General features: G+C 73.2%; 88 protein-coding genes and 1 pseudogene. 33 read left to right on the top strand and 56 right to left on the bottom strand.

From position 1 onward, the window contains the following. Positions 1-54 precede the first annotated feature (54 nt). On the bottom strand, positions 55-630 hold the full coding sequence (locus AMY39116_RS0327960) for an NADPH-dependent FMN reductase (protein WP_020420915.1): 576 nt from the start codon (positions 628-630) through the stop codon (positions 55-57). Between the two features lie 106 nt (positions 631-736). Between AMY39116_RS0327960 and AMY39116_RS0327955 the strand changes: the two genes are divergently transcribed. After that, positions 737-3955 (top strand): BTAD domain-containing putative transcriptional regulator, encoded by a 3219-nt coding sequence (locus AMY39116_RS0327955; protein ID WP_020420914.1) that lies wholly within the window; start codon positions 737-739, stop codon positions 3953-3955. Here the strand turns inward: AMY39116_RS0327955 and AMY39116_RS0327950 are convergent. The 3 genes from AMY39116_RS0327950 to AMY39116_RS0327940 all read right to left on the bottom strand — a co-directional run bounded on the left by AMY39116_RS0327950 (position 3937) and on the right by AMY39116_RS0327940 (position 6384). After that, on the bottom strand, positions 3937-4512 hold the full coding sequence (locus tag AMY39116_RS0327950) for a dihydrofolate reductase family protein (RefSeq protein WP_020420913.1): 576 nt from the start codon (positions 4510-4512) through the stop codon (positions 3937-3939). The two genes, AMY39116_RS0327955 and AMY39116_RS0327950, sit on opposite strands and share 19 nt — an antisense overlap. A 139-nt stretch (positions 4513-4651) precedes the next feature. Further along, positions 4652-5512 carry an NAD(P)-dependent oxidoreductase gene (locus tag AMY39116_RS0327945; RefSeq protein ID WP_020420912.1) on the bottom strand — a complete coding sequence of 287 codons (861 nt, stop codon included), beginning with the start codon at positions 5510-5512 and terminating at the stop codon, positions 4652-4654. After that, complete coding sequence (locus AMY39116_RS0327940; RefSeq protein ID WP_020420911.1) at positions 5509-6384, bottom strand: NAD(P)-dependent oxidoreductase; 876 nt, start codon at positions 6382-6384, stop codon at positions 5509-5511. The genes AMY39116_RS0327945 and AMY39116_RS0327940 overlap by 4 nt, the downstream gene beginning before the upstream one ends. 74 nt (positions 6385-6458) lie before the next feature. Between AMY39116_RS0327940 and AMY39116_RS0327935 the strand changes: the two genes are divergently transcribed. Further along, the gene (locus AMY39116_RS0327935; protein ID WP_027936274.1) at positions 6459-9644 is read left to right on the top strand and encodes a BTAD domain-containing putative transcriptional regulator; all 3186 of its coding nucleotides are present in this window, start codon (positions 6459-6461) and stop codon (positions 9642-9644) included. A gap of 603 nt (positions 9645-10247) precedes the next feature. Here the strand turns inward: AMY39116_RS0327935 and AMY39116_RS43665 are convergent. The 3 genes from AMY39116_RS43665 to AMY39116_RS0327920 form a co-directional block, all read right to left on the bottom strand. Then, positions 10248-10625: an adenylate cyclase gene (locus tag AMY39116_RS43665; RefSeq protein ID WP_369794351.1), complete on the bottom strand. Its 378-nt coding sequence runs from the start codon at positions 10623-10625 to the stop codon at positions 10248-10250. 198 nt (positions 10626-10823) lie between these two features. Beyond that, positions 10824-11207, bottom strand: coding sequence for a PPOX class F420-dependent oxidoreductase (locus tag AMY39116_RS0327925; RefSeq protein ID WP_020420908.1), 384 nt, complete (start codon positions 11205-11207; stop codon positions 10824-10826). Positions 11208-11236: 29 nt separating this feature from the next. After that, positions 11237-11824 carry a TetR/AcrR family transcriptional regulator gene (locus tag AMY39116_RS0327920; protein ID WP_235716236.1) on the bottom strand — a complete coding sequence of 196 codons (588 nt, stop codon included), beginning with the start codon at positions 11822-11824 and terminating at the stop codon, positions 11237-11239. 87 nt (positions 11825-11911) lie between these two features. Here AMY39116_RS0327920 and AMY39116_RS0327915 point away from each other — a divergent pair, with 87 nt between their 5' ends. The 6 genes from AMY39116_RS0327915 (at position 11912) to AMY39116_RS47925 (ending at position 17042) form a co-directional block, all read left to right on the top strand. Continuing rightward, positions 11912-13294, top strand: coding sequence for an MFS transporter (locus AMY39116_RS0327915; protein WP_235716235.1), 1383 nt, complete (start codon positions 11912-11914; stop codon positions 13292-13294). A gap of 45 nt (positions 13295-13339) precedes the next feature. Beyond that, positions 13340-14404 carry a pentapeptide repeat-containing protein gene (locus AMY39116_RS44805; RefSeq protein WP_051123610.1) on the top strand — a complete coding sequence of 355 codons (1065 nt, stop codon included), beginning with the start codon at positions 13340-13342 and terminating at the stop codon, positions 14402-14404. Between the two features lie 71 nt (positions 14405-14475). Continuing rightward, a complete protein-coding gene (locus AMY39116_RS0327905) occupies positions 14476-15333 on the top strand; it encodes an SMP-30/gluconolactonase/LRE family protein (RefSeq protein WP_020420905.1) in 858 nt (285 codons plus the stop codon). Between the two features lie 59 nt (positions 15334-15392). Continuing rightward, positions 15393-15827 carry an OsmC family peroxiredoxin gene (locus AMY39116_RS0327900; protein ID WP_020420904.1) on the top strand — a complete coding sequence of 145 codons (435 nt, stop codon included), beginning with the start codon at positions 15393-15395 and terminating at the stop codon, positions 15825-15827. Positions 15828-15923: 96 nt separating this feature from the next. Beyond that, positions 15924-16904 carry a zinc-binding dehydrogenase gene (locus AMY39116_RS0327895; RefSeq protein WP_027936273.1) on the top strand — a complete coding sequence of 327 codons (981 nt, stop codon included), beginning with the start codon at positions 15924-15926 and terminating at the stop codon, positions 16902-16904. A 12-nt stretch (positions 16905-16916) separates the two neighbouring features. Next, positions 16917-17042 (top strand): hypothetical protein, encoded by a 126-nt coding sequence (locus tag AMY39116_RS47925; protein WP_255346882.1) that lies wholly within the window; start codon positions 16917-16919, stop codon positions 17040-17042. Positions 17043-17180: 138 nt separating this feature from the next. Here AMY39116_RS47925 and AMY39116_RS0327885 read toward each other — a convergent pair whose 3' ends face one another. The 8 genes from AMY39116_RS0327885 to AMY39116_RS0327850 form a co-directional block, all read right to left on the bottom strand. After that, entirely contained in the window at positions 17181-17525 is a 345-nt protein-coding gene (locus AMY39116_RS0327885; RefSeq protein ID WP_020420901.1) for a cupin domain-containing protein, read from the bottom strand. Positions 17526-17579: 54 nt separating this feature from the next. Next, positions 17580-17966, bottom strand: coding sequence for a DoxX family protein (locus tag AMY39116_RS0327880; RefSeq protein ID WP_020420900.1), 387 nt, complete (start codon positions 17964-17966; stop codon positions 17580-17582). Positions 17967-18043: 77 nt separating this feature from the next. Beyond that, complete coding sequence (locus AMY39116_RS0327875; protein WP_020420899.1) at positions 18044-19033, bottom strand: hypothetical protein; 990 nt, start codon at positions 19031-19033, stop codon at positions 18044-18046. Position 19034: 1 nt separating this feature from the next. Further along, the gene (locus AMY39116_RS0327870; protein ID WP_020420898.1) at positions 19035-21203 is read right to left on the bottom strand and encodes a xanthine dehydrogenase family protein molybdopterin-binding subunit; all 2169 of its coding nucleotides are present in this window, start codon (positions 21201-21203) and stop codon (positions 19035-19037) included. Further along, positions 21200-22198, bottom strand: a complete 999-nt coding sequence (locus AMY39116_RS0327865) for a xanthine dehydrogenase family protein subunit M (protein WP_020420897.1) — start codon at positions 22196-22198, stop codon at positions 21200-21202. The genes AMY39116_RS0327870 and AMY39116_RS0327865 overlap by 4 nt, the downstream gene beginning before the upstream one ends. Positions 22199-22202: 4 nt before the next feature. Next, positions 22203-22691, bottom strand: a complete 489-nt coding sequence (locus tag AMY39116_RS0327860) for a (2Fe-2S)-binding protein (RefSeq protein WP_020420896.1) — start codon at positions 22689-22691, stop codon at positions 22203-22205. A 63-nt stretch (positions 22692-22754) separates the two neighbouring features. Next, the gene (locus AMY39116_RS0327855; RefSeq protein ID WP_020420895.1) at positions 22755-23627 is read right to left on the bottom strand and encodes a helix-turn-helix domain-containing protein; all 873 of its coding nucleotides are present in this window, start codon (positions 23625-23627) and stop codon (positions 22755-22757) included. A 1-nt stretch (position 23628) separates the two neighbouring features. Continuing rightward, on the bottom strand, positions 23629-24228 hold the full coding sequence (locus AMY39116_RS0327850; RefSeq protein ID WP_020420894.1) for a DUF1345 domain-containing protein: 600 nt from the start codon (positions 24226-24228) through the stop codon (positions 23629-23631). 80 nt (positions 24229-24308) lie between these two features. On the opposite strand from AMY39116_RS0327850, the gene AMY39116_RS0327845 reads away from it, so the two are divergent. The 4 genes from AMY39116_RS0327845 to AMY39116_RS0327830 all read left to right on the top strand — a co-directional run bounded on the left by AMY39116_RS0327845 (position 24309) and on the right by AMY39116_RS0327830 (position 27097). Beyond that, on the top strand, positions 24309-25163 hold the full coding sequence (locus tag AMY39116_RS0327845; RefSeq protein WP_020420893.1) for a helix-turn-helix domain-containing protein: 855 nt from the start codon (positions 24309-24311) through the stop codon (positions 25161-25163). Continuing rightward, complete coding sequence (locus AMY39116_RS0327840; RefSeq protein WP_027936271.1) at positions 25150-26199, top strand: PAS domain-containing sensor histidine kinase; 1050 nt, start codon at positions 25150-25152, stop codon at positions 26197-26199. Before AMY39116_RS0327845 ends, AMY39116_RS0327840 begins: the two co-directional genes overlap by 14 nt. A 67-nt stretch (positions 26200-26266) precedes the next feature. Next, positions 26267-26590 (top strand): histidine kinase, encoded by a 324-nt coding sequence (locus AMY39116_RS0327835; RefSeq protein ID WP_084506169.1) that lies wholly within the window; start codon positions 26267-26269, stop codon positions 26588-26590. 141 nt (positions 26591-26731) lie between these two features. Continuing rightward, the gene (locus AMY39116_RS0327830; protein ID WP_020420890.1) at positions 26732-27097 is read left to right on the top strand and encodes a response regulator transcription factor; all 366 of its coding nucleotides are present in this window, start codon (positions 26732-26734) and stop codon (positions 27095-27097) included. On the opposite strand, the gene AMY39116_RS0327825 is transcribed toward AMY39116_RS0327830, so the two are convergent. After that, entirely contained in the window at positions 27078-27734 is a 657-nt protein-coding gene (locus AMY39116_RS0327825; RefSeq protein ID WP_020420889.1) for a response regulator transcription factor, read from the bottom strand. The two genes, AMY39116_RS0327830 and AMY39116_RS0327825, sit on opposite strands and share 20 nt — an antisense overlap. 25 nt (positions 27735-27759) lie before the next feature. Continuing rightward, positions 27760-28269 carry a Dps family protein gene (locus tag AMY39116_RS0327820; RefSeq protein ID WP_020420888.1) on the bottom strand — a complete coding sequence of 170 codons (510 nt, stop codon included), beginning with the start codon at positions 28267-28269 and terminating at the stop codon, positions 27760-27762. A gap of 225 nt (positions 28270-28494) precedes the next feature. On the opposite strand from AMY39116_RS0327820, the gene AMY39116_RS0327815 reads away from it, so the two are divergent. The 8 genes from AMY39116_RS0327815 (at position 28495) to AMY39116_RS46340 (ending at position 34060) form a co-directional block, all read left to right on the top strand. Beyond that, the gene (locus AMY39116_RS0327815; RefSeq protein WP_020420887.1) at positions 28495-29571 is read left to right on the top strand and encodes a HoxN/HupN/NixA family nickel/cobalt transporter; all 1077 of its coding nucleotides are present in this window, start codon (positions 28495-28497) and stop codon (positions 29569-29571) included. Positions 29572-29611: 40 nt separating this feature from the next. Continuing rightward, positions 29612-30631 carry a DUF4331 family protein gene (locus tag AMY39116_RS0327810; RefSeq protein WP_020420886.1) on the top strand — a complete coding sequence of 340 codons (1020 nt, stop codon included), beginning with the start codon at positions 29612-29614 and terminating at the stop codon, positions 30629-30631. Positions 30632-30658: 27 nt separating this feature from the next. Further along, complete coding sequence (locus AMY39116_RS0327805; RefSeq protein WP_020420885.1) at positions 30659-31492, top strand: alpha/beta fold hydrolase; 834 nt, start codon at positions 30659-30661, stop codon at positions 31490-31492. A 60-nt stretch (positions 31493-31552) separates the two neighbouring features. Next, complete coding sequence (locus AMY39116_RS0327800) at positions 31553-32041, top strand: flavin reductase family protein (protein ID WP_020420884.1); 489 nt, start codon at positions 31553-31555, stop codon at positions 32039-32041. Between the two features lie 67 nt (positions 32042-32108). Next, on the top strand, positions 32109-32687 hold the full coding sequence (locus AMY39116_RS0327795; RefSeq protein WP_020420883.1) for a dihydrofolate reductase family protein: 579 nt from the start codon (positions 32109-32111) through the stop codon (positions 32685-32687). 25 nt (positions 32688-32712) lie between these two features. Beyond that, entirely contained in the window at positions 32713-33279 is a 567-nt protein-coding gene (locus AMY39116_RS0327790) for a dihydrofolate reductase family protein (RefSeq protein WP_020420882.1), read from the top strand. A 204-nt stretch (positions 33280-33483) separates the two neighbouring features. Further along, on the top strand, positions 33484-33762 hold the full coding sequence (locus tag AMY39116_RS0327785; RefSeq protein WP_020420881.1) for a hypothetical protein: 279 nt from the start codon (positions 33484-33486) through the stop codon (positions 33760-33762). A 109-nt stretch (positions 33763-33871) separates the two neighbouring features. Further along, on the top strand, positions 33872-34060 hold the full coding sequence (locus AMY39116_RS46340; RefSeq protein WP_157358708.1) for a hypothetical protein: 189 nt from the start codon (positions 33872-33874) through the stop codon (positions 34058-34060). On the opposite strand, the gene AMY39116_RS0327775 is transcribed toward AMY39116_RS46340, so the two are convergent. Further along, positions 34057-34536: an Lrp/AsnC family transcriptional regulator gene (locus AMY39116_RS0327775; protein ID WP_020420879.1), complete on the bottom strand. Its 480-nt coding sequence runs from the start codon at positions 34534-34536 to the stop codon at positions 34057-34059. The two genes, AMY39116_RS46340 and AMY39116_RS0327775, sit on opposite strands and share 4 nt — an antisense overlap. A 131-nt stretch (positions 34537-34667) precedes the next feature. Here AMY39116_RS0327775 and AMY39116_RS0327770 point away from each other — a divergent pair, with 131 nt between their 5' ends. After that, the gene (locus AMY39116_RS0327770) at positions 34668-36971 is read left to right on the top strand and encodes a pyruvate dehydrogenase E1 (RefSeq protein WP_020420878.1); all 2304 of its coding nucleotides are present in this window, start codon (positions 34668-34670) and stop codon (positions 36969-36971) included. On the opposite strand, the gene AMY39116_RS0327765 is transcribed toward AMY39116_RS0327770, so the two are convergent. After that, positions 36972-37574, bottom strand: a complete 603-nt coding sequence (locus AMY39116_RS0327765) for a maleylpyruvate isomerase family mycothiol-dependent enzyme (RefSeq protein ID WP_020420877.1) — start codon at positions 37572-37574, stop codon at positions 36972-36974. Between the two features lie 243 nt (positions 37575-37817). On the opposite strand from AMY39116_RS0327765, the gene AMY39116_RS0327755 reads away from it, so the two are divergent. Next, positions 37818-38678, top strand: coding sequence for an RNA polymerase sigma-70 factor (locus tag AMY39116_RS0327755; RefSeq protein ID WP_020420875.1), 861 nt, complete (start codon positions 37818-37820; stop codon positions 38676-38678). A gap of 2 nt (positions 38679-38680) precedes the next feature. On the opposite strand, the gene AMY39116_RS0327750 is transcribed toward AMY39116_RS0327755, so the two are convergent. Next, entirely contained in the window at positions 38681-39334 is a 654-nt protein-coding gene (locus AMY39116_RS0327750; protein WP_027936268.1) for a hypothetical protein, read from the bottom strand. Positions 39335-39474: 140 nt separating this feature from the next. Here AMY39116_RS0327750 and AMY39116_RS0327745 point away from each other — a divergent pair, with 140 nt between their 5' ends. From AMY39116_RS0327745 to AMY39116_RS0327735, 3 genes are all read left to right on the top strand, one after another. Then, a complete protein-coding gene (locus AMY39116_RS0327745; RefSeq protein WP_020420873.1) occupies positions 39475-40674 on the top strand; it encodes a HupE/UreJ family protein in 1200 nt (399 codons plus the stop codon). Between the two features lie 121 nt (positions 40675-40795). Further along, the gene (locus tag AMY39116_RS0327740; protein ID WP_084506167.1) at positions 40796-42352 is read left to right on the top strand and encodes a metallophosphoesterase family protein; all 1557 of its coding nucleotides are present in this window, start codon (positions 40796-40798) and stop codon (positions 42350-42352) included. Between the two features lie 58 nt (positions 42353-42410). Further along, complete coding sequence (locus tag AMY39116_RS0327735; protein ID WP_020420871.1) at positions 42411-43373, top strand: WxL protein peptidoglycan domain-containing protein; 963 nt, start codon at positions 42411-42413, stop codon at positions 43371-43373. A gap of 7 nt (positions 43374-43380) precedes the next feature. Here AMY39116_RS0327735 and AMY39116_RS0327730 read toward each other — a convergent pair whose 3' ends face one another. After that, on the bottom strand, positions 43381-44292 hold the full coding sequence (locus AMY39116_RS0327730; RefSeq protein WP_027936267.1) for an NADP-dependent oxidoreductase: 912 nt from the start codon (positions 44290-44292) through the stop codon (positions 43381-43383). Positions 44293-44381: 89 nt separating this feature from the next. Between AMY39116_RS0327730 and AMY39116_RS0327725 the strand changes: the two genes are divergently transcribed. Then, positions 44382-44873, top strand: coding sequence for a MarR family winged helix-turn-helix transcriptional regulator (locus AMY39116_RS0327725; RefSeq protein ID WP_020420869.1), 492 nt, complete (start codon positions 44382-44384; stop codon positions 44871-44873). 4 nt (positions 44874-44877) lie between these two features. On the opposite strand, the gene AMY39116_RS0327720 is transcribed toward AMY39116_RS0327725, so the two are convergent. After that, entirely contained in the window at positions 44878-46086 is a 1209-nt protein-coding gene (locus tag AMY39116_RS0327720; protein ID WP_020420868.1) for a YncE family protein, read from the bottom strand. A gap of 143 nt (positions 46087-46229) precedes the next feature. Here AMY39116_RS0327720 and AMY39116_RS0327715 point away from each other — a divergent pair, with 143 nt between their 5' ends. Continuing rightward, a complete protein-coding gene (locus AMY39116_RS0327715; protein WP_027936266.1) occupies positions 46230-46982 on the top strand; it encodes an NPP1 family protein in 753 nt (250 codons plus the stop codon). A gap of 379 nt (positions 46983-47361) precedes the next feature. Here AMY39116_RS0327715 and AMY39116_RS0327710 read toward each other — a convergent pair whose 3' ends face one another. From AMY39116_RS0327710 to AMY39116_RS0327605, 20 genes and pseudogenes are all read right to left on the bottom strand, one after another. Then, a complete protein-coding gene (locus AMY39116_RS0327710) occupies positions 47362-48204 on the bottom strand; it encodes a phosphatidylinositol-specific phospholipase C/glycerophosphodiester phosphodiesterase family protein (protein WP_020420866.1) in 843 nt (280 codons plus the stop codon). Positions 48205-48309: 105 nt separating this feature from the next. Next, positions 48310-48474: a hypothetical protein gene (locus AMY39116_RS47635; RefSeq protein WP_235716234.1), complete on the bottom strand. Its 165-nt coding sequence runs from the start codon at positions 48472-48474 to the stop codon at positions 48310-48312. Between the two features lie 107 nt (positions 48475-48581). Next, positions 48582-49568 (bottom strand): annotated as a pseudogene (locus tag AMY39116_RS43655) (penicillin-binding transpeptidase domain-containing protein); the annotation flags it as partial. Between the two features lie 210 nt (positions 49569-49778). Further along, positions 49779-51416, bottom strand: coding sequence for an ABC-F family ATP-binding cassette domain-containing protein (locus tag AMY39116_RS0327700; RefSeq protein ID WP_020420864.1), 1638 nt, complete (start codon positions 51414-51416; stop codon positions 49779-49781). A 463-nt stretch (positions 51417-51879) separates the two neighbouring features. Continuing rightward, entirely contained in the window at positions 51880-52800 is a 921-nt protein-coding gene (locus tag AMY39116_RS43650) for an alpha/beta hydrolase fold domain-containing protein (RefSeq protein WP_020420860.1), read from the bottom strand. A gap of 358 nt (positions 52801-53158) precedes the next feature. After that, positions 53159-54046 (bottom strand): short-chain dehydrogenase/reductase, encoded by an 888-nt coding sequence (locus tag AMY39116_RS0327675; RefSeq protein WP_235716233.1) that lies wholly within the window; start codon positions 54044-54046, stop codon positions 53159-53161. A gap of 5 nt (positions 54047-54051) precedes the next feature. Continuing rightward, on the bottom strand, positions 54052-55449 hold the full coding sequence (locus AMY39116_RS0327670; RefSeq protein WP_020420858.1) for an aldehyde dehydrogenase family protein: 1398 nt from the start codon (positions 55447-55449) through the stop codon (positions 54052-54054). An 8-nt stretch (positions 55450-55457) separates the two neighbouring features. Continuing rightward, positions 55458-56447, bottom strand: a complete 990-nt coding sequence (locus tag AMY39116_RS0327665) for a 2Fe-2S iron-sulfur cluster-binding protein (protein ID WP_027936265.1) — start codon at positions 56445-56447, stop codon at positions 55458-55460. Beyond that, positions 56444-57346: a metal-dependent hydrolase gene (locus AMY39116_RS0327660; protein WP_020420856.1), complete on the bottom strand. Its 903-nt coding sequence runs from the start codon at positions 57344-57346 to the stop codon at positions 56444-56446. Before AMY39116_RS0327660 ends, AMY39116_RS0327665 begins: the two co-directional genes overlap by 4 nt. Then, positions 57346-58800, bottom strand: coding sequence for an NAD(P)/FAD-dependent oxidoreductase (locus tag AMY39116_RS0327655; RefSeq protein ID WP_027936264.1), 1455 nt, complete (start codon positions 58798-58800; stop codon positions 57346-57348). Before AMY39116_RS0327655 ends, AMY39116_RS0327660 begins: the two co-directional genes overlap by 1 nt. 344 nt (positions 58801-59144) lie before the next feature. Then, on the bottom strand, positions 59145-59780 hold the full coding sequence (locus AMY39116_RS0327650; protein WP_020420854.1) for a TetR/AcrR family transcriptional regulator: 636 nt from the start codon (positions 59778-59780) through the stop codon (positions 59145-59147). Between the two features lie 183 nt (positions 59781-59963). Continuing rightward, a complete protein-coding gene (locus AMY39116_RS0327645; RefSeq protein ID WP_039791789.1) occupies positions 59964-60842 on the bottom strand; it encodes an SMP-30/gluconolactonase/LRE family protein in 879 nt (292 codons plus the stop codon). Next, positions 60842-61987 carry a galactonate dehydratase gene (dgoD, locus tag AMY39116_RS0327640; RefSeq protein WP_020420852.1) on the bottom strand — a complete coding sequence of 382 codons (1146 nt, stop codon included), beginning with the start codon at positions 61985-61987 and terminating at the stop codon, positions 60842-60844. Before dgoD ends, AMY39116_RS0327645 begins: the two co-directional genes overlap by 1 nt. Continuing rightward, the gene (locus AMY39116_RS0327635; protein ID WP_020420851.1) at positions 61984-62685 is read right to left on the bottom strand and encodes a FadR/GntR family transcriptional regulator; all 702 of its coding nucleotides are present in this window, start codon (positions 62683-62685) and stop codon (positions 61984-61986) included. Before AMY39116_RS0327635 ends, dgoD begins: the two co-directional genes overlap by 4 nt. A 13-nt stretch (positions 62686-62698) precedes the next feature. Then, a complete protein-coding gene (locus tag AMY39116_RS0327630; RefSeq protein WP_020420850.1) occupies positions 62699-63439 on the bottom strand; it encodes an SDR family NAD(P)-dependent oxidoreductase in 741 nt (246 codons plus the stop codon). Further along, on the bottom strand, positions 63439-64332 hold the full coding sequence (locus AMY39116_RS0327625; RefSeq protein ID WP_020420849.1) for a DUF4380 domain-containing protein: 894 nt from the start codon (positions 64330-64332) through the stop codon (positions 63439-63441). The genes AMY39116_RS0327630 and AMY39116_RS0327625 overlap by 1 nt, the downstream gene beginning before the upstream one ends. Further along, positions 64329-65357, bottom strand: a complete 1029-nt coding sequence (locus AMY39116_RS0327620; RefSeq protein WP_020420848.1) for a zinc-binding dehydrogenase — start codon at positions 65355-65357, stop codon at positions 64329-64331. Before AMY39116_RS0327620 ends, AMY39116_RS0327625 begins: the two co-directional genes overlap by 4 nt. After that, a complete protein-coding gene (locus AMY39116_RS0327615) occupies positions 65357-66361 on the bottom strand; it encodes an ABC transporter permease (RefSeq protein ID WP_020420847.1) in 1005 nt (334 codons plus the stop codon). The genes AMY39116_RS0327620 and AMY39116_RS0327615 overlap by 1 nt, the downstream gene beginning before the upstream one ends. Positions 66362-66377: 16 nt before the next feature. After that, positions 66378-67871 (bottom strand): sugar ABC transporter ATP-binding protein, encoded by a 1494-nt coding sequence (locus tag AMY39116_RS0327610; RefSeq protein ID WP_020420846.1) that lies wholly within the window; start codon positions 67869-67871, stop codon positions 66378-66380. Between the two features lie 35 nt (positions 67872-67906). Further along, positions 67907-68899, bottom strand: a complete 993-nt coding sequence (locus tag AMY39116_RS0327605; protein WP_020420845.1) for a substrate-binding domain-containing protein — start codon at positions 68897-68899, stop codon at positions 67907-67909. Positions 68900-69096: 197 nt separating this feature from the next. Here AMY39116_RS0327605 and AMY39116_RS0327600 point away from each other — a divergent pair, with 197 nt between their 5' ends. From AMY39116_RS0327600 to AMY39116_RS0327585, 4 genes are all read left to right on the top strand, one after another. Continuing rightward, the gene (locus AMY39116_RS0327600; RefSeq protein ID WP_235716237.1) at positions 69097-70068 is read left to right on the top strand and encodes a LuxR C-terminal-related transcriptional regulator; all 972 of its coding nucleotides are present in this window, start codon (positions 69097-69099) and stop codon (positions 70066-70068) included. A gap of 94 nt (positions 70069-70162) precedes the next feature. Beyond that, positions 70163-70489 (top strand): hypothetical protein, encoded by a 327-nt coding sequence (locus AMY39116_RS0327595; protein ID WP_020420843.1) that lies wholly within the window; start codon positions 70163-70165, stop codon positions 70487-70489. Between the two features lie 5 nt (positions 70490-70494). Next, positions 70495-71499 (top strand): hypothetical protein, encoded by a 1005-nt coding sequence (locus AMY39116_RS0327590; RefSeq protein ID WP_020420842.1) that lies wholly within the window; start codon positions 70495-70497, stop codon positions 71497-71499. Between the two features lie 148 nt (positions 71500-71647). Then, positions 71648-71962: a hypothetical protein gene (locus tag AMY39116_RS0327585; protein WP_020420841.1), complete on the top strand. Its 315-nt coding sequence runs from the start codon at positions 71648-71650 to the stop codon at positions 71960-71962. 321 nt (positions 71963-72283) lie between these two features. On the opposite strand, the gene AMY39116_RS0327575 is transcribed toward AMY39116_RS0327585, so the two are convergent. Then, positions 72284-72868, bottom strand: coding sequence for a TetR/AcrR family transcriptional regulator (locus tag AMY39116_RS0327575; RefSeq protein ID WP_020420839.1), 585 nt, complete (start codon positions 72866-72868; stop codon positions 72284-72286). Positions 72869-72957: 89 nt separating this feature from the next. Here AMY39116_RS0327575 and AMY39116_RS0327570 point away from each other — a divergent pair, with 89 nt between their 5' ends. Continuing rightward, entirely contained in the window at positions 72958-74160 is a 1203-nt protein-coding gene (locus AMY39116_RS0327570) for a cytochrome P450 (protein WP_020420838.1), read from the top strand. A gap of 75 nt (positions 74161-74235) precedes the next feature. Here AMY39116_RS0327570 and AMY39116_RS0327565 read toward each other — a convergent pair whose 3' ends face one another. The 13 genes from AMY39116_RS0327565 to AMY39116_RS0327505 all read right to left on the bottom strand — a co-directional run bounded on the left by AMY39116_RS0327565 (position 74236) and on the right by AMY39116_RS0327505 (position 85981). Continuing rightward, a complete protein-coding gene (locus AMY39116_RS0327565; RefSeq protein WP_020420837.1) occupies positions 74236-75030 on the bottom strand; it encodes a S9 family peptidase in 795 nt (264 codons plus the stop codon). 546 nt (positions 75031-75576) lie between these two features. Further along, the gene (locus AMY39116_RS0327560; protein ID WP_020420836.1) at positions 75577-76638 is read right to left on the bottom strand and encodes an LLM class flavin-dependent oxidoreductase; all 1062 of its coding nucleotides are present in this window, start codon (positions 76636-76638) and stop codon (positions 75577-75579) included. Continuing rightward, the gene (locus AMY39116_RS0327555) at positions 76638-77144 is read right to left on the bottom strand and encodes an SRPBCC family protein (protein ID WP_020420835.1); all 507 of its coding nucleotides are present in this window, start codon (positions 77142-77144) and stop codon (positions 76638-76640) included. The genes AMY39116_RS0327560 and AMY39116_RS0327555 overlap by 1 nt, the downstream gene beginning before the upstream one ends. A gap of 57 nt (positions 77145-77201) precedes the next feature. Next, a complete protein-coding gene (locus tag AMY39116_RS0327550; protein WP_020420834.1) occupies positions 77202-77702 on the bottom strand; it encodes a helix-turn-helix domain-containing protein in 501 nt (166 codons plus the stop codon). A 27-nt stretch (positions 77703-77729) separates the two neighbouring features. Further along, complete coding sequence (locus AMY39116_RS0327545) at positions 77730-77969, bottom strand: Atu4866 domain-containing protein (protein ID WP_020420833.1); 240 nt, start codon at positions 77967-77969, stop codon at positions 77730-77732. Between the two features lie 53 nt (positions 77970-78022). Next, positions 78023-80161, bottom strand: a complete 2139-nt coding sequence (locus AMY39116_RS0327540) for a cytochrome P450 (protein WP_202961467.1) — start codon at positions 80159-80161, stop codon at positions 78023-78025. After that, on the bottom strand, positions 80158-80499 hold the full coding sequence (locus tag AMY39116_RS0327535; protein ID WP_020420831.1) for a hypothetical protein: 342 nt from the start codon (positions 80497-80499) through the stop codon (positions 80158-80160). The genes AMY39116_RS0327540 and AMY39116_RS0327535 overlap by 4 nt, the downstream gene beginning before the upstream one ends. Continuing rightward, complete coding sequence (locus AMY39116_RS0327530; protein WP_020420830.1) at positions 80499-81953, bottom strand: GMC oxidoreductase; 1455 nt, start codon at positions 81951-81953, stop codon at positions 80499-80501. Before AMY39116_RS0327530 ends, AMY39116_RS0327535 begins: the two co-directional genes overlap by 1 nt. Beyond that, entirely contained in the window at positions 81950-82321 is a 372-nt protein-coding gene (locus AMY39116_RS0327525; RefSeq protein ID WP_020420829.1) for a DUF6379 domain-containing protein, read from the bottom strand. The genes AMY39116_RS0327530 and AMY39116_RS0327525 overlap by 4 nt, the downstream gene beginning before the upstream one ends. A 9-nt stretch (positions 82322-82330) precedes the next feature. Then, entirely contained in the window at positions 82331-83320 is a 990-nt protein-coding gene (locus AMY39116_RS0327520) for a sugar phosphate isomerase/epimerase (protein ID WP_020420828.1), read from the bottom strand. An 81-nt stretch (positions 83321-83401) separates the two neighbouring features. Beyond that, a complete protein-coding gene (locus AMY39116_RS0327515) occupies positions 83402-84067 on the bottom strand; it encodes a TetR/AcrR family transcriptional regulator (protein ID WP_157358707.1) in 666 nt (221 codons plus the stop codon). Positions 84068-84111: 44 nt separating this feature from the next. Continuing rightward, complete coding sequence (locus AMY39116_RS0327510; RefSeq protein WP_020420826.1) at positions 84112-84591, bottom strand: flavin reductase family protein; 480 nt, start codon at positions 84589-84591, stop codon at positions 84112-84114. Position 84592: 1 nt separating this feature from the next. Next, entirely contained in the window at positions 84593-85981 is a 1389-nt protein-coding gene (locus AMY39116_RS0327505; RefSeq protein WP_020420825.1) for an MFS transporter, read from the bottom strand. Positions 85982-86663: 682 nt separating this feature from the next. On the opposite strand from AMY39116_RS0327505, the gene AMY39116_RS43645 reads away from it, so the two are divergent. Continuing rightward, positions 86664-87203: MFS transporter (locus AMY39116_RS43645; protein WP_039791790.1), on the top strand; the 540-nt coding region annotated here is incomplete at its 3' end.

Here is an 87203-nt window from a genome sequence, read left to right as displayed (position 1 = left end):
CCACCCGGCCCGCCCGGGCCGGCGACACCGCCGCGGCGCGGTCCGGCGAGGTCGTCACGACCGGCCCGCCCCGGTCAGCGCCCCGCGCGTGGCGGCGGCGAGGTCGTCGAGCAGCGCGGCCAGCGTGGCGCGCAGGTCCGCGTCGCGCAGCGCGCCGTCCGGGTCGAACGCGTTGTCCGCGCGGGGCACGCACAGCCGGCGCTCCACCACCTGCGCCCCGATGGCGGACAGCACCTGCCGCAGCTCCGCCTGGGACCACTCGGCGCCGTAGTCGCTCGGGCTCACGCCCGCCACGGCCACCGGCTTGCCCACCAGCACGCCCTCGCCATACGGGCGGGACGCCCAGTCCAGCGCGTTCTTCAACTGCCCGGGCAGGCTGCTGTTGTACTCCGGGGTGGCGATCAACAGGGCGTCGGCGCCGGCGATCGCCTCGCGCAGGGCCAGCACGCCCGGCCCCGGCTCCGCCTCGTGGTCCTCGTTGAACGGCTGCACGTCCGCCAGCCCCGTCCACAGGTCCAGTTCCGCGCCCGGCGGCGTCCGCAGCCCGCGCAGCAGGGTGGTGCTGTGGGAGGCGGCGCGCAGGCTGCCGGAGATGCCGAGCACGCGGACCGGCTTCGCGTCGTGAGTCATCAGGTGCTCCCTCGTCGGGTGATCGCTCTCGATCCCGACTCTGCGGGGCCGCGCTTACCGTGACCTTTTCGTCCGCTTACGGTCGCCGCGCCCGTAGGCTGGCGGCGTGCGGTTCGGGGTGCTGGGTCCGCTGGAGGTGCGGACCGCCGAGGGGGAGGCCGTCGTCGTCCCGGGGGCCAAGGTCCGGGCGCTGCTGGCCGACCTGCTCATCCACGCCGGCGAGCCGGTCCCCGCGCACCGGCTGATCGAGGACCTGTGGGAGCTGGACCCGCCCCGCGATCCCGCGGCCGCCCTGCAGGTCAAGGTCTCGCAGCTGCGCAGCGCGCTGGAGCGGGCCGCGCCCGGCGCCAGGGAACTCGTGGTGTCCCGGCCCGCCGGTTACCTGCTCGACGTGGAGCCGGACGCGGTCGACGCGAACCGGTTCACGAACCTGGTCTCAGCGGCACGGGCGGCGGAGTCGCCCGCGGACCGCGCTGCCCTGCTCGGCGAAGCGTTGTCGTTGTGGCGCGGGGACGCCTTCGCCGACTTCGCCGGCGCGCACTTCGCCGTCCCGGCGATCACCCGGCTGCACGACCTGCGGCTGACCGCGCTCGAAGACCGGATCGAGGCGCGGCTCGCGCTCGGCGAGCACGACCTGGTCGCGGGCGAGCTGGGCGACCTCATCGCCGCGCACCCGCTGCGCGAGCGACTGCACGGGTTGCGGATGCGCGCGCTCTACCAGGCCGGCAGGCAGGCGGAGGCGCTGGAGGCCTACGACCGGCTGCGGACCCGTCTCGTCGAGGAGCTCGGGCTGGAACCCGGCGCGGAGCTCGCCCGGTTGCACCAGGCCATCCTGCGGCGGGACCCCGCGCTGGAGGCCGCGCGGCCCGTGCGCCGGCCCGTCACCAACCTCCCCGAACCGGTCACCGACCTGATCGGCAGGGCCGAGGCCATCGACGCGGTGTCGGCCCTGCTGGCCGCGGACCGGGTGGTCACGCTGACCGGACCGGGCGGGGTCGGCAAGACGCAGCTCGCCCTGGCCGCGGCGCGCGAGTCGGCGAACCGGTTCCCGGACGGCACGTGGCTGGTCGAACTCGCCGGGTTCGCGCGGTCCGGCGACCGGGACCCGGACGCCGCGATCGCGGACCTCGTCACCTCGGCACTGGGCATCCGGGACGACGCGGCGCTGGTCCTCCCGCCCGCCGCCGGGCACACGCCGCCACTGCGACGGCTCGCGGAAGCGTTGCGGCACAAGCGGTTGCTGCTCGTGCTGGACAACTGCGAGCACCTGATCGCACCGGTGGCGCGGGTGGCCGAGGCGCTGGTGCGCGCCTCCCCCGGCCTCGTCGTCCTGGCGACCAGCCGCGAACCGCTGGGCGTCACCGGGGAACGGCTCTGGCCGGTGCCACCCCTGGACCTGCCCGGCCCGGCGGACGCGGATCCGGCCCGGCTGGCGGAATCCAGCGCAGTGCGGTTGTTCGTCGCCCGCGCGGCCGCGTCCGCCCCGGGGTTCGCGCTCCGCGCCGACAACCAGCGCGCCGTCGCGGCGATCTGCCGCACGCTGGACGGGCTCCCGCTGGCCATCGAACTCGCCGCCACCCGGGTGCGGGCGCTGGGCGTGCACGATCTGGCCCTGCGCCTGGAGGACCGCTTCCGCGTCCTCACCGCGGGCAGGCGGACGGCCCCGGCCCGGCAGCGGACGCTGCGCGCGATGATGGACTGGAGCTGGGACCTGCTGTCGGCCGCCGAACGCGCGGTCCTGTCGCGGCTGGCCGTGCACGCCGACGGCTGCACGCTCGCGGCCGCCGAGCACGTGTGCGCGGGCGAGCCGGCGGGCGACGTGCTGGAGGTGCTCGCCGGCCTGGTCGACCGGTCGCTGGTCGTGGCCGACACGACCGGGGACACGCGCTACCGCCTGCTGGAAACCGTCGCCGCCTACGGCCGGGAACGGCTTCAGGAGTCGGGCGAGGCGGAGCTGATCCGCCAGCGGCACGCCGGGTACTACGCCGGGTTCGCCGAACAGGCCGCCGACCGGTTGCGCGGCCACGACCAGCGGACGTGGCTGGAACGGATGGACGCCGAGTCGGCGAACCTGCGGGCCGCGCTCGCCACCGCCGTCGGGCAGGACGACGCCGCCACGGCGTTGCGCTTGGTCAACGCCGCGGCCTGGTACTGGTTCCTGCGCGGCAAGCACCAGGAGGCGCACCGGTGGATCACCCGCGCGCTGGCCGTGCCGGGGGACGCGCCGGGCGGCGCCAGGGCGGAGGCGACGGCGTGGCAGGCGGCGATGGGGTTCCTCACCGGCAGGCACACCGACCCGATGCGGGACAGCACCGAGGTGCTCGCCAAAGCAGGCGACGCGGCGGCACTGGCCAGGGCGCAGTGGTTGTTCGGGTTCGTCGGGCGCAGCGGCGCGCCGGACGCCGCCGCCGCGCTGATCGACCGCGCCGGCGCGGCCTTCCGGAAACTCGGCGACCGCTGGGGCCTGGCCGCGACGCTGTGGGCCCGCGCCGACCAGGCGATGCTGCGGGGCGACCTGAACGCGGCCGCGCGCGACGGCGCTGAGGCCGCGGCGTTGTTCGCCGACCTGGGTGACCGGTGGGGCCAGGTGCAGACGGCGAGCCTGCTCGGCGTGCTGGCCGAGATCGGCGGCGACCACGAACGGTCCGCGCGGCTGCACCGGGAAGCGCTGCGCAAGGCGGAGGAACTGGGGTTGTGGCCGGTGGCGTCCCACGAGCTGTCCCGCCTCGGGCGGCTGGCCCTGCTCGGCTCCGACCACGCCGCCGCGGAGGACCTGTCCCGCCGGGCCCTGCGGCTGGCCACGGAACACGCCTACGAACCGGGGATCAACCTGGCGCGGGGCGGGCTCGGGATGTCCGCCCGCCGCCGGGGCCTGCTCGACGTCGCCGAGGAGCACCTGCGGAACGTGCTCGCGTGGGAGCGCCGCATCAACTACCGGGTCGGGATCGCGTTCGCCCTCGCGGAACTGGGGTTCGCCGCCGAGCAGCGCGGCGACGCGGCAGCGGCGTGGTCACTGCACCGCGAAGGGCTGGACGCGGCGCGCGCGACCGGCGACCCCCGCGCGGTGGCGATCGCGCTGGAAGGTCTGGCCGGGGCGCACGTGCTGGCCGGCGAACCGGACCGGGCGGCCTGCCTGCTCGGCGTGGCCGCGGCGGCCAGGGAGTCGGCGGGCGCGCCGCTGCCGGCGGCCGAACGGTTCGACGTGGACCGCATCACCGCCGCGGCGCGCCGGCTCCTCGGCGAAGCCGCCTTCGCCGAGGAGTTCGACCGCGGCAGGCGCATCCCGCCGTCCGGCCTGCCGCTGGATCAGCGGACCACGTCGTAGACCAGCTTCTGGATGCCGTTCGAGTAGGACTCGCTCTCCAGCAGCTTCAGGCCCTGCTTGTCCTTGTCGGTGTCGCTGAACAGCCGCTTGCCCGCGCCGAGCAGGACCGGGAACACCAGCAGGTGGTACCGGTCGATCAGGCCGGCGTCGGAGAGGTTGCGGTTGAGCGTGGCGCTGCCGTGGACGGTGATCGGCCCGCCCTCGGTCTCCTTCAGCGCCGCCACGTCGTCCAGCGACCGCAGGATGGTGATCTCGCCCCAGTTCGTGACGAGTTCCTCCTCCTTCAGCGTGGTCGACACGACGTACTTCGGCATCGCGTTGTAGCGGGGGAACTCCTCGGTCATCCCCGGCCACACCGGGGAGAACGCCTGGTAGCTGACGCGGCCCAGCAGCATCGCGGCGGCCTCGTCCTGCTCGCGGGCCTTGATCTCGTAGGCCGCCGCGTCGAACTCGATGCCCTGGAAGGTCCAGCCGGAGTTCCGGTAGCCCGGCTCGCCGCCAGGGGCTTCGACGACGCCGTCGAGCGAGACGAACGCGGTGGTGATCAGGGTGCGCATGGAGGACTCCTCGGGTTCATCCGGCGGTGCTTTCATCAGTGCATCGATCGAGCATCGCCGGAATCGACACCTTCCGCGAAGTTTTTTTCCGGCGGCCGGGCTGTGCGGTGCTCGTGCCGGGCACGAGCACCGCACCGGCTCACCGCTTGGCGACGACCTCCCACAGGCTGGTCCAGTTGTCGCCGCCGTGGCCCGCGGCGATCGCGCGGTCGTAGTGCGACTTGACCGCCTCGGGCAGGGCGAGGTCCACGCCCGCGTCCCGGCACGCCTGCAGGATGTGCTCCGCGGTCGCGCCCATCATCGTGGCCGTGCTCAGGTCGCCGGGATAGGCGCGCGCTCCGATCTGGCTCACCGTCTCGTCCAGGTACGCCGCCGCCAGGCCCGAGACCTCCCGGGCGAAGGGCACGAGCCGCTCCGGCTCGGCGCCTTCGGCCGCCAGCAGCGCGAAGGCCTGCAGGTAGGCCGACAGCGAGGTGAGGAAGACCGTCAGCTCCGCCTGGTAGAACAGCTGCGCCAGGCCGTGGTCCTCTCCCAGGTACTCGGGCCTGCCGAGGTGCCGCAGCACCGGCTCGTGCTTGGTGAAGACGTCCTGTGGCCCGCTGTAGAACACGTACGAGGCCTCGGCTCCGACGAGCGGCGCCGGGACCATGATCCCGCCGGCCACCAGCGTCGCGCCGCGCTCGGCGAGCCAGGCCGCGGCTTCGCGGGTGCGCTGCGGGGTGTCCGAGCTGAGGTTGACCACGACGCGCCCGGCGAGCGCCTCCCCGGCGTCGCCGAGCACGTCGTACATCGCCTGGTAGTCGGTGAGGCTGAGGATCACCAGCTCGGCGGCCCGCACCGCCTCGGCGGGGCTGGCCGCGAGGACGGCGCCGCGGGCGACGACGTCGTCGGCGCGGCTCTTCGTGCGGTTCCAGACGGTGACTGCGGTGCCGTGGTCGAGCAGCACCCGCACCATGGCCTGTCCCATGGGGCCCAGGCCGATCAGGGTCGCGTTGGTCATGCGTCGTCCTTCCTGAGGTCGTCGATGATTCCGGTGAGGTCCTCGTGGCCGTGCCCGCCGGCGGCCCGCTGCCGCATGAGCCTGCCGAGCGGGGCGAGCAGTTCGGAGCTGACGCCCTGCTCGTCGGCGGTGCGGTGGAGGTTGTCGAAGCCGGCGGCCTGCATGCCGAGGTTGGAGACGACGCCGGTGGCGTAGTCGCGGCTGTCGAACTGCTTCGCGGCGGCCTCCGCCCAGCCGCCCATGGCCTGCAGCCAGCGGGTGAGCAGCGGCGCGAAGTCGGTCGCGGGCGCGCCGTCCGAAGTGGCGAGCGCGAGGGACTGCAGGACGCCCGCGAACATCCCGTACATGCCGGTGAGCAGCGCGATGTCGGTCAGCGCGGCGCGGCCGACGTCCTCGCCGAGGTAGACGCTCTCGCCGAAGACGTCCAGGGCCGGGCGGGCGCGGTCGAACGCCGCGCGGGATCCGCTGTAGAGCACGAACGCTGCCGGGGTGCCGATCATCGGCGGCACGGCCATGATGCCGCCGTCGAGGTAGTCGGCGCCCTGGCAGGCGGCCCATTCGGCGAACTCGCGAGCCTGCCCGGGGGTGCCGTTGGTGAGGTTGACGAGGGTGCGGCCCTGCAGGTGCCCGGCGCCGAGCACGTCGCGGACGGAGTCGTAGTCGAGCAGGCAGGCGACGACGACCGGGCTCGCGGCGACGGCCTCGGCGGGGCTGGCGGCCCGTGCGGCGCCGCGGGCCACGAGGGCGTCGGCCTTCGCCGCGGTCCGGTTCCACACGGTCACCGGGTGGCCCGCCGACAGCAGCGCTCCGGCGAGCGCGGTGCCCATGGCGCCGAGGCCGAGCACCGTGATGGATGGCTTGTCAGTGGTCATGTCGTGAAGGTGCCGGAGCGCTCGCACGGTTCACGCACGGTTTTCTGTCGGTGCCCGTCGCTACTGTCGGTGGCGTGAGGTTTTCAGTGCTGGGTCCGCTCGCCGTGCAGGCGGCCGACGGCGCCGCGGTGGCGGTGCCGGAGGCGAAGGTGCGCGCGCTGCTGGCCGACCTGCTGGTGCACGAGGGCAGGCCGGTCCCGGTGTCGCGCCTGGCCGACGACCTGTGGGGCGAGCGGCTGCCGGGCAACCCGGCCAACACGTTGCAGACGAAGATCTCGCAGCTGCGCCGCGCGCTCGAGGCGGCCGAGCCGGGCGCTCGCGCGCTCGTGGTGCGGCAGCCGCCGGGTTACGCGTTGCGGGTGCCGGAGGACGCGGTGGACGCCGGGCGGTTCCGGGCGCTGGTGGGGCGCGCGAAGGCAGGGCGGGATCCGGCGCGGACGGCCGCGCTGCTGCGGGAAGCGCTGGCGCTGTGGCGGGGGCAGGCGCTGGCGGACTTCGCGGAGGAGCCGTTCGCCGCCGGGTACGCACAGCGGCTGGAGGAGGAGCGGCTCGCGGCGGTCGAGGAGCTGGCGCAGGCCCGGCTGGCGCTCGGCGAGCACGCGGAGCTGGCGGGCGAGCTGGGCGATCTCGTGGCGGAGCACCCGTTGCGGGAACGGTTGCGCGCGTTGCACATGCGGGCGCTGTACCGATCGGGGCGGCAGAGCGAGGCGCTCGCCTCCTACACGGCGTTGCGGGAGCGGCTGGCCGATGAGCTCGGCCTGGAGCCGGGGCCGGAGCTGGTGCGGTTGCAGCAGGCGATCCTGCGCCAGGACCCGGCTCTGGATCCGGCTCCGGAGCCGGGTCCGCGGTCGAACCTGCCGGTGCCGCTGACGGATCTGGTCGGCCGGGAGGCGGCGGTGCGCGAGGTCCGGCAGGCGCTGGAGCACGCGCGGCTGGTCACGTTGACCGGCCCCGGCGGGGTCGGCAAGACGCGGCTCGCGCTGGAGGTCGCCGGCGGGCTCGCGGCGCCGGACGGGGTGTGGCTGGTGGAGCTCGCCGGGCTGGGCGAGCACGGTCCGGCGGGCCCGGCCGAGGCGGTCGCGGCGGTGCTCGGGGTGCGGGACGACGCGGACGATCTGACGGCGCGGCTGGCGGACGCGGTGCGGGACCGGCGGTTGCTGCTGGTCCTGGACAACTGCGAGCACCTGGTCGAACCGGTCGCCGCGCTGGCGGCCCGGCTGCTCGCCGCGGCGCCGGGGCTGCGGATCCTCGCCACGAGCCGGGAACCGCTCGGGCTCACCGGCGAGACACTGTGGACGGTGCCGCCGCTGGGCATCCCCGCCGCCGGTCACGCCGACCGGGAGCGGCCGGCCGCGGAGGTGCTGCCGTCGGTGCGGGAGTTCAGCGCGGTGCGGCTGTTCGTCGCGCGGGCCGCGGCCGCGGCGCCGGGGTTCGCGCTCACCGAAGGGAACGTGCACGCGGTCGCCGGGATCTGCCGCACGCTCGACGGGTTGCCGCTGGCGCTGGAACTCGCCGCCACGCGGGTGCGGGCGCTCGGCGTGCGCGAGCTGCTGGCGCGGCTGGGCGACCGGTTCCGGTTGCTGGCCACCGGCGCCCGGGACGCGCCGGCGCGCCAGCGGACGCTGCGCGCGATGATCGACTGGAGCTGGGAGCTGCTGTCCACTTCGGAGCGTGAGGTGTTGCGGCGGCTCGCGGTGCACGCCGAGGGGTGCGGGCTGGAGGCGGCCGAGGAGGTGTGCGGGGGCGAGCCGGGCGAGGTGCTCGACGTGCTGGGGCGGCTGGTCGACCGGTCGCTGGTGGTGTGCGAGCACGGCGAGCTGGGCCCGCGGTACCGGCTGCTGGAGTCGGTGCGCGCGTACAGCCTCGAGCGGCTGGCCGAAGCGGGCGAGGCCGAGCCGGTCCGGTCACGGCACGCGCGGCACTACACGGCGCTCGCGGAACGCGCGGACCCGTTGCTGCGCCGCACCGGTCAGTGCCACTGGCTGGAGACGCTGGACGCGGAGTCGGCGAACCTGCGGGCGGCGCTCGACACCCTGGTCCGCCAGGGGGCCGCGGACGAGGCGCTGCGGTTGGTGACGAGCCTGGCGTGGTACTGGTTCCTGCGCGGACGGCTGGGCGAGGCGCTCCGATCGTTGCGGACGGCGCTGGCCGTACCCGGCGAGGTGGCACCCGGCCGGCGGGCCGCGGCGCGGGCCTGGCTGGCGGGGCTCGGCGTGCTGGCCGGCGGGCGCTTCGACCCGGCGGTGGCCGAGGAGGCCGCGACGATCCCCGACGTGGCGGTGCGGTCGCGGGCGCTGTGGTTCCTGGGGTACGTGCTGGGGACGGTCGCGGATCTGACCGGGGCGTCGAAGCTGACCAGCGCGGCGCTCGACGGGTTCGCGTCGCTGGGCGACCGGTGGGGCACGGCGGCGGGGCTCGCCGAATCGGCCAGTCAGCTGATCGCGCGCGGCGAGCTGGCCGGTGCCCACGCGGCCGCGGAGGAGAGCGCCGCGATCTTCGCCGAGGTGGGTGACCGGTGGGGCCAGGTGCAGGCGTCGTTCGCGCTGGGCACGCTGGCCGAGTTCGAGGGCCGCTACGCCGACGCCGAGCGGTTGCACACCGAGAGCCTGCGGCGGGCCGAGCAGCTGGGGTTGTGGCCGGAGGTGTCCTACCAGCTGTCGTGGCTGGGCCGGACCGCGTTGCTCGCGGGGGATTTCGCCGAGGCGCGGCGCCTGCACGAGCGGGCGGAGCGGGTGGCGGTGGAAAGCGGTTTCACGCCGGGCGAGATGTACGCGCGGACGGGACTCGCGCTGGGCGCCCGCCGGGAGGGCGCGCTGGACGAGGCGGAGCGGCAGTTGCGCGTGCTGCTGGACTGGCACGGGCTGGTCGAGAACGAGCCGGGCAACACCCTGGTGTGCGCCGAACTGGGCTTCGTAGCCGAACTCCGCGGCGACGCCGACGGCGCGTTCACCTGGCACCGCCGAGCACTGACCATCGCCCGGCGCGGTTCGGACCCGCGGGCGGTCGCGCTGGCGCTGGAAGGCCTCGCCGGAGCCCACGCCCTGGCCGGAGCCCACACGCTGGCCGCGCGCCTGCTGGGCGCCGCGGACCACGCCCGCCGCTCCGTGGGAACCCCGCTCCCCCAAGCCGAACGCGGCGACGTCGACCGCATCGAGGCCAAGGCCCGAACAGCCCTCGGCGAGGAACCCTACGCGGCAGAGCACGCCCTCGGCGCCGGCCTGGCGCTGGACGACCTGGTCACGGAAGGCCAGCCCGCGTGAGCACCTGGCGCCGCTCCACGACGCAACGGCCGCGGAAGCCGGTCGCGGCCGTGGCGCGGTGGGGCGACGGCCGCGGACACCGGTCGTACGGCCGCCGCGTCGTTGGAGGGCGACGGCCCCGGAAAGCCAGCTGCGTGGCTGGCTGGTGGAGGGCTGGGTGGCGTGCCGGTGCGGCTCCCTCCCGGAGGGCGCGGTGGGGCGGTGGCACTACTGGATGGGGAGAGGCAAGCGCTTGCGGCCCGCCCCCAAGCCGCCTTCCCCAGCCAGCCGCACCTATCGCCCACGCCACCTCCCGGGCCGGCCACGCCACCTCCCGGGCCCGGCCACGCCACCTCCCGGGCCCGGCCACGCCACCTCCCGGGCCGGCCACGCCACCTCCCGGGCCGGCCGCGCCAAGCAACCCGCCTCCGCGAGCCGGTCGCGCCCGCCAAGCAAGCCGCCTTCCCTAGCCAACCGCACCCGCCACCCAACCCACCTACCCGAGCCCGCCGCACCCACTACCCGACCACCCTCCCCAGCCAGCCGTGCTCAGCCGCCCCGGCAAGCACCTGCCGCCAACCGAACCACGCCGGCCGCCCAGAGCCGGCCCGCGCCAACTCCTCCTCAGAAGCGGAGCCGCGGGATCGATGCCAGGTCGATCCCGTAGCGCGCGTACACCTTGATCGTGTTCTCGCCCGTCAACCGGTCCTCCGGGAAGCCGAGCAAGCCCGCGACCCGCACGACCTCGGCCACCGTGGCGGCTTCGATCTCCAGGTAGGGCGGGATGAGCGGCCACTCGTCGATCTCCAGCCGCGCGCCGTCCAGGGTGAAGCTCGTGCGGCGGTTCTCCTGGTAGGACTTCGGCGTGAAGCCGAGGAGGCCGAGCAACTCCTGAGCGCCCGCGAAGTCGCCGACCGTCACCTCGGCCTCGTGTGTGCCGTCGATGGCGTCGCTGCGGATTTCCTTGACGCACAATGTCGTCTCGGCGCCAGTGTCGCGCAACCGGATCCACTTCGACCGGTGCCCGGCGTCACGTCGTAAACGTAACGCCGCATCAGCCGCGGCCCTCCGATCCGCTCCCCGCCCGCACGCAGGATGCGGGCCGCGACGCGCGCGGGGTCGATGTCGAGGACCTTGGCTTCGTGCTCGATCGGCACTGGTCTCCCTTCGCCGGTGGCGGTCGAGCCTAGCGGCCGTTGATCACCCCACCGATCGGCTCGCCCGGGGACCGTCCAGCCCCCACGAGATGATCCACGCCGGGGTGATCCGGATGATCTCCCGCGAGAAGTACGGCACCGGCGGCTCCTGATCGGTCAGCGCCACCGCGCTGCCACGGATCTCGATGCCCCGCGGCACCCACGGGTCCACCGTCGCCAGGTCGTCCACCACGAACGACACCGTGCTGCCCCGCTGGACGTTGCGGAACTTCTTCGACGCGCCCAGCGCGTGCCCGCCGATGACGATCACGCCGTCGACGACGAAGAAGTTCACCGGGTTGTTCTGCACCTGCCCGCCCGGCGACACCGTGGCGAGCCTGCCGAGGGGCTGGGACGTCAGGTAATTCAGTTCTGCTTCCGTGAACACGGGCGCGATTCTGCGGGTTGACGCGAACGTCAATGCAAGTCCGGCGGCGCCAGCAATGACCGGACCGTCGCGCTCACTACAGCGGGCGCGTCGGCCGCGCTCAACCGTCCGGCGCGGTTCTCCTCGGCGGCCCCGTTGAGGACGTAGTGCACGACGTTGACCAGCCACGTGACCGGCAGGTCCGTCCGGAACACGCCTTGCCGCCGGCCCCGCCGGACGAGGTCCTCCACCCGGTTGGCCGCGTCGCCGTGCAGTTCGCGGATGCGCGCCGCCGGCAGGAGCCCTTCGGCGGCCTGCAGCAGCTTCGTCGACTCGGCCACCAGCGACCAGCTGGGCGCGATCAGCCGCGCCAGGGCGTCCCGCGCGTCGCCGTCGAGGTCGACCGCGGACAGGACCTCCTCGCCGGCCCGGATGGCGTCGGCGAGCGCGGCCTCGACCAGCGCCGCGCGATTGGGGAAGTGCCCGTACAACGTCATCCGGCCCACCCCGGCGGCCTTCACGATGTCGTCGATGCTCGCGTCCGGATCCCGGCTGAGCACCTCCCTGGCGGCGGTGACGATGCGGGCGATGCTGCGCTCGGCGTCGGCGCGCCGGCGCGGTCGTGCGGAAGTGCTCACCACCGAAGTCTATCTCGGACGGGAATGTACGAGTTAGCATGGCGGTTGTAAGTCGTACTTCGTCGTACGAGTTAACCGGAGATGATCATGTCGGATTCGTTCGCAAGACCCGGTGCGCACCCGCTGCGGTGGCGCATCCTCGGCTTCCTCGGGGTCGCCCAGCTGATGCTGATCCTCGACGTCACGGTGGTGGCGATCGCGCTGCCGCACATCGAGACCGAGCTCGGCATGAGCCGCGAGGCGATGACCTGGGTGGTCAGCGCGTACACGCTCACCTTCGGCGGGCTGCTGCTGCTCGGCGGCAGGCTCGCCGACCTCGCCGGCGCCAAGCGGATCGCGCTCGCCGGGCTGGTGGTCTTCACGCTGGCTTCGCTGGTGACCGGGCTGGCCGGGTCGTCCGCCGTGCTGCTGGGCGGCCGGATCGCGCAGGGCGTCGGCGCGGCGCTGTTGTCGCCGTCGGCGTTGTCGCTGGTCGTGGGGCTCTTCGAGGGCGACGAGCGGAACAAGGCGCTGGGTGTGTGGTCGGCGCTGGGCGGCGGTGGCGCGGCCCTCGGCGTGCTGCTGGGCGGGCTGCTCACCGCGGGGCCGGGCTGGCCGTGGGTGTTCTGGATCAACGTGCCGATCGGGCTCGTCATCGTCGCCGCGTTGGCGCGGATGCTGCCGCGCACCGCGCCGGTGGTCCCGGGCGCGCGGCTGGACGTGCTGGGCGCGCTGCTCGTCACCGCCTCGTCCGGGGCGCTGGTGTACGCCCTGATCAACGCCGGGGACCAGGGCTGGCTGACCGCGACGACCGGGTGGCTGGTGCTGGCGGCCGCGGTCGGGTACGTGGCGTTCGTGGCGTGGCAGCGCCGGACGAAGGCGCCGCTGATGGACGTCCGGCTGCTGGTCCGCCGCCCGGTGGCGACGGGCACGTTCCTCATCCTGATGGCGACGGCGCTGACGGTCGCGGTGTTCTTCCTCGGGACGTTCTACTTCCAGCAGGAGCGCGGGTTCAACGCGCTGGTGACCGGGTTGCTGTTCCTGCCGGTGGCGCTGCTGACGATGGCCGCGGCCAACCTCACCGGGCGGGTCATCGGGCGGTTCGGCGCGCGCCCGCTCGCGGTGGCCGGGCTGCTGGTCGCCGCCATCGGCCTGGTGGTTCCCGCGCTCGTCATGAACGCCGTGGTGGTGGCGATCAGCATCGCGGTCGCGGGCGCCGGCACCGGGGTGTTGTTCGTGGTGGCGTCGGCGACGGCTCTGGGGCAGGTCGCGCCGCACGAGGCCGGGATCGCGTCGGGGATCGTGAGCACGTTCCACGAGTTCGGAGCTTCGCTGGGGGCCGCGGTGGTGTCGAGCGTCGCGGCGGCGAGCCTGGTCGCGGAGACGCTCGCCGGGTTCCGCGGCGGGTTCCTGGTGTTCGCCGTGACGGCCGCGGTGGCCGCGATCGCCGCGGGCGCGCTGTCGCCGGGCCGCCCGTCGGTGAAGGTCTGACGACCCGGCCGGTTACGCCGGGCGGTGGCGTGGCGACTACCGCACGTGGACGAAGATCTCGCGCGTGACGCGCTGCGGGGCCGGGAGCGCGACCTCCGGACCCGGCGCCGCGCCCGCCGCACGGCGCTGGCTCTGGTCGTGCTGGCGGCCGCCGCCCTCGGCTGGCAGCTGGCTCCGGCGGCGACGTCGTGGTGGCCGTTCCTCACCGAGTGGTGGCCGCTGGCGGCGGCCGTCGTGGCGCTGGTGGCCGCCGGGGTGTTGTGGTCGCGGAGCCGGCAGCGCCCCACGACCGCCGGTGCCGGCGCGGCGGAGCGCTGGTCCCGCATCGGCGGGATGGTCACCACGGTGACCGCGGTCGGCGCGCTGGTGTTCACCGCGATCTCGCTGCAGGCCACCCGCGAGCAGATCGAGGTGGCCCGGCAGGGGCAGATCACCGACCGCTACACCCGCGCCGTCGACCAGCTGGGCGCCGAGGGCGCCGCGAACCTGCACCGGCGGCTCGGCGGGATCTACGCGCTGGAGCGGATCGCGGTCGACTCGCCGCGGGACCAGGCGACCATGGTCGAGGTCCTGTCCGCGTTCCTGCGCTCCACCAGCCCGCGCGTCCGGGGCGAGCCGTGCCCGCCGACACCGGCGGACGTGGCGGCCGCCTTCGCGGTGCTGACCCGCCGCGACGTCACCCGGGATCCCGGGCCGGCGGTGATCGACCTGCGCGAGCTGTGCCTGCGCGAGGTGCGGGCGGTGGACGGCGACCTGAGCGGGATGTCGCTGATCGGCTCCGACCTCAGCGGGGCCAATCTGAGCGGGGCGCGTCTCGGGCTGACCGCGCTGTCCGATGCCACGCTTGTCGGCGCGTCGCTGTACCGCGCGGATCTCACGGCCGGTTTCGTCTTCGCCACGAACGCCGACTTCACCGGCGCCCGGTTCGACAGCGCCAAGCTGGGCAGCGCGGATTTCTCCGGCTCGACCTTCACCGGCGCGGATTTCGAGTACGCGGACCTGGGCCGTTCCGACTTCTCCGGCGCCGACCTCACCGGCGCCGAGCACACCGCCCAGACCAAGGCCGACGGGGCGGTGAAGGACCCGGCCACGCGCAACGCGTGGTGGTGAGGTGTCGATCCGGCCTGCGGCCATTCGTGTAGCCGGTGAACAGGTTCCCTCGACCGTGAGGAGCGGCAACGATGAGCGACGTTCTGCTGACCGGGTTGAAGATCGGCGAGTCGGCGCGCTGGCACGAGCACCGGCTCTGGCTGGCGAACTGGGGGACGCGGCAGGTGCTGGCCGTCGACCTGGACGGCAACGCCGAGGTGATGGCCACCGCGCCGACGACGTTGCCGTTCTCGATCGACTGGCTGCCGGACGGGCGGTTGCTGGTGGTCGCCGGGCCGGAGGGCCGCCTGCTGCGTCAAGAGGCGGACGGGTCGCTGACCGACCACGCCGACCTGACCGGCCTGGGCGCCGGCCTCAACGAGATCGTCGTCACCGGCCGGGGCGACATCTACGTCAACGGCGGCACGGACTTCCACCCGGGCGCGGGAGAAGCGCCCGGGTTCGTCGCCCTGATCAGGGCGGACGGCTCGGTGCGGCGGGTCGCGGACGGGCTGGCGTTCCCCAACGGCATGGCGGTGACGCCGGACGAGGGGACGCTGATCGTCTCGGAGTCGTTCGCAGGCAGGCTCACCGCGTTCGACATCCGCCCTGACGGCACCCTGACCGGGCGGCGGGTGTGGGCCCCGCTGCCCGGTGACGGCATCGTCCTCGACGCCGAGGGGGCCGTGTGGACGCCGGGCTGGACCGAGCGGGGACCGGCCTGCCTGCGGGTCGCCGAGGGCGGCGAGGTGCTCGCCACCGTCCCACTGGACCGGGCCGGGTTCGCGTGCACCCTGGGCGGCGAGGACGGCCGGACGTTGTTCACGCTCGCGGCGGACTGGCGCATGGCGGACGGGTTCGAGGACAATCTGGAGCGTCTGCTGACCGGGCCGGAGACAGGTCAGGTGTGCACGGCGCGCGCTCCAGCCGCCCACGCCGGCCACCCGTGACCGCCCTGGCCGCGCCGCGGCCCCGCCCGTGCGCAGCGCACGACCGGAGGAGGTCCGCCATGACCGATCGTCAAGCCACCACCACCTGGACCGGCGACCTGCCGAGCGGGTCCGGGGAGACCAGTCTCGACACGTCGGAGCTGACCACGTTCGCGGTCTCGTGGCCGGCACGTGCCGAGGAAGCCGGCGGCAAGACCAGTCCCGAGGAGCTGATCGCGGCCGCGCACTCCTCGTGCTACTGCATGCAGCTGTCCGGTCTGCTCGGGCGCGCGGGCACCCCGCCGGAGAAGATCGGGACCACCGCGACGGTGTCGTTCGGCCCGAAGTCCGGTGGCGGGTACGAGATCAAGGGCATCGCGCTCGCGGTCCGCGCGACGGTGCCGGGCGCGAGCCCGGACGACTTCCGCAAGATCGCCGAGGACGCCAAGGAAACGTGCCCGGTCTCGGCCGCGCTGACGGGCACCACCATCACCCTCGACGCCGAGCTCGAGTGACGGCGGTTCACGATCTGAAAAACCCGTGCTGTGACACGGTTCGCGATCGTTGGAGGCGCGCGCCGGACCGCTGTTAGCTTCGCGGACGTGACAACGATGACCGCAGTGGTGCACGGGAACGCGACGGGACTCACGGGTGTGCGGGTGGCGGAGGTGCCCGCGCCGCGGCCGGGACCGGGCGAGGTCGTGGTCGCTGTCCACGCGGCCGGTCTCAACCACCGCGACCTGTTCCTCGTGGACGGGCGCGGGGCCGATGACGCTCCGGTCGTGCTGGGTTCGGACGGCGCCGGAGTGGTCGCCGCGGCCGGTCCGGGCGCGGAGGTGGCTCCCGGGACCGAGGTCGTCGTCAACCCCTCGCTGGACTGGGACGAGCCCGGCGACGTGCCGGAGGTCCCCGCCATTCTCGGCGTGCCCACCGACGGCACGTTCGCCGAGTACGTCGTGGTGCCGGCGAAGAACGTGGCCCCCAAACCGGCGCACCTCGGCTGGACCGAAGCGGCGGCCCTTCCGCTCGCGGCACTGACCGCGTACCGGGCGCTGTTCACGCGCGGCGGGCTGCGCGCGGGCGAGCACGTGCTGCTGCCCGGGATCGGCAGCGGGGTGGCGACCTTCGCGCTGGCCATGGCCAAGGCGGCCGGCGCCACCGTCAGCGTGACCTCGCGCAGCCCGGAGAAGTGCCGCCGGGCGCTCGAACTGGGGGCCGACCGGGCGATCGGCAGCGCCGAGGACTGGCGCGGCGCGCTGGGGAAGCCGGTGGACCTCGTCATCGACAGCGTCGGCTCGGCCACGTTCGGCCGGTGCCTGTCGGTGCTGCGCCCGGGCGGGCGGCTGGTGTCGCTCGGCGCGACGACGGGCGCGGACGTCACCCTGTCGCTGCGCGAGATGTTCTTCCGGCAGATCAGCCTGCTGGGCACGTCGATGGGCAGCGCGCGGGAGTTCGGGCGGATGCTCGACCTGGTGGCCGAGCACCGGATCCGGCCGGTCGTCCACCGCACGTTCCCACTGGAGGACGGCCCACGCGCGCTGGCCGAACTCGCGTCGGGCGACCAGTTCGGCAAGCTCGTGCTGACCCCGTGACCATGGCCGGTGGTGAACGCGGCGAGCACCGGATCCGGCCGGTGGTCCACCGCACTTTTCCCACTGGAGGACGGCCCACGCGCGCTGGCCGAACTCGCGTCGGGCGATCAGTTCGGCAAGCTCGTGCTGACCCCGTGACCATGGCCGGTGGTGAACGCGGCGAGCACCAGATCCGGCCGGTGATCCACCGCACCTTCCCACCGGACGACGGCCCACGCACACTGACCGAACTCCCGGCAGGCGACCAGTTCGGCAAGCTCGTGCTGACCGTGCCCCCTACTCCAGCCACTCGGTGACGAAACGCGGAGCGGCGTGGATGTGCACGGCCTCGTAGCCGCCGGGGCCGGTGGTGAACTTGTGCGGCGTCCCGGCCGGGACGACGAGCACCTGACCGGCCCTGGCGGCGACCTCGTCGGCCCCGATGGTGAACACCGCGCTGCCGCGGCGGATCACGAACGTCTCCGCGTACGGGTGCCGGTGCAGGCGCGGGCCCGCACCGGCTTCCGACGTCGATTCCAGGATGATGGAGATCCCCGCCCCGCCGGGGAGTTCTTCGAAGTCCTCGGTCCGGTTCTCGCCGTCCGGTCGGCCGTCGCGGCGGTCGATGACGCTCGCTGGCATCCCATCCTCCTGTCCTCGAAGCCCGGCCCGCACGGTACGCGAAAGACGGCCCGCTCACCCCGCGAACGGCGCGATCCCGAAGCGGCCCCACGCGATGAACACCGCGACCACGAGGTAGATCAGGTTCAGGCCGGCGAACCGGGCGCCGCCTTCGTAGCGGAGGTGCGTGATCATCGCGCCGATCATCAGCCCGGCCCAGCACACCGCGGTCACCGGCACCAGCACCGGCGCGATCCCGGTCACCGCGGGCAGCACCAGCCCGATCGCGGCCAGGATCTCCAGCACGCCGAGCGTCCGCACGAACGCGGGCGCGGCATCCCCCGTCCACTCCCCGCCGTGCGCCGCGGCCAGCTTTTCCACCGGCAGGAACGACTTGGTGAAGCCCCCGGTGAGGGCGACCGCGGCGAGCACCCCGGCGGCGATCCACAGGGCGACGTTCATGGGATTTCCCTTCCGTCCACAACAGTTCGCCCTGAAGACACCGCTCATCTGAAAGCCGTGACACCCGGTGATCCGGATCACGCGCGGCCGGGCCAGCGGCGCCACACCGCGACGTGCAGGATGACGGCCAGGCTCAGCGCGTTCAGCAGCGCGTGCGTGACCCAGCCGTCCACTTCGGACTCCGGGACGCCGGCCACGCGGGCGAGCGGCGGGAGCAGCCACGACAGCGACACCGCCAGCACGGCCACGATCGCCAGCGCCAGGCTCCGCCCGGGCAGTGGACCGAGCCGCACCGCCGGCCACGCCTCGAACTGCATCGAGACCAGCAGGACCGACGCGACCACCGCCGCGGCGATCGCCGTGACGCGGCCAGGTTCCGCGATCAGGCAGCTCACCGAACCGCACACCACCACGGCCGCGTTCGCGGTCACCAGCCGCACGGCGCGCCGCCGGATGCGGGCGAACGGCCACCCGCGCAGGGCGACGTAGAAGACCATCTGCCACGCGCCGAGCACGGTGAACCACGCCCCGTACGCCTCCCCCGGCACTGCGCCGGACCGGACGAGCAGCAGGTACGCCACCGCCCCTGCCGCCCAGCACCCGGCCAGCGCGGCGAGGCCGGAGCGGATCCGCCCGGCCCCGGCGAGCGGCCACCGTTCGCAGACCAGCGTCAGCTGCAGCATGACGGTGAAGATCCCACCGGCCAGCGGCAACGGGTTCGCCGCGCCCGCGACCGCCCGCCCGAGCAGGCTCAGCACCAGCCCGCCCGCCACGACCAGCAGCGTGTCGTAGAGCCCGGACCACCCCGGACGCGCAAGACTGCCGGGCCAGTCGTCCCACCAGAAGGCGATCATCGCCACCAGCGGCAGTGCGAAGGCCACGGCGGGTCCGAGCAGCGCGGCCGACTGCGCCGGGCCGCCCACGCCGGCCGCCAGGAACCCGGCGACCGGCAGCACGAACAGCAGCCCGGCCAGCCCGCGCCGGGGCTGGGCCCGTCTCGCGTCGGCCAGCGCGGCCGGGCTCAGCGCGTCCGGGGCGCTCACCGCCGGCCGGGACACCACGGCCACGTCAGAGGACGTGCTCGAGCCGGATGGGCAGCCGCCGGGGGCGGCGGCCCGTCGCGTGGTGCACCGCGTTCGCGATGGCCGCGGCCACCCCGACCATCGCGACCTCGCCCAGCCCCTTCACCCCGGCGGAGTTGAACAGCGGGTCCGGCTCGTCGATGAAGGACACGTCGATGTCGTGCACGTCGGCGTTCACCGGCACCGGGTACTCCTCCAGCGTGGTGTTGAGGAAGCCGCCGAAGCGGTCGTCCACCTCGCTCTCCTCCCGCAGCGCCGCGCCGATGCCCCACACCACGGCGCCCCGCACCTGGCTGGCCGCCGTGACCGGGCTCGCCACCCGGCCGCAGTCGGCGACGCTGACCACCCGCGGCACGCGGATCCGCCGCGTCCCCGCCTCGACCCGCACCTCGACGAAGTGCGCGATCCAGCTGAACGAGCTGAACTCCCCGAACTCCGGGCCCGCGATCGCGACCAGCCCGGCCCGGGACCGCTCCAGCATCTCCGGCGCCTGCGAGGTCACCTCGACCTCCACCGCGTCCCGCCCGGTCGCCGCGACCGCCGCCGCGACGTCCACGTCCCCGGACGCCGGGACGTCCAAGTGCTTGCGCAGCTCCGCCAGTCCACTCTGGACGGCGGGTAGCGCCGTCGCGGTGCCCCACGAACCAGCGGTCAGGTGCTGGGGCGCCACCCGGGTGTCCCCGACCAGCACCACCACGTCGGCGGCGGGCACCCCGAGGTCGCGCGCCACGGTCAGCGCGATCGCCGACCGGATGCCCTGCCCCATCTCGTGCCCGTCGACGCTCACCGTCACCCGCCCGTCCGCGCTCGCCGACAGGTGCGCGACCGCGGGCGCGACATTGCACGGGTAGGCCCCCGCCGCCACGCCCCAGCCGATCGACGACCCGTCCGGGGCGACCATCGACCCGGGCTCCGGGTTCCGGTCCGCCCAGCCGAACCGCTGCGCGCCCCGCCGCAGGCATTCGGCCAGGTAGCGGCTGGAGAACGGGTGCCCGCTCACCGGGTCGACCGCCGTGTCGTTGGCCAGCCGCAGCGCCACCGGGTCCTGCCCGGTGGCGTAGGCGAGCTCGTCCACGGCGGACTCGAACGCGAACGTCGCGGGGCTCTCGAACGGCGCGCGCATGTACCCGGGGGTCTGCACGTCGGTCTGCACCAGCCGCTGCCTGCCGCGGAAGGCCGGCACGCCGTACAGCCGCGAGGTGACCTCCGTGGCCGTGCACGGGAACAGGTCGTGCCGCGAGGTCTGCTGGTCGACCTCGTGCACCGCGGCCAGCAGCTTGCCGGAGGTGTCGGCGCCCAGCCGCACGGTGTGCCGGGACGCGGGCCGGAAGCTGGCCGCGTGGAACGTCTGCGGCCGCGGCAGCACCAGCTTGACCGGGCGGCCGAGGCGGCGCGCGACGACGGCCAGCGGTCCCAGGTGCGGCTGCAGCGAGTTCTTCTGCCCGAACCCGCCGCCGACGTAGGGCGAGCGGATCTCGACGTTCGCCGCGTCGATGCCCAGCTGCCGGGCCAGGCCGTGGCGCAGCGCGCCCGCGTTCTGGGTGCCCTCGTGCACGATCACGCGGTCGCCGTGCCATTCCACGACGCTGCTGATCAGCTCCATCGGCACCTGGTGCTGCGGGGCGTGCTCGTAGGTGCCCTCCACCCGCACCGGGCTGGCGACGAAGGCGGCGTCCGCGTCGCCCACCTTGACGTCGGCCAGGAACGGCAGCGGGATGGCCTCCTCCTGGACGACGGTGTTCGCGCCGTCGGCGTCGAGCCCGACCGCGAACGGCTCCACCTCGTACTCGCCGGTCACCAGTTCGGCGGCCTCGGTGGCCGCGACGAGCGTGTCCGCGACCACCAGTGCGATCGGCTGCCCGCGGTAGGCCACCCGGTCACCGAGCAGCGGCTGGAAGCTCTGGAACCCGTACCCGCCGCCCATGACGAAGCTGCCTTCGCCCAGCTCACCGGGTTCGAACCGGGTCACCACCAGGCGCACGCCCGGGACGGCTTCGGCAGCGGAGGTATCGATCGAGACGATCCGGCCCTTGCCGATCCGGGCGGTCGCGAACATCGCGTACGCCACGCCTTCGGGCACGCGGTCGGCGCCGTAGGCGGTCCGGCCGGTCACCTTGTCGCGGGCGTCGACCCGGCGGTTGTCGATGGCGGTCATCTGCTGGCTCGCTCTCCGGCAATGCGCACCGCGTCAGCGACCGTGCGGATGCCCAGTTCTACTCGGAACCCGTTGTAGGTGCCGGGGCGGGCGCCCTCGAAGGCGATCTCCCCGGCGCGGCGGGCGTTCTCGGGTGTCAGCGCCCGGCCGGACAGGAACGACTCGGCCTCGGCCGCTCGCCACGGCCGCGTGGCGACGCCGCCCAGGGCGATGCGGCACTCCCCCACCACGTCTCCGTCGAGGGTCACCGCGACGGCGGCCGAGGCGAGCGCGAACGCGTAGGACTCCCGGTCCCGGATCTTGTGGTAGGTCGACCCGCGGCCGGCCGCGCTCACCGGCACGCGGATGCGCACGATCAGCTCGTCCGCGGCGAGCGTGTGCTCGCGGGTGGGGTCGTCGCCCGGTTCGAGGTGCAGGTCGGCGAGCGGCACCTGGCGCTCGCCACCCGGGCCGAGCACGTCCACGACGGCGTCGAACGCGAGCAGCGCGATCGCCCAGTCGCCGGGGTAGGTCGCGATGCACGCCTCCGAACCGCCGAGCAAGGCGTGCGCGCGGTCGTGGCCGCCGATGGCGGCGCAGCCGCTGCCCGGGTTCCGCTTGTTGCACGGGAACTCCGGGCCGCCGCGGAAGTAGGCGCAGCGGGTGCGCTGCAACAGGTTGCCACCCACCGTGGCCATGTTGCGCAGCTGCTGCGACGCCGCGCGCCACAGCGACTCCGACAGCGCCGGGTAGTCCGCGCGGATCACGGGGTGGTCGGCGACGTCGGCCATCCGCGCGCCCGCGCCGAAGGACAGCTCGTCCGGTCCGGTGCCGACGGCGTCGAAACCGGGCAGGCGGTGCACGTCGACGACCGCGGGCGGCGCCTCGATGCCCAGCTTCATCAGGTCGTAGAGGGTGGTGCCGCCGGCGAGGATCTTCGTGCCCGGCTGGGCCGACCGCAGCGCGTCGACGGCGGCGTCCACGCTGTCCGGCACGAGGTAGCTGAAGGCTCGCACGACGTCACGCCCCGTTCCGCGCGGCGGCCTCGCGGACCGCGGCGACGATGCCGGCGTAGGCGCCGCAGCGGCAGATGTTGCCGCTGAGGTACTCGCGGATCTGGTCGTCGTCGCCGGCGTGGCCCTCGGCGATACAGGCCAGGCCGGACATGATCTGGCCGGGCGTGCAGTAGCCGCACTGCAGGGCGTCGTGGTCGATGAAGGCCTGCTGCAGCGGGTGCAGCCCGCCGTCCGGGCCGGCGACGCCCTCGATGGTCGTCACCTCCTGCCCCGCGACCTGGACGGCCGGGGTCAGGCACGACACCACCCGGCGGCCGTCGACGTGCACCGTGCACGCGCCGCAGTGGCCCTGGTCGCAGCCCTTCTTCGTGCCGGTGCGGACGAGCCGCTCGCGCAGCACGTCGAGGAGCGATTCACGGGGATCCACCTGGAGGCGGACGGACTGTCCGTTGAGGACGCAGGACAGCTCCACCGTCGGGTCGTTAGTGGCCATGCCCGCCACGCTAGGTTCCGCGGCGGGCGTGCGCCTTCCCCTGCTTGCTGTGTGATGAGCCGGTTATTGCTGCTGCTCCCGGAACGCCGTCGGCGACACCCCGGTCTCCCGCCGGAACGCGATCGCCAGCCGGGACGGCGAAGTGAACCCGCACAGGTGCGCGATGTCACTGACCGGCAGGTCGGTCCGCCCGAGGTACCGCCGTGCGCGGTCGATCCGGACCGTGTTCAAGAACCGGTACGGGGTGGTCCCGGTCGCGGCCTTGAAGACCCGCAGGAAGTGGAACGGGCTCAACTCCACCGCGGCCGCCATCTCGGCGAGTGTCAGCGGCAGGTGGTGGTTGTCGTGGATGAACGAGACGGCCTGCCGCACCCGGATGTCCTCGGCGCGCACCGGAGCCGGTTCCGGCGCCGAGGCGTGCCGGGTGAGCAGGTGCGCGGCGATGAACGCGGCCGCCGTCTCCGCGTACAGCTCGTCCGCCCCGGCCAGCGCGGCGTCGCCGAGTCCGGTGAGCACGGCCGCGAGCACCGGGTCGTCGGCGGCGAGCGCGTCCGGCCGGCTCACCCGCGATGCGCCGCGCCCGAAGAGTTCGGCGGCGGTCCGTTCGAGCAGCCCGGCGGGCAGGTAGACGTTGGTGCTGGTCGTGGCCGCGCCGCGCCAGCGCAGGTGCGCCTCCTGGTGCGGCGCGGTCATCCCGATCCGGCCCGGCCCGTATTCGGCGCTGTGCCAGCGCGCGCCCGCCCTCGACTCGATGGTCTTGGTGCCCGAGGTGATCAGCACGAGGGTCTGCTCGGCGGTGGCAGGCAGCAGGACCTCCTCGGCAACCGGGTCGTTGGCGTAGGACCGGATCAGCAGGGCGCGCCAGCCGTTGTCCCGCCAGCTGCACAACCGCAGGGTGGCGACCGAATCCAGGTCGAAGGCCAGTGCGCCGAACACGTCAACTCCCGGTGATCACGCCGATCGCGACTCCGAGCGTCGCGGTGTTGTAGAGGAAACTCAGCACCCCGTGCGAGAGTACCCGCGACCGCGCCGCCGTCGTACGGGTTTCGACGTCGGACACCGCGAACGTGGTGCCCACGGTGAACGCGAAGTACGCGAAGTCGGCGAACACGGGTGTCTCGGTGTCCGGGAAGGCGAACTGCCGTTCCGGCAGCGCCCGGTAGTAGGCGTGCGCGTACCGCTCGGCGTATCCGAAGTGGAGGATCGCCCAGGCGAGCAGCACGGCGGGCACGCCGAACACCCTGGCGATCAGGTCGTCGCCGGTGCCCAGCACGATGGTCAGGCCGCAGGTGATGCCGACCACGCTGGTGAACACCGTGAAGAACAGGCCGCCACGCCCGCCGAGCAGGCTGCGCCGCCAGTCCGGGCCCGCGGACTTGCGCGCCACGCGCCGGATCCGGACGCCCAGGTACACGGCCGCCAGCAGGTCCCACCACATCACGAACACCGGGTCGTCGAACACGAACACGAGCACGCCGAGGGCGAGCAACGCGAACTCGATGAGGCGCGACACCGCGAACGAGGCCTTCTTCAGCACGAGAGCGGGAGGGTAATCGACGCGCTGGGTAGGAGTGCCACTCCTACCGCCCGCGGCCCCGGTGCGCTTACCCTCGATCCGTGGAGGACGACAACCGGCTCGGCCAGTTCATCAGGGCTCGCCGCAACGTGGTCACCCCGGCCGATCTCGGTCTCGCCGACTCGGGTCGCCGCCGCGGTGGCCTGCGCCGCGAGGAGGTGGCGACGCTGGCCGGGATCAGCACGGACTACCTGGCCCGGCTCGAACAGGGCCGCGAGCGCAACCCGTCCGACCACGTCCTACAGTCGCTGGCCGCGGTGCTGGGCCTGGACCAGGAGGCGGTGGAGCACCTGTACCGGCTCGCGCGGCCCCGGCCGCGGCGGCGCCGCTTCCGCCAGGTGGACCCGGATCTGCGGCGGCTGATGGACACCTGGACGCACTCCCCGGCCATGGTCGTGGGCCCGTTGCTGGACGTGCTCGCCGCGAACCCGCTCGGCCAGGCGCTGTACGCGCCGGCCGGGCCGGAGCCGAACCTCGGCCGCTTCTGCTTCCTCGACCCGGCGGCGCGCGAGTTCTACCGCGACTGGGACTCGGTGGCCGCCAAGGGTGTCGCGGCGCTGCGGGTGGCCGCCGGTGAGGACCCGGACGACCAGCGGCTGACCGACCTGGTCGGCGAGCTGACGGTGAAGAGCCCGGAGTTCGTGCGGCTGTGGTCCCGGCACGACGTGCGCGAGAAGAAGCACGAGCCGATGCGGATCCGGCACCCGCAGGTGGGCGAGCTGGACCTGAGCTACCACTCGTTCACCGTGAACAGCGCCCCCGGCCAGCAGCTCAAGGTCTTCCAGGCGCAGCCGGGCAGCGCGACCGAGGAACGGCTCGCGTTGCTGGGCTCGCTGCGGACCACCGAGACCGCCGACGGCGACCGGGCGCGCGGGCGTGGCCATGAGGTCGGTTGACGCGCTGCTGCCGCTGATCCTCGACAGCGTGCCGCAACCGGTCTGGGTGGTGGACGCCGAGGGCCTGATCATGTTCGCCAACAAGGCCGCGCTGGACGCGCTCGGCTACGACGACGTGTCGGAGCTGCGCGGCCGGCCGAGCCACGAAACCGTGCACTACAAGCGCGTGACGGGCGAGCCGTACCCGGCGGCGGAGTGCCCGATGCTGCGGCCCCGGCTGACCGGCGAGACCGCGCACGGCGACAACGACTGGTTCGTGCGGCGGGACGGGTCGATGTTCCCGATCGCGTGGTGGTCGGCGCCGCTGCGACTCGACGACGGGCCCGGCCTGGTCTACGCCTTCACCGACCTCACCGAGCGGCACGCGACCGAGCGGATGATCCGGGAACGCGACGCGGCGCAGGTGCGCGCGGTGGAGTCCAGGGCGGCGCAGCGGCGGATCGTGGAGACCACGACCGAGGTGCGCCGCCAGATGGCGCGCGACCTGCACGATGGTGTGCAGCAACGGCTCGTGGCCCTCCTCATCGGACTCCAGCTGGCGCGGGAGGAGCTGCCGCCCGGCGTCGGCGAACTGGTCGACGAAGCGGTCGGCCAGGCACAGGCCGCCATCGACGAACTGCGGGACCTCGTCGCCGGCATCCACCCCGCGATCCTGACCTCGCGCGGGCTGCTGCCCGCGGTCGAGGCGCTCGCGGCGCGCACCCCGCTGCCGGTGGTGATCACCGGCAACCTCCCCCGGCGGCTGCCGCCGACGATCGAGGTCAACGCCTACTTCGTGGTGTCCGAGGCGATCACCAACGCGGTCAAGCACGCCGGCGCCACCGGGATCACGGTCGACCTGCGCTGCGACGGCGCGACGCTGATCCTCGACGTCAGCGACGACGGCGCGGGCGGCGCGAACCTCGACGGCACGGGCAGCGGCCTGATCGGGCTCGCCGACCGCGTCACGGCGCTCGACGGCGACTTCGCCCTGTCCTCGCCGCCGGGGAGTGGCACCTCGCTGCGGGCCACCATCCCGCTCACCGGCGGGACATAAGCAGCGGTTATGAGCTGATAGGACTCGCCCGCTACCCGGCCGCCCCGCCACGGCGGAGGCTTGGGACATGCAGCTGACGGAGACGACCGCAGTCCACAGTGGAGCAGTACGACCACGGGTGCCGGATCGCGCGGCACAGCGCCGGATCGCCGACTTTCGCCTGCGGCTGGCCGGTGAGCTGCGCGAGCGCGTGCAGGCCCGGCTGGTCAACGTCCTCATCGCACTGGAGCTGACCAGCGAGTGCGAGCCGCCGGGTCAAGCGGAACTCATCAACGAAGCCGTCGAACAGGCGCGCACGGCGATCGCCGAACTCCGCGACCTGGTCGCGGACCTGCGTCCCGCCGTGCTGGCCGGGCGCGGTCTGCCCGCGGCGGTCGAGGTCCACACCTGATTCGTCGTCGCCGAGGCGCTGGAGATCAGCGTCACGGCACGTGCTGGACCGGCAGCGTACTGCCCGGTGCCCGGATCCCGGTTCCATGATCGTGGGGTTTTCCCCATTGCGTGTGAAGCCGTGGCGGACGAGGCTTGCGGTATGGGATTCACGGTGCTGGTGGTCGACGACGACGCGGCCTTCCGCCGCGTCGCCGGCCGTCTGCTGGCCGTGCGCGGGTTCGAGGTGGTCGACGCCGCCGCCGACGGCAGCGAGGCCATGGCCGCGATCCGCGCGCACCGCCCCGGCGGCGTGCTGCTGGACGTGAACCTGCCCGACACCGACGGCCTCACCCTCGCGCGGGAGATCCACCGGGAACCCGAGCCGCCCGCGGTGGTCCTGACCTCCACCGACCACCACGGCTACCCGGAGCAGACCCTCACCGGCGCCGGGGTGCGGGCGTTCGTGCCCAAGGACCAGCTGGTCGGAGCCGACCTGGCCGCGCTGTTCACTGCCCCAGGTACCTGAGCACGGCGAGCACGCGGCGGTGCCCGGAGGCGGCGTCGGTCAGGCCCAGTTTGCTGAAGATCCCGGTGACGTGCCGCTCGACCGCGGGCACGGTGACGACGAGTTTGGCGGCGATCCCGGAGTTCGAGTGACCTTCGGCCATCAGCGCGAGCACCTCGCGTTCGCGCTGGGTGAGGCCGTCGAGCGGGCTGTCGACCCGTTTGCGGCCCACCAGGCGGGCGATCACGTCCGGGTCGAGGGCCGAGCCGCCGTCGGCGACCCGGCGGACCGCGTCGACGAGCAGCTCGGGGCTGGCCACCTTCTCCTTGAGCAGGTAGCCGACGCCCTCGGCGCGATCACCGACCAGGTCGATGGCGTAGGTGTCGTCGAGGAACTGCGACAACACGATCACGCCGATGCCCGGTTCGCTCGCGCGGATCTCGATCGCGGCGCGCAGGCCGGCCTCGTCGAACTGCGGCGGCATGCGGATGTCGGTGATCACCACGTCCGGCTTGTGCCGCCGGGCTTCGTGCACGAGCTCGGTGGCCGTGCCGACCGCGGCGAGGACCGTGCAGCCCGCGCGTTCGAGCATCCGCACGATGCCTTCGCGCACCAGCGCCTGGTCCTCGCCCACGACGACCGTGATGTCCGTCCTCACTTGCCGAGCATATAACGGATTCCGGTCAGCGCCGCGGTTCCCGCCCCGCCGCGCCGAGCATCCACGCGTGCTTCTCCAGCGTTTCCACGACGCTGTGCAGCAGGTCGGTGGTGACCGGGTCCTCGGCGTCGACCGAACCCCGCACCACGCGGATCGTCGACGCGACGCCGTGCAGCCGGTTCGTGATCGCCTCGATCACCTCCGCGGTGGACCGCTCGCCCCCGGGGAAGGCCGCCAGCGTCGTGGTGGCGGCCACCGTGCCGGACCGGCCGTCCGGCACGCCGTGCAGGGCGCGCAGCCGTTCGGCCACCAGATCGCTCGCTTCCCGCGCCGCCGCGGTGATGTCGTCCAGCTCCAGGTGCAGGCTGCGGAAGCCGGGGCCGACCACGTTCCAGTGCGCCTGCTTGGCCTGCAGGTGCAGTTCGACGAGGTCGGCCAGCACCAGCTGGAGGTCGCGGGCCAGCGCCGGCGAGGCGGTGAAGCCGACGGCTCCCGCGGCGGGGATCCGCCGGGTCTTCTCGGTGGTTTGGGTCATGACTACCTCCGGTTCGCGCGGGCGTCGTGCCCGTCTCCTCCTCAGCGTCACCGCGGCGGCCGGGGCGCGCCATGGCGTGCTCCCGAGAACCGGATCGGGCCGGCACCGGTGCGGTGTGGGGAAAACCCCACACCGCGTTGTGGAGGCGGCGTCATGGCTCCGGCGGCCGCGGGCGAGCAGGCTCGGAGTCATCGAGTCCGAAGTGGATCGGCCGGAGGGAAGAGCATGACGACCACGCTGACCCGGGTCTCCCGGCAACCGTTGTCGCGGCGGGAGTGGGGCCGCGCCGGCGGGATGGCCGCCGTGATCGCCGCCCTGCACGTGCTGGGCTGGGGCACCCTGCTCCTGGTCGCGCACGGTCACGTCGGGGCGCCCGCACTCGGGCTCGGCGTCGGCGTCACGGCCTACACGCTGGGCATGCGGCACGCCTTCGACGCCGACCACATCTCGGCGATCGACAACACGACCCGCAAGCTGATGCAGGAGGGCCGCCGTCCGCTGTCGGTCGGGTTCTTCTTCGCGCTGGGCCATTCCACGGTCGTGTTCGGGCTCGCGCTGCTGCTGTCGCTGGGCGTGCGGACCATCGCCGGGCCGCTGCGGGACGACGGCTCCGCGCTGCACCGCTACACGTCGCTGATCGGGACGTCGGTGTCGGGCTCGTTCCTGGTCCTGATCGCCGCGGTGAACGCGGTGATCCTGGCCGGCATCCTGAAGGTGCTGCGCGGCCTGCGGTCCGGCGAGTTCGACGAGGCGGCGCTGGAGCACGAGCTGGCGCACCGCGGGCTGCTGAACCGGCTGCTGGGGCGGTTCACCCGGGCCATCGGGAAGCCGTGGCACATGTACCCGCTGGGGGTGCTGTTCGGGCTCGGGTTCGACACCGCGACCGAGGTCGCGCTGCTCGTCCTCGCGGGCAGCGCCACCGTCGCCGGGCTGCCCTGGTACGCCATCCTGTGCCTGCCGGTCCTGTTCGCCGCCGGCATGACCCTGTTCGACACGATCGACGGGTCGTTCATGAACCTCGCCTACGGCTGGGCGTTCGCCAGCCCGGTGCGCCGGATCTACTACAACCTCACGGTCACCGGGCTGTCCGTCGCGGTGGCCGTGCTGATCGGCGCCGCCGAACTGCTGTCCGTGCTGTCCGGGCAGTTCGGCTGGTCGGGCGGGTTCTGGTCGTGGAACGCCGGCCTCGACCTCAACACACTCGGGTTCGCCGTCGCGGGCCTGTTCGCCGTCACCTGGCTGGTGGCGGCCCTGATCTGGCGGTACGGCCGCATCGAGCAGCGCTGGTCACCGCGCGCCTGACCACCACCGTCGAACCGCAAGTCCACAAAGGAGAGAAACCATGTCGCACCACCTCGATTCGCCGATCGCCCGTCAGGACGTCCGGCTCGACATCACCGACCTGTACGTGTTCCGGGGTGAAACCGGCACCGTGTTCGTCATCAACGTGTGCCACTCGATCGCCGGCGACATCCCCGTGCCCGGTTACCACCCGGAGGGGATGTACGAGTTCAAGGTCGACACGAACGGTGACGTCGTGGAGGACCTGACGTACCGGTTCGTGTTCGGCGAGCGGGACGAGCAGGGCAGCCAGACCTGGGTGCTGCGGCGGATCACCGGCGCCGCGGCCACCGACCCGTTCGCGCCGGGCGAGGTCGTAGCGGAAGGGGTGACCGGCGAGACGGTCACCGGCGCGGGCGGGCTGCGCGTGTGGACCGGCAAGGCGGGCGACCCGTTCTGGATCGAGCCGGACGTGCTGCACGCGGTGGGTCACGCGTTCCAGGACGGCACGACGGTCGACCTCGGCGACTGGACCGACGCGCGGGCGGCCAACCTGTTCGCCGGGCACACGGTGTACTCGATCGTGCTGGAGGTGCCGGACGCCGAGCTGGGCGCGGGCCGCGTCGGCGTGTGGGCGGTGTCCACTCTGGCCACCGACGCCGGCGGCTGGCGCTCGATCAACCGCGTCGGGCTGCCGATGATCCACCCGCTGTTCACGCAGTACAACGAGGACCTGGGCGACCGGCTCAACGCCGGCGTGCCCGCGGACGACTACGCCACCTACGGCGACCTGGTCGGCAAGGAGATCGCCGGGGTCGTCGCGGCGTACGGCACGGCCGAGGACCCGCAGGCCTACGGGGAGAAGCTGGCGCACCGGTTCTTCCCGAACGTCCTGCCCTACACGGTGGGCACGCCGGCGTCGTTCGGCTTCGCGGAGTGGAACGGCCGCGCGCTGACCGACAACGCGCCGGACGTCATGTTCTCCACGGCCGCCAACACCCCGATCCGGCTCGGCATCGGCCGCGAATCGGTCACCAGCAAGCCCACCGCCGGATTCCCGTACGTGCCCCCGGTGGCCTGAAAACCCTGACACAGGAAGGAAAACACCATGTCGAAGATCACCGTCGGCCGTGAGAACTCCGAGGACATCGAGATCCACTACGAGGACCACGGCACCGGCACGCCCGTGGTGCTGATCCACGGCTACCCGCTCAACGGGCACTCGTGGGAGAAGCAGGAGCGGGTGCTGCTGGCCGCCGGGTACCGCGTCATCACCTACGACCGGCGCGGGTTCGGCCAGTCCAGCCAGCCCACCGTCGGCTACGACTACGACACCTTCGCCGCGGACCTGAAGGCGCTGCTGGACCACCTGGAACTCGACGACGTGGTGCTGGTCGGCTTCTCGATGGGCACCGGCGAGGTCACCCGTTACCTCGGGACCTACGGCTCGGACCGGGTGCGCAAGGCCGTGCTGATGGGCGCGATCCCGCCGTACCTGCTCAAGACCGACGACAACCCCGAGGGTGTCGACAAGTCGGTGTTCGAGGACATCAAGGCGGCGGTCGTCAAGGACCGGCCCGCCTACTTCAAGGACTTCCTCGACAACTTCTACAACGTCGACACCTACGCCGGCACCCGCATCAGCGAGCAGGCGTGGCAGAACAGCTTCAACGTGGCGGTGGCCGCCTCGGCGCACGCCGCCTACGCCTGCGTCGACACCTGGCTGACCGACTTCCGCGACGACCTGCCCAAGATCGACGTCCCGGTGCTGCTCATCCACGGCGACGCCGACCGGATCCTGCCGTACGAGGCCACCGCGGCGCGGCTGCCCGGGCTCGTCAAGGACCTCGAGTTCGTCACCGTGCCCGGCGGGCCGCACAACATCGCCTGGACCCACCCGGACGAGGTCAACACCGCGCTGCTGGAGTTCCTCGGCCGCTGAGGTTCCGGGTGGCGGGTGCGCGGCGCCCCTCGGCTGCCACGGCTCGGGTAGAACTGAGCCGTGGCAGCTGAGGGGTTCGAGACGGTCGTCGGCGCGCTGGACTACCCGATGTTCGTCGTGACGACCACCGACGGGCGGCGGCGCGCGGGGTGCCTGGTCGGGTTCGCCGCGCAGTGCAGCATCGATCCGCCGCGGTTCATGGTGTGGCTGTCGAAGAAGAACCACACCTTCGAGGTCGCCGCCGGGGCGTCGACGGTGGTCGTGCACCGGCTCGACACGTCGGTGCCCGGGCTGGCCGAGCTGTTCGGCAGCCACACCGGCTTCGACACCGACAAGTTCACGCGCTGCGCCTGGCACCCGGGCCCGGGCGGCGTCCCCGTGCTCGACGACTGCGCCGGCTGGTTCGCGGGCGAGATCCTGTCCCGGCACGACACCGGCGACCACGTCGGGCTGCTGCTGCGCCCGGTCGAGGGCACCACCGCGACCGGGCTCGGCCCGCAGCTCGGGTTCCAGTCGGTGCGCGACCTCTCCCCCGGCAACGAGGCGTAGCGGGCTGTCGAAAACCGGCGCCGCCGTCCGACGTGATGGTGAGACACCCGAGCGGAAGGACGGTCCGATGGCACTGACCCGGCTGTACATGGCGATGTCGCTGGACGGCTACATCGCGGGCCCCGACGATCGCCCCGGACAAGAACTGGGCCGCGGCGGCGGGCGGTTGTTCAACTGGCTGGACCGGCGTGAGTCGCCCGGCCCGGACGGCCAGGTGTTCGCCGAAGCGATGGCCACCAGGGCGGTGATCACCGGGCGGCGGACGTTCGAGCTGGCGGGCCGCTGGCAGGGCGACCACCACGACGGCGTGCCGATCCACGTGCTGACCCACCACCCCGACGACGAGCCGCCCGGGAGCGCCCGCTACTACACCGAGGTGGCGGCCTGCGTGGCCGACGCCCGCGCCGCGGCGGGCGGGGAGGCGATCCTGGTGCACGGCGCGGGCGCGGCCCAGGCGCTGCTGGCCGCCGGTGAGCTCGACGAACTGGAGATCCACCTGGTCCCGGTCCTGCTCGGCGCGGGCCGCCGTCTGTTCGATGGCCACGCCGCCGAACTACGACTGACCCGCCGGCTGGACGGCCATGACGCGACCCACCTGCGGTACCGCGTTGTCGAATCCGAGCACGCTCGTCCGACGCAGGAGTGACAACATCCACGGAAGGGGCAGTTCCATGGCACTCGTCATCTCCGACATGTCGGTTTCGCTCGACGGTTACGTCACCGGGCCGAACGACAGCCGCGACAACCCGTTCGGCGACGGCGCCGGCACGCTGCACGACTGGCTGTTCGACGCGGCCACCGACGACGACAGGGCGTTGCTGCGACAGGCGATCGACGTCACCGGCGCGGTGGTGATGGGCCGAAAGTCGTTCGACAAGTGCGTCGACATCTGGGGCGAGGGCGGCCCGCTGCCCGGCGTCCCGTGCTTCGTCGTCACCCACCGCGAGCCGCCCGAGCGGTACCCGTCGGGGTACACGTTCAGCGACGGGGTGGCTGCCGCGATCGGTTCGGCGCAGGAGGTCGCCGGGGACAAGTTCGTCGGCCTGCACGGCGCGACCGTGCTGCAGCAGGCGCTCCCGCTCGGGCTGGTGGACGAGATCCACGTGCACGTGGTCCCGCTCCTGATCGGCGGCGGCACGCGGCTCTTCGACACCCTGCCGTCGGCGGTCGAGCTGGAACGCACCGACGTGCTCGTCACACCGGCCGCGACCCACCTGCGGTTCCGGGTGACCCGGTAGCACCCGTCGCCGGCACCCCGGGCCGGGGTGTCGGCGATCGGGCCGGTGTCGTGTTAATCTTGCGCCGTGCAGCGCCTGACGTCCCAGCGACTCGTAGCCCGGCGCGCCGGCTGAACCCAGGTCGCCGGCGCGCAGTGTCGGCGATCGCTTTTTCGGGACCTGGCCCGGATCCGTCCGGTTTCTCGATCTTCCTGGAGATCCGCCATGTCCGTCAGCACGTTCCACACCCCGGCCCCGCGTTCGACGATGCTCGTCCGGCGCCGCATCGCCACCTACTTCACCGGCGGCGCCACGCAGGTCCCCACCCTGATCGGCGCCCTGTCCCAGCAGGGCCGCCCGGTGCACGAACTGTCGGTCGACATCCGCGAGGGCGTCCGGGAGAGCAGCATGGTCTGCGCGGTCCTGCTGCCGGGCGACGAGATCGACCACCTGCTGGCCCGCCTGCGCGACTTACCCGCGGTGGTTTCCGCCGAGCTGGCATGACGTCGCCGGGGCACGTAGCTCAACGGCGCTCACCGCGGTTCCCGCCGAACCGGAGTGACACACCCCCTCGCACCCGGCCGCCGCGGCTGGCCCAGGCCCGGGAGGGCACGTGACTCGACGACGCTCCTACACGGCCGCCGCGGCAGGCGCCGTGGTCCTGGTCGTCTGCGTCGTCGTCGGGTTCCGCATCTACCCGAGCGCCCCATGGTTCCTGCCCGTCGCCGGCAGCGCGGTGTTCGGCTTCGTGCTGGGCGTGCTCCTGCGCATCCGCCGCGAGCGCGGCCGCCCGGGCCGCTAGCCGGGCCCCGCCGCCTGGTGGAGCAGCGGCTTGATCCGGTAGTCGACCAGCTGGCGCATCACCAGGGCCGTGTTGGTGCGCTCCACGCCGGGGATGGCGAGGATCAGCCCGGCGATCCGGTACAGGTCGTCGGCGTCGCGCGCCACCACATGCACCATCAGGTCGACCGGCCCGGAGATCCCCTGCACCTCCAGCACTTCGGGCACCTCGGCGAGCGCGGCGGCCACCTCGTCCAGCAGCCGTTGCGTCACCTGCGCCGTGATGAACGCGGTCAGCGGGTACCCGAGCGCGGCCGGTGAGATCCGCCGTTCGAACGAGTCCAGCGAGCCGGCCTCCAGGCGCGCTATCCGGGTTTGCGCGGTGTTGCGGGAGATCCCGGCCCGGTCGGCGATCGCGAGCGTGGTCGCACGCGGGTGCTCGGCCAGTTCCAGCAGGATCCGGGCGTCCACCGCGTCGACGAAGCCGTCCTGGGGCATTGTGCTCGCCTCTCCCTCGCACACCAGCTCCGGCGCTGGGCAGATTGCTCAATTTCCAGCCGGGGTGTTGAGCAACAGTTCAGCAGGTTGGTTCACTGTGAGCAACCTGCACCCGGATCGAGGACGGCCCGATGAGCACCCCCACCACGACCACACCCGCCACCGACGTGCTGCGCGCGGTCGAGGACCGGGTGCTGTGGCTGTCCAGCGCGATCATCCACCACGCCAACCGCGTGCGCCCGAACCCGTCCGGCCTCAAGGTCGGCGGCCACCAGGCGTCGTCGGCGTCGATGGTCTCCATCATGACCGCCCTGTGGTTCAACCACCTCCGCCCGGCGGACCGCGTCTCGGTCAAGCCGCACGCCTCGCCGGTGCTGCACGCGATCAACCACCTGCTCGGCGAGCTGGACGCGTCCTACCTGCCGCGGCTGCGCGAGTTCGGCGGGCTGCAGAGCTACCCCAGCCGCACCAAGGACCCCGACCCGGCCGACTACTCGACCGGCTCGGTCGGCATCGGCGCCACCGCCCCGATCTGGGGCGCCGTCTCCCGGCGCTACGTCGACACCAAGTTCGGTGGCGCCGGCACCGGCCGCCAGTACTCGCTCGTCGGCGACGCCGAACTGGACGAGGGCGCGGTCTGGGAGGCCGTCCTCGACCCGGGGGTGGCCGAGCTCGGCGAGATCGTCTGGATCGTCGACCTCAACCGCCAGTCCCTGGACCGCGTCGTGCCCAACATCGCCGCCGACAAGCTGCAGGGCATGTTCGCCGCCGCGGGCTGGCAGGTCATCGTCCTCAAGTACGGCCGCCTGCTGGAAGAACTGTTCACCCGCCCCGGCGGCGCGGAACTGCGGCAGCGCATCGACGCCATGCCCAACCCGGAGTACCAGCGCCTGCTGCGCTGCCACGCCGCCGAACTGCGCCGCCGGCTTCCCGGTGACAGCCCCGCCATCGCGGCCCTGCTCGACGACCTCGACGACACCACCCTCACCGACGCGATCGCCAACCTCGGCGGGCACGACCTCACCGCACTCGACCAGGCCTTCGCCGCGATCGACGACACCCGCCCGACGGTCGTCTTCGCCTACACGATCAAGGGCCACGGCCTGGCCACCAAGGGCCACCCGCAGAACCACTCCGCCCTGCTCACCGACGCCCAGATGCGGGAACTCGCCGAGCGGCTGGGCACCGACCTCGACGACCCCTGGCGCCCCTTCGCCGACGGCAGCCCCGAACAGGAGCTCTGCCGGGCCACCGCGAAACGCTTGCGCCGCCCGGAAATCCCGGCCGCGGCTCCGCCGCCGGTGCCGTCCGACTTCGGCCGCACCCCGACCGGCACCGCGACCACCCAGGCCGCGCTGGGCCGCGCCCTGCTCGACCTCACCCGCGAAGCCCCGGACACCGCGCGCCGCGTCGTCACGGTCAGCCCCGACGTCAGCTCCACCACCAACCTCGGCGGCTGGGTCAACAAGGTCGGCGTCTGGTCCGTCCAGGAACGACCGGACTGGTTCGCCGACGACAGCGAAACCATCCTGCACTGGCGGGAACGGCCGACCGGCCAGCACATCGAACTGGGCATCGCCGAGACCAACCTCGTCGGCCTGCTCGGCGAGCTCGGCGCCACCTGGAGCCGCTGGGGCCAGCCGCTGCTGCCCATCGGCGTGCTCTACGACCCGTTCGTCGAGCGCGCGCTCGAACCGTGGTCCTACGGCATCTACGCCGGCGGCCAGTCCATCCTCATCGGCACCCCGTCCGGCGTGACCCTCGCCCCCGAGGGCGGCGCCCACCAGTCCATCAAGACCCCGTCGATCGGACTGGAACAGCCCGGCTGCCTCTCCTACGAACCCGCGTTCGCGATCGACGCCGAGTGGACGCTGCTCGCGGCGATGGCGCAGCTCGGCAAGCCCGGCGGCAGCTCGGCCTACCTGCGGCTGTCCACCCGCCCGGTCGACCAGAGCCTCGCCGACGTGCCGTCGGACCCGGCCGCCCGCGAACGCCGACGCCGCCAGGTCGTCGCCGGCGCGTATCCGCTGCGCCGCGCGGAGGGCGCGGCCGTCACCATCGCCGTGATGGGCGCGCTCGTGCCCGAGGCCCTCGACGCCGCGGCCCGGCTCGACCAGATCGGCGTTCCGGCCGACGTCGTGTGCGTGACCAGCCCCGACCTGCTCCACCGCGCGGTCCGGGCCCGGCAGGGCCACGAACGGGCCGACACCTGGATCCTGGACGCCGCCTTCCCCGCCGACCGCGCCGCTCCCCTGGTGACCGTCCTGGATGGACATCCGCACACGCTGGCGTTCCTCGCCACGATCAACCGCGTCCGGACGACGGCGCTCGGCGTGACGGGCTTCGGCCAGTCCGGCTCGCTCGAAGACGTCTACCGGCACCACGGCCTGGACAGCGACAGCATCGTCCGCGCCGCGCTCGACGTCACCGGCTGACTACCGCAGGCCGGTGAGGTGCGCCCGCGCGGCCGGGCGCCCGGCGAACAGCAGCATGATCGCCCACGCCGGGCCGCTCACCTCGGGGCCGTCGCCCGCCGACCAGCCGGTGTCGGTGGCCCGGTAGTGGCGCCCGCCGAAGTGCCGGCGCGCGTGGAACATGCGCGGCTTGTCCCACAGCCGCTGCGCGACGTGGGCGGCGGCATCCGGCGGCACGGCGAGTGACCGGCCCAGCGGCAATGCGATGTCCAGGCCGTGGACGAGGATGTCGATCAGCACCTCCTCCAGGCCGATGCCGGGCGGGATGCGGCGGAACCCGGCCAGGTCCCGGATCTCCGCCACCAGCTCGGGCGCGGGCTTGCGGTAGGCGCAGGCGGCGTCGTGGATGGCGCGGTCGATGTTGCCGCGCGCCCGGATCGCCCCGGCGAGCGCGTCCCGCAACCGGATCCGGTACTGGCTGGCCAGGTGCGCCGCGACGTCCCGCACCGTCCACCCCTCGCACAGCGACGGGTGGGCCCATTCGTCGTCGGTCAGGTCGTCCAGCAGGTCCGCGATCGCCACGCGCTGGGTGTCGACGGCCCGCCACAGGTCGGCGTCGTCCATGCTCCTAGGTCGCGGCGAGCGGGCCCGCTGTTAGAGCAGGACCTGCCGCCGTCCACGGCGAGCGTCGCCAGCCTTGCCGACCTGGGCGTCGAGCGTGCGGGTGGTGCTGTAGTCGAAGGTGCTCATTAGGGTGAGCGACGACTGAACGGGAGCCGCACATCATCGCGGACGGCCGGCGGGAGCGGTGATGTCACATCCGGACGGCCGCCGGTGTCTGGATGGGCAACGACCAGAGGAGGAACGTTGACCGACCCGTTCGTCACCCACCGCAGCCTGCTGTTCACCGTGGCCTACGAGATGCTCGGCTCCGCCGCCGACGCCGAGGACGTCGTGCAGGAGACCTGGCTGCGCTGGGCCGACGTGGACCAGGCGGAGGTGCGGGACCCGCGGGCCTACCTGGTCCGCGTGGTGACGCGGCAGGCGCTGAACCGGCTCCGCTCGGTGTACCGGCGGCGCGAGGACTACATCGGCGAGTGGCTGCCCGAACCGCTGCTCACCACCCCCGACGTGGCCGAGGACGTGGAGCTCGCGGAGAACGTGTCGATCGCGATGCTCACCGTCCTGGAGACGCTGGGGCCGGCCGAGCGGGCGGTGTTCGTGCTGCACGACGTGTTCGACGTGCCCTACGGCGAGATCGCCGAGGCGCTCGGCAAGAGCACCGCCGCGGTGCGGCAGATCGCGCACCGCGCCCGCGAGCACGTCGCCGCCCGGCGGCCGCGCATGCAGGTCGACCGGGCGCAGCAGGAGGCGGCCGTGGAGCGCTTCCTCGCCGCCGTGTCCAACGGCGACGTGCAGGGCCTGGTCGACGTGCTCGCCCCGGACGTGGTCGTGATCTCCGACGGCGGCGGCGTGGTGCCCGCCGCGCGCAAGCCGGTCGTCGGCGCCGAGCGGGTCGCGACGCTGCTCGCGCGCGCCGCCGAGCTCACCGGCTTCACCGCGAGCGCGACCTGGGTCAACGGCATGCCGGGCGTCCGGCTCGACGTGGCTGGCGCCGCCGCCGCGCTGAGCCTCGTCGTCGAGGACGGCCGGATCACCCGCATCTACGGCATCAACAACCCGCACAAGCTGGGCTGGCTGGACAAGGTGGCCGAGCTGCGGCGGTGACCCTACGGGAGCCGGACGACGATGCCCGTCAGGTGGTTGAGGACGCTCGCCACGCCGGCCCGGACCGCGGCGGCGGCCCGGGCGGGCGTGAACGACGCCGCGTCGAAGGAGGAGGACATGTCCAGGCCTTCGCCGCGGAAGGAGGCGCCGGGCCAGTTCGCCGCCGTCACGTTCTCCGTCGGCTCGGCCAGTTCCGCGCCGAGCACCAGGAACTGCTGGTCCAGGTGGCTGGCGGTGACCAGCGCGAGCGGGTCGACCAGCGCGTTGCCCGCCGCGATGATCAGGTCCGGCTTCAGGTCCATCGCCCGGCTGATGCCCGGGACGTAGTCGTCCGGCCCGGTGGCCGTGACCGTCTTCAGGCTGACCTCTTCCGCCTCCGCCCACGCGGTCACGGCGTCGGTGAGCGTCTTCGTCGGCGCGTCGTCCCCCGCGGTGAGCAGGACGACGCGGTAACCGGGCGCCGGGTGCACGCCGTCCCACGAGCCGGGGCTCGGGGTGATCGTCGCCTCCGGGGTGGGCGGCGCGGTCACGAAGCCGGGCGCGAGTGTCCCGACCGGACCAGGCGCCGCGTGTGGTCCGGACCAGTCGTCGGCCGGGCCGCACCCGGTCAGCAGCACGGCGATCGCGGCGAGCACACCGGCAGCGGGAACGCGCACGGGAATCTTCCTCCACGGGGACAGGGGATGTCCCATTCCTACCCGGTCAGCGGCGGCGCGGCGGCTGTCGTCGGGATCCGTCCGCCGCCTGTTCGCCCGGCAGCCGTCGGCCGTTCACCTCCGGCGAGCAGTGTGCGGACATGTCCCGCCCCCTCAGACGCGCCGCTTTCGCTGTCGCCGCCGCGGCCGTGGCTCTCGTCCTGACCGCCGCGCCGGCCGCCGCGCACGGGTTCACCTCGACCGTCTACGCCGGACTCACCTCGCCCGGACCCGGGCACGTCCGCGTCGAACTGGGACTGGAGTACGACCTGCTGGTCGTCTCCGCCGCCGACTACGAGGACGACGATCCGCTGTTCCACCAGGGCACCGCGGCGTTCGAGGCCCGTGATCCCGTCGCGCAGGCCGCCGCACTGGACGCGCACGCCGGCACTGTCCTGAAGTACGTGGCGGAGCGCTTCGCCGTGACCGCGCAGGGCAGCGCCTGCACCCCGGTGCAGGACGGCGGATTCACCATGGAGGAACGGGAAGGCGTCCCGTACGCCCGTCTCGTCCTGGATGTCCGGTGTCCGATTTCGACGGTGCACGAGGTCCGCAGTGGACTGTTCCCCGACGGCGAAGGCTACGTCCGCGACACCAAGACCATCGTGACCTACGACCTGGACCTGGCCTCGGGCAGCGCCGCGCTGGACGCGGCGCACCCGTCGTTCTCCACCGAACAGTCCGGGGCGCAGCGGTTCTGGGAGTTCTTCCGGCTGGGCGCCGAGCACCTGCTCACCGGGATCGACCACATCCTGTTCCTGCTGGCGCTGATCGCCGGTTCCCGCCGCCCGCGCGAGATCGTGCTGGCGGCCACCACGTTCACGCTCGCCCACTCGATCACCTTCATCCTCGCCGCGCTCGGGGCAGTCCGGGTGCCGGACGCGTTCGTCGAACCGGTGATCGCGTTGTCGATCGCGATCGTCGCCGCCTGGCCGCTGTGGCGGTGGTGGCGGCGCGGCGCGGACGCGATCGATCTGGAGGCGTCCGGCCGCTTCGCGCTGGACCGCACCGGGTGGGCGCGCCTCGGGGTGACGTTCTGCTTCGGACTCGTGCACGGACTCGGTTTCGCCGGCGCGCTGGGCATCGAGCAGGCGTGGTCGTGGTCGCTGCTGTGGTCGCTGCTGGTGTTCAACGTCGGCATCGAGGTGGTGCAGCTGGCGATCATCGCGATCGCCTTCCCGTTGCTGGCGCTGCTGCGCCGCCGCTCGCCGGTCGTCGGCCGCTGGGCCACCGGCGCGATCGCCGCGGGCGTGACGGTGATGGGGCTTTTGTGGTTCGCCGAGCGGATTTCCGGTCTGTGACCTCACGTTCTTCGAGGACCGGACACCGGTGCGACCGGTTCCGTTCACCTGCGCCACACGGACGCGGACGACGCTCCAGTCGATCTTCCCAACCCCGTCGAATCCGAAACGGACGGAACTGATGAAAAACTCCAGATCGGGCGATCGGCGTCGCGTGGCCCGCGGCGCCGCCGCGGCGGTCCTCGGCGTCACGGTGGTGTTCGGCAGCAGTCTGGTCACCACGGCCGGCGCCGCCGAAACCGCCAAGCCGGCCGGGATCGTCCTGGGCGTCGGCGCCACCGAGTCGCAGCGCGTCGTGAGCTGGTACACCTCGGCGAACACCGCCCAGGTCGTGCAGGTCGCCCCGGCGTCCAAGGTGCGCAACGGGCAATTCCCCCGCAACGCCACCACGTTCCCCGCCACCGTCGCCGCGAACACGGTCAACGGCGGCTACAACGGGCACGCCACCATCAACGGCCTGAAGCAGAACACCGAGTACGCCTACCGCGTCGGCACCGAGGGCGGCTGGTCGCCCGTCTACACGTTCCGCACGCAGAAGTTCAAGGGCGACTTCGACTTCCTGTTCTTCGGCGACCCGCAGATCGGCTCGTCCGGCGACACCGCCCGCGACGGCGCGGGCTGGGCGGACACGCTGAACGTGGCGCTGACCGCGAACCCGGACGCCGAGCTGCTGGTCTCCGGCGGCGACCAGGTCGAGTCGGCGAACAACGAGACGCAGTGGGACGCGTTCCTCGCCTCCGACAGGCTGCGCCAGTACCCGTGGGCGGCCACGATCGGCAACCACGACGTCGGCGGCAAGGCCTACGAGCAGCACTTCTGGACCCCGAACACGGACCGCTCCGCGCCGTTCTACAACGGTGACGCCGCGGCGCGCTCCGGCGGCGACTACTGGTACGTCTACAAGGACGTGCTGTTCGTCGACCTGAACAGCAACGCCTACGCCGCCGGTTCGGACGAGGCGCACATCGGCTACGTCACCGACGTGATCCACGAGCACGGCAAGGACGCCAAGCACATCGTGCTCGTCTACCACCACTCGATCTACTCGCCCGCCGACCACGCCAACGACACGGACAACCAGCAGCGCCGCAAGGACTTCCCCACCGCGTTCTCCAACCTCGGGGTCGACCTGGTCCTGCAGGGCCACGACCACAGCTACTCGCGCAGCTACGAGATCAAGAACGGGCAGAAGGCGAACCCGGCCGAGCAGCCCGGCGCCACGCAGGTGGTCCAGGGCCCGGGCGGCGTCATCTACGTGACGGCGAACTCGGCGTCCGGCTCGAAGTACTACGACCTGACCGCGCCGGACACCAGCAAGGACCCGGACTACGGTCCGGACCCGCTGAATCCGGACCACCACTGGGCCAACTCGGTGGAGAACCAGGAGCACGTCCGCACCTACGTGAAGGTCCAGGTGCGCGACGACAAGCTCGTGGTCGAGAACGTGCGCAGCGGCACCTGTGCGGCGCCGAACGCCGCGGTGGAGCTGGGCCGGGTGTCGTGGTGCGGGCCGGACAGCGGCGCGACGCCCGCGCGGCCGGTCGGCTCGCTCGTCGACAAGGTGGTCATCCACACCACCGGCGACCGGGGTCACGGCCACGGTGGCAAGCCCGGCCGTCCCGACTGGGTCGGCCAGGAGCCGAGGGACGGCAAGGCCACCGTCACCGCGCTGAGCTGAGTTTTCCACCGGGCGGGCGTCCCCCGGGGCGCCCGCCCTCTCCGGTTAGGACTGTCCCATGCTGACTCTTCGAGCCGCCGCCGCGGCGGCGGCCGCGTTGTTCGCCGTGCTGACGGGCGCGGTGCCCGCCGCCGCGCAGGACGACGTGCCCTGGTCGGTGGCGACGGCCGACGGCGAGTTCGGCTCGGACCGGGTGAACTACAACTACACCCTGGACCCGGGCGAACAGCTCACGGACGGCCTGATCGTCACCAACAACGGCAGTGCGCCGCTCGAACTGGCCGTCTACGCCGCCGACGCGTTCACCACCGCGCAGGGCAAGCTGGACCTCCTCACCCGGGACACCGCGTCGACGGGTGTCGGCGCGTGGGTGTCCCCGGCGACCGGCAGCGTGACCGTCCAACCGGGACAGACGATCGAGGTGCCGTTCACGCTGGCGGTGCCCGCCGGAGCGACGCCGGGCGACCGGATGGGCGGCATCGTGACGTCGCTGGTCCAGGACGGTGTGGAGCGGCGGGTGGGCATCCGGATCCGGCTGCGCGTCGGGGGCGCGCTGGCGCCCGGTGTCTCGGCCGAGGACGTCCGCGTGGACTACTCGGGTGGCGACGCGGTGCTGACGTACACGGTGCACAACACCGGGAACGCGATCGTCGCGGTGCGGCAGTCGGCCTCGGTGTCGGGGCCGTTCGGCAGCTGGTCCCGCGCGGCGGATCCGGTCGCCGACACGCCGTCCCTGCTGCCCGGCGAGAAGTGGCCGGTCTCGGTGCCGGTGCACGGGGTGGTGCCCGCGGTGTGGTTGGCCGGGAGCGTCACGCTCACCCCGCTGCTTCCCGACGCGGCCGGTTCGACGGCGGTGCTGCCCGCCGTGGCGGCCACCGGGAACGGGTGGGCAGTGCCGTGGGTGCCGCTGGTGATCGTCCTCTGTGGACTGGTGGTGGTCGTGTTCCTGGTCCGGCGCCGGACCAGGAACCGCAAGGGGGCTCCCCGGGAGGAGCCCGCCGAGCCGGTGCCCACCGCCTGACCGCCGGTCAGGGCACGAGCACCGTCTTGCCGGCGAGCTTCCCGGCGCCGGCCGCCTCGTGGACCGCGGGCAGTTCGGCAAGCGGGCGGCGGTCGGCGACGTGGATGCGCAGCCGCCCGGCGTCGACCTCCTCCGCGAGGTGCCGGAGCTGCCCGGCGTCGCTGCGGACGAACACCCGCTCGGCGCGCACGCCGCGGGCCTCGTCGGGTTCCGGCGGCGTCGCGCTGGTCACCACGATCCCGCCCGCGCCCACGAGCGGGGTCAGCTCGGGCGGGGTCTCTGGCGCCAGGTTCAGCACCACGTCGACCGGCTCCCGCACCTCGCCGAACGCCTCGCGGCCGACGACCTGCGCCGCGCCGTAGGACCACAGCCGGCCGGCGTGCTCGTCGCGGGCGGTGGCGATGACCGTCGCCCCGGCCTGAGCCGCGAGCTGCACCGCGTAACCACCGACCGCGCCGCCCGCGCCGTGCACCAGCACGCGCTGTCCCGGCCGCACCTGGCCGAGCTCGAACAGCCCCTGCCACGCGGTGAGGCCCACCACCGGAAGCGCCGCCGCGTCGGCCAGCGGGACGGACTCCGGCGCGGCCGCCAGCACCTCGGCCGGGGCCAGTACGTACTCGGCGGCCGCGCCGCCGTCGACGATCGGCAGGAACCCGATCACCGCGTCGCCGCGCCGGAAGCCGGTCACGCCGTCGCCGGTCTCCTCGACGGTCCCGGACACGTCCACGCCCGGGGTGTGGGGCAGGCGCACCGGGAAGACCTCCCGCAGCACACCCGCGCGGACCAGGGCGTCCACGCCGTTGAAGCTGGTGCCCGCGACCCGCACCAGCACCTGACCCGGCCCTGGCTGGGGCCGCTCGGCCTCCTCGTGGCGCAGGACGTCCGGGCCGCCGTACTCGCTGTACCGCACTGCTCTCATGATCACTCCTCGATTCGACGTTTGCTCCGAATTCGAAGCACCTCCCGACCATAGCACGCTTCGAAGTCGAAGCAAGTAGAATTCCGGGCGTGAGCCACGACGCACTCGACTCGGAGCAGCTGGACGCGTACTTCGCGCTGATGGAGGTCAGCAGCCTCCTGCAGCACGCGGTGGAGCAGCAGCTGCGCGCGAGCGGGCCGCTGAGCTGGGTGCAGTTCCAGATCCTCGCCCGGCTCGCGAACTCCCCCGGCGGCAGCCAGCGGATGACCGACCTGGCCGACGGGGTCGTCTACAGCCGCAGCGGCCTGACCTACCAGGCCGGGCTGCTGGACAAGGCCGGGCTGGTCACCCGCCGCCAGTCCGAGGACGACGAGCGCAGCGTGACGGTGACGATCACCGACGCCGGCCGGGACATGGTGAACCGCGTCCTGCCCGGCCACGTCGACGTGGTGCGCACGATGCTGTTCGAGGGGCTGTCCCGGCGGGACCTCACCACGCTGAGCGGCATCCTGAGCGGGGTGCGCGAGCGGATGCGCGCCGCTCCGCCGCGCTCGGCCACCGCGCGCCGCAAGAAGACCTGACCGGTCAGACCCCGGTCCAGCCAGCCGGGAGGTGGGCCAGCCGCACCCGCTGCGGGTGGTCGCCCACCGGCACGGACGTGATCTTCTGCCCGGTCGCGAAGTCGATCGCGGTCACCTGGTCGGTCCCGCTCTCGGAGATGACGCACGCGGCGCCGTCGCCGCTGACCGTGGCCCAGTACGGCTTCCTCGCCGTCACCAGCGGGCCCTCCCGCAGGGTGGCGCGGTCGACCACCGTCGCGTAGTCGTCCATCGTGCCCGCCACGCACAGCTTCGTGCCCGCGGGGTTCATCGACAGGCCGTGGTGGCGCGAGTCGTTGACGAACGTGGTGCGGTCGTCGCTGGTCGCCGGGTTCTTCGGCAGCGTCTTCACGCGGGTGATCCGGTCGCCGGGCACGTCGTACTCGAAGAAGCCGTTGAAGAACGACACCTGGAAGTAGAGCACCGACTCGTCCGGGCTGAACGCGACCGGGCGCACGGCGTCGGAGTGGTCGGCCCCGAAGGCGTCCAGCCGCGGCCGCATGTCGATGATCCGCACCTGCCGGAACGTAGTGGCGTCGACCACGGTGATGCGGCGATCGCCCTTCAGCGGGTCCAGGAACGGCGCGTCGAGGTCGTTGTTGACCTCCCCGATGGACATGTTCCACAGGTAGCGGCCGTCGGCGGAGAAAACGTTTTCGTGCGGCTTGTCGCCGGTGGCGAACGAGCCCAGTTCCGCGCCGGTGCGGATGTCCAGCACGTGCACCCGGTTGCTGGTGGACGCCGACACCGCGACCCGCAGCCCGTCCGGCGAGACGGCCATGTGGTCGGCGCGGAAACCGGAGACCGGGAAGCGCCAGTTGATCGCGCCGGTGCCGGTGTCGATCGAGACCACGTCGGCGAAACTGGGGCGGGACACCACGATCGCGGAGCCGTCGGGGGTGGAGTACATGTCGTCGACGAACTGGTCGTGCCCCTCGCCCACGGTCTCGCGGATGCCCAGGAAGAACGCGAGCCGGACCGGGTTGAGGTAGATCTCGCGCAGCCGCTCGTCCTTGTCCGGGACGACGTCGATCCGGCCGATGCGGTGGAAGTCCCCGGTCGAGGCGAGGACGTCGGCCGTGCCCTCCCAGTTGTTGCCGACGAGCAGGACCTCCTGCAGGGCCGGCTCGGCGGTGGCGGCCGTGGGCGCGGCGGCGAGCATGAGGGCACCGAGCAGGAACGCGCGAGCACGCATGGTCTTCCTCCGTTGGAAGCGGCTACCTACTGGAGAGTAGCGCAACTCGGGAGCGGTCCGTAAGCACTTGTTCACGCGCGGGACCACCGGCTGTGGATCGATCCCGGTACTTTCCCACGAGATCGCCGAGGGAAAGGTCAGTCATGCGCGCGAGAAGAGCCGCTGTCGTCACCGTGATCGCGACCCTGTTCACCGTCCTGCTGCCCGCCGCCGCGTGGGCCGAGCCGCCGAAAGCGCTTCCCGCGAGCTACGCCGCCGAGGACGGCAAGTGGCAGCCCGCGTTCGACTACGACGGCGACGGCTGCTACCCGACGCCCGCCATCGGCCCGGACGGCACGCTCAACCCGGGGCTCAACAACTCCGGCGCCCTGAACGGCAACTGCCACGACCAGTCCGATTTGGACAACACGAACTCGTACTCGCGGTCGAAGTGCAACAACGGCTGGTGCGCCTACGTCTACGACCTGTACTTCGAGAAGGACCAGGCGGTGCCGGGCATCGACTGCTGCGGGCACCGGCACGACATCGAGCACGTGGTGGTCTGGGTGCAGGGCGGCCAGGCGGAGTACGTGTCGGTGTCCGCGCACGGCGAGTACTCCACCTACCCGCGCGCGCAGGTCGGCTGGGAGGGCACGCACGCGAAGGTCGTCTACCACAAGGACGGCGCGAGCACGCACTGCTTCCGCCTCGCGGGGATGACCGAGACGCCGGAAAACCACTACGGCACGTGGCAGTACCCGGACCTGGTGAGCTGGGACAACTACCCGGCGGGCATCCGCGACCGGTTGATGGGTGCGGACTTCGGATCCGCGAGCTTCGCGATCAAGGACAGTGCGTTCGCGAGCAACCTGGCGAAAGCCAAGCCGGCGGGGATTCCGTTCGATCCGGCTGCGTAGGACTGGTTGACGGACAGCGAGTTCCGGACGGTTGATGAGGGCGGCTCGCACCGCCCTCACCAACCGGATCAAGCCGCCCGGCGCTCGGCCGGGCCGTTGGCCAGCAGGAACTCCCGTGGCCGGGCCGCGCGACCCCGCCGCCGCTGGCGGCGGGCCGAAGCCCAGCCGACTCGGGTTCAACCGTCCGGCCCACCGGCAGTTCGTTTCCCACCCACCGATGGTGACGGGCCACCCCGCCCCCACCCACCTGAAGATCCGGCGGCCGGCCAGTCCATGCACCGCAGCACCGGCGGCGGCCCCACCCCCGGAACCAAGCCGCCGCCCGCGCCCAGCCACCACCTTCCGTGGTGAACGGCTCAAGCCGCCCTCACCAACCGGCTCAAGCCGCCCGGCGCTCGGCTGGGTCGTTGGCCAGCAGGAACTCCCGCAGCCCGGCCAGGTCGTCCGTGTTGATGTGGTCCACCCCGGCCGCCAGCAGCTCCCGCCACACCGCCTCCCGCGCGGCGCCCGGCGTGTCGGGCGTCGCCCAGAAGCGGATCCGGTAGCCGGCCTCGTGCGCCTGTGCGACGATCCCCTGCAGCTTCGCCCGCTCGGCCGACGGCATCGGGCCCACGCCCTGCCACGTGAAGGCGTTGCTCCAGTTGTCGCTCACCAGCGGCATGAAACCGGCCGGCGTGCCGGTGCCCAGGTCGGCCAGCCGCCCGTCGTAGCCCGCCAGCCTGCTGCGCTGCGCCAGCATGTCCGCACGCGGCCGGTTGCCGCTGATGACCACCTCGACCGCGCCGCTGCGCTCGTGCCCGTTGGTCCACCGCGTGAGCATGAACCGGAACTCGCGCAGCGCCGCGTCCACGGCCTGGTACGTCGACGGGCCGTCGCTCTTGATGTCGATCAGCAGCTGGAACGACCCGCGCCACCGCGGGTAGACCCGGCCGCCGCCCGCGTGCACCCGCTGGGCGAGCGGCTTCAGGTACAGGCTGGTCAGGGTGCGCCCGGGCCGCGCGTCGACGAGGTCGTGCGCCACTCGCAGTTCGCCGTCCACCAGCCACACGTCGGCCTCGACCGAGGTGAAGCCGTGGTCGAGAGCATCCGCCAGCGGGCGGTCGTGCTCGTAGTCGTTGTGGGCGTGGGCGTGTTCGAGCGGCTGCACCCGCGGCGCCGCCGTCGCCGGCAGCGCACCGCCCGCCACGACCACGGCGAAGATCAGCAACAGCAGTCGTTTCATCGGTTTCCCTTCTCCGGCACCGACACTGTCTAGCCACCGCCGGTGGATGGGGCCGGTCGCCAGGGTGAACGGGGCGCGAAGCGGATCTTTCGGGCCGCACGGCGGTCAGGGCAGCCGGTTCAGGAAGGCCGCGGACAGCGCCACGGCGGGCTTCGACGAGTTGGTCGCGAGGGTCAGCGCCGAGAACGCGACGTCCCCCCGGTAGCCCACGAACCAGCCGTTCGCCTGGCTGCCGTCGCCGTACTGCGCCGTGCCCGTCTTGCCGTGCACGGTTCCGCTCGCCCGCAGGCCGGTCGCGGTGCCGCCGGTGACGACCTCCCGGTGGTGATGCCCGGGATGGTGAAGTCGGCGTTCAGGCCCAGCCGTCCGGCCGCCTCGGCCAGCCCGTCCGCGGGCAGCCGCGAAGCCAGCTGCGCGAAGGTCGTGTTGCACGAGTGCGCGAACGCCGAGTGCAACGGCAGCGAGGGAAAGGCGAACAGGTCCTCGTTGGGAATGGTCCGCTGCCCGATCCGGACAGTCGCCGGGCACGGCAGTTGCTCGTCCGCGCGCGCGAGTCCCCGTTCCAGCGCCTCGGTCACGGTGGCGATCTTGAACGTGGATCCCGGGGCGTACAGGCCGGTCAGCGGGTTGCCGTCGGTGACCTGCGCGTTCTGCGCCACGGCCAGGATGTCCCCGGTGGACGGCTGGATCACGACCAGCATCGCGGGCCCCGGCGCACCGTCCACCGCAGCCTGCGCCGCCCGCTGAACGGTGCGGCTCAGCGTGGTTCTCATCGGCGCTGCGGGCGGCTGCCCGGCGCGGTGGAGCACTTCTTCCCGGCCCTGCCGGTCGACCCGCGACACGGTCCAGGCAGTGCTGTCGATCGCGAGCAGTCGCCCGAGCCCGGGCAGGATCAACGGCGCGAGCGACGGTTCGACGGCCTCCGGGCCGCTCGTGCCCCACCGCAGCAACGGCTCGCCGTCCCGGTCCACGAGGGCGACCCCGGCGGCCGCGGAGCGCGTGACCAGCCGGTCGCCCTCGCCGAGCTCGGGGTGGATCGCCGCCGGGGTGAAGTGCACGCGTGGTGCGCCGTCACCCGGGACGACGGTCAGCGCGGTGTCGTAGGTCCACACCCGGCCCTGACCCAGTGTCCACTCGACACGGACGCGCGCGGTGTCGCCGCTGACGTCCTGGAGCGTCGCCGTCACCGCGGAGGCCCCGAGACCCGACCGGGACGCGGCGAGCACCGTGCCGGCGCCACGGGGATCGTCGGTCAGCGCACCGGCCTGCCGGTCGTCGCCTGCCGACCACGCGCGCAGGTACTGCCCGACCGCCGCCGCGACACCGTCCCCGGCGGGTGCGCCGCCCGGGCGGCCACGCAGCACCACGATCGCTGCCGTGACGATCGCGATCACCGCGAGCACGCCGCAGGTCAGCAGCCACTTCTTCGTTCTCAGGGCGCCACCCCAGCACCGAAGTGGTACGCCTGTCCAAGACCACGCCACCCGTTCGGCGATACGTGAACCGATATCGCCGCAGCGTGCGCCCCATGCCCGGGCGCGTCACCTCGTCGCGGGGGCGGAGAAAGTCACGGCTCAGAGCTCGGTGACCTTGCCGTCCACGACCTCCAGCCGCCGGGTCACGTGGACCGCCTCCAGCATGCGCCGGTCGTGGGTCACCAGCAGCAGCGTGCCCCGGTAGCTGTCCAAAGCGGACTCCAGCTGCTCGATGGCGGGCAGGTCGAGGTGGTTGGTCGGCTCGTCCAGTACCAGCAGGTTCACCCCGCGCGCCTGCAGCAGCGCGAGCGCCGCGCGGGTGCGCTCGCCCGGGGACAGCGTCGCCGCGGGGCGGAGCACGTGCGCGGCCGCCAGGCCGAACTTCGCGAGCAGCGTCCGGACGTCGGCGTCGGCGAGGGACGGGACCTCCCGCGCGAACGCCTCGGCCAGCGGCAGGTCGCCGAGGAACAGCCGGCGCGCCTGGTCGACCTCGCCGACCTCCACCCCGGACCCCAGCGACGCCGACCCGGCGTCGAGCGGAACCCGCCCGAGCAGCGCGGCCAGCAGCGTCGACTTGCCTGCCCCGTTCGCACCGGTGATCGCCACCCGGTCGGCCCAGTCGATCTGCAGGTCCACCGGCCCGAGGGTGAACGCGTCCCGCCGCACCACGGCTCCCCGCAGCGTCGCCACGACCGCGCCGGCCCGCGGAGCCGCGGCGATCTCCATCCGCAGCTCCCACTCCTTGCGCGGCTCCTCGACGGCCTCCAGCCGTTCGATCATCCGGTCGGTCTGGCGGGCCTTCGCGGCCTGCTTCTCGGTGGCCTCCGCGCGGAACTTGCGGCCGGCCTTGTCGTTGTCCGCGGCCTTGCGGCGGGCGTTGCGGACGCCCTTCTCCATCCAGGCGCGCTGCGTGCGCGCCCGCTCCTCCAGCGAAGCGCGCGTCGCCGCGTACTCCTCGTAGTTCTCGCGCGCGTGCCGCCGCGCCACGGCGCGCTCCTCCAGGTACGACTCGTACCCGCCGCCGTAGAGCCGCACCTGCTGCTGCGGCAGGTCCAGCTCCAGCACCTGGTCGACGGTGCGGGCGAGGAACTCCCGGTCGTGGCTGACCAGCACGGTCGCCGCGCGCAGCCCGGTGACGAACCGCTCGAGCCGCGCCAGGCCGTCCAGGTCGAGGTCGTTGGTCGGCTCGTCGAGCAGGAACACGTCGTAGCGGCTGAGCAGCAGCGACGCGAGCCCGGCGCGGGCGGCCTGCCCGCCGGACAGCGACGTCATCGGCTGGTCGAGGTCCACCGACAGGCCCAGCTCGACCGCGACCTCCTCGGCGCGGTGGTCGAGGTCCGCGCCGCCCAGCGCCAGCCACCGGTCGAGGGCCACGGCGTAGCGGTCGTCGGCTCCGTCGGCGCCCGCGGTCAGCGCCTCGGTGGCCGCGTCCAGCTCCGCCTGCGCCGCCGCGACCGAGGTGCGCCGAGCCAGGAACTCGCGCACCGACTCGCCCGGCCTGCGTTCCGGTTCCTGCGGCAGGTACCCGACGGTCGCCGCGGGCGGGGTGAGCCGGACCTCGCCCGCCTCGGGCTTGTCGACCCCGGCGAGGATCCGCAGCAGCGTGGACTTGCCCGCGCCGTTGACGCCGACCAGCCCGACGACGTCACCGGGCGCCACCACCAGGTCGAGACCGGAGAAGAGGGTGCGGTGCCCGTGGCCCGCGGTCAGGTCCTTGGCCTGGAGGGTCGCACTCACCGGGCAACCCTAACTTCCGGGCCAGGTCAGGTGGTCCGGCAGGTCGGTGCGGACGCGCCCGGGGAAGTCGGCGTCCGGGCTGGTGCGGATCTCCGCGATGAGCCGGGTGAGCGCGACCGACACCGGGGCGACCGTGGCGGCCAGTTCCCGCGCCAGCTCGTGCGCGCGGCCGGCGAGCCGGTCGCGAATTCGCCATGCCCACCGGCCTCGGCAGGAACCAGGTCGAGGCGCCCTCCGGGACGATGCCGCGGCGGGTGAAGACGAACCCGAACCGCGCGTCGGCGGTGGCGAGCCGGTAGTCGACGAGTCCTTCGTGGAGCCCCTGAACCGGTGCGTGATCGCGATCTGCGCAATGAACAAGCCGGTCATCGCCGCCGTCCAGGGCGCGGCCGTCGGCGTGGGCGCCACGATCCTGCTGCCCCCGCCATAGTGACGGTGTAGCCGTTGCGCGCGGCGGGCCGGTTCAGGGTGATGGTCGCGACCTTGTCGCGGACGGCGTACTCGACGGCGGTGTAGGGCACGGGGATCTGCTCCGGGTAGTGAGGAAACTGGTGATCGCCGCCAGTGCGGCGGCGGACTCGGGGAGGGCGCGGGCGAGCGGGAACGCGTGGCCCTGTCCCGGCCAGACGCGGAGTTCGCAGGGCACGCCGGCGTCACGCAACCGCCGCGCGACGAGGTGGCTGTCGGCGGCGAGCAGGTCCCGCTCCCCGGCGACGACGAGCGTGGGTGGCAGCCCGCGCAGGTCGGCCCGCGCCGCCGACGGTTCCGGCCCGGTGCCGCAGAGCCGGACGACCCGGTCGACGCAGGCGGTCGACAGCAGCGCGTCGGCGGGGCCCGGGCGAGCCGGCCCGAGTTCGGCCCACGGCGAGATCACCGCGAGACCGTCCGGCACGGGAAGGCCTTCGTCGCGGGCGCGCAGCGCGACGGAGATCGCGAGCCCACCGCCGGCGGAGTCACCCGCGAAGACGACCGGGGTGCTGGTGTGCTCGATCAGCCAGCGGTAGGCGGACAGGCCGTCGCCGATCGCGTCGCTGATGCGGTGCTCAGGGGCCAGGCGGTAGTCGACGGACAGGACGGGCATCCGCAGACCGGCCACGAAGGGACGCCAGGCACGCGCGGAGCCGGCGATGAAGCCACCGCCGTGGAAGTAGAGCACCGTGACGGCGGCCGGTTCGGCGGGGCACACGAACTCGGCGCCGCACGCGGGAAGTTCGATTCGGCGCCAGGTGGTGCCGGCCGGGAGGCGGCCAGTGCCCGCGACCGCGCGGTCGATGGCCCAGCGCGCGCCCCGGAGAGTGAGCGGGGTGATCGGCGCGCGGGCGATCAGGGGCCGGATGGTGCGGGACGTGGCCTGCGCCAGCAGCCGGGACTGCCACGAGCTCATGCGGCCCTCACCGGCCCGGGCGGAGAGGTGGCGCCATCGCCCGCACGGGGAGGCGGCGGTGCCAGCGCGTCGCACGGCCACCGCCCGCACGCGGCGGCATCATCACCCGCGCCGCCACGCGGCGGCGACGGCACGCGGCGGCGAGAGTCGGCAGCACCCCCACGCGCGCACCACCCGCGGCCGGCCCGAAACTCCCGGCGCGATCGCGCAGTGAAGTGGAATGTCGGCCGCGAGCCCGCGGTCCGGTGAACAACCGACCGGGCCGCGCCGCACGGAACGCGCCGCCGCGCGTTGCTGCGCGGCGCTCGCCGCCATCGCGCGGTGCCCCTGCCGCCGCCGATGCCCCGGGCACCGGCCATCACCCCGCCTTCCCCCGCTCCTCCAGCTCGCGGATCAGCGCCTGCGTCGTCCGGTCGGCGGCCAGGTAGGCGTCCGCGGCCACGTTCACCACCCCGCGCAGCAGCGCCCACGGCTGCCACGCCGCCGGCGCGAGCGTGCGCCCCGCGCGGCGGGCGATCGCGTCGGCCAGCACGGTGGCCGCCTCCGTGGCCGTGATGCGGCGGCGCAGCGGCCGTGGCAGGCGTTTCTCCAGCGCCTGCCCGAGCGGGTCGTCGTCGAGGGTGGTGCGCGCCAGTTGCGTGTCGACGACTCCGAAGTAGGCGACCCCGGCCGTCACGCCGTGCCCGGCCAGCTCCAGCCGCAACGCGCGGCCCAGCTGTTCGACCGCCGCCTTGCTCACCATGTACGCCGCGCCGCCAGGGCCGGGCACGAAAGCCGCCGCCGAGGACACCACCACCACGTGCCCCCGCCGGGCGATCAGGTGGTCCAGCGCGGGCCGCACGGTGTTGAACGCGCCGGTGACGTTGACCGCCAGCACCCGGTCGAACTCGCCCGGCTCGATCTGCCGCAGCGTCGCGGGCGGCGGGGTGACCCCGGCGTTGGCGACGACCACGTCCAGCCCGCCCGCGCGGCCGGCCAGACCACGCACCGCCGACGCGACCCCGTCCCGGTCCCGCACGTCGGCGACCGCGGTGAGCACCCGGTCCCCCAGTTCCTCCGCGGCCGCCTCCAGCGCGGCGCCGTCGCGGTCGACGAGCGCCACCACCGCGCCCCGCGCGTGCAGGACGCGCGCGAGCGCGCGCCCGATGCCGGCGCCGCCGCCGGTGATCAGCACCGTCCGTCCCGCGACGCGGTAGGTCCGCCCGCCGGGGAGCGGCAGTCCGAGGTCGCGCAGTGTCGCGAGCACCACGGTCACCGCCACCCGTGCCGGACCGCGATCAGCACCCGCACCAGCGTGTCCGCCCACGGCGGCCGGCGGAACGACGTCAACGGCACCGGTGACGGGAACCGCTGCGCGGTGGTCGCGCGCGGGTAGGCGAACTCGCGCAGCCCGTCCGCGCCGTGCACCCGCCCGAAGCCGGACGCCCCGGTGCCGCCCAGCGGCAGCGCGGGCACGGTCGCGTGCGCGACGAAGGCGTTGACCGACACGGCGCCGGACCGGATCCGCCGCGCGATCGCCTCGCCGTTGCGGCGGGAGAAGACCGTCGCGCCGAGCCCGTACCGGCTGCGGTTGGTGAGTTCGACCGCTTCGTCCATGTCGGCGACCGCGGTCACGGTCAGAGTGGGCCCGAACGTCTCCTCGGTGACCGCGGCGCTGTCCTCGGGCACGCCGGTGAGGATGGTCGGCTCGACGAACCGGCCCCGCACGGCGTCCGGCCCGCCCAGCACCGCGCGGCCGCCGCGGTCCAGCGCGTCGCGGATGTGGCTGTCGATGACCTCCAGCTGGCCGGGCATGGTGACCGGCCCGATGTGCTCGCCGGCCCGCACCCCACGCGCCAGAGCGACGACCTTCTCCAGGAACGCGTCATGCACGTCCCGGTGGACGTACACCCGCTCGACCGCCAGGCAGGTCTGACCGGCGTTGGACATGCCGCCCCACACCGCGGCGTCCGCGGCCGCGTCCAAATCGGCGTCGGCGTCCACGAGCAGGGCGTCCTTGCCGCCGCACTCCATCAGCACCGGCGTGACCGACTCGGCGCAGGCGGCCATGACCCGGCGGCCGGTCGCGGTGGAGCCGGTGAAGCCGATCTTGTCCACACCGGACCGGCACAACGCGGCGCCGGTTCGGCCGTCGCCGGTGACGACCCCCAGCACCGACGCGTCGCCGAACGCCTCGCCCAGCCGGCGGCCGACCTCGGGCGTGTACTCGCTGGGCTTGAACACCACCGCGTTGCCCGCGGCGAGCGCGGCCGCGATCGAGCCCAGCGGCGTGAAGACCGGGTAGTTCCACGGCCCGATCACACCGACCACGCCGTAGGGCCGGTACTCGACCACGCACTTGTGGTTGGCGGTGAGCGCGCCGGGCCGCACCGTGCGCGGGCCGAGCACGGCCTCGGCATTGCGTTCGGCCCACGCCAGGTGCTCCAGCGCCATCGCGATCTCCAGCATCGCGTCCGGCAGCGGTTTGCCCATCTCGCGGTGGATCAGCCCGGCCAGCTCGGTCGCGCCCCGGGCGATGGCCCGCCGCCAGGCTCGCAAGCGCCGGGACCGCCCGGTGAAGCCGAGCTCGGCCCAGCCCGGCGCGGCCGCCCGCGCTGCCTGCACGGCGGCCGTGACGCCGGTGGTCACGTCGTGGTCGACGACAGTCATGACACTCCTCAGAGATCGAGAACGAGACGGCCGGTGGCGCGGGAGACGCAGACGAGCATCGCGTCGTCGCGTTCGGAGGGGGTGAGCAGACGGTCGCGGTGATCCACGTCGCCGTCGAGCACGCGGACCTTGCAGGTGCCACAGAACCCCTGACGGCACGAGTACGGCACGTCCAGCACCCGGCCGATCGCGGCGAGAGCGCTTTCTTCCGCACCCACCTCCACCGTCTTCCCACTGCGGCGCAGGTGGACCTCGAACGGCCTCCCGCCCTCCACCAGCGGCGGGCTGAACCGCTCGGTGTGCAGGGACGCCGTGGGGTTGATCGCGCGCAGGATCCGCTGCGCTCCGGCCATCAACGGTGGTGGACCACACAGGTACACCGCGGCCCCCGGCCCGGCGAGGGAGAGGATCTCCCGCAGGTCGGGCGGACCGCACTCGTCGTCGGGGCGGATCTCGGCGTCGTCCAGTTCGGACAGGAACGGCATGGTCGCCCGCGACCGTCCCAAGTAGACTAGTCGCCCCTGGCGAGCACGGGCCATCGGCAGGATCGGCGTGATGCCGATGCCCGCGGCGACGAACAGGTAGGACGGCGCGTTCCCGACCAGGGAAAACGCGTTGCGCGGCCCGCGCACCCGGAGCCGGTCGCCTTCTCGCAGGTCGTGCATCTCCCGCGAGCCCGCACCGAGACGCCGCACGGCGATGCGGTAGAACGGATCGGCAGGATCGCCGCACAACGAATACGCGCGCTGGAGCCCCGACGGCAGGAACACGTCCAGGTGCGCGCCCGGCAGCCACGCCGGCAGGTCGTCGCCCGCCAACGTCAGGCTGACGACGTCCTCGGCCTCCTGCCGCACCCGCTGGACCACCACGTCGAGGTCGTAACCGGTGCGGCGCACCGGATTCGGCCGCGACAGCAGCGGCGCGACCGGCCCGGCGGCGAACACCCGCCGGTACGCGCCGCTGGCCGCCGCGGCCAGGCGCATGCCCGCGGTGGTCATGCGGCGTTGGCGGCCGGCGACTGGGCCAGGTAGCGGACGGCCTCGTCCATGCTGCCCATCTGCGACGGGTGGAAGCTGGGCCGCAAGTACTTCGGGATCTCGGTGAGGAAGATCGACAGCTTGGGCATCACACCGCGGCGGGTGGCGCTGATCAGTTCGCGCCACCACGGCCCGCCCTTGTCCTGGGTGGGATCGGCGTTGTAGAGGTAGCGGCCGGTGCCGACGAACAGCACGGCGAGGGTGAAGCTGGCGATCAACGCGGTGCGCACCCGTCGCGCGTAACCGCCGTCGACGTGCATGAAGGCGTCGAAGGCGACGTTGCGGTGCTCGACCTCCTCGGCGCCGTGCCAGCGGATCAGGTCGAGCATGACCGGGTGCATGCCGGCGCGCTCCAGGTGGTCGGCGCCGAGCAGCCACTCCCCCACCACCGCCGTGTAGTGCTCCATCGCGGCGAACAGGCCGAGCCGCTCGCACAGCCACGCGTGCTTCGCCTTGCCGGACAGGCCGTGGTCGCCGAGGACCCGGTCGACGAGCCAGTCCATCTTGCGGGCGACCGGTTCGACGGGCAGGCCGAGTTTGGCGAGGTGGCCCCGGGCGCCTTCGTGGGACGAGGCGTGCACGGCTTCCTGCCCGACGAAACCGGTGACCTCCTCGCGCAGCCGCGGGTCGTCGATCAGCGGCAGCGCCTCGGCCAGTGCCGCCGACATGGCGCGCTCGCCCTCGGGGAGCACCAGGTGCATCACGTTGATCAGGTGCGTCGCCATGGGCTCGCCGGGAATGTAGTGCAGGGGCACGTCGTCCCAGGAAAAGTGCACGTCGCGCGCGGCGATCGCGTAGGCCTCCTCCGTGTAGCGCCGGGCGCCGCGGGGGTCGATGCGGGGTTTGCCGATGCGGAACATCACGCCGTCCTCTCCAGGTGGTAGTCGGCGAGGTCGACCCGCCGGGTGGTGGCGCGGAAGGTGCGGTTGAAACCGGGGAAGAAGGTGAAGTTGCGGCCCGCGGAGTCGAGGTAGTAGCTGCGGCAGCCGCCGGTGTTCCACACGGAGTTGCGCAGGCCGTGGTCGACGCGCCGCACGTAGTCCTGCTGCGCGGTCGCCTTCACCTCCAGTGTGGACAGTCCTCTTCGGTCCATTTCGCGCAGGCAGTCGAGGATGTAGGCGACCTGGGCCTCGATCGTGACGACCTGGGAGGTGTAGACGACCGAGTTCGGCCCGAGCAGCAGGAAGAAGTTGGGGAAACCGGCGACCGTGGTGCCCAGGTAGGCGCGCGGGCTGCCGTTCCAGACCTCGGCCAGGGTGCGGCCGTCCCGGCCGCGCAGCCGGGTGAAGCCGGGGTGGTCGGTCATGCGGAAACCGGTGCCGAAGACGATCGTGTCGGCCGGGTGCTCGGCGCCGTCGCCGGTGACGATGCCGCGTTCGGTCACCTCCTTGATCGGCTCGGTGACGACGTCGGTGTTGGGCTGGGCCAGCGCCGGGTAGTAGGCGTTGGAGAAGGTGGGGCGCTTGCAGCCGAACGCGTAGGACGGGGTGAGCTTGGCGCGCAGCCGCGGGTCGCGGACCTGGCGGCGCAGGTGGGCGCGGGCGACGGCCTCCATGCCCTTGAGCAGCAGCGGCTGGTGCACCAGGCCCGGCACGAGGGCTTCCTGCACCAGGTCGAACCCGGTGCGGGCGAGGCTCAACGCGCCGGGGACCTGGCCGAGGAGGCGGCGCGGCAGGCCAGTGACCGGGCGGTCCGGGTGGGGCATGATCCAGGTCGGGGTGCGCTGGAAGACGGTGAGGCGCGCGACCCGCGGCTGCAGCTGCGGGATGATCTGCACGGCGGAGGCACCGGTGCCGACGACCGCGATGCGCCGGCCGTCGAGGTTCTGGTCGTGGTCCCAAGTGGACGTGTGGAAGGTGGTGCCCCGGAAGCGGTTCAGGCCCGGCAGGTCCGGCACCGCGGGTTCGCTGAAGGGGCCGATCGCGCCGACGAGCACCTGCGCTTCCCAGGCGCCCCGGTCGGTGCTGATGTGCCAGGCGCCGTCCCGCCAGCTCGCTTCGCGGACCTCGTGGCGCAGGCGGAGATGGGGCGTGATGCCGAAGTCTTCGGCGCAGCGGCGCAGGTAGTCGCGGATCTCCGGCTGGTACGGGTAGAGGCGGCTCCAGCGCGGGTTCGGCGCGAACGAGAACGAGTACAGGATGGACGGGATGTCGCACTGCGCGCCCGGGTAGGTGTTGGCGTGCCAGGTGCCGCCCACGTCGGCGGCACGTTCGAGGACGACGAAGTCGTCGATGCCGGCGCGCTTGAGGCCGATCGCGGTGCCCAGCCCCCCGAACCCGGCGCCGATGATCGCCACCCGGACTCGCTCACGCATGGAAGCCTCCTCGCTGCCTGATACTCCGCCGACGGTAAAAGAGACATCGAGTGATGTCAACATCAGGCGATGTCAACTTGGGGAGGAGTGTCGGGGGGCTCGCGGGGTGGTGCAGGTCGAGCGGATGCGGGCGGATGCGCCTGCGCGGGGGAGGTCAGGCGGAGTGGGCCCGCGGGGGCGGGGGCCAGGTCAGGCGGCGTGCGCCGGCGAGGTGGCATGAGCCGGGCGGATGCGCCTGCGTAGGGCAGGCCAGGCGGCGCGCGCCCGCGGGGCGGCGGCCAGCTCAGGCGGCGCGCGCGGCGAGGTGCCATGAGCCGGGCGGATGCGCCGGTGTGCGGGCCAGGTCAGGCGGAGTGCGCCCGCGCCAGGTGCTCGATCACCTGCACCGCGTGGGCGACGAACCGCTCCCGGGACACGTCCAGCCGCCCGGCGAGCCAGCCCTGGAACAGGTAGGCCAGCGCACCGAAAACCGCCTGGGCGTTGAGGTCCACGTCGCGGTCGTCGGCGTTCTCGCCGGCCAGCGCGGGGCTGCGCAGGGCCTGCGCGATGGTGGCGGTGAACTCGCCGACCAGCTCGCCGCCGCGGGTGGACAGCTCCGGCGCGGCCAGCGACTCGACGAAGAGGATGCGCCCGCGGCGCGGGTCGCCGGTGACGAAGGCGGTGAACTCGGCGACGGCGTGGCGGACCATCGCGGCGGTGTCGTCCGGGGCCTCCGCGAGCGCGGCGAGCAGCACCTCACGAGCCTGCCCGGCAACGTCCTCCAGCACAGCGACCAGCAGGTCCTCGCGCCGGGCGAAGCTTTCGTAGAAGTAGCGCTCGGTCAGCTTCGCGGCGCGGCAGACGCCGCGCATGGTCACCGCGGCGGCGCCGTCGGTGCCCATGATGTCGAAGGCCGCCGAGACGAGCCGCTCCCGCCGGCGGGCCTGCCGCTCATCGGCGTCGACACCCCGCCAGGGACGACCCGCGGATCCGGCAACCATGCGGCCATCCTGTCACGCGCGCCTACGCGGCCGGGGCAGCCCACACCCGGCCCTCCCCAGCGGCGGCGCACCCGGCTCCCACGCGAGCCGGACAGGCAGCCGCCGCAGGTCCAGCACTGCCCCGTCCGCCCCCGTTGACGGCGCCGGACGTGCCGATTCGCCGTGGGAGGCGACCGCACCCACTCAGTCGTCCAGCGAACGGACGTCCTCGGGCGTGATGGTCTTGCCCAGCCGAACCGTGGGCAAGCCGGGCCGCACACGGGCTGCACACGCGGGTGCCGCCGTCACAGAACACGGCGTCGCCAGCACCGCGCCGTCCAGCGGACCCGGCGCGGCCAGCCCGTGCGTCGCCGACGTGACGATCAGCCGGCCACTCGCCAGGCAGACACTCGTCGGCTGGACGGCAGGCACCGGGAGCACCCGGTCGACCGTCCCGTCCGGCGCGAAACGCACCACGCGGGACGCTCCCCAGATCGCCGACCACACGTAGCCCTCCGCGTCGACCGTCATCCCGTCCGGGCTGCCCTCCTCGACGCGCGCGAACAGCTCACCGGGGCCGAGCTCCCCCGCCTCGGACACCTCGTACCGGTGGATCACCCCGGCCGCGCTGTCCGCCAGGTACATCGTGTCGCCGAAGAACGCCGGGCCGTTCGGCACGGTCAGGCCGTCGAGCACCGTGTGCACCGAACCGTCCGGATCGACCCGGAACAGCCGCCCCGCCCCCGGCCGCGCGTCCCACGCCATCGCGCCCGCCCAGAAGCGCCCCGACGCGTCCGCCACGCCGTCGTTCATCCGCATCGACGCATCAACCGGCCGGGCGAGCCACCGCACCCCGCCGTCCAGCACCGCTATCCCCCGCCCGGCCGCGGCGATCCATCCGCCCCCGGCCAGCGGCGCCACCGCGCCCAGCGGCTCGTCCAGGGACACCAGCACCTCGCCGGTGTCCACCGACAGCAACCGTCCACTGAGGATGTCCGTCATCACCAGACCACCGGATACCGAACGCAAACCCTCGCCGAGCTCGAACCGCTCGGCCGACAACACTGTCCACTCCGGACTCATCACCACTCCGCGAACGATCCGTCAGGGTGCCGCCACACCGGCGGCCGCCACCGGTGACCCACGGCGTCGGCCTTGCGCACCGCGTCCTCGTCGATCTCGACCCCCAGCCCCGGCGCGTCCCACCGGCGGATCGCGCCGTCGTGGAACGCGAACGGCCGCACGTCGGCCAGGTAGTCCAGCGGCTCGGCCCCGGCGTTGTAGTGGATGCCGATGCTCTGCTCCTGGATCAGGAAGTTCGGCGTGGCGAACGCGACCTGCAGGCTCGCCGCCAGCGACAGCGGCCCGAGCGGGCAGTGCGGGGCGATCAGCGCGTCGAACGTCTCCGCCAGCGACGCGATCCGCCGCACCTCCGAAATCCCGCCCGCGTGCGAAAGATCCGGCTGCACCACCGCGACACCCGCCTGCAGCACCGGCAGGAACTCCGACCGCGAGTACAACCGCTCCCCGCACGCCACCGGCACCGCGCTCGCCGACACCACGTCGCCGAGCCGGTGCGCGTACTCCGGCAGCACCGGCTCCTCGACGAACAACGGGTGCAACGGCGCCAGCTCCGGAATCACGCGCCGCGCCGCCGCGACCCCGAACCGGCCGTGGAAGTCGACCGCCACGTCCCGGGAATCGCCCAGCACCTCGCGCACCGCCGCCAGCCGCGACACCACCTCGTCGACCTCGGCCCGGTTCGGCATCCGCCCGATCCGCCCGGACGCGTTCATCTTCACCGCGGTCAGCCCGGCCTCGGCCTGCGCCGCGGCTGCCTCGGCGACCGCGGACGGCTCGTCGCCGCCGATCCAGCCGTATACCCGCACCTCGTCCCGCACCGCGCCGCCCAGCAGCTGGTGCACCGGCACCCCGAGCGACTTGCCGAGGATGTCCCACAGCGCCTGGTCGATCCCGGCCACCGCGCTCGACAACACCGGCCCGCCGCGGTAGAACGCGGCCTTGGTCATCACCTGCCACAGGTCCTCGACGCGGCGCGGGTCCCGGCCCAGCAGCAGGTCGGACAACTCGTCGACGGCCGCCCGCACGGTTTCCGCACGCCCCTCCACGACGGGCTCGCCCCAGCCGACGAGACCGTCGTCGGTGGCCACGCGGCAGAACAGCCAGCGCGGCGGCACCAGGAACGTCTCCACCGAAACGATCTTCACGCGTCCTTCTCCCCGATGATCCCGGCGACGTCGGAGGACGCCTTGTCCAGCAGCGCGCTCACCGCGGCCGCGGCCTCCTCCGGCGCGCCCCGGCGCACGGCGTCCACGACCACCGCGTGGCTCGGCTCCGGGTCGTCGTCGTGCGCCTCGTGCACGAGCGCGTCGCGCAACCGCAGCGCGGGCTCGATGAAAACGTCCATCCGGGACAGCATTTCGTTGTGCGTGGCCCGCAGCAGCGCGCGGTGCCAGCGCAGGTCCGCGGCGACCTGCGCGGCCGGGCCGACCGCGGTGCGCATGTCCGCCAGCGCCGCGTCCAGCTCGGCGAGGTCGTCCTCGTCGCGCCGCAGCGCCGCCATCGACGCCGCCGCCGGCTCGACCACGGCCCGCACCTCCGCCAGGTCGCGCAGCACGGCCGCGGTGTCGCCGGCTTCGCTGCGCCAGCGGATCACGTCGCTGTCCAGCAGGTTCCAGTGCACCCGCGCCCGCACCGACGTCCCCCGCTTCTGGCGCGCCTCGACCAGTCCCTTGGCCGCCAGCACCTTCAGTGCTTCACGCAGCACGGTCATGCTGACGTCGAGGTCGCGCCCCAGCTCGGCGAGGTCGATCACGGCGCCTTCGGCGATCTCCCCGGCGACGATACGCGCGCCGAGCGTGGCCACGGTCTGCCCGTGCACGCCCCGGCCGCTGTAGGCGGTCATCCCCCGTACCTCCTCACGAAGACCTCTTGTAGACGCTCCAGCCGCCGTCGACGGTCAGCGCCGCGCCGGTGACGAACGAGGCGTCGTCACCGGCCAGGAACGCTATCGCCGCCGCGACTTCCTCCGGAGTGCCCAACCTTTTCACGGCGGTTTCCTCGGCACTGCGCCGCCGGTCGTCCTCGCCGATGCCGTCCCACGCCGCGGTCAGGACCGGTCCGGGCAGCACGCAGTTGACCCGCAGGACGGTGCCGTACTCGACGGCGAGCTGGCGCGCGAGCCCGGTCAGCGCCGCCTTGGTCGCCGCGTACGCGGGCCGCCCTGGCAGGCCGACCAGCGCGTGCACCGACGAGGTCAGCACCACCGCGCCGCGGGCCTCCCGCGACAGGTCGCCGAGGCAGGCGCGGAACCCGAGGAACGTGCCGGTGAGGTTGACCGACAACTGCCGCTCCCAGGACGCCAGCGTGGTTTCGTGCGCCGGCCGCACGTCGACGGTGTAGGCGTTGCTGACCAGCACGTCGACCGGCCCCAGCTCGGCCCGGCAGCGTTCCAGCGCGGCGGCCCAGTCCGCCTCGGAGCTGACGTCGCAGGTCAGCGCGAGCGCCCGGCCGCCGGCGTCGGTGATCCGCCGGGCGACGTCCGTGGCGTCGGCGACGTCGAGCAGCGCCACAGCCGCGCCGTCGGCGGCGAGCCGGATCGCGGTCGCCGCTCCGATTCCCTGCGCGGCGCCCGTGACCACCGCGACCTTTCCCCGCATCACTCCCCCTCGATCGTGCAGTCGATCGTCAACGTCGTCGCCTCGCCGGGCGCGAGCGTGGTCAGCGGGCCGAGCACCTCGCACTCGACGATCCGCGCCGGCGGGTCCAGGTCGCCGAGCGCGGCCAGCGGCCGCGGCTGCGGGCACTCCAGCCACACCTCGGCCCGCGACCCCCGGTCCGGGTACTCGGCGTCCTCGTCCACCGCGAACGTCTGCGTCCAGGTCAGGCCGTCCGCGGTGTGCGTGATCCGCCCGGTGGCGCCCGGGAAGCCGAGCTTGCCGACCACGTCCTGGGCGGGCACCCGCACCCCGCCGGGCACCTCGTGCCACTCCGGGAAAGCGGTTCCCGCGAGCAGCTCGGTGACCTCGGCCGGGCCGTCCACGCGCACCTCGCCCGGCCCCAGCTGCGTCACGTTCCACAGCGCCCACCGCACCGTGCGCGCGCTGGTGTTGCGGGCGGTGAGCGTCATCCGGTAGCCGCTGCGGCGGCCCAGCTCGAAACGCCGGGTCAGCCGCAGGCCGGTGCGCGGGTCGTCGCCGCTGGTCAGGGTGACCATGGCGCTGTCCGCGGTCTGCTCGGCCGTGACCTCGTAGCGCCCGGAGTCGAGCACCGCGTCGGGCGGCCCGGCCCACTGGTCCGCCCGCTCCCAGCCCTGCGGCGCCGGCCAGGTCTTGTCGCCGCCGTAGTTCACCCAGTCGCCGAGGCTGCCCCCGTGCGGCCGGTGCTCCTGACGCAGCTCCAGCCGTTCGGTGAGCAGCTTCTCGTTGCGCCACAGCACTTCGCGCCCGTCCGGAGTGGACAGGGACAGCAGTCGCCCGCCGAGCGCGGGCACCAGGCCGAGGCGCACCAGGCCGTTGTCCAGCCAGAGCACCTCGCCGTCGCGGTCGATCATGGCAGCAGGACCACCTTGCCCGCGCTGGCGCCCGCGGCCAGCGCGTAGGCCTTGTCGGCTTCACCGAGCGGGAACCGGTCGCTGACGACCCGTTCCGGCCGCAGTCCCCAGCGCGCGAGGTTGACGGCCAGCTCGCTCATCGCGGGCACCGACGTGACCCAGGAGGCGTAGAGCGTCAACTGCTTGTGCAGCAACGCGTCGGAGACCTCCGTCTCCAGCGTGCCGCCCTCGCCGACGAGCGACACCCGGCCCCACTCCGCCGCACCGGCGATCGCGGTGCCACGGCCGGCACGCGAACCCGAGCAGTCGATCGTGGTGGCGAACACCGGCGCGACCTCCGCGTCCGGGGTCACCACCTCGTCGAACACGTCCAGTCCGGCGGCCCACTCCCGCCGCTGCGGGGACGGCTCCACGCCGACGATCCGGCGCGCGCCCATGCCCTTGCCGATCATGCCTGCCGCGAGCCCGACCGGGCCGAGCCCGACGACGAGCAGGTCGCCGTCGCCGTTGACGCGGATGCGCCGCAGGCCCTCGTAGGCGGTGCCGAAGCCGCAGGCGATCAGCGCACCGTCCACGTAGGACAGCTCGTCGGGCAGCGGCACGCAGGTCGACTCCTCGGCCAGCACGTAGTGGGCGTGCCCGCCGTCGCGCTGCCACCCGTAGGCCTGGCGCTGCGGGCCGGTGCAGCTGATCAGGTAGCCGCGGCGGCAGTTGTCGCACACCCCGCACCCGGCGATGTGGTAGACGATCACCCGGTCGTCCACGCCGAACCGGCGGCAGCCGGGACCCGCGGCGACGATCCGGCCGGACGGCTCGTGACCGGCGACGACGCCGCGGTAGGCGGGGCCGTCGACGCCGCGGTGGCCCTTGTGCTCGTGGTAGATGTAGCCGATGTCGGACCCACAGATCCCGGACGCGCCGACCTCGACCAGCACCTGGCCGTGACCCGGCTCCGGCACCGGCAGGTCACGCAGCACCGCCGTGGAGTTCCCGGGCAGGTAGACGCCCCTCATCTGGTCGCTCACTAGCTCTCCCTCGTCGCCCGCGCCCGCTTGGTGATGATCACGTTCACCAGCACGGCCACCACGATGATCACGCCCCGCACCACGTTCTGCAGGAACGAGTCCACCCCGAGCAGCACCAGCCCGTTGCCGATGACGGTGATGAACACGACGCCCAGCAGCGTGCCGAGCATCGATCCGCGTCCGCCCGCGAGCGCGGTGCCGCCGATGACGACCGCGGCGATGACGTCGAACTCCAGCCCGGAGGCCGCGCCGCCGTTGCCGGAGCCGAGCCGGGCGGCCAGCAGGATCCCGGTGATCGCCGAGAGCAGGCCGGTGGTGGCGAACAGCAGGATGCGGATCTTCGCGAGGTTGATGCCCGCCATCCGCGCCGCGGGCGCGTTGCCGCCCACCGCGTAGACCGAGCGGCCGTAGGCGGTGTAGCGGGCGACGTAGGCGAAGACGAAGAACAGCACCACCATGATGATCGCCGGGGTCGGGATGCCCAGGACCGAACCGCCGAGGACGGTCATCAGCCCGCTGTCGGGCAACACGACCGGCAGCGCGTCGGTGAGGTAGAGACCGAGGCCGCCCAGGGCGCTCCACACGCCGAGGGTGGCGATGAACGACGGCACGTCGAACCGGGCGCGCAGCCAGCCGGCCAGCGCGCCCCAGGCGAGACCGGCGAGCAGGGTCAGCAGGATGCCGCCTGCGACGCCGAGGCCCCATTCCGCCGCGCCCTTGGCCACCAGCACCGAGGAGAACGCGACGGCCGGGCCGATGCTGATGTCGATCTCGCCCGCGATGATCACCAGGGTCACGCCCCACGCGGCGATGCCGACGGTGGCGGCGTCGCGGAGCATGCCGAGCTGGTTGTCCAGGCTGAGGAACCCGGCGGCGCTGCTGCCGAGCGCGATGTAGAGCACGACGATCGCGGCGATCAGGCCGATCTCGTTGAGCGAGCGCCCGCCGAACCGGCGGCCCGCCCGGCTGCGACGCTGCTCGGCCGGGGAGTCGATAACGGTCATGGTCTTCCCTTGTTTCTCAGGCCGCCATCGCGGCGGAGAGCACGGAATCGGTGGTCAGGCCCGCGCCGGTCAGCTCGCCGGCGACGCGCCCGGCGCGCAGCGCGAGCACCCGGTCGCACACCAGGGGCAGCTCCTCGAGCTCGCCGGAGACGAACACGACGGCGGCCCCGGCGTCGGCGACCTCCCGCACCAGGCGGTAGATCTCGGCCTTGGCCTGCACGTCCACGCCGCGGGTCGGCTCGTCGAGCAGCAGGATGCGGCTGCCCGCGTGCAGCCAGCGGCCGATCACGGCCTTCTGCTGGTTGCCGCCGCTGAGGTTGACGATCGGGGTCTCCGGCGCCGCGGTGGCGATGGACAGCCGCTCGATGAGCCGCCGCGCCGCCCGCCGGACGCGCGCCGGCCGGATGGCCGGCCCGGACTTCACGGTGCCGAACTCCGACATCACGAGGTTCTCGTCGACCCCGAGCAGCGGGACGACACCCTCGTCCTTGCGGTCCTCCGGGGTCATGCCGACGCCGAGGCGCTTCATCACCGCCGGGGTCGGGCGGGTGACGTCCCGGCCGTCGACGGCGATGGTGCCCGCCGCGGCCGGGGTGAACCCGGCGATGGCGCGCAGCACCTCGGTGCGGCCCGAGCCCAGCAGGCCGCCGAGCCCGAGGATCTCGCCCGGGTGCACGTCGAACGAGACGTCGAGGACCTTGGGCGGCACCGACAGGCCGCGCACGGACAGCGCCGGCACGCCGGTCCGATCGACCTCGCGCGCGGGCGGGCGTTGCGCGGCCGTCGCGGAGTCGCCGAGCATGAGCTGGACGATCCGGTCGGTGCCGGTGTCGGTCGCGTCGACCGTGTCCACGACCCGCCCGTCGCGCATCACGGTCGCGCTGTGGGCGATGCGGCGGATCTCTTCGAGCCGGTGGCTGACGTAGAGCACGGCCACGCCCTCGGCGGCGATGCGGGTGACGGTGTCGAGCACGATGTCGACCTCGCCCGCGGCGAGCGCGCTGGTGGGCTCGTCGAGGATCAGCAGCCGGGGCTGTTCCCGCACCGCGCGGCAGATCTCCACAAGCTGCCGGTGCGCCAGCGACAGCTCGCCGACCGGCGCGGCCGGGTCGATGTCCAGCCCGAGCCTGCCGAACACCGCCCGCGCGCCGGCGCGCATCGTGGCGTAGTCGACCGCGCCGCCGCGTCGCGGCCAGCGGCCCAGGTAGAGGTTCTCCGCGACGCTGAGCTCGGCGACCAGGCTCAGTTCCTGGTGCACGGTGCTGACGCCGAGCTCGGCCGCGCGGCGCACGCCGCCGTCGCCGAGCCGCTCGCCCGCGACGGTGACGGTGCCCGCGTCGGCTCGCTCCACACCGGACAGCACGCGGATGAGCGTCGACTTGCCCGCGCCGTTGCGGCCGAGCAGGGCGCGGATCTCGCCCTCGCGGATGGTCATGGCGGCGTCGGTGAGCGCCTGCACGCCGGGGTAGTGCTTTGTGACGCCCTCGACCTCGATGACGTTGACAGCCACGGCTTCTCCTTCGCTCTGCGGTCTGGTGTGGACGGTCACGGGACACCGTCCGGGTGCGCGCTCAGCCAGGCGCGGCCGTCTTCGGGCGAGGCGTAGAGGTCGATCGGCGCCGGCACGACCGTGTACTCGGTCAGCTCGCCGCGCCGCACCTGGTCGGCGGCCTTCGCGGCGAGCTTGCCGACCGCGATGCCGGAGATGTCGACGACTCCCTTGAGGACGGTGTTCGCGGCCAGCGCCTGCGCCGCCTCGGTCGACATGTCGCTGCCGAACACGACGGTCTGGCCGACCTTGCCGCGGGCCTGCACGGCGCGGACCGCGCCCATGGTGGCGCCGCCGGCCTCGCCGTAGAACGCGTCCACGTCGGGGTGCGCGGTGAGGATCCGCTCGGCCACATCGACCGCGTCGTCGATCGTCGCGCCCTCCTGGTTCGCCACGATCGCGGCGGCCGGGAGCTTGGCCTTGAGCGCCTGCTCGAAGCCCAGCCTGCGCTGGACGCAGACCTCGACGAACTCGCAGTTGACGACGGCGATCTTGGGCGCGGTCTTGCCCGCGGCGAGGAAGTGGTCGGCGGCCTGGTCGCCGAGCAGGGCGCCGAAGCGCACCGGATCGCCCAGCACGTACGCCGAGACGTACTTGCGGGCGCTCTCGTCGGCGATGCAGGTGTTGTAGCAGATGACGGGGATGCCGCTGGCGTGCGCGAGGCGGATCGCAGGCACCGAAGCGGTCGCCGACGCCGGGGACAGGATGAGCGCGTCCACCTTCGCGGCACTCACCTGGTCGACGAACGTGCTCTCCTTCGACGCGTCGCCCTGCGCGTTGAGTTGCAGCAACTGTGGCACGCGGCCGAGGGCCTCGGCCTCCTGCTGCATGCCGGCCCGCACGCCGGCGTAGTAGCCCTGCGCGTCCATGTAGACGACGCCGAACCGGCCGTTCTCGCCCACCTTGCCCGCGCAGGCGGTGACCAGGCCGAGCGCCGCCACGACGAGCAACGCCAGCCCGGCGCGGCCGAGACGCCTCGTTGCGCCCATGTCTCTCCTTCGTTGACCCGGGTGCCGGCTTGTCGCGGACCCGCTCGCTTGCGGGACGAGTCTCGCTTGCCGGGGGTGGGCGCGTCAAGATTAATTATTAATTAATGCTCTCGCGGTGGGTGCCCACTGCGCGCGCCGGACGGGCGGCCGGGTGATGATGTCCCCGTTTCCGGGCGTCAGGAGGAACCGTGGTGGCGATGGTGCTGGCTGGTTTGGTGTCGGAGGCGGCCGCGGAGGCGTACGAACGCCTGCACGCCGCGGGCGAGATCCCGGCCGGACCCGGGGCCGGCCGGTTCGACCTCGACGACCCCGCCGGCCGGGAGCTGCTCGACGCCGGCCTCGTCACGATGGCCGGCACGGGCGAGCACCGGTATGTGCGCGTGGTGCACCCGGTGATCGCGCTGCGCCGCTTGATCGACCGGCAGCACCGGCACCTGGCGGCGCTGCAGGCGGGCCTGGCGGAGTCGTGGGAGCGGTTCGCCGACCTGGTCGCGCCGACCACCGGCCTGTCGCAGGACGCGCTCGACGGCGAGGACGTCCAGGCGGTCCGCGATCCGGCCGAGATGGCCCGGCTGGCGGCCGGGCTCTACCGCTCCCCGCGCCGCCTTCTCCGCGCCACCTTCAACGCCAGGTCCGGCCACAACCCGACCACCGAGGGCCTGCTCCTGCCGCCGCCCGACGCCATCGCCGCCGGGGTGGAGTTCCGCATGCTCTACGACACCGAGCACGCCTCGGACGAGTGGGGCTCGCACAGCATCGAGGAGTCCGTCCGCGCCGGTGAGCAGGCTCGCATCCGGCGGTCGGTGCCGGTGAAGATGATGCACGTCGACGACCACGTCGCGCTGGTCACCATCGACCGCACGGGCGCCGACGGCGCGCTGCTGATCCGCTCCCCCGCCCTGCTCGGGCTCCTCGCCGAGTGGTTCGACGCGCTCTGGCACGCGCCGGACACCACGGCCATCGGCGAGGCGGCCCCGGCCGAGCTCACCCCCGCCCGCCACAAGGTTCTGCACCTGCTGGCGGCCGGCCTCACCGACGAGGCGATCGCCCGCCAGACCGGCACCGCGGTGCGCACGGTCCGCCGCCACGTCGGCGCGATCCTGGAGGTCCTGCAGGTAGACAGCCGGTTCGCCGCCGGAGTGGCCGCCGTCCGCCGCGGCTGGTTGTGACCGCAACCGGACATTGTCCGGAATGGACCTGTACGGCCGTCCCGTCCGCGCGGCACACTCGCCCGATCGCGGGGAGCGTGGAGGGGAGGCTGCGTTGAGCAACGGCTACGAGGTCGACCTGAGCAGTCTGGAGGCGGCGGGCAAGGCCCTCACCGAGGCGGGCGGCTGGGCGCAGGACGTCGCGGGACGGGTGCACAAGTGCCGGGCGAACGTCCAGTTCACCGACGGGTCCACGTTGGACGACCTGTTGCGCGGTGACACCGAGAACCTGCCGCTGCGCAAACTCGAAGGGGTCATCGCGCGGATGACCGACCTCGTCGAGCGCCGCCAGGTGCACGTCAAGGACGAACTGGAGTACGCGGGACAGGCCATGTTGAAGATCAAGGCGCTGTACGCCCGCGCCGACGGCCAGGAGGGCTGACCGGCTTGAGCGCGTACGAGGAGTACCGGGAGCAGCTGTTCGCCGAGTTCCTGCGACTGGCCGGGGTCATCGAGGACTGCGCGAAGATCCTGCTCCAGCAGTCGCCGCCGCCGGTGATCGAGGGGGTGGGCACCCAGACCGAGGAATACGTCCGGAACCTGTCGATCGACGCGGCGAAGAAGAAGGACGTGGTCTGGGAGGCCTACTCCCTGCTCGGCGAACTGCACGGCTACCAGGGCGGCGCGGCCGCGGCCGCCGACGATGCGCGCCGGGAACTGGCCGCGGCGAACGTGACCGTCGACGACGTGGACGAGAAGTTCACCACCGCGACCGGCAACCTGGCCGAGTGGACCGGGTCGGCCGCCCGCGCGGTGACGAGCAGGCTCAACGACCTGAAGGCGTTCGTCGGGAACCAGTCCGCGTATGCGGCATACCTGGACAAGGTGCTCGAGCAGTACGCGCTGCTGGTGCGCACCGGTGAGGACAACGCCGAGAAGTTCGCCGCGAACATCACCAAGGCCCTCGCCGACGCGCAGAAGGACCGCACGACCGCGAAGGTCGAGTTCGCGCTGAACATGTTCTACAGCACCGCCGGGCTGATCTCCGCCGCCAAGTCCGGGGACGTGGTGGGCGGGGTGGAGAACGTGGCGAAGGTCGTCGGCGAGATCAAGCAGCTGACGAAGACCTGGGAGGAGACCGACCCGCAACGCATCATGGCCCAGTTCCGGGCCGACGTGCGCGCGGCGCGGAACAACCTGGCCGAGGCCGGCGACCGGCTCGCCGGCCACTTCACCGCGATGCTCGAGGACATGGCCAAGGAGAACGGCAGGGTTTTCTTCAAGGACGCGAAACTCGGCCTGGACGTCACGAGCCCGAACTTCAAGCCGGCACAGTTCCGGCTCAAGGAGGCCGCGAACTGGGACGAGTTCGCGCGCGCCGTGGAGAAGCTGCCCAAGGACCCACCGGCACCCGCCCGCGGCCCGATCGCGCAGCGGCTGGAGACCGGGTAGCCGCGGTGAGTGCCGTGGTGGTCCGGCGCCGGAGTGCGGAAGCGCAGGTTCCTGCCGGCGATCGCCTGCGGTGAGCGCTTTCTCCGAGTTCCGCGTCGCCGGTTCGCGGGCCTGATCGCGGACTGATCGGGGCAGTACACTCCCGCGGGTGCGGGCGATCATCGGCGGTCTCGTTCTCGTGGCGGCGCTGTGCGCCGGCTTGGCGGTGTGGGCGGCGACCTCGGAGGTCTCGGCGGCCGGGATCACCTGCGGCACGGCGCTGCACGAACCCGACCAGCGCGCGGATGCCGCCCCGGACGGGACGTACGACCAGTACTTCCCCGGTTCACGCCCGGCGCTGAGCACGGTGTGCGACAGCGGCCGGACAGTGCGGCAGTTGACGGCGGTCGCGGGCGCAGCGGGCGCCCTCCTGTTCGGCGGCGCAGCGCTGGCGACGGCCATCCGCAGGCGGGGAACCACGTAGCCGCAGCCGGCAGTCGCACGGATCACCCGATCACCGACCCGGCCCGAGCGAACAGCACAGCGCGCCCGGCCACCACAGCCACCGCCCAAGCCCCAGCGAGCAGCACAGCGCGCCCGGCCACCACACCCACCGGCCCAGCCCCAGCGAACAACACACCGCCCCGCCACCACAGCCGCCGCGTGGCCGCAGCGACCAACACACCGTCCCCGGCCACCACAGCCACCGGCGCGGCCCGAGCGAACAGGACAGCGCCCCCGGCCACCACACCCATCGCCCCAGCCCGAGCGGACACCCCCGCCACCACAGCGACGGGCGACTGGATCAGCGGCTCACCGAACCCGCCGCCACCAGGTGCGGCCAGATCTCCGCCGCGATGCCCTCCGGCGTGCCGGGGCAGCCGCGGCGCAGCCAGTCCATCACGGTCCCCAGCAGGGCGCCCGCCAGCAGCGCCGCCGCCGGGTCGTGGGGGATCTCCGCCGGGTCGTCGGCGTGGGTGGGGGCTGCGGTGCCGGCCAGGTGCACGTGGATGGCGATCGCGAGGCGCTGGTGCAGGTGGTTGATCACCCGGGCGCTGCCGGCGAGCAACGCGCCGTACAGCCGCGCGTGCTCCGCGACGTGCGCGAAGATCCTGGCCAGCGCGTCGATCGGCGCCGGATCCTCGTTGGGCAGCAGCACGTGGGCGGCCGCGACCAGCTCGTCGAACATGTCCGTGCACGCGGCCGCCGCGAGGTCGTGCACGTCGGTGTAGTGCTCGTAGAACGTGGAGCGGTTGACGTCCGCCCGCTTGGTCAGGTCGGACACCGAGATCTGACCCAGGTCGCGCTCGGCGATCAGCTCCAGCAGCGCGGCCTCGAGCGCGGACCGTGACCGGCGGCTACGGCGATCGGGTACTTGCGGGGCGGACACCGGATCAGTCTAATGGTCTCCGACAGGTGTTGGAAAAACACCACATGTCGGAATGATTCGGGCGAAGTTCACCCGTCGAGGAGTTGGTGATGACCACCGCGGAACCCCGGAGCTACCCGTTCAGCGAGCCGGAGCGGCTGGACATGGAGCCGTTGTTCGCGAACCTGCGCGCGACCGAGCCGCTCACTCGGGTCCGGCTGCCCTACGGCGAACCGGGCTGGCTGGCCACCCGCTACGAGGACGTGAAGGTCGTGCTCGGGGACCCGCGGTTCAGTCGCGCGGCGAGCCTCCAGCACGACGAACCCCGCATGCGGCCGCAGCCGTCGCAGCCCGGCGGCATCCTCAGCATGGACCCGCCGGACCACAGCCGCCTGCGCCGGCTGGTCCAGAAGGCCTTCACGGTGCGGCGCATCGAGCAGTTGCGGCCGCGGGTGCAGGAGATCGCCGACGGGCTGGTCGACGCGATGCTCGACCAGGGCCCGCCCGCCGACCTGGTCGAGGCGTTCGCGCTGCCGGTGCCGGTGACCGTGATCTGCGAGCTGCTCGGCGTGCCCTACGAGGACCGCGTGGACTTCCGCCACTGGTCCGACGCGTTCCTGTCCACCACGAAGTTCACGCCCGAGGAGGTGGCGGACTGCACCGGCAGGATGCACGCCTACCTGGAGGGCCTCATCGCGCAGCGGCGCGCGGAACCGCGGGACGACCTGCTCAGCGGGCTGGTCGCCGCGCGGGACAACGAGGATCGACTGTCCGAAGAGGAACTGGTGATGCTCGCGACGGCGTTGCTGGTCGCCGGGCACGAGACCACCGCGTCGCAGATCCCCAACTTCGTCTACACGCTGCTGACGCACCCCGACCAGCTGGCCGTGCTGCGCGCCGACCTGAGCCTGGTGCCGAAGGCGGTCGAGGAGCTGATGCGGTTCGTGCCGCTGGGGCTCGGCGCCGGCATCGCCCGGTACGCGACGGAGGAGATCGAGCTGGGCGGGGTGCTGGTGCGCGCGGGCGAGGCCGTGCTGCCCGCGCTGGCGTCGGCGAACCGGGACGAACGCGTCTTCGCCGACCCCGACGAGCTCGACCTGCGCCGCCAGGACACCTCGCACATCGGCTTCGGCCACGGCGTGCACCACTGCCTGGGCGCGCCGCTGGCCCGCATGGAGTTGCAGGTCGCGCTCGACACGCTGCTCCGCAGGCTGCCCGGCCTGCGCTTCGCCGACGGCGAGGCGGGCATCGACTGGAAGGCGGGCCTGTCCACCCGAGGCCCCGAGCGGATGCTGCTGACCTGGGACCACTGACCCGACAACTCCGCTCCGGGCGCCCGGCAGGCCGAGCGGTCCGCCGCGGCGCTGGCGGGCAGGGGTCGCGGCTTCTCAGCCGGCGAGCTGCCGGGTGAACCAGTCCGTCAGCACCTCGTCGACGGCCTTCGCCGTCGGGAGCTGCGGCGCCGGCTCCAGGCCCGGTTCCTCGGCCAGTGGGTGCGCCAGCTCCGGCACGTCGACCAGCTCCGCGTCCGCCAGCCGGGCGACCAGCGCGGCGGCGTCCGCGCGCAGGGCCGGGTGGTCCCGCTCGCCGCTCACCAGCAGCAGCGGCACCGGCGCCAGCTCGCCGGCCCGCGCGACGAAGTCGAACGCGTCCGCCACCCGGTGCGCCTCCTCCGTCCACTCGTACGGGCGTCCGGCGAGGCCGTCGGTCAGCGGGACCACCGACCGCAACCGCACGGCGGGGTTCACCAGCGCGGCCGAGCGGATGGAGACCTGTTGCGCCGCAAGGACTTCGAGCGCCACCGCGCCGCCCAGCGAAGCGCCGAGCACGCTGACCGGGCCGTCGTCGACCGGCAGCTGCGCGCGAAGGTCCTTCAGCGCGGCCGGGAATTCCCCGGCGGCCTGCCGGACGAACGGTGCCAGGAAAGCCAGCAACGCGTCCCGCCGGGCGAGTTCGATCGCCGCGTCCAGGCGGCCGTCCACCATCCGCGCGCCGCACATCGGCATGGCCAGGTGGACACGCCACGCCGGCACCCCGCGCATCGGCAACGCGGCCGCGAACGCCGCGTCGGTCCGGGGCGCGTCCAGCATGTGCCAGGTCACGACCAACGGCGCGCGGCCACCCCCGGCCGGTGGCAGAGCCGTGTACGGGACACCAGCGGCGGTGCCGGTCAAGGTTTCCATGTCCGGCCACGCTAGACGTGACGACAAGGCTGGTGGGATCCCTTTCGCTGCGGGCGAACCAATCGATCGTCGCCCTTACCGGCCCGGCGCCGCTAGGCAGCTCACGCCACCGGTCGTGGACCCTCCGTCGCTGCGGGCGAAAGCTCCCGCACCAACTCGACCGCCCTCGCGAGCGTCGCCAGCCGGGCGCCCAGCATGCCGGGCACACACACCACCAGCCCACCGCCGGTCAAGCTGGACCTCACAACACCGACGATGAACTCCCTTTCACTGCAGGCGAAAGCTCCCGCACCAACTCGACCGCCCTCGCGAGCGTCGCCAGCCGGGCGCCCAGCATGCCCGCCGGGCACACACACCACCAGCCCACCGCCGATCAAGCTGGACCTCACAACACCGACGGCGAACTCCCTTTCACTGCAGGCGAAAGCTCCCACACCAACACGATCGCCCCGACGGTTGTCACCAGCCGGGCGCCCAGCATGCCCCCGCCGGGCACACACACCACCAGCCCACCGCCCGTCAAGCTGGACCTCACAACACCGACGATCAACTCCCTTTCACTGCAGGCGAAAGCTCCCGCACCAGTTCGATCGCCCTCGCGAGCGTCGCCAGCCGGGCGTCCAGCGTGTCGCCCGCCGGGTAGAGCCGCACGGTGTCCACACCGGCGTCCCGCCACACGCGCAGCCTCTCGCGCACCATCGGCTCGGTGCCGATCAGCGTCGTGCCGAGCACCATCTCGTCGGTCACCAGCGCGGCCGCGCCGTCGCGATCCCCCGCCTGCCAACGGTTCCGCACCTCGGCCGCGACCTCAGCCCACCCCTGCCTGCTGTAGGCCCGGTTGTAGAAGTTCGTCGACGCCGAGCCCATCCCGCCGAGGCTGAACGCCAGCTCCTTCTTCCGCCCGGCCACCATCGCCCGCAGCGCGTCCTCGTCCGGCGCGAACGCCACCTCCGCGCCCTGGCACACGTCCAGATCCGCACGCGTGCGCCCGCTGCGCGCCAGCCCCTCGTCCAGGTGCGCGAAATACGCCTCCGCCGCGCCTTCCGGCACGAAACTCGTGCCGAGCCAGCCGTCCGCGATCTCGCCCGTCAGCCGCAGCATCGCCGGGGACAACGTCGCCAGGTAGATCGGGATCTCGTGCTCGGCGCGCATCGACAGCCGCATCGGCACCGCGTCCCCGCCGGGCAACGGGATCTGGAACTCGGTGCCGGAATAGGAAATCTTGCCGCCCGCCACAACCCGCCGCACGATCTCGACGGTCTCCCGCATCCGCGCCAGCGGCCGCGCGAACGGCACCCCGTGCAGGCCTTCGATCACCTGCGGACCGGACGCGCCCAGCCCGAGCAGGAACCGCCCACCGGACAGATTGGACAGTGTGATCGCGGTCTGCGCCACCGCGACCGGCGTGCGCGTGCCGAGCTGCATGATCCCCGAGCCCAGCAACATCCGCGAAGTGCGCGCCGCGAACCAGCCCAGCGCGGACGGCCCGTCGGAACCCCACGCCTCGGCGACCCAGCAGACGTCGAGCCCGAGCTTCTCGGCCTCCACCACGAAGTCCGTCACCTCGCCGAACCCGCCGGAGGCCTCGACGGTCGTCGCCGTGCGCATCAGGCTTCCGCGCGCTTCTTGAGGCACTCCAGCGTCGCGGTCATGTTGCGCTCGAACTCGCGCATCCGCACGAACACGATCTTCTGTTCCTTCTCCGGCATCCGGTCGATCGCCAGCGACAGCCCGGACCGCCCCGGGCCGAGCCGCATCCACTGCGACAGCTCCGTGCCGCCGTCGCGAGGCTCCACCCGGAACCGCCACGTCGCGCTGGGCTCGGCGGGATCCCCCACGGCCCAGGCGAACACCCGCCCCGGCTCGAACTCGACGATCTCCGACGTGGTGGCCCACTCCCCGAGCGCCTCGTGCTTGCTGCGGCCGACGAACCGGGCCCCCACGGCCGGACCGGTGGTGCCGTCGACCCATTCGACCGACTGCAGCTCGTCGCTCATCGCGGGCATCAGGCCGATGTCGGAGACCAGCGCCCACACCCGCTCCGGCGGGGCGTCGACCCAGGTCCGCACCTCCACCGTCGGGGTGTCCGCGTAGCGCGCGCCCGTCCACTCCATCGCCGGCCGTCCTCCTCGTCGTCGCGGGGTCCGGCCACTACAGTTGCGTAATGAGACTCAGCCTGTCAAGAACCTGTCGCGCACGTCCGGCCTGCTCTTGAGCCGCTCCGGGAAGCCCGGCCCGAGCCGCATCCGGGTGTCGTCCGCGCGCAGCGGCTCGCCGCACCGCGCGCAGACGACCTCGGCGTGGGTGTCGTGGCCGCACGTCTCGTGGTGGAAGGTGATCGGCGCGCCCTCCTCGCCGGCCAGCCAGCGGTCGCCCCACCGGGACAGGGCGGCGAGCACCCCGAAGAAGTCGCGCCCCTTCTCGGTGAGCAGGTATTCGTGGCGGCGGGGCTCGTCCTGGTAGGGCCGCCGCTCCAGCAGCCCCTCCTCGACGAGCCGCCGCAGCCGGTCGGTGAGCGTGTTGCGCGCGATGCCCAGCGACTGCTGGAAGTCGTCGAAACGGCGGACGCCGTAGAAGGCCTCGCGCAGCACCAGGGACGTCCACGCGTCGCCCAGCAGGTCCAGTGACCGGGCGATCGAGCACGGCCAGTTCGCGAACGACGTCCTCTTCATGCGGCCAGGGTAGCCCCGCCGCGCCGGTCAGCTCTCCCGGTAGAGGACGAGGTGCTCGTGGTAGAGCACGCCGTCGCGGACGTCGCCGGTCGCGGTGAAGCCGGTGTCGTCCACGTAGTCGATGTGGTTGCCGGTCACGGTGTAGCGGCCGGTGTAGGCGCTCTTCCGGTTGCCGCGGGCCTCGTCGTAGCGCCCGTCGGGCAGCAGTTCCTGGCGGATGTGGCCGTCGGCGGTGACCCACATGCCGACGAAGTCGTGGTTCTCCATGCCCCCAGGGTGCTCCCCGCGCAGGCGGGCAACCAGGGAGCGCCGCACCCCCTCTACAGGTCGAGCACGAGCGAGGGAGTCTGCGACCGCGAGACGCACGGCATCAGGTATTCCCCGGCCGCCCGCTCCTCGGGGGTGAGCACCGAATCCCGGTGATCGGCCTTGCCACCGAGCACCCGCACCTCGCAGGTGCCACAAGTGCCTTCCCGGCAAGTCGACGGCACCCCGGCGCCGGCTCGGTTCACCGCGTCCAGCACCGACTCGTCCGGACCGACGCGGACCGTGCGCCCGCTCCCGGCGAGCACGACCTCGAACTCCGCGTTCCGGCCGAACTCCTGCGGCTTGGGCGCGAAACGCTCGACGTGCAGTGCCAGCGCATGTCGATCGCACAGCTCCTCGACCGCGGCCAGCAGCCGCTCCGGTCCGCAGCAGTACACCGCCGTGCCCGGCTTCGCCGAGGCCAGGAGCGCATCGAGGTCGAAACGGCCGCGATCCGAGGTCCAGATCGTCACGTCGCCGAGGCCCCGGAGGACATCGCGGTAGGGCATGCTCCGCACGGTGCGTCCCAAGTAGACCATCCGCCACGGCGCTCCGGCCCGCGACAGCATGGGGAGTAGCGGGGTGATCCCGATGCCGCCCGCGATGAACAGGTACTCCGGCGCCGGGGCGAGCGCGAAGTTGTTGCGTGGCCCGGTCAGCGTCACGACATCACCCACCGCCAGCCGGTCGTGCGCGTGAACTGATCCGCCGCGACCGTCCGCCTCACGCCGGACCGCGACGCGCCACCGGTCCTGTTCGGCCGGATCACCACACAGCGAGTACTGACGCGTCAGGCCGGGCGCGAACCGGATATCGACGTGCGCACCGGGCGCCCACGCCGGGAACCGGCCGTCCACCGGGGTGAACTCCAGCTCGACCACCCCGTCGGCGACGACGGACTTGCCGGCCACCACGGCCTGGATGCCCGGCCGGGTCCGCACCCGTGCCGGGCGCGGGCCGCCGGGGTTCCACCGCACGAGCAGTTCCGGCACGCCGCGCCCTTCGCCGACCGGACCGTACTCCAACTCGTCGTACGGCGTCGCGAGCCGGAGTCCGGGGAGTCGCTCGTGGATCACGCGCAACTCGGTCTTGAGCAGCAGCCTCGCCAGCGGCGCGCCGAGGCAGGCGTGGACGCCCTGGCCGAACCCCAGGTGTGGTCGCTCGAACCCGCGGTCGAGCAGGACGCCGTCCGGGTTGTCGAACACGGAACCGTCCCGGCTCCCCGAGGCGTAGGCGAGGAAGACCTCGTCACCCGCCCGCAACCGGGTCCCGCCCAGCTCCGTGTCGCGGGTGACCACCCGCGGCATTCCGGTGATCGCCGATTCGTACCGCAGCAACTCTTCCAGTGCCCGGGCCCGGCTGGCGTCGTCGTGCTGTGCCGCCTCGTACGCGCCGTCGCGCGAGAGGAGGTGGGCCAGCCCCGTGCACAGCAGGTTCGACGACGTCTCGTGTCCGGCCAGCATCAGGCCGGGGAACAGGGACAGCATTTCGAAGTCGGTCATCTCGGCCTCGCCGCTGTCGCGCACGTTCCAGACGTGGCTGATCAGGTCGTCGCGGCGGTCGCGCCTGCGGTCCGCCATCACCTCGCGGATGTGTTCGTGCAACTCCAGCAGCGCATCGGCCTTCTCCTCGGGCGACGCCCGGTAGTGGGTGTCCTTCGGCCCGAGGAAGAATGCCAGCGCAAACCCGATCCAGTCGGCCTTGTCCACGTCCAGGCCGACGATGTGGGCAATGGTCCGCAACGGCAGCGGCAGGGCGAAGTGGCGTTTCAGCTCGATCTCACCGCGGTCGGCGAACTCGTCGATCAGGGCGTGCGCGTTCCGCTCGATCCAGGGTTCGAACCGGGCCAGGCGTCGCGGCATGAAGAACGTGTTGACCGCGGCTCTCAGCCGGTCGTGGTCGGGGTTGTCGTGCCCCAGCAACGTGCCCCGGTCCGGAACCCGGCCGGCGAACCTCTCCCGCCACGGTGACGGCAGTTCGGGCACGGCAGGCCTCGAGGAGAACACCTCCGGCTGGTGCAGCGCCTCGACGATGTCGCCGTAGCGCGACACTACGTAGCGCCCCATCGACTCGCTCCAGGTCAGGCCTGGTCGCGAACGGGCCTCCGCCAGGTCGCCGAACAACGCGCGGGGATCGGTGAAGGGACAGCTCACGCCACCCTCCCGCTGTGCAGCACGATCTCGGCGCCCTCGTCCGTCCACACCAGACACCGCAGCTCGTGCGGGCCTTCTTCGACCTCGCCGGTCTTCAGGCCCGCCGCCGCGGCCTCGGCTCGGGCGGCCGCCACGTCGGCGACCCGCAGCAGCAGCGCGGGCTGCGAGGTCACGCTGTCGGTCCCGGCCAGCGCCACCCGCGCCCCGGCCACGTCGAATTGCGCCCACCGGTCGCCGTCGACGAACGCCGGTTCCGCGCCCAGCAGCCGCGTCCACGTGGTGACGGCGGCGGCCAGGTCGGCGACCGGAACCACCGTCGCGATCTTCGACACGTCCATCAGATCTCCTCCGCGATGCGCCGGGCGCCGGCGACGGCCAGCGCGACCGAGGTCAGGGTCGGGTTGCAGGCGGTCGCGGTGGGGATGACGCCGTTGCCCGCCACGTGCAGGCCCTCGACGCCCCACACGCGCGAGTCCTGGTCGCACACCGAGGTCCCGTCATCGGCGAGTCCCATTCGGACGGTGCCCTGGTAGTGCAGCGACGCGCCGGCGGCGAGCGTGATCGGCTCGTCGTCCAGCGGCTCACCCAGCGCCGAAGCGGCCCGGCGCACCGCGGCGCGGGCGGCGTCCAGCGCGGCTTCGTCCCGCGGCGTGAGCCCGTATTCGATGCGCATCGCGGGCATGCCGTAGCCGTCGCGCGCCGCGTCGTCGAACACGATCCGGTCCTCGGCCCGCACGTCCTTGGCGCAGAACCAGCCGAGCCCGACGATCGACCCGGGCGCGGGCACGTCGTCCGGCGCCAGCGGCACCGGGGACGCGTCCAGTTGCATCACCTGGCCGTGGAACGGCTCGGCATCGGTGAACGGCACCCAGCTCACCCCGCTCTGCCGCACGATCCGCGACCGGCCGCGTGGATCGGTGTCCGCAGGCCCGACATCGCGCAACCGCACCGCGAACACCACCTGCGGCTGGTCGTTGAGGTATCGGCCGAGCGCGGGCGGCCGCACCCCGGACGCCCACAGCAGTTGCGGCGTGCGCAGCGCGTCGGCCGCGACCACGACCCGCGTGGCGCGGACCTCGTGCTCGCCGCCGTCCCGCAGGTCCCGCAGGTCCCGCACCAGCACGCCCGCCGCGCGGCCGTCCTCGACGAGCACACGCGTCACCAACGCTTCCGGGAACAGCGTGTGCCGCTCGTTGCGCCGGGTCGCGTCGCCGTACACGACGTCCGCGCCGGACCAGACCAGCGAGCCGTCCGGCTCGCACCGCACGGCCAGCGGCATCGGCCGCACCCGCCGGTCCTCGTCACGGCCGGGGTCGAACTCGGCGGAGAGCCGCTTGCGGACCTCGGCGGCGAACGGCGCGTCGTCGAAGGCGTGCGCGGACACCCCGAGCAGCCGTTCCGCCTCGCCGAGCAGGTCGTCCAGGTCCGGCAGGAACCCGATCCGCTCGCTCTCACCCGGCCGCGGGCAGGCGGCCGTCCAGTGCGCGCCCATCCCGCCGACGTTGCTGGACATCGCCGCGGCGGGCAGCGCGTCGCCGCCGAGGAGGAACGTCCCCGGCCGCCCGCGCGCCGCGCCGCCCGGCCCCTCCGAGCGCCGCTGCGCCCGCTCCCGCGCGACCGGATCGGCGATGTTCTTGACGTGGACGCCGGGCGGGTCGGCCAGCATCGGCCCGGTCTCGAACGTGGCCAGCCGCAGGTCCGGCCGGGTCTCGGACAGGATCCGCGCGTACGCGGCGCCGCACGGTCCGCTCCCGACGATCGCCACGTCCACCGCGCCGGGGAAGGCCCTCACGCCGCCACCAGCCGCTTGCGGTCGCGCCCGCCACCGGGCACCGGCATGTAGGAGATGCGCAGGCGCACGGACACTTCCACGTCGTGCTCACCCGGCGCGAGCGGCTCGCCGGTGTCGAAACCCAGCACCGCCCGCTCCCCCATCTCCCACCGGTCGCCGGTGATCCCGGGCATCTCGGCGAAGGTGTAGGTGTTGCCGTGCACGGTGAACGTGGTGCGCCCGGGCGGCACCGGGACGCCGTCGAGCACGAGGTCGACGGCCTCCACCATGGACAGGAACAGCCCGCGGTAGTAGGGCATCCGCACCTCCACCTCGCCGCCGGATCGTTCGCGGGCGCGCAGGCCGCACACGATGTACTGGTCGAACATCGGGTCTCCTCACTCGCCGAGCAGCCGCGCCAGCATCTCCTGCTGGCGGCGCACCTGCTCGACGCTGTCGACGGGGTGGGCGTCCTGGATGTGCCGGTTGCCCTCGTACTCGCTGGACAGGTAGCCGGTGAACCCGCCGCCGGCGAGCACCGGCACGATCTCGTCGTAGGGGATGCTGTACTCGTACCCCTCGTCGGTCATCTCGTAGAACTTCGCCTGCACGTGCCCGATGAACGGCAGGTGCTCCAGCATCTCCTTCGGCTCGGTCCAGATGTAGTGGGTGGCCTGGCGCGCCAGGCCGAACTCGACCGGCCCGCCGCCGCGGTAGTTCACGATGTCCATCAGCGCGTGGGTGTCGCCGTGGTCGTCGTAGGTCCGGACGATGTAGTCGACCAGCGCGGGGTCCGCGCCGTCGCGCAGGGCGCGTTCGCTGACCACGCGCGGGAACCGACGGACGTGCACACCCATGTCCGGCATCAGCCCGAGCACGTGCGGCCCGGCGCGGTGCATCACTTCGAGGTGCTCGAGGATCCACGGGTGGGAGAAGTGGAACGGCGCGTGCACTTCGAGCAGCAGCCGTACGCCGCGGTCCTCGGCGTACGGCGCGGCGGCGGCCATCACCTCGGGCGAGAAGTTGATGGTGGCCTTGACGATGCCCGCGCCGAGCCGGACGGCGATGTCGATGTCGCGGCGCACGGAGGCGACCTGCTCGTCGAGGGTGAGCCAGCGGTCGGCGTGGAGCTTGGTGTCGAGGAAGGCGTTGGTGGCGACCGGGGTCGTGCCGTAGGCGGCCATCCAGCCGTGCCACCGCTCGGCGAACTCGTCCGTCACCACCGGGTAGCCGGGGATGGACTGCTCCGGGATGATCTCGATCCCCGTGGCGCCCATGGCCGCGGCGGCGGCGACGCAGTCCTCGACGGACATGGTGCGCAGGAAGTACTCCTCCTGGAACGAGTACAGGCTCACGCCGCGGCGCGGGCGGTCGGGTGGAGCGGTCACCGGGGTTCCTCCTGGTTTAGATTCAGAATGATGATTCTAGTTTTGCGGGCGCGAAAAAGCCAGCGCCATCCGCGGGAAGTGCTAGCGCCGGCGCTTCCTGGGCGCCGGTTCCGGCTGGGTCAGGAACGCCAGCACCATCCGCGCGAGGTCGGCCAGGATGTCCGACCACTCCCCCTCGCCGGAGGCCTGCTGCGTGCTGCCCAGCGCGAGCCAGCGGGCCAGCACGCTGTACACGACGGTGAAGCTCCACTCCAGCGCGCGGTGCGGATCGGGGTGGCCGATCTCGTCCTCGCGCTGGACGAGCGCGTCGACGAACGCGTCCCGCAGCTCCGCGTGCGCCGCACCGCCCAGCTCGGCGATCTGCGGGTCGGTGTTGGCCAGCAGCATGAACGGGCCGAGCACGGCGGCGTTGCGGCGCAACAGCTCCGCGGCCGTGCCGATGACCCGCTCGACCGCTTCGCCGAACGTCTCCCCCGCGGGAGGCTCGGCGGCGAACGCGGCGCGCTGCTCCTCGGCGATCCGCTCCATCTCACGGGCGTGCGCGGTGCGGATCAGGTCGTCCTTGCTGCTCACCCGGCCGTAGATCGACCCGGTGGACACGCCGGCGCGCTGGGCGACGTCGGCGAGGGTGAAGGAGTCCGAGCGGTGCTCGACCAGCAGGGCGATCACCGCGTCCAGCGCCTTGTCGAACGACAGCCTGCTGCGTTCCTGCTTGGGCTCCCGGACCCGGGCGTTCACGCTCTCCACGGGCCGACCGTACGGCACGCCGGTCACCGCGGGCGACACCGGGATCACGCCGGCACCGCCGCCGCGGCGTAGCGGCCGCGCAGGAACACCATCGGCTCGCCCGCCTCGGGGTCGACCTCCAGCACTCGCACCCGGCCCAGCACCAGCTCGTGGTCGCCGGCCGGCTGCACGGCTTCGATGTCGCAGCCGACCCGCAGGACCGTGCCGCACAGGCGTGGCCCGTACGGCGCCGGGCCGGGCAGGCCGTGCACGGCGAACCGGTCCGGCGCCTTGCGCACGAAGTCCCGGCACAGCTCCTCCTGCCCGGCCGCGAGCACGTTCGCGCAGAACCGCCCGGTCTCCCGGATCCGCGGCCACGAGGTGCTGGCCCGGTCGGGCAGGAAACCCACGAGCGGCGGGTCCAGCGACACCGAGGTGAAGGTGCCGACCACCATCGCGATCCCGGCGCCGGCGGTGACCACGCAGACGCCGGTCGGGTAGTGGCCCAGCGCCCGCCGGAATTCGGCGCCGTCGGACGGGTTCACGTCAGTCCTCCTCCTTCGCGCGGGTGGCGCGGTCGATGTCCGCGGCCATCTGCTCGTGCTTGCCGTCGAGGTCCCAGAACAGCATCGTCAGCGCCTGCAACACGATCAGCAGCAGCGGGGCGCCGTAGAACATCAGGCGGATCGCGGTGAGCGCCGGGCCGGACGCCTCGCCGGGCGTGTACCCCGCAACGCCCAGCCCGTAGGCGACGGCGGCCGAGCCGACCGCCGAGCCGACCTTGGTGGCGAAGCTGATGCCCGACGAGAGCAGCCCCTCGTTGCGGGTGCCGAACCGCCACTGCTGGTACTCGACCGTGTCGGCGACCATGGTGAACATCGAGACCATCGACAGGTTGATCGCCAGCGTGCCGACGATGTAGCAGGTGAGGAACGCCGGGAAGTTGCTCTCGAGCGGGATCATCGCCGCCCAGAAGACGAACCCGACGGCCAGCGCCTGGACGTTGCCGCGCCGCTTGCCGAAGCGCCGGTAGTAGGCCGGGGCGACGAACCCGCCGACGATCATCGCGCCGGACACCAGCGGCAGCAGGACCGAGATCGCCCACGGCGCGTGCAGCACGGCGAGTGCGAAGTAGACGGTCACCGCGAGCACCATGCCCAGGCGCACGAAGTTGAGCACGCCGTAGACGAAGGTGATCTTCCAGACCTTGTTGCCCCACAACGTCCGCAGCGCCGCGCCGGGACGGAGCGCGTCGGTCTCCGGGGGCAGGGCGTAGCGCTCCTTGCAGGCCACGAAGGTGAACACGAAGAACCCGACGGACAGCACGCTGAAGATCAGCGTCGCGATCGTCCAGCCGCGTTGCTCGTTCCCGCCGCCGAGCAGGGCCACGAACGGCGTGGTGCCCGCGGTGACGATGATCGACCCGACCGAGCTGCCGATCGCGCGCAGCCCGCCCATCTGCATGCGTTCCTGCGAGTCCCGCGTCATCATCGGCAGCAGCGAGCTGTACGGGACGTTGACCAGCGAGAACAGCAGGCCGAGCGTCAGGTAGGTGAGGAAGGCGTAGATCAGCTTCCCGGTGTCGCCGATGTCCGGGACCGTGAAGGTGAGCACGCCGAGCACGCCGAACGGGATCGACGCGAAGATCAGGTAGGGCCGCGCCTTGCCCCAGCGGGAGCGCGTGCGGTCGACCAGCACGCCGATCGCCGGGTCGATGATCGCGTCCAGCAGGCGGGCGACGAGGAACAGGGTGCCGAGCGCGGCGACCGGCACCACGGCCACGTCGGTGTAGTAGTAGAGCAGGAAGCCGCCGACCAGGTTCCAGGAGAGGTTCGAGGCGAGGTCGCCCGCGCCGTAGCCGAGCTTCTCCCGCCATCCGAGCCGGACCGCGTGTCCGGGCGTCACCCGCGGGGTGACGTCGCTGGTGATGTCCACAGTGCCGCTCCTTTGCGCACACGGCGCCGTCGTGGCGCCGGGGAAGACCCTGACCACGATGCGGCACGACCCCATGGTAAAGGAAATTCATAGTTCGGATTCTGCTTATCCATGGAAGCGATGTCGCGCGCTTGACCTGCGGAAATGTCCTGTTGGGCCCGCTGGGCCGTGGTGCCGGTGGTGCATAATCCCGGCGACGGCGGGGTGCGCCCGCGAGCCGCCCGTCGGGGAGCCGACCCCTCCCCGCGCCCGGTCGCCGCCGTCGCTGCCAGGGAGTCGTCCGTGTCTCTAGCCCTGCTTCGGGCGCTGTTCAGCCGCCTCGCCGCACCCGGCCACCGGAGGGCGCCGCCCGCCGCGCAGCGGCGCGGCGCCGTGCCGCCGCCCCGCAACGGGCACCAAGCGCCGTTCACCCACCTCGCCGCACCCACCCGCCGGCCGAGGGCTTTCCCGCGCCCCCACACCTCACATCGGTCACCCACCTCGCCGCACCCCGCCACCCAAGGCCTCCTCCGTGCCCACCGGGCACCTCGCGGACGTCGCGCCCCGCCGCACGCCCGCGGGACGCGGTGCCCCATCCCACGGCGGGCGCCACGTGGAGATCACCCGCCGCCCGTCTGCCCGGCGCCGCGCCCCCACTCCACGCCCGCCCACCTCACCGCATCCAGCCATCCCAGGGAGTCCCGTGCCCCTCGCCCCACCCCGCACCAGGCGTCGCGCGTTGTTCGGCTGCCTCGTGCTCGTCACGGCGCTCGGCGCGCTCGACCAGACGATCGTCGCCACCGCGCTGCCCGCGATCGTCGCCGAACTGGGTGCGCCCTCGCGTGTCTCGTGGGTCGTCACCGCGTACGCGCTGGCGCTGACCGCCGCGATGCCGGCCGCCGGCGCGCTCGGCGACCGCTTCGGCCACCGGCGGGTGCTGACCCTCTCGATCGCGGTGTTCGTGGCCGCGTCCGCCGCCTGCGGGTTCGCCGGCGACGTCGGCCTCCTGGCCGCCGCGCGGCTGGCGCAGGGCCTCGGCGGCGCCGGCCTGCTGGTGCTGCCGCAGGCCGTGGTGGCCGGCGCCGTGCCCGCCCGCGAGCGCGCCGCATTCCTCGGGCCGCTCGGCGCCGTGTACGCGATCGCCACGGTCGCCGGTCCCCTGCTCGGCGGCTGGCTCACCGACGCCACGTCCTGGCGCTGGGTCTTCTGGCTCGACCTGCCGCTCGGGGCCGCGGCGGTCCGT

This window comes from Amycolatopsis sp. ATCC 39116, assembly GCF_000231075.2.
GTDB classification, from domain to species: Bacteria; Actinomycetota; Actinomycetes; order Mycobacteriales; family Pseudonocardiaceae; genus Amycolatopsis_E; species Amycolatopsis_E tucumanensis.
This window is presented reverse-complemented; position numbering and strand designations above follow the sequence as displayed.

Excerpts from the sequence above, each read along its gene's own strand:
- AMY39116_RS0327960 (WP_020420915.1), bottom strand. The coding sequence starts at position 630 with ATGACTCACGACGCGAAGCCGGTCCGCGTGCTCGGCATCTCCGGCAGC.
- AMY39116_RS0327950 (WP_020420913.1), bottom strand. The coding sequence starts at position 4,512 with ATGCGCACCCTGATCACCACCGCGTTCGTCTCGCTCGACGGCGTCGTC.
- AMY39116_RS0327945 (WP_020420912.1), bottom strand. The coding sequence starts at position 5,512 with ATGACCAACGCGACCCTGATCGGCCTGGGCCCCATGGGACAGGCCATG.
- AMY39116_RS0327940 (WP_020420911.1), bottom strand. The coding sequence starts at position 6,384 with ATGACCACTGACAAGCCATCCATCACGGTGCTCGGCCTCGGCGCCATG.
- AMY39116_RS0327915 (WP_235716235.1), top strand. The coding sequence starts at position 11,912 with ATGTCGGATTCGTTCGCAAGACCCGGTGCGCACCCGCTGCGGTGGCGC.
- AMY39116_RS0327905 (WP_020420905.1), top strand. The coding sequence starts at position 14,476 with ATGAGCGACGTTCTGCTGACCGGGTTGAAGATCGGCGAGTCGGCGCGC.
- AMY39116_RS0327900 (WP_020420904.1), top strand. The coding sequence starts at position 15,393 with ATGACCGATCGTCAAGCCACCACCACCTGGACCGGCGACCTGCCGAGC.
- AMY39116_RS0327895 (WP_027936273.1), top strand. The coding sequence starts at position 15,924 with ATGACCGCAGTGGTGCACGGGAACGCGACGGGACTCACGGGTGTGCGG.
- AMY39116_RS0327885 (WP_020420901.1), bottom strand. The coding sequence starts at position 17,525 with ATGCCAGCGAGCGTCATCGACCGCCGCGACGGCCGACCGGACGGCGAG.
- AMY39116_RS0327880 (WP_020420900.1), bottom strand. The coding sequence starts at position 17,966 with ATGAACGTCGCCCTGTGGATCGCCGCCGGGGTGCTCGCCGCGGTCGCC.
- AMY39116_RS0327870 (WP_020420898.1), bottom strand. The coding sequence starts at position 21,203 with ATGACCGCCATCGACAACCGCCGGGTCGACGCCCGCGACAAGGTGACC.
- AMY39116_RS0327860 (WP_020420896.1), bottom strand. The coding sequence starts at position 22,691 with ATGGCCACTAACGACCCGACGGTGGAGCTGTCCTGCGTCCTCAACGGA.
- AMY39116_RS0327840 (WP_027936271.1), top strand. The coding sequence starts at position 25,150 with ATGAGGTCGGTTGACGCGCTGCTGCCGCTGATCCTCGACAGCGTGCCG.
- AMY39116_RS0327835 (WP_084506169.1), top strand. The coding sequence starts at position 26,267 with ATGCAGCTGACGGAGACGACCGCAGTCCACAGTGGAGCAGTACGACCA.
- AMY39116_RS0327830 (WP_020420890.1), top strand. The coding sequence starts at position 26,732 with ATGGGATTCACGGTGCTGGTGGTCGACGACGACGCGGCCTTCCGCCGC.
- AMY39116_RS0327820 (WP_020420888.1), bottom strand. The coding sequence starts at position 28,269 with ATGACCCAAACCACCGAGAAGACCCGGCGGATCCCCGCCGCGGGAGCC.
- AMY39116_RS0327815 (WP_020420887.1), top strand. The coding sequence starts at position 28,495 with ATGACGACCACGCTGACCCGGGTCTCCCGGCAACCGTTGTCGCGGCGG.
- AMY39116_RS0327810 (WP_020420886.1), top strand. The coding sequence starts at position 29,612 with ATGTCGCACCACCTCGATTCGCCGATCGCCCGTCAGGACGTCCGGCTC.
- AMY39116_RS0327805 (WP_020420885.1), top strand. The coding sequence starts at position 30,659 with ATGTCGAAGATCACCGTCGGCCGTGAGAACTCCGAGGACATCGAGATC.
- AMY39116_RS0327795 (WP_020420883.1), top strand. The coding sequence starts at position 32,109 with ATGGCACTGACCCGGCTGTACATGGCGATGTCGCTGGACGGCTACATC.
- AMY39116_RS0327790 (WP_020420882.1), top strand. The coding sequence starts at position 32,713 with ATGGCACTCGTCATCTCCGACATGTCGGTTTCGCTCGACGGTTACGTC.
- AMY39116_RS0327785 (WP_020420881.1), top strand. The coding sequence starts at position 33,484 with ATGTCCGTCAGCACGTTCCACACCCCGGCCCCGCGTTCGACGATGCTC.
- AMY39116_RS0327775 (WP_020420879.1), bottom strand. The coding sequence starts at position 34,536 with ATGCCCCAGGACGGCTTCGTCGACGCGGTGGACGCCCGGATCCTGCTG.
- AMY39116_RS0327770 (WP_020420878.1), top strand. The coding sequence starts at position 34,668 with ATGAGCACCCCCACCACGACCACACCCGCCACCGACGTGCTGCGCGCG.
- AMY39116_RS0327765 (WP_020420877.1), bottom strand. The coding sequence starts at position 37,574 with ATGGACGACGCCGACCTGTGGCGGGCCGTCGACACCCAGCGCGTGGCG.
- AMY39116_RS0327745 (WP_020420873.1), top strand. The coding sequence starts at position 39,475 with ATGTCCCGCCCCCTCAGACGCGCCGCTTTCGCTGTCGCCGCCGCGGCC.
- AMY39116_RS0327740 (WP_084506167.1), top strand. The coding sequence starts at position 40,796 with ATGAAAAACTCCAGATCGGGCGATCGGCGTCGCGTGGCCCGCGGCGCC.
- AMY39116_RS0327735 (WP_020420871.1), top strand. The coding sequence starts at position 42,411 with ATGCTGACTCTTCGAGCCGCCGCCGCGGCGGCGGCCGCGTTGTTCGCC.
- AMY39116_RS0327730 (WP_027936267.1), bottom strand. The coding sequence starts at position 44,292 with ATGAGAGCAGTGCGGTACAGCGAGTACGGCGGCCCGGACGTCCTGCGC.
- AMY39116_RS0327720 (WP_020420868.1), bottom strand. The coding sequence starts at position 46,086 with ATGCGTGCTCGCGCGTTCCTGCTCGGTGCCCTCATGCTCGCCGCCGCG.
- AMY39116_RS0327715 (WP_027936266.1), top strand. The coding sequence starts at position 46,230 with ATGCGCGCGAGAAGAGCCGCTGTCGTCACCGTGATCGCGACCCTGTTC.
- AMY39116_RS0327710 (WP_020420866.1), bottom strand. The coding sequence starts at position 48,204 with ATGAAACGACTGCTGTTGCTGATCTTCGCCGTGGTCGTGGCGGGCGGT.
- AMY39116_RS43650 (WP_020420860.1), bottom strand. The coding sequence starts at position 52,800 with ATGAGCTCGTGGCAGTCCCGGCTGCTGGCGCAGGCCACGTCCCGCACC.
- AMY39116_RS0327670 (WP_020420858.1), bottom strand. The coding sequence starts at position 55,449 with ATGACTGTCGTCGACCACGACGTGACCACCGGCGTCACGGCCGCCGTG.
- AMY39116_RS0327665 (WP_027936265.1), bottom strand. The coding sequence starts at position 56,447 with ATGACCACCGCGGGCATGCGCCTGGCCGCGGCGGCCAGCGGCGCGTAC.
- AMY39116_RS0327660 (WP_020420856.1), bottom strand. The coding sequence starts at position 57,346 with ATGTTCCGCATCGGCAAACCCCGCATCGACCCCCGCGGCGCCCGGCGC.
- AMY39116_RS0327655 (WP_027936264.1), bottom strand. The coding sequence starts at position 58,800 with ATGCGTGAGCGAGTCCGGGTGGCGATCATCGGCGCCGGGTTCGGGGGG.
- AMY39116_RS0327650 (WP_020420854.1), bottom strand. The coding sequence starts at position 59,780 with ATGGTTGCCGGATCCGCGGGTCGTCCCTGGCGGGGTGTCGACGCCGAT.
- AMY39116_RS0327645 (WP_039791789.1), bottom strand. The coding sequence starts at position 60,842 with ATGAGTCCGGAGTGGACAGTGTTGTCGGCCGAGCGGTTCGAGCTCGGC.
- AMY39116_RS0327635 (WP_020420851.1), bottom strand. The coding sequence starts at position 62,685 with ATGACCGCCTACAGCGGCCGGGGCGTGCACGGGCAGACCGTGGCCACG.
- AMY39116_RS0327630 (WP_020420850.1), bottom strand. The coding sequence starts at position 63,439 with ATGCGGGGAAAGGTCGCGGTGGTCACGGGCGCCGCGCAGGGAATCGGA.
- AMY39116_RS0327625 (WP_020420849.1), bottom strand. The coding sequence starts at position 64,332 with ATGATCGACCGCGACGGCGAGGTGCTCTGGCTGGACAACGGCCTGGTG.
- AMY39116_RS0327615 (WP_020420847.1), bottom strand. The coding sequence starts at position 66,361 with ATGACCGTTATCGACTCCCCGGCCGAGCAGCGTCGCAGCCGGGCGGGC.
- AMY39116_RS0327605 (WP_020420845.1), bottom strand. The coding sequence starts at position 68,899 with ATGGGCGCAACGAGGCGTCTCGGCCGCGCCGGGCTGGCGTTGCTCGTC.
- AMY39116_RS0327600 (WP_235716237.1), top strand. The coding sequence starts at position 69,097 with ATGGTGCTGGCTGGTTTGGTGTCGGAGGCGGCCGCGGAGGCGTACGAA.
- AMY39116_RS0327570 (WP_020420838.1), top strand. The coding sequence starts at position 72,958 with ATGACCACCGCGGAACCCCGGAGCTACCCGTTCAGCGAGCCGGAGCGG.
- AMY39116_RS0327565 (WP_020420837.1), bottom strand. The coding sequence starts at position 75,030 with ATGGAAACCTTGACCGGCACCGCCGCTGGTGTCCCGTACACGGCTCTG.
- AMY39116_RS0327560 (WP_020420836.1), bottom strand. The coding sequence starts at position 76,638 with ATGCGCACGGCGACGACCGTCGAGGCCTCCGGCGGGTTCGGCGAGGTG.
- AMY39116_RS0327555 (WP_020420835.1), bottom strand. The coding sequence starts at position 77,144 with ATGGAGTGGACGGGCGCGCGCTACGCGGACACCCCGACGGTGGAGGTG.
- AMY39116_RS0327550 (WP_020420834.1), bottom strand. The coding sequence starts at position 77,702 with ATGAAGAGGACGTCGTTCGCGAACTGGCCGTGCTCGATCGCCCGGTCA.
- AMY39116_RS0327545 (WP_020420833.1), bottom strand. The coding sequence starts at position 77,969 with ATGGAGAACCACGACTTCGTCGGCATGTGGGTCACCGCCGACGGCCAC.
- AMY39116_RS0327535 (WP_020420831.1), bottom strand. The coding sequence starts at position 80,499 with ATGGACGTGTCGAAGATCGCGACGGTGGTTCCGGTCGCCGACCTGGCC.
- AMY39116_RS0327525 (WP_020420829.1), bottom strand. The coding sequence starts at position 82,321 with ATGTTCGACCAGTACATCGTGTGCGGCCTGCGCGCCCGCGAACGATCC.